Below are 114,050 nucleotides of genomic sequence, written 5' to 3' on the forward strand. Positions count from 1 at the left end.
GGCTTTACCGGCGTTTTGAATTTCTTCAAATACTGTGGCTGGAAGATACACATGCGTAGCACCGTGCGGTATTCACCATTGACGAAGAACTCATCCCGCAGTTCACCCTCTACCTCAAACCCTAGCTTGCTGTAGATATGGATCGCCTTGGGGTTCTCTTTATCAACGATCAGGTAAAGCTTGTACAGGTTCAGCACCGAGAAGGCGTATTCCATCGCCAGCTTGGCGGCGGTGCTGGCATAGCCTTTGCCCTGGTGAGCCGGATCGATAATGATCTGGAATTCGGCGCGGCGGTGGATGTGGTTGATTTCAACCAGCTCCACCAGCCCCACCTTGGCGCCTTCATGCTCAATGATGAAGCGGCGCTCGCTCTGATCGTGAATATGTTTGTCGTACAGATCGGAAAGTTCAACGAAGGCTTCATAAGGCTCTTCAAACCAGTAGCGCATTACGCTGGCGTTGTTGTCCATTTGGTGGACAAACGCTAAATCATCCCGTTCCAGTGGGCGCAATCTAACGTGGTTGGTGCTGGACATGCAGGCTCCTCTTGGCTGTCATATGGGCAAGTATACCCGTGGCGCGATTATCCTGGCGAAAAAAAACGGCACCCTTGCGGGTGCCGTTGAGGGAGAATTTAGATTCTGGGGCTATTCATCGGCCGCATAGCCTTGCGCCGGCAACAGCTGGCCGTCAAGCCAGGCGCCGCCGTTGCGCATCTCCAGGCGCCCATCGATAAACCAGCCTACTACCAGCGGATAGAGCCTGTGCTCCTGAGTTTGCACCCGTTCCAGCACTTCTTCCTCTGTATCGCCGGCGAAGATAGGCACTTTGGCCTGTAACACCACCGGGCCGCCGTCGAGCTGTTCGGTGACAAAGTGCACGGAGGTACCATGCTCACTGTCGCCGTTGTCGATTGCCTGACGGTGGGTGTTCAGACCGGGGTATTTGGGCAGCAGGGAAGGGTGGATGTTCAGCATGCGCCCGGCATAGTGCTGCACGAACGGTGCACTGAGGATGCGCATGTAGCCAGCCAGCACCACAAGATCCGGTTGGTAGCCGTCGATAGCGTCTGCCAGCGCGGCGTCGAACGCGGCGCGATCGGCAAAGGCGCCGTTATCCAGCGCCTGGGTGGCAATGCCGGCTTCACTGGCGCGCTGCAGGCCGTAAGCCTGCGCCTTGTTGCTGAACACCGCGACGATCTCAGCGGCGATGCGCTCCTGCTGACAGGCGTCAATCAGTGCCTGGAGATTGCTCCCCTGGCCGGAGATTAACACCACGATCTTTTTCATTACCCGATAACCACGCGCTGTTCATCAGCCGCAGCGGCCAGTTTACCGATCTGCCAGGCCTTTTCACCCGCGGCGTTCAACCGTGCGATGGCGGCATCGGCTTCGGCCTGCGGCAAGGCGATGACCATACCAACACCGCAGTTAAAGGTGCGGTACATTTCGTGGCGGCTGACGTTGCCGGCCTGTTGCAGCCAGTTGAACACCGCCGGCCACTGCCAGCTTGATTCATTGATAACCGCCTGCACGCCTTCCGGCAATACGCGTGGGATGTTTTCCCAGAAGCCGCCGCCGGTCAGGTGGGCGATAGCATGAATCTCGTGATTGGCGATCAGTTCCAGCACCGATTTCACGTAGATTTTGGTGGGCGCCAGCAGGTGATCGGCCAACGGCTTGCCTTCGAGCTGAACCGCGGTGGGATCGGTGTTGCTGAACTCAAGAATTTTGCGCACCAGCGAGTAGCCGTTTGAATGCGGGCCGGAAGCACCCAGGGCGATCAGCACGTCGCCAGGCTGAACTTTGCTGCCGTCGATGATTTCTGATTTTTCCACTACGCCAACGCAAAAGCCCGCCACGTCGTAGTCTTCGCCGTGATACATGCCCGGCATTTCAGCGGTTTCGCCGCCCACCAGGGCGCAGCCGGACTGTTTGCAGCCTTCGGCAATGCCGCTGATGACGCTGGCCGCGGTATCGACATCCAGCTTGCCGGTGGCGTAGTAATCCAGGAAGAACAGCGGCTCTGCACCTTGCACCACCAGATCGTTAACGCACATGGCCACCAAATCGATACCAATGGTGTCGTGGCGTTTCAGATCCATCGCCAGACGCAGCTTGGTGCCTACGCCGTCGGTACCGGAGACCAGCACCGGTTCGCGGTATTTTTGCGGCAACGCACACAGGGCGCCAAAACCGCCCAGCCCACCCATCACTTCCGGGCGGCGGGTCTGTTTTACTACACCTTTGATGCGGTCTACCAATGCGTTGCCGGCATCGATATCCACGCCTGCGTCTTTATAGCTGAGAGAGGTTTTGTCGGTCACTGCGCGATCCCCACGGCGGTTTGCTGTTTGAAAACTGTGCTTCCGGCGTTGATACCGGAAAATGCGCGGCAATTCTAACAGCGCAGGCAATCGTTTGCGAGTGGCTTATGCCCTCGGCCGGCTTTTTCGCCTTCTATCCCCTTCCTACTTCAAGTTGCAGGTGTGTTGGCTTGGTTACTCGGCCCCTCCCTGAGCCTCGTCCCTTTGTTAGAAATCTGACCTGGCATCAGCCAGGTTTGTTCTGAGGATTACTTTGTTGGGGTTTGTGCTGTTTCCTGTCTGATCTCGTCAATCACGTCACGCATGTTACTTAGACATTCTGCGGCAGGAGTTCCAGCCTTTTCCAGCGCTGGCTCAGCCTTCGCGAAATACTCCTCAACCTTTATCTGATTTGCATGTGTGATTAAAGGTATACCGCATATCAACGATGTGCCGAAACGCTGCTTTAAGGGGTCGGTGCTCATGTCGAGTGATTTGGTTGCGTTAATGACAGATACAGGGTCTTTAATCAGCGCCATGCTAAGAGCTGTGGTCAGTTCCTCTGTGTGCTCAGCGTCGAGGGTATCACCAATATTGTCAATTTTCCCCGGCAATGCATGGAGTGTTTTGTTGTCTGCCCGTTCTATCAGTTGAATATAAACGCTCCATTCTTTTGACGATGCCATGCATGAGGACGAGATAATGCAGGCGATCAGCAAGATGGTTCGCCGAATCATCTTACTACCTCCAGTAACTTATCCGGTGATTGAATGATTTTTGTGCGAATAACCGGCCCAAGTATTATACAGCCCTCAGAGGCGAATCCAGGTACTTTCGGCGGCTTCCTCTCGCCGTGGATACGAAACAGAGAACGTCCATAACTTTCGCCAGATGTTTACGTCAAAATTATGGTAAATGGCCCCTTTGAATTAGTATGCCCGCCAATATGCCAAGTGCCGCGAGGTATTGGCCCCATACCTTTAACGTGCTGCCGATCTGGGTTGTTTTTGTTGGTCAGATTCCCCGAATAACCTTTACCGATTAACTTACCGTTATGCCACAGCTCGCCGGTACTTTGGTGGTATATCCATGCCATGTGTTGTGCTCCTATGCCGCGCTGCGCTCTTTCCAGGAATTAGAGTGGATAATATTGCCTTCCAGATATTTCCAGGTGATTTTCTCATACGTCATTTCGAGCACTTCAAGGTGATTGTGACGTTCGTAGTCCGGGTCTTTGACATCTTCCATAAATGGTACGACACAGGTAATACGGGCATTCTCAAGAAGTACGTTAAAATATTCTTCTTCCTGTCCGGCGTAATTAATGCGATAGAATTTAAGCTCGGCGGATTTTAAGCGTTTCCCGGAGCTAATGAACTGATAAAGGTACGGACTGGAAGAATCCAGCGCTTTGGTGAGGATAAAGGGCGCATGTTCGCGAGGTGCCGTTATCTTGCCGGACCGATCATCGGTAGGGCGTGATACGGCATGAGCTAGCGCGGTTATCTCTATGCTTCCCTCGCGTTGGTGTATGTCTACAGAGCCTTTGACGGGGTTTCCACCACCGTTCTTTAACCATAAATAAACAGGTATGGCCATTCAGTGAGTTCCTTTCACATTATTAAAATGCTAATTATCACCTTGCATTCCTTTACGGATGAAACATCAAATGATTCTTTATTGATTTATATCAATAGAATGAGTTTTTTTGATTTTGGTTCAAATAGAAATACGTGGCGTTGAATCTCTGCAACGATTTGGCATCACGGTTATGTAGTCACTGACGAAATCTATACCCAAAATAATTCGAGTTGCAGGACAAAAATGCAAAAGCGTTTTTGAACAGCGCTAGCGCTGGCCCCGAAGGGGTGTGGCCAAATGGCCGAATCACGCGGCTTTGCTGCGACAAATTCGTCAGGAACGAATTTGCCTGGCCCCTGGCCAGCCTTCGGTGAGAGACAAGGATGTCTCTCATCAATCCCCAGTAGCATACCGAAGTCAAGTGACTAGGGGGAGCTCTTAAACGCCACGTACTGACCTCAGGTAATGACCGGGAACACTTCGTTGATGTTCGTGGAGAACTCCCGATCGGGAGACTGGACCAATAACACGCTACCGCGTGGCGGGCGACAGTGTTTTCTGGAGCGCGTGACTCGCCGACGAACAGCGGCCGGAAGACGTTGACCTAATAATCTTCATCGTCCGTAATTATCTGCGGGGTGATCTATTATTAAAACTTTTGTTGATCCCGATCGGGCTCGTGTGGATGGCACAGCCCCAAAAAGGCGGTATAATCCCGCGATTTTTTGGCCGTCAACCGCCTTAATAGGAGAAAAATGATGAAGATCGTTGAGGTGAAACACCCGCTGGTGAAACATAAGCTGGGCCTGATGCGTGAACACGACATCAGTACCAAACGCTTTCGTGAGCTGGCTTCTGAAGTGGGGAGTTTGCTGACCTATGAAGCGACCGCCGATCTGGAAACCGAGAAGGTGACCATTGAGGGCTGGTGTGGGCCGGTTGAGATTGACCAGATTAAAGGGAAAAAAATTACCGTTGTGCCGATCCTGCGCGCCGGCCTGGGGATGATGGATGGCGTGCTGGAACACGTGCCCAGCGCGCGTATCAGCGTGGTCGGGGTATACCGTAACGAGGAAACCCTGGAACCCGTGCCGTATTTCCAGAAGCTGGTGTCCAATATCGAAGAGCGTATGGCGCTGATCGTCGATCCGATGCTGGCGACCGGCGGCTCAATGATTGCCACCATCGATCTGCTGAAAAAAGCCGGTTGCAACAGTATTAAAGTGCTGGTGTTGGTTGCCGCGCCCGAAGGCATCCGCGCATTGGAAAAAGCGCACCCAGACGTTGAGCTATACACCGCCGCCATTGACCAGTGTTTGAATGAGAAGGGCTACATCGTGCCGGGCCTGGGCGATGCGGGCGATAAAATATTTGGTACCAAATAACATTTGAGCCGGCGCTGAAGTCGGCTTTTTTTTGCCTGGGCTTATTGGGCTGGCGCGGGTGCCGGAGGGTATTGCGCCCAGCTTGGTCAGCATGGCATGACTGCAAACACCACGTTCAGAGGAAAAACACACCATGACCCGTCGCGCCATTGGCGTCAGTGAGCGCTTGCCGCTGCTCCAGACTATTCCGCTCAGTTTCCAGCATTTATTCGCCATGTTCGGCGCTACGGTGCTGGTGCCTATCCTGTTCAAGATAAACCCGGCGACGGTACTGCTGTTCAACGGCGTGGGTACGCTGCTGTATCTGTTTATTTGTAAAGGGAAAATCCCCGCTTATTTGGGTTCCAGCTTTGCGTTTATTTCCCCGGTGCTGTTGCTGCTGCCGCTGGGATATGAGGTGGCACTGGGCGGCTTTATCATGTGTGGCGTGCTGTTCTGCCTGGTGGCGTTGATCGTGCAGAAGGCCGGCACCGGCTGGCTGGATGTGATCTTCCCGCCGGCAGCGATGGGGGCCATCGTTGCGGTTATCGGCCTGGAACTGGCGGGCGTGGCGGCTAATATGGCCGGGCTGTTGCCGGCGGATGGCGCTTCGGTGGATGACACTGCCATCACCATTTCGATGGTGACGCTGGGCGTCACGGTGCTCGGTTCGGTGCTGTTCCGCGGTTTCCTGGCGATTATCCCGATTTTGATCGGCGTGCTGGTGGGTTACGCACTGTCGTTTGGTATGGGCGTGGTGGATCTGACGCCGATCCGCGAGGCGCACTGGTTCGCCTTGCCCACTTTCTACACGCCGCGTTTTGAGTGGTTTGCCATTCTGACGATCCTGCCGGCGGCGCTGGTGGTGATTGCCGAGCACATCGGCCATCTGGTGGTGACGGCCAATATCGTTAAAAAAGATCTGATTCGCGATCCAGGGCTGCACCGTTCCATGTTTGCCAACGGCATTTCGACGGTGATTTCCGGTTTCTTCGGCTCCACGCCGAACACCACCTACGGCGAAAATATCGGCGTGATGGCGATTACCAAGGTATACAGCACCTGGGTGATTGGCGGCGCGGCGATTTTGGCGATCCTGCTTTCCTGCATTGGTAAACTGGCGGCGGCGATTCAGGCCATCCCGGTGCCGGTCATGGGCGGCGTATCACTACTGCTGTATGGCGTGATTGGCGCTTCTGGTATTCGTGTGCTGATTGAATCCAAGGTGGATTACAACAAGGCGCAGAACCTGATCCTGACCTCAATTATCCTGATTATCGGCGTGAGCGGCGCCAAGGTGCATATCGGCGCAGCCGAGCTGAAAGGCATGGCGCTGGCCACTATTGTGGGTATTTGCCTGAGCCTGCTGTTTAAGGTCATTAGTCTTTTCCGCAAGGAGGAAGAGGTGATTGATGTGCCGGAAGAGCGCGGTATACAGAAGTAAGCGTTAAAAGGGCGGGCTTTGGTTGATATGGCGAGGGTTTCGGTCGCCATAACACCGTAGCCCGCGCCCGATTCAGGGCCGAGCCTGTATGAACCGGGCTCATGGGTAACAGGTTATAACTGGCACAGTCAACGAGATAGGGAAGTTTACTGTGCCTAGGCCTGAGAGTGTTACCATGCAACGATGCGTTTGCCCGGCTCGCAGGGTATAATCTCAATTTACGGGGAATATTTATCCTGTAATGTAAAATATAACGGGAATAGGGAGACATCGGGTATGGAATACTACGGCTACGTGCTGATTAAATTTATTATTGGCTTTGTCATTGTTATCGCGCACCTGAATTTCTCAGGCAAAACCCAGCTATCGCAAATGACGCCGGTGGATTTTATCGGCAACTTTGTGCTGGGGGGCATTATCGGCGGGGTTATCTACAGCGACAGCATACCGCTTTATCAATATGTGATTGTGTTGTTCATCGGCGTTCTTCTGATTTCGCTGCTTAATTCTATTAGCAAGCACTGCAACTTTTTCCGCTCGGTGACCATTGGCAATCCGCTGCCGATTATCAAGAATGGCCGTTTTATTATGAATAACATTCTTGAGAAGAAGAACAAGATCGACATTCTCAACGTTTCCTCGCAGTTGCATAGCCAGGGCATTCAGGCCTTTCAGGAGATCGCCTATGCGCAGATTGAGCCCAGCGGCCAACTGACGGTGGTGTGTGACGACACCAAAATGCCCTCGGTGATCGTGATGAAAAGCGGCAAGATCAGAACCTACGAACTGGAAGAAATTGAGAAAAGCGAAGAGTGGCTGCATAAACAATTACAGGATCGCCAGTTAAACCAGGAAGATATTTTTCTTGCCGAATTCTGGGATGGCAAAATTGTGTTTATCCTCAATGACGGGACCATCGTCAGATAACGTTCTGCAACGCCTTGCCGCTATGGCAACGGAAAAGAGAAGGGGCCGCGGTTGCGGCCCCTGGCGTTTTCCGCCGCTGCGTGCGATCTGCGGCGGCTGATATAATACGGCGGCTAACGTTAGCTGCGGATTTTGCGGTAAACAAACAGCACCACAATGGCGCCAATCACCGCAACGATGAAGCTGCCGAAGTTGAAGCCGTCAACTTTACCAAAGCCAAAGAAGGTACTGATATAACCACCGACAACGGCACCGATAACCCCCAGCACCACGGTCATAATGAAACCACCCCCATCTTTGCCTGGCATAATCCATTTAGCGATGATGCCTGCGATAAGACCAAAAATAATCCAGGAAATAATACCCATTTAACTTCTCCTTGCCGTGAAATACTGACATACCCATTATTCCCAAACCGCGGGATTTTGCCGTTCAATTCCCACTATCAGGGTGTGGCTTATACCCGCAGCCGAAAACTTATTGGGCAGCGCTATTCTGCGTGTTTGCTGGTGCCTCTGTCGATGGGGTTGTGTCATTTTGCCCATCTTCAGTTTTTTTCTCGATGCTGCTTTTAATCTGTTCCGTTTTGGCCTTCGCCTGTTCAGTCAGGTTATTGGCACCGCTGATGGCATCATTTTTGATGGTTTTTGCCTGTTCAACCAACGCCTGGCTTTGTTGGCTGGCATCGGTTTTGATGGCATCCGCTTTGGCCTTGGCATCGTCGGTGAGCGCATGCGCATGTTTTTCTGCGTCGCTCTGGATGGCGGAAGCCTTATCTTTTAGCTGATCGGCCTGAACCGCCGCTTGTTTCTTGATTTCTTCCGCTTTCGCTTTTGCACTGTCCGTCAACTGGTCGGCCTTTTGCTGTGCGGCGTCAGTGATCTGTTCCGCGCTGTCTTTGGCTTTATCCAGGTTGGCGTCCACTTTGGAAGCATCGTCACAGCCTGCGACCAACAGACCGATAACCGAAGCCAGCAATACTTTATTCCATGAATTCATTCTTAAAATCCTTGCAGTAACCTTGATGATGATCATTGCTTCTTGCTTTTCCATACTAGGACAAATTCGTGACAAAATACAAATTCCCGCAATAAAAGGTTTCACTCCAGGGGGATTTTTGCCCTGGCCTGCATGTTTTGGCTACTATTCCACCATAAAATCCTGCCGGTTCATTTGCCGACGCATTCTGTGATAAACTGGCGGCGTTTTTCTGCCAGTTTTGGTTGAGGTGCTTCTCTGAATACGCCGGCACAGCTTTCACTGCCACTTTATCTGCCCGATGATGAAACTTTCGCCAGTTTTTATCCGGGTGAGAACCCATCCCTATTAGCTGCGATCCAGTCCGCCGTCCGCCAGGAGCATGGCAGTTATATCTATTTCTGGTCGCGTGAGGGCGGGGGGCGTAGCCATTTGCTGCATGCGGCCTGCGCGGAATTGTCGCAGCGCGGCGAAGCGGTGGGCTATGTGCCGCTGGATAAGCGCGCCTATTTCGTGCCTGAAGTGTTAGACGGCATGGAGCAGTTGGCGCTGGTGTGCATTGATAATATTGAATGTATCGCCGGCGATGAAGAGTGGGAAATGGCGATCTTCAACCTCTACAACCGCATTCTGGAAACCGGGCGCACACGCTTGTTTATCACCGGCGATCGCCCACCGCGCCAGCTTAATCTGCACCTGCCCGATCTGGCCTCGCGCCTGGACTGGGGGCAAATCTACAAGCTTCAGCCGCTATCCGACGACGAAAAGCTACAGGCGCTGCAATTGCGTTCCAAACTGCGTGGTTTCGAACTGCCGGAAGACGTGGGGCGCTTTTTGCTGAAGCGGCTGGATCGTGAAATGCGCACGCTGTTCATGACGCTGGATCAGCTCGATCGCGCATCAATCACCGCTCAGCGCAAGCTGACCATCCCGTTTGTGAAAGAGATCCTGGGGTTGTAACGCCGGGAAAACCGGGCCTGCGGGCGCAGGCCCCATGTCTTAGAGAATCTCCAGCACCTGCTCCGGCGGGCGGCCGATGCGGGCTTGGTTGCCCTTGACCACGATCGGGCGTTCAATCAGCTTCGGGTTTTCCACCATCGCCTGCAGCAACTGTGCTTCACTTAAGCTCTCATCGGCTAAGCCCAGCGTTTTGTATTCCTCTTCCTTCTTGCGCATCAGCTCGCGTGCTGAATGTATCCCCAAAGCCTGCAACAGCGTTTTCAATTCAGCCACTGACGGCGGGGTATCAAGATAGCGCACGACGTGGGGGGCAATGCCGCGCTGTTCCAGCAACCCCAGGGTTTCACGGCTTTTGGAACAGCGTGGGTTGTGGTAAATGGTGACGGTATTATTCATCTGATGATCGTTCCTTGTATAAATCAACTGCGCTGGTATTGGCGGAAGCGCTGCTGCAATTGGCGCAGTTGGTCAATGCGGGCATCGTAGCGCGCCTGTTTCAGGCTACCGAGTTTTTCCAGCGAACTGGCGTTGCTGAGCAGGCCGATGGCCTGATCCAGTTTACCGGTAAGCGCCAGGCTTTCGGCGCGGGCGGAGAGTTCCTCATCGCGCAACCCCTGCGCGGCGCTGGCCTGCGCCAGCAGATCCCAACCGTTCGGATCGTCCGGGTGGTTGAAGGTATAGCGGTTTAGGATCCGCGAAGCCTGTGCTGGCTGGTTGCCTTCCACGTACGCGTTGGCCAGGTTGAGCAGCAGCACGGGGTTGTTGCTCTGGGCGGCATTGGCATTTTGCAGGCGGGCGATAGCCTGCGCGGCGCGTTTCTGGCCTAAATCGATATCGGTGAGCAGATCAAGATACCAGACGTTTTTCGGATCCTGCGCCAACAGCGGCTGGATAATCGCGCGCGCATTGTCGTACTTCTTCGCGGTGTAGAACAGAATGGCGCGGCCATATTTGGCGGCGTTTTGCTGGCGCACGTTGCCCTGGCTGTAGGTGGTGAGCAAATCTTCCGTCAGGCCGTAACCTTCGCTGCTGTACATCCCCATGGCGCGAACTTTGGCCATGTAGTAATCCTGCGTGGATTGAACCAGATGGCGCGGCATCTGGTTGGCGCGGTTGCGCGCGTCGGAAAGCCGGCTGTCCGGCAGTGGGTGAGTCAGCAGCATCTCCGGGGGCTTGGAGGCGTAGCGCGATTGATCGGAAAGCTTTTGCAGGAAGTCGGGCATCGCCTGCGGATCAAACCCGGCGCGCTCCAGCACCTGCAGGCCGATGCGGTCGGCCTCCTGTTCGTTGGCCTGGGTAAAACTGATGATCCCTTGCTGGGTACCGGCGATGGTGCCGCTGAGCGCCGCCATGCCGGCCGCCGGGTTGGCCATCGCCAGTAAAATGGAGCCGAGTGCGCCCACCCAGGTCAGCGGGGCGTTGCGCTGTTGATCTTCCATGGCGCGCGCCAGGTGGCGCTGGGTCACGTGCGAGATTTCGTGCGCCAGCACCGAAGCCAACTGGCTTTCATTGTCGGTAACCCGCAGCAGGGCGGAGTGCAACACCACGTTGCCGCCGAAGAAGGCAAAGGCGTTGATTTCATCATTGCGCACCAGATAAAAATGGAACGGGGTGCGCACAGAATAGGCGCTGGCCACCAGGCGGTTGCCCAGTTGGTTGATGTACTGCAGCAGTAACGGATCGTTGATCAGCGGCGCGCTGGCACGCAGCTGCCGCACGTAGAAATCGCCCATTGCCAGCTCTTGTCCAATGCTGAGGGTGCTACCGGCGGTGGTGCCCATGTCAGGCAATTGATCCGGCGCCTGGGCGTTTGCCGGCGCGAGCGCGCTGGTGCTGGCGGCGCCCAGCAACAGTACTGCGATCGCTGTTTTGGTCAACCGGGTGATCATAGTCTGGGATATCCTTCGTTATGCCGTGTGTCAACGTTCTGCCTGCATACCAGAGCTTTATTATCAAAAGCCTGTTTTGCCGGCAGATAGCGGCGTAGTGCCTTCACATCATAGCCAGCCATGGGCCACAATGAAACGTTTACCCCGGCTTTTCATTCCACAATGTGCGGCGGGGCACTGGGCACGGCGCCGTTTGCCGCCGGCCTGGGGCGCGGCCAATCAGCGTGGCGTGCGGCTTTTCGCCAGGGGCTTGATTCTTTGCGTTACATCCGCCGGGCGGCGGGGGATAATCTGTCTGGCATGATGCACCGCGCAGGCCGCCTGCCTGCCCCTCTTACCGTCGTTCTCAAGGAGCACTCTCTGATGCTGGAGATGTTATTACAGTGGTATCGCCGCCGTTTTACCGATCCACAGGCCATTGCGCTATTGGTGATTTTAGTGGCCGGGTTTTGCATCCTCTATTTTCTGCACGGCATCCTGACACCGCTGCTGGTGGCTATTGTGCTGGCCTATCTGCTGGAGTGGCCGACCGCGCGCCTGCAGCGGCTGGGGTGTTCGCGCACCTGGGCGGCCAGTATGGTGCTGATTGTATTCGGCGGCGTTGTCATGCTGCTGGTGTTCGTGGTGGCGCCCACCGCCTGGCAGCAGGGCATCAACCTGATGGGCGATATGCCTGGCATGCTCAACCAGTTCTACCACTATGCCGCCACGCTGCCCAAGCGCTACCCGGCGTTGATGGATGCTGGCATTATCGACATGATGGCCGAGAATTTGCGCACCCGCCTGTCAGGCATGGGCGAGTCGGTGGTGAAGTTCTCTCTGGCTTCGCTGGTGGGGCTATTGGCGCTGGCTATCTACCTGGTGCTGGTGCCGCTGATGGTGTTCTTCCTGCTGAAAGACAAAGAGCAGATGATTAACGCCGTGCGCCGCGTGCTGCCGCGCAACCGTGGCCTGGCGGGCCAGGTGTGGGTAGAGATGAACCAGCAGATCACCAACTATATTCGCGGCAAGGTGCTGGAAATGGTGATTGTGGGCGTGGCCACCTATCTGGTGTTCGTGATCCTGGACATGCGCTATTCGCTACTGCTGGCGGTGTTGGTGGGGATTTCGGTGCTGATCCCCTACGTGGGGGCGGTGTTGGTTACCATCCCGGTGGTGGTGGTAGCGATGTTCCAGTGGGGCGTCGGGCCGGATTTCTGGACGCTGATCGTCGCCTACCTGGTGGTGCAGGGGTTAGACGGCAACCTGCTGGTGCCGATTTTATTCTCCGAGGCGGTCAATCTGCACCCACTGGTGATTATTATGTCGGTGATTGTGTTCGGCGGGCTATGGGGGTTCTGGGGCGTGTTTTTCGCTATCCCGCTGGCCACGTTGGTGAAAGCGGTGATTCATGCCTGGCCGGACGATATGCTGGTGGATATGCAGGGCAATGATAAGTAAGGCGATGGCGCAAGCGCAGCGGTGGCTGCGCTTGCGAAATATCAGGGCTTACTGCTGTAGGTAGTTCAGAACGACATCGTGATGGTTGGTGGTCTTGAAATCGTCAAACACTTTCTCGATCTTACCGTTGGCGCCAATCAGGAAACTGATGCGGTGAATGCCATCATAGGTTTTCCCCATAAAGGTTTTTTCACCCCAAACGCCAAACTGCTCGGCTACCTGATGGTTTTCATCTGATAGCAGCGTAAAGTTAAGCAGTTCCTTTTCGGCAAAGCGCGACAGCTTTTCGGGTTTATCGGTGCTGATGCCAAGGACTTCGACACCGGCCTTTTTCAGATCGTCCATGTTATCCCGCAGGCCGCAGGCTTGTACGGTGCAGCCCGGCGTCATCGCCTTAGGGTAAAAGTAGACCAGTACGCGTTGTCCCTGGAAGTCGGCCAAATTAATTTCCTCGCCATCCTGATCGGGCAAACTAAATTTTGGCGCTATATCACCGGCTTTCAATGGGCTCATCACTACTCTCCATCTTTCTCGTCATGCTGTGGATAGTTCACTATGCTAATACTGCCTTGTGCATTCAGTTCTGTACATAGGCGATGAAAAGCTTGCTCAATATTTGCGGTATCCGGGTTACCGGCCGGGCTATGGGCGGTAATCTGGATATACAGCTGCGGCGGCAGGTCGCCTTCGGCCGGCTGCGTGCGTGAAACCAGCTCGGCGATGTTCATCTGGCTGGCGTGAAACAGGCCGGTAAAGCGCTCGATGATGTGCGGCGAGTCTTTGACTTCAACCTGCACCCAGACAGAAGCCGGCATCGGCGGCCTGGCCTGCGCGGTTGTGCGCTTCATCACAATAAGCAGATCCAGCTCTGCGCCTTTTTGCGCCAGCGTGGATTCGATCAGCGTAATGGCGTTCCAACTGCCGGAAAGCAGCATGATAAAGGTGAATTCTTCACCCAGCATGGCCAGACGACTATCCTCGATATTGCATCCGCAACTGCTGACGTGGCGGGTGATAGTGTTGACGATACCGGGACGGTCTGCACCGAGCGCGGTAATCACGAGATAGTGTTCATCTGGCTTAGGCAAAATTGGGGCTTCCTGTCGTGCATTGTGGGTTTCCCATGGTAAACATAAAAAAAACCGCCTGCCAAGCGCTTAGCGCGCCTTGTTTACTTGCTTTTGGATAGGTAGCAAAAGTACCATGAGTCACCTGTTTGTGGAGGGGATGGCTAATGTTTACGGGAAGTATTGTTGCACTGGTAACGCCGATGGACGACAAAGGTGCCGTTGATTGTGCGAGCCTAAAAAAACTGATTGATTATCATGTAGCCAGCGGAACCTCGGCTATTGTATCCGTAGGGACTACCGGCGAGTCTGCAACGCTTGCCCATGATGAGCACGCCGATGTGGTGTTAAGAACGCTGGAGCTGGCCGCTGGCCGCATTCCGGTGATCGCCGGTACCGGCGCCAATGCCACCGCAGAAGCAATTTCACTGACCCAGCGCTTTGAGGGCACGGGCGTTGTGGGCTGCCTGACGGTCACGCCTTACTACAATAAGCCGACCCAGGAAGGGCTGTTTCAGCACTTCAAAGCTATCGCGGAAAGCACCGAACTGCCGCAGATTCTCTATAACGTGCCTTCCCGCACCGGCTGCGACATGCTGCCGGCAACGGTAGCGCGCCTGGCCAAACTCAAAAATATTGTTGCAATTAAAGAGGCCACGGGGAACTTAAGCCGCGTTAGTCAGATCCAAGAGCTGGTTGATGATAAAGACTTCATTCTGTTGAGCGGCGACGACGCCAGCGGTCTGGACTTTATGCAACTGGGCGGTAAAGGGGTTATTTCCGTCACGGCCAACGTGGCCGCGCGTGAAATGGCGCAGCTTTGCCGGCTGGCGACCGAAGGCAACTTCGCCGAGGCGCGCCGTTTGAATCAGCGCTTGATGCCGTTGCATCAGGATTTGTTTGTAGAAGCAAACCCAATTCCTGTTAAGTGGGCCTGTAAGGCATTGGGATTGATGGCAACCGATACGATGCGTCTGCCGATGACGCCGTTGACCGAAACTGCCCGTCCGGTAGTGGAGCGTGCGCTGAAAAGCGCCGGTTTGCTATAGCCCCATTAACGGGAGCCGCAGCCAGGGTTGCTGCTGCTTCACGTTACGGGGATATCACTCTTAGGGAGATTTGATGATCTATTCATTGCAAAAGTCGACGGTAGCAAAAGTCGTGGGTATTTCGCTGGTGATGATGCTGGCGGCCTGTACCAGCGACCAACGGTACAAACGCCAGGTCAGCGGCGATGAGTCCTACCTCGATGCGGCGCCGCTAAAAACGATTAACGCGCCCGCCGGTATGATCCTGCCGGTGCAGAACGGCAATTATGATGTCCCGTCGGCCCGCAGCACCGGGCAGCTTGGCAAGCAACTGGATATCCGGCCGCCGGTGCAGCCGCTGGCCTTGTTGAGCGGTTCCCGTGCGCAATACACCGCGGACAGCGGTACGCTGCTGTTGGAAAACAGCCCGCAAAACCAGAACCTGTGGTCGCGCGTGGTGGGCATCCTGCAGAGCAAGAACATCGCGATCGCCTCCCGTCAGGATGGCGCGCAGACGCTGACCACCGATTGGGTGAAATGGAACCGTCTGGATGAAGACAACCAGTACGAAGGCCGTTACCAGATCACCGTGCAGCAGCAGGGTTATCAGCAGGCGCTGATCGTGAAGTCTGTCGGCCTGCAGCAGCAGGGTAAAGCAGAGCCGGTGACCGATGCGACCGAAATCCAGCGTTATAACGGCATGATGATGAACACCATCGTCGAAGGCCTGGATAAGCTGGACAATCAGGCTAACAACCAAACCGCTAACCGCTTCGGCGCGCTGGACGTGCAAAGCGGGGCTGATGAAACCGGCCTGCCGCTGCTGATCGTGCGTGCGCCGTACACGGTGGTTTGGGATCGTCTGCCGCCGGCGTTGGAGAAAGTCGGCATGCGCGTTGGCGATCGTAGTCGTCCGCAAGGCACCGTTGCCGTCACTTACAAATCCCTGAGCAGCGGCGACTGGAGTGCCCTGGGCACCTCCGATCCTGAACTGCGCGAAGGTGATTACAAACTGCAGGTCGGCGATTTGAACAACCGCACCAGCCTGCAGTTCATCGACAGCAAAGGGAAACCGTTAACCCAGGCGCAAAATGACGCCCTGGTGGCGGCGTTCCAGACTGCGTTTCGCCAAACCAGCGCGAAATAAATCAAAAAAGGGGCTACAGCCCCTTTTTGTTTCGCCTTGACGGTATCGTTTGCGTGGCAGGTTTGGCACAATAGTGGGCCTGAGCGTGAAAGAATTTGTTGGTTCAAGTCTTATACTCAACAGGTTTCAGGCCGTGGCCTGACGGTGCGGGGTATATCTGTCACAGAGTGTCACATCACTGGAGTAAGTTAAGATGCAAAAGCTAGCTGAGTTGTATCGCGGAAAGGCAAAAACCGTCTACACCACTGAAAACCCCGATCTGCTGGTGCTGGAATTCCGTAATGATACGTCAGCACTGGATGGTCAACGCATTGAGCAGTTCGATCGCAAAGGCATGGTGAACAACAAGTTCAACCACTTCATCATGAGCAAGCTGGAGGAAGCGGGTATCCCCACCCAGATGGAGCGCCTGCTGTCTGATAATGAAGTGCTGGTTAAAAAGCTGGATATGGTGCCGGTGGAGTGTGTGATCCGTAACCGCGCGGCCGGTTCTCTGGTGAAACGTTTAGGGGTGGAAGAGGGCATGGTGCTGAACCCGCCGCTGTTCGACCTGTTCCTGAAAAACGATGCCATGCACGATCCGATGGTCAACGAATCCTACTGCGAAACCTTCGGTTGGGTGAGCAAAGTGCACCTGGCGCGCATGCGTGAGCTGAGCTATAAAGCTAACGACGTGCTGAGCAAGCTGTTTGACGATGCCGGGCTTATCCTGGTTGACTTCAAACTGGAGTTTGGCCTGTTCAACGGTGAAGTGGTGCTGGGTGACGAATTCTCCCCAGACGGCAGCCGCCTGTGGGACAAAAACACCCTGGACAAAATGGACAAAGACCGTTTCCGCCAGAGCCTGGGCGGCCTGATCGAAGCCTATGAAGAAGTGGCGCGCCGCATCGGCGTGAAGCTTGACTAGGCTGTGTCCCGTAATAGTGCGTGAGTGCCGCTGGCGGTCATTGGGCTGCGCGTCAAGGCGCAAGCCGTGAGGTTTGGGGGCCCAAATAAACGGCGAGCAACGCAGAAGCGCGGCCCAATGGCCCCAGCCCGGAGGGTCGTGCCCCCAAAGCCCGTCCTCTGCGTTATCGGGCTGGAACATAGGCCCACTATGCCCTGCGCCCTCTGCCTTGATGACGGGCTTTGGGCGCAACGACGGCACCACGACCTATTGCGGGACACAGCCTAACACCCCTTTTCGTTACGGGGCGCCGCCGCGGCGCGCCCCGCTACTCTGCTTGCCTGCTTTTCCAGAAAAATTCTGCCTTTTCTTTGCCGCCATGCATTTATAATGAATGCGGTTCCCTGTGATTATTACAATTTACTCTGGAGTTTAGCTATGCGTTGGCAAGGGCGTCGCGAAAGCGACAATGTTGAGGATCGTCGCGGGCAGTCTTCCGGTATTGGCGGCGGTGGCGGCGGGTTGCGCGTGCCGGTCGGCGGCAAGGGCGGCCTGGTTATTCTGGTGGTGGTGCTGGTGGCCGGTTATTACGGTATCGATCTAACGCCGCTGTTGAACGGTGGGGATGTCACTACCACGCAAAGCCAGCAAAGCACCTCGATCAGCCCGAAAGATGATGAACTGGCGAAGTTTACCTCGGTAGTGCTGGCCTCTACCGAAGACAACTGGAAAGAAGTTTTCCAAAAGATGGGCAAAACCTATCAACCGCCCAAGCTGGTGATGTATCGCGGCGCGACCCGGACCAACTGCGGCACCGGCCAGGCGGCGATGGGGCCGTTCTATTGCCCGGCCGACAGTACGGTGTATATCGATCTGTCGTTCTATCAGGACATGAAAAACAAACTGGGCGCCGGCGGTGATTTCGCCCAGGCGTATGTGGTGGCGCATGAAGTTGGCCACCATGTGCAAAATCTGCTGGGGATTGAGCGCCAGGTGCGCCAGGAACAGCAAGGGGCTTCGCAGGCCGAGGTTAACCGCCTGTCGGTGAAGATGGAATTGCAGGCCGACTGCTTTGCCGGCGTGTGGGGGCAATACGCCGAGAAGCAGCAGATGCTGGAAGAAGGGGATCTGCAAGAAGCGCTGAATGCGGCACAGGCGATCGGCGACGATCGTTTGCAACAGCAAAGCCAGGGGCGCGTGGTGCCGGACAGCTTTACCCACGGCACGTCGCAGCAGCGTTATACCTGGTTTAAACGCGGCTTCGACAGCGGCGATCCTGGCCAGTGCAATACTTTCGCCAGCCGCTGATTCCAGGCTGTGTCCCGTAATAGTGCCCCAAAGCCCGCCCTCTGCCTTGATGACGGGCTTTGGACGCGACGACGGCACCATGACCTATTGCGGGGCACCGCCTCGCGTAATGCCGGTGCTTGCCACCGGCATTTTCTTTTCGTATCCGGGTTCTGATTCTGATGCTACAGGTGATGCAACAAACAATGCGCCGGCAGGGCATCCGGCGGCTGTTGGTGCTAAGCGGTGAAGCGCAATGGTGCCGCGCTCAGGCGCTGCAATTGGCGGCGGAGATGCCCGGCGATTGGCCGTGGATCGGCGCGGCGGCGCCGGAAAGCGTGCAGCCGCTGGCGCCGCGTGCGGTGCATACCTTGCTGGGGCAAGAGCGGTTGCATGCGGTCTTTGACGCCAGCGAAGGGTTGGACGTGGAGGCGCTGGCGCAATTGGCCGGCACACTGCGCGCCGGCAGTTGGCTGTTGTTGCTGGTGCCGCCCTGGGAACAATGGGCGCAGTTGCCCGATGGCGATAGCCTGCGCTGGGGTGATTGCGCCCAGCCGATTGCCACGGCGCATTTTATCACGCACTTGCAGCGGCAGTTGCAGGCGGATGGCGAAGTGGCTATCTGGCGCCAGGGGCAGCAGCCGGCGCCGCCCGCCTTGCCGGCCAGGCCGGATTGGCAGCCGCCGGCCGGCACGCCAACGGTGGAACAACAGGCCATTTTGTGCCACCTGCAAGGCGCGCAACGGGGCATCTGGGTGCTGACCGCCGCGCGTGGCCGCGGCAAGTCGACGGTGGCTGGCATGCTGATGGCCGGCACGGCGGAAGCGTGTTGGATCACCGGGCCAAGCCGCGCCGCTGCCGAAGTGGCCTGTGAGTGGGCGCAGGGGCGAGCGCACTTCTGGGCGCCGGATGCGCTGCTGGCGCACTGCCTGGCCCACGGTGCCGGGGCGGCGGGCTGGCTGCTGGTGGATGAGGCGGCAGCCATCCCCGGCCCGCTGCTGCAGGCGTTGGTGCGTTATTTCCCGCGGGTGCTGCTGACTACCACGGTGCAGGGGTACGAAGGCACCGGGCGCGGATTTTTGCTGAAGTTCTGCGCCGAACTGCCGCAGTGGCAGGCGCTGGCGCTGCAACAGCCGATGCGCTGGGCGCCGGGGGATGCGTTGGAGCGGGCGATCGATAACGCGCTGTTGTTCAATGAACCGCCGCCATGGTCGCCGGCGGCGGAGAGCATCGTGTATTCGCCGCTGACGCAGGCCGAGCTGTGTGCCGATCCGCAACGGTTAACCCAGTTTTATGCGCTGCTTTGCAGCGCGCACTATCGCACTTCACCGTTGGATCTGCGCCGCCTGATGGATGCACCGGGCATGCATTTTAGCGTGGCTACGGCGGCGGCCAGCGTGGTGGGGGCGTTATGGTTGGTGGAGGAAGGCGGGTTGGATGCGGCGCTGGCGCATGAGGTGTGGGCCGGCCGGCGGCGGCCGCGCGGCAACCTGGTGGTGCAATCGCTGGCGGCGCACGGCGGGCTATGGTGGGCGCCGACGCTGCGTTCGCGGCGTATTACGCGCATCGCCATATTGCCCGCGCTGCGCCGCCAAGGGATCGCCCGTGCGCTGGTGCGCCAACAGTGCCGGCGGGCCGAGGGGCTGGATTTTATTTCGGTCAGCTTTGGCTATACCGCGCCGCTGTGGCAGTTTTGGCAAGCCTGCGGCTTTGAATTGGTGCGGATTGGCAGCCAGCGGGAAGCCAGCAGCGGCTGCTATACCGCGATGGCGATGTTGCCGCTAAGCGAGCAGGGTGCGCGGTTGTGCCAGGCGGCGCGCAAACAGTTGGCGCGCAACTGGCGCTGGCTGCGCCAGCGGATCGACGTGGATCTGGCGCTGCCCAGCGATGACGGCGATCCGGCGTTGGCCGAAGAGGACTGGCGCGAACTGGCGGGCTTTGCCTTTGCCCACCGGCCGCTGGAAGCCAGCCTGGGGGCGTTACAACGCTTGCTGTTGATTGGCGAACACACGATGCCGGCGCTATACGCCCATCTGCAGCAACAGCTGCCGGTGGCGCAATGCGTCGCCCGGTTCAGGTTGAGCGGCCATAAGGCGTTGCTGCGCTGCTGGCGGCAAGAGGTGGCGCAGGCGCTGCGGCAACTGAACCCGGAACACTGCCAGTATTGGCAGCGTTGGAGCCAGTCGTTGCAATAAATGGAAAGACTTGTTCAATAAAACCCGATTTTCCTGCGATCGCTGCGGCGTATAGTGGTTTACAGCCGCCGGGCCAGGGCGCCCGGCTAACCTTTTGGCGTTGCGCGGCCGTTGAGCGCAGCCGGAACTCAGGAGCCACTGATGAAACATGAATACGTCATCGTCCAAAACCCAACGGTACCGGCCGAACAGCTATTTCTGCTGTATCACGGCGTGGGCGACAACCCCGCGTCGATGGCGGAGATCGGCCGTTATTTCGTCGAAGCCTTCCCGCGTGCTCAGGTGGTCAGCATCGGCAGCCCGGCTGCCGGGCAGGACAGCGGCCGCCAGTGGTTTTCACTGCAGGACATCACCGAAGAAAACCGCGTCGAGCGCGTGGCGCAGGCGATGCCGGCGTTTATCGGCAGCATTCGCGACTGGCAACAGCGAAGCGGCGTAGGCTATGCGGCGACGGCGCTGGTCGGGTTCTCGCAGGGGGCGATTATGGTGTTGGAAGCACTGAAAGCCGAAGCCAAACTGGCCGGGCGTGCGGTGGTCTTCAGCGGGCGCTTTGCCGCCTTGCCGGAACGGGCGCTGGGCGATAGCGTGGTGCACCTGATCCACGGCGCCGACGACGCGACGATCAGCGCCGAACACGCCCAGGCGGCGGCACAGCGCCTGCGGGTACACGGTTGCGACTTTACGCTGGATGTCGAAGAAGGCGTGGGGCATGCCATTAACCAGGGCATGATGGATAGCGCACTGGAGCGCCTGCACTTTTATGTGCCGCAGCGCTACTGGGATGAAGCCCTGGCGGGCAAACGCGGCGAGCTGATCGCGTTCCGCTGACGCCGCTGCGCGGCGTTACTGCGGCATAACGGTGACCTGCACCTCCAGCGTGTGCGCGCCGCCGCCGAAGATAATGCCGTGCATCGGGCTAACGTCGCCGAAATCCCGCCCCCAGGCGACGGTAACGTGCTGCGTATCCGGCAGCAGGTTATTGGTCGGATCGATATCCACCCAGCCGTAAGGCGGGCAAAACACGGAAACCCAGGCGTGGGAGGCATCCGCGCCGATCATGCGCGCTTGCCCCGGCGGCGGCTGGGTCAGAATGTAGCCGCTGACGTAGCGCGCCGCCAGCCCAATCGCCCGTAGGCAGGCGATCTGCAAATGGGCGAAATCCTGGCAGACCCCTTTCTTTTCCTGCAGCACGGTTTCCACCGGCGTGGCGATCGTGGTGGCAGTGGGATCAAAGCTAAAGTCGGTAAAAATGCGCTCGGTAAATTCCAACAGCGCCGCCAGCAACGGCCGATTCGGCGTAAAGCTTGGCATGGCATAGCGGCTCAGCGCGTTATCGATCGGGATAAACGGCGAAGGGAACAGGAACTGGATCGGATCGAGCATCTCTGTGCCCCCGGCGGCGAGCTGTTGGCGAACCTGTTCCCAGGGCAGGCTCTCTTGCGGCGCATATTGCGCCGTGTGCGGCAGCACGCAGACTTCAGAATCCACCCGCACGCTGAGGCGAGTATGCGGCATATGCAACGCAAACTGCGCCAGATGGTTGCCAAAAAAATCGTTCAGTTCAAACCATTCATCCGGCAGCGGATCCACCTGTATGCGGGCGCTGTCGCACTGCTGCCAGGCCAGGTTGCGTGGCGATAGCCGCAGCAACTGGCGCGATTGGGATACCGGCAGGCTGTATTGATATTCAGTCACGTGGCTGACGCTGTAACGGCAGCCTCCGTTGGCGAGGGGCGTCTGGCTCATTCTTCATTCCCGATGCTGTAGTGGGGGCCATGGCTGAAAAACCGCAGGCTGAGCCGATCGGACAGCGTATCCAGCGCTTCGCCTAGCGCTGCGATAAGCGTTGGCAGGCGGCCTTCTTCGGCCAGCCGGTGCTCATCCAGGCTGGCAATCTGCTGGGTCAATTCAATGAGCGTGCCGTCGCTAAACGGCCCAAACTGCGTGGTCAGCTTCTGCAAGTAGTCCACTAGCCCTTTGAGCAGGAACATCAGCGCGCGCGGGTTTTCTTGGTTGGTGACCAGCAGAGGCAGGGCGGTTGCCAGCTCCGGGCGCTGCGAGTAACGGGAGCGGTAGGTGATGATGCTGTCACTCAGCTCCAGCCACCATTCCAGATCCGCCTGGCGGATTGTGTCTTCTTCCAGCACCAGCGTCAGCATCTGGCTGACGTGTTGCAGGCGCTCAAGGCGGCGGCCGATACTGAGGAAGCGCCAGCCCACATCGCGCGTCATGCCATCCAGCGCAAAGCCTGAGAGCGCCATCATATAGCCGATGGCCTGATCCAGCACCGCCAGCGCTTCCGCCAGGTTCCAGCGCTGTGCCTGATGATGCTGTTCCAGCTCTTTCGCCAGCCGGTTGAGCACCCGCCAGTTATCCAACGACAGCCGTTCACGCAGGCTAAAACCGATGCGCAGCAGCTGTTGCAGCGTGCCGGCAAAGCCGTGCGGCACTTGCGGATTAAACAGCGCATCCAGCAGTAGGGCATTCAACTGCTGCGGCGGCAAGGTATCGAGCGGTTGCTCGCCGTCGTCAGGCAGCAGGCCATAGTGCTGGCACAGCTTCATTACCGCCGCGTGCTGGGCTTCACTGCCTTCGTCTTCATCCAGCCGCAGCGTGAAGGTGGTGCGCAGCAGGCGGGCGATGTTATCGCAGCGTTCGGTATAGCGGCCCAGCCAGAACAGGTTTTCAATGGTGCGGGTCGACAGCGTGTGGCTGGCCGGCGGCAGAGCCTGCGGCGCCACGTTCAGCTTCGGCGTCGGGGATGAAGGCGGCGCCAGCACCCAAGTGTCTTTACTGCCGCCCCCCTGCTGCATGGTCACGATCTGGCGGCTGTTGGGGCCGGAGATGCGCGTCAGCCCGCCGGGCATAACGCGATAGCCGTCGGGGCTTGCGACAGCAAACACCCGCAGACAGGTGGCGTGGTTATGTAACTGATAGGGCGGCCGCGGCGACAGCCCGGGTGCCTGCGACAGGCTGATCGGCTCTTGGGCCACATAGTTATACGGGCGCGCGCGGATGCGCTGTTTCAAGCGGGCCAGTTCATCACTGCTTAAATCGCTGCCGGTGCAGGTTTTGATGCGCAACTGCGGGAAAGCCCCTTTGATAATCAGGTTGGGCAGGTTATCCAGCACGGTTTCCAGCGCGGCGCGCTCTCCGCACCACCAGGAGGCGACGGACGGTAGCAGCAGCGGTTGGCCGAGCACCTGTTCACACAGTTTAGGTAAAAAACCGTACAGCGCGCCGGTTTCAATCAGGCTGGAGCCGAGCGCATTGGCGATCAGCACCTGGCCCTCGCGCGCCGCCTGCATCAGGCCGGGGATGCCCAGCGAAGAATCGGGGCGGGCCTCAAGCGGATCGCAGAAGTCGTCATCCTGGCGGCGCAGAATCACGTGTACGCGTTGCAGGCCTTCCAGCGTTTTCAGCCAGACGCAGCCTTGGGAAACCATCAAATCCTGCCCTTCCACCAGCGGGAAGCCCAGGTGCCGCGCCAGATAGGCATGCTCGAAATAGGTTTCGTTATAGGGGCCGGGGGTCAGCACCACAATGCGCGGCGTGCCGCCTTCGCTGGCGCTGCCCGGCGCCCAGTGGCGCAGGCTTTGCTGCAGCGTGCGGAAAAAGGTATTCAGGCGCCGAACCTTCAGATCGCGGAACTGTTCCGGGAAGGCGCGGGAGATCACCGTGCGGTTTTCCAGCGCGTAGCCGGCGCCGGAAGGCGCCTGGGCGCGATCGGAAATCGCCCACCAGCGGCCGTCTGCTGAACGCGCCAGATCGACGGCGTACAGGTGCAGGTAAACGTTGTCCGGGCAGGGGATGCCGTGGGCCGGGCGCAGGAAACCAGCGTGCCCATGCACCAGTGCCGGCGGCAGCAGGCCGTCGCGCAGCAGCGTTTGGCCACCGTAGACGTCGGCCAGGATGCGGTTCATCAGCTCGGCGCGCTGCATAATGCCGGACTCAATTTGCTGCCATTCGTCGTGCGCAATGATCTGCGGCAGCAGATCCAGTTCCCAGGGGCGTTTAACCCCTTGCGGATCGGCATAAACGTTGTAGGTCACGCCATTTTCGAAGATCTGGCGCGCCACATGGTTCAGGCGGCTTTGCAGTTGTTCATCGGGATAGGCGTGCAGTTCATCGGCAAAGCGCTGCCAGTGCGGACGAAAATGACCATCAGCGGTAAACAGCTCGTCATAGTGCGCATCCGAGTACTGATAGCGGGTAAAAAGTGATTGCGGCATAGAAGTTACTTTCCCGTTTTCCTTAGGCTTTTGCACCAGCTAACGCCTGACTGCCGCCGACCGCTCCATTCCCTGTATCGGCCGGCGGCGGTATTAATGCCAGCGTAAATCGAGCGTGAACGGGAAGTTCGGGTTGCGCGGCTGCGGTTCAACCGTCATTTTTCCTGGCGTATGACCCATGTGCAAGAAACGCGCCAGCCTGCGGGCTTCCGCTTCATAGGCGTTAACGGGGTGGCTATCGTAATTGCGCCCGCCTGGGTGTGCGACGTGATACTGGCAGCCACCGAGCGAACGCTGCATCCAGTTGTCCACCAGTTCGATGGTCAGCGGCGCTTGCACGCCGATGGTCGGATGCAGGCAGGCCGCGGGTTGCCAGGCCCGGTAGCGCACCGCGCCGACCGCTTCGCCGACGTTGCCGGTGGGTTGTAACGGCACCGGCTGGCCGTTAACGGTGATCAGATGGCGATCGTCGTTAAGCCCGGTCACTTTGATCTGCAGCCGTTCCACCGATGAATCAACATAGCGCACGGTGCCGCCGATTGCACCTTCTTCACCCATCACATGCCACGGTTCCAGTGCATGGCTGATTTGCACCTGGACGCCATCGGCGCAGAATTCGCCGTGCTGCGGGAAGCGGAAGGCGAAGTGGGCATCAAACCAGCCCGAATCGAAGGCGTAGCCAAATTCGCCCAGTTCGCTCAGCACATCGTTAAAGTCCTGCCGCACAAAATGGGGCAGCATAAAGCGATCGTGCAGTTCGGTGCCCCAGCGGCGCAGCCGCTGCGGCTGATAGGGTTGCTGCCAGAAACGGGCCAGTAGCGCACGCAGCAGCAACTGTTGCGCCAGCGACATCCTTGCATGCGGCGGCATTTCAAAGGCACGCAGCTCCAGCAGGCCCAGGCGGCCGCTTGGCCCATCCGGCGAGTAGAGTTTATCGATACAGAACTCGGCCCGATGGGTGTTGCCGGCGGCGTCGATCAACAGGTTGCGCAGCAGGCGGTCGATCAGCCACGGCGGCGAGGCTTCGCCGGGCTGTGGGAAGCGGCTGAAGGCGATTTCCATTTCATACACGGAATCGTTGCGCGCTTCATCAATCCGCGGCGCCTGGCTGGTAGGGCCGATAAATAACCCCGAAAACAGGTAGGACAGCGACGGGTGGTTATGCCAGTAGCCAATCAGGCTGCGCAGCAGATCCGGGCGGCGCAGGAACGGGCTTTGCGCCGGGGTGGCGCCGCCCATCACCATATGGTTACCGCCGCCGGTGCCGGTATGGCGGCCGTCGAGCATGAATTTTTCTGTCGTCAGGCGCGACTGGTGCGCCGCGTCATACAGGAAGGTGGTTTGCTCCACCAGTTCGCTCCAGTTGGCGGCCGGCTGGATATTCACTTCGATCACGCCCGGATCGGGGGTGATGCGGAAGTTGGTCAGGCGCGGATCGCCCGGCGGTTCATAGCCTTCCAGCACCACCGGAATGCCGAGCGCCAGTGAAGTGGCTTCGATGGCTTCCACCAGTTGCAGGTAATCTTCCAGCGCGCGGGTGGGCGGCATAAACAGATACAGAATGCCGTTGCGCGGCTCTGCGCACAGCGCCGTGCGCGCCAGACCGTCGGCCGACTGGTGCAACGCCGGGCGCGAGCTGGGCGGCTGTGGCTCGGCGGCGGCTGGCGTGCTGTCGCGATATTGCTGGCGCAGCTGTTGGTAGGCCGGCAACTGCGGGAATGGTTGGTGTGGATCGGCGCTGTGAATATACGGGTAATCGCTTTTCTGCACCCAGGGCAGCGAATCCAGCGGCAGGCGGTAGCCCAGCGGCGAATCCCCCGGCAGCAGGTAACAGCGCTCTTCGCGCAGGAACCACGGGCCGCTGCGCCATGGCCGGCTTTCTTCCTTCGCCAGCGGCAACACGTGGCCGATCACTGCATCCAGGCCCCGTTCGAAAACGTTGCGCAAGCGCGCGCGCTCCAGCGGATCGTCCAGGCGCGAATCAAAGGGATCGACATTGGCCGGCAGTTTGCGTTCACGCCACAGGTAATAGAAGGTATCTTCATAAGCCGGGAAGATATGGCTGCCGTCAACGCCCAGATAGTGGGCGATACGCTGCAAGAAATCGGCGGCCAGCGCCGGCGTGACGCCGTAGTCCTGGGTTTCGTCGGCGAACATGGCCGGCACCGCGATCGGTTGGCCGTCCCGGCGCCAGAAGCAGTTGAGCGACCAGCGCGGCAACTGTTCGCCGGGGTACCATTTCCCCTGGCCAAAGTGCACCAGCCCGCCAGGCGCATAGTGTTCGCGCATACGTTGGAACAGTTCCGCGGCGCGCAGGCGCTTGGTCGGCCCCAGCGCATCGGTATTCCATTCGGCGCCGTCAGGATCGTCAACGGCGACGAAGGTCGGTTCGCCGCCCATGGTCAATTGCACATCGTTGGCCTGCAAATCGCTGTCAATCCGGTAGCCAAGCGTGTTGATTGCTTGCCACTGGGCTTCGCTGTAGGGTTTGGTCACCCGCGGCACTTCATCGATGCGGGTAATCTCCATCCGGTGTTCAAATTCGCACTCGCACTCATCGAGCAGACCGCTGATCGGCGCGGCGCTGGACGGTTCCGGCGTACAAGCCAGCGGGATGTGCCCTTCGCCGGCAAACAGCCCCGAGGTTGGATCCAGCCCGATCCAGCCAGCGCCGGGCAGATAAACTTCGGTCCAGGCGTGCAGATCGGTAAAGTCAGCCTCTGGACCGGAAGGGCCATCGAGCGATTTCACATCCGGCGTCAGCTGTAGCAGATAGCCGGAAACAAAGCGGGCGGCCAGGCCCAGGTTGCGCAGGATCTGCACCAGCAGCCAGGCGGAATCGCGGCAGGAGCCGCTGCGCAGAGTCAGAGTTTCTTCCGGCGTTTGCACCCCTGGCGCCATACGGATGGTGTAACCGATGTGCTGCTGCAACTGCTGGTTGAGCGCCACCAGGAATTCGGCGCTGCGCTGCGGCGCCTTGGGGATGGTGCTCAGGTAGTTTTCCAGCGCTGGCGTGAGCGGTTGGCATTGCAGATAGGGCGCCAGCTCGGTTTTTTGTTCGGTGGAATAGCTAAACGGGATCTGCTCAGCCTGCGGCTCAAGGAAGAAATCGAACGGGTTAATCACCGACATTTCAACCCGCATATCCACTTCTACCCGGAAATGCTCGGTGGGTTCCGGAAATACCAGCCGGGCCAGGTAGTTCCCGTTGGGATCCTGCTGCCAGTTGATAAAGTGCGTTTCCGGGATCACTTTCAGCGAGTATGCCAGGATGGGCGTGCGGCAGTGTGCAGCGGGGCGCAGGCGTATGACTTGGGGACCCAGATTGATGCGGCGGTCATAGCGGTATTCGGTCACGTGGTTTAGCGCGATATTAATAGCCATAGCTCGAGCCTCAGAATTTTGAAATCTGAAATTATCTGGCATCCATGTGCCGACGCCATTGCGAGAACCGTTACCGTGGTGGGTGAGTTGGTTGGATGAACCCCCGTCTGGATCCAGACCGTTTTAACTGCTGGGAGTGTGATTATCATCACATTAACCAATCAGAGTTAAATTTAGAGGCAATCTTTTGAGAAGTCGACTTCTTTTTATGCAGAGGCAGGGCGCCGCCGGGCAAGCGCGGCGCTCCGGATTAGGGCTTTTTCTTTGGTTGATCGTCGTCTTCGTCGTCCCACTTCGCGTTGTTATCGTGGTGAGGCGGCAAGGTCGGTTTATTGGCCAAATAGCTTTTTACGTCGACGCGGCGCAGCTCTTTTATCCCGCTGATGATCATCCCCACCAGGATCAGCAGGATGATCCACCAGTAATCAGCTAACCAGTGCATAGTTATTTCTTCTCTTCAGGGCGTATAAAACGCGCAAAAATGGAGGGCAAGTGGCGCGCCAGCCAGCCAGAACCGGCGACGTCGCTATCTTGCCAGGCGGCCAGCAGCAGCGCCGGCGTCAGCAAATGTTCGGCCTGCTGCGCCAATGGGCGGTAGCTCAGGTGCCAGGGCTCCATCGCCACGCCGCCGCTTTCGCCGCCGAATGGCCGGTAGAAGCCGAAGTCGGCCATGTTTTCCGACAACCAGCAGGTGAGCGGGTAAAAGTAGCCGCCCTGCAGGTATTCCCAGGGTTCCAGTTGCAGCTTTTGGCCTGCCGGCAGCAGCGCCGGGGAATAGATATCCAGATCGCTGCCCCAGTGGTGGCGGCTGGCGCCCGGCAGCGCAGACCAGCGCAGGATGGCTTCGCAGCGTTCGGCATCGGAAAGCGGCGTGATGTCGATGGGCTGGCTGTTGTGATCCAGCACCGGGCGTTCGCCACGGAACTTGCCGTTCCAGATGGCCCGCTGGCGTTCAAAATCACGGAAGGTGCTGGCCGGTTGTAGATCAAAACCGGCGGCCTGGGCCGCCTGCTGCATGGCGCAAAAGGCAGCAACCGCCTGCGGCTGCAGGCGATGGTTGCCCACTAGGGGCGCCAGATGCCCGGTACTGCGCCCGGTGAGCATCTCTGGGGTGATCATGCGACCAACTGCTCCATAATACGCTGATACATGCGGCTCAGCAGTTGAAGATCGGCTGCGTTGACGCATTCGTTAACTTTGTGGATGGTGGCGTTAACCGGCCCCAGTTCCACAACCTGTGCGCCCATCCGGGCAATGAACCGCCCGTCGGAGGTTCCGCCGTTGGTCAGCAACTGCGGGGTGCGCTCGGCGTAGTGTTCAACCGCGTTTACCACCGCATCCACCAGCGCACCGCGTGTGGTGAGGAAGGGCTGGCCAGACAGGCGCCAATCAATACTGTAGTTCAGTTTGTGGCGTTTCAACAGTTCTTCCACCTGTTGTTTGATCTGGGTATCGGTCAGTTCGGTGCTGAAACGGAAGTTGAACTGCACGAACAATTCACCCGGGATCACATTGTTGCTGCCGGTGCCGGCCTGAATATTGGCGATTTGCATGCTGGTGGGCGGGAAGAAAGCGTTGCCCTGATCCCATTCGGTGGCCACCAGCTCATTGAGCGCCGGCATAGCGCGGTGCACCGGGTTATCCGCCAGGTGCGGGTAGGCGACGTGCCCCTGAATACCGTGGATGCGCAGGTTGGCGGTGATGGAGCCGCGGCGCCCGTTTTTAACCACATCGCCAACGTGTTCGGTGCTGGAAGGCTCGCCCACCAGGCAGTAATCCAGGCGCTCGTTGCGCGCCATTAGCGCCTCGACAACCTTCACTGTGCCGTGGGTACCGTTGGCTTCTTCGTCAGAGGTGATCAAGAACGCCAGCCGCCCCTGGTGATCGGGGTGTGCGGCGACAAAGCGTTCGGCGGCGACCACCATGGCGGCCAATGAGCCTTTCATATCCGCGGCGCCGCGGCCGTACAGCATGCCGTCGCGGATGGTGGGATCAAACGGCGGGTGCGCCCACAGGCTTTCGTCGCCGCTTGGCACCACATCGGTATGGCCGGCGAACGCCAGCGTCGGGCCTTCGCCGCGCCAGGCCCAGAAGTTCTGGGTATCTTCGATGTCCATCGGTTCAACGGTAAAGCCAATGGCCTGCAGGCGTTCGATCATGATGGCCTGGCAGCCTTCGTCGCGCGGGCTCAGGGACGGGCGCTTGATTAACTGTTGCGCCAGCTCGATAACAGGGCAGGTCATGATTTTACCTCGGAAAGATATTGCTGGTAAGCATCGGCGCTGAAGCCGAGCAGGGCATGGCCGCGGCCGTCGTCCAGCAGCGGGCGCTTGATGATGGCCGGCTGCGCCAGCATCAGGGCGATGGCCGCATCGGCGTTATCGCAGGCGTTGCGCTGCGTTTCGTCCAGTTTGCGCCAGGTGGTGCCGCGGGTATTGAGCAACGGTTGCCACCCAAGGCGCGCGACGAAATCACGCAGCAGGGGTTCATCCAGCCCGTCGGTGCGGTAATCGTGGAATTGATAGGCTACGCCCTGTTCTTCCAGCCAGCGGCGCGCTTTTTTTATGGTGTCGCAGTTTTTGATGCCGTAGAGGGTAAGTGATGTTGGTTGTGGTTTGTCTGCCATGGCGAAAATGCTACCTAAATTATCGTCGAATAAGGACTGAGCAACCGGCGGCAAAGCCGCAATAAAATGATGCTGCTCGGCGATGGGAGAGATAATGCGGGAAAACCAGAGCCAGATCCAGACAACGATACGTTTATGTCCATGAACGCCCACCAGTCTGGCTCAAATGGTGGTTTTCGCGGCTAAAAGCGGCCCTTTTAGGCGCTTTGTCGGGCAGGATGCCTCTGGCTGGGGTGATTCGCCGTACTTTTGGTTGCTTGCCGTTGGGCAACGGGGTAATTTGTTAATGCTATCAATGAAATGAATCTATTAAACGCGTTTGGGCTGGCAGCCTGCAAAACAGGCGCTGGCCGTGAGCGGCAGTGTCTTTTTGGCAATTAAACTGGGGGAAAAAGCAATTGAAGCGGCAGCCTGTTTCGTCATCACGGATAATTTCTATAGGTTATGACCCAAAACGCAGCCTGCTGGAAATCGAATTTCGCGAACACGGAATTTACCAATACAGCGCGGTTCCTGAACGTATCTATAAAACCTTTCTTTCTGTGGTGTCCAAAGGCCGGTTTTTTGACGGCGTGATAAAAGACAAGTTCCACAGCCGCAAAGTGCGTTAGCGGCCTGCATATCTGTGCGCCATTGCCTGTGCGGGCCTGCGTTTTGCACGGCAACGCGGCAAAGTTGCTCACCGGTCACAATTCGCCGATTTTTCCCCGGGATTCAGTGATCCCGATCGGCGTTATGCGCGCGTTTCAGGCATATAAAAAAACATCCGTTCTGCGTGATAGCGATATACCCAAAATAATTCGAGTTGCAGGAAGGCGGCAACGCAGCGAATCCCCAGGAGCTTACTGGAGTAAGTGACTGGGGTGAGTGACAAATCTGCCGGGAGCAGATTTGAACGCTGTTAGCAGCGGCTCCGAAGGGGAGAGGCCCAGGGATGGGCCGAGTAATCAAGCCAACACACCTGCAACTTGAAGTATGAAGGGGATAAGTTGATCGCAGAAGGGCATAGGGTGAATGACGGTATTAGCGATTAATCCGAAAATATGCGCCAACCCGCTATTCTGGGGTTGGCAACGTTCCCAAAAAGCTTCACCTGGTCAAAAAATAAGCGTAGAATTCGCAGCGTGTGATAATTGAGGTTGTAAATGCATCATGGTTGATCGTGAATTAGGTAACTGGAAAGACTTCATTGATGAGATGTTAGGTAACTGATTACCGGGTTAGGTTTATCGCCAGGCAAGCTGTACTGATTCGTTCTCACCTGTGCCCCCACTCCGTTACGGTATGGCGGGCATGTTATGAAGTTTCTTGAATGGGTAACCGTTCAAATAAAAAGCAGCACCTTCACCGGCGCTGCTTTTTTAATGCCGATTATTCGCCGCTGCTTTCAACCAACGGCGGCACCGCCTGTTTGCCCGGGAAACGCCGGCGAACCAAGACGAAGAACAGCGGCACGAAGAAAATCGCCAGCACGGTGGCGGAAATCATCCCGCCGATGACGCCGGTGCCCACGGCGTGCTGGCTGCCGGAACCTGCGCCCTGGCTAAGCGCCATCGGCAAGACGCCGAAAATAAAGGCCAGCGAAGTCATCAGAATAGGGCGCAGGCGCATCCGCGAGGCCTCCAGCGTCGCTGCCGTCAGTTCCTGCCCTTTGAGGTGTAATTCGTTGGCGAATTCGACGATCAGGATGGCGTTTTTCGCCGACAGCCCAATGATGGTCAATAATCCCACCTGGAAGTACACGTCGTTTTCCAGCCCGCGCAGCCAGGTGGCCGCCAGCGCGCCAATCACCCCGAGCGGCACCACCAGCATCACCGCAAACGGGATTGACCAACTTTCATACAATGCGGCCAGGCATAAGAACACCACCAGCAAAGAAAGCGCGTACAGCGCCGGCGCCTGTGAGCCGGACAGCCGTTCCTGATACGACATCGCCGACCACTCCAGGCCGAACCCAGCCGGCAGTTGGCTAACCAACTTCTCCATTTCCGCCATGGCGGTGCCGCTGCTGGTGCCGCTGGCGGCTTCGCCGACGATCTCCAGCGAAGAGGTGCCGTTATAGCGTTCCAGGCGTGGGGAGCCATACTCCCAGTGCGAGGTGGCAAAGGCGGAGAACGGCACCATACCGCCGGTGCTGTTGCGCACATACCATTTGTAAACGTCATCCGGCAGCATGCGGAACGGGGCGGCGGATTGCACGTACACCCGCTTCACCCGCCCGCGATCGACGAAGTCGTTGACATAGGTGGAGCCCCAGGCAGTGGATAGCGTGTCGTTGATATCATCGATGCTGACGCCGAGCGCCTGCGCCTTGCGCTGATCGATGTTGATTTGCAACTGCGGGCTATCGTCCAGGCCGTTATGGCGCACCCGTGAAAGCAGCGGGTTCTGGCCGGCAGCCTGCAACAGTTGATCGCGCGCCGCCATCAGCTTGGCGTGCCCCAGGCCGGCGTGATCTTCCAGTTCCATGGTAAAGCCGGATGAGTTCCCCAGGCCGTTGATGGCCGGTGGACTGCTGGCAATGATGCGCGCTTCCTTAATGCTGTTGAGCGCCTTGGTTGCGCGCTCGATCACGGCAAAGGAACTGCCTTCCGCCCCGCGTTCGCTCCAGTCCTTGAGGCGCACAAACATACGCGCCACGTTTTGCCCGTTGCCGCCGGGGCCGGAACCGATGATCGCGAATACCGAAACCACGTCCTGCTGCTCTTTGGTCATGAAATAGTGTTCGACTTTTTCGACAACCTTCGAGGTTTGCTGCTGGGTGGAACCCGCCGGCAACTGCACCTGAACGGTGAATACCCCGCGGTCTTCATCGGGCAGGAAAGAGGTGGGCAGTTTGATAAACAGCAGCGCCATGCCCCCAAGCAACAGCAGGTAAAGCACCATATAACGCAGACTGTAGTGCAGTATGCGCGCCACGCCGCGCTCATAGCGCAGCGTGTTGCGGTTGAACATGCGGTTGAACCAGCCGAAGAAGCCGCGTTTGCCGTGCTGTTGGCCGGCGGCGTGCGGCTTGAGCAGCGTAGCGCACAGTGCCGGGGTGAGGATCATCGCCACCAGCACCGAGAGCACCATGGCGGCCACGATGGTAATTGAGAACTGGCGGTAAATCGCCCCGGTGGTGCCGCCGAAGAAGGCCATCGGGATAAATACGGCGGAAAGCACCATCGTGATACCGACCAGCGCGCCCTGTATCTGGGCCATGGATTTGCGTGTGGCTTCACGCGGCGGTAAGCCGTCTTCGCTCATTACGCGTTCAACGTTTTCTACCACCACAATGGCATCGTCCACCAACAGGCCGATGGCCAATACCATGGCGAACATGGTTAAGGTATTGATACTGTAGCCAAATGCGGAAAGCACGGCGAAGGTGCCCAGCAGCACCACCGGCACGGCGATGGTCGGGATGAGCGTCGCGCGGAAGTTTTGCAGGAACAGGTACATCACCAGGAACACCAGCAGCACCGCTTCCAGCAGGGTTTTCACCACATCGCGGATAGAGGCTTTAACAAAAGGCGTGGTTTCATAAGCGATTTTGGCTTCCAGCCCGCGGGGGAAAAAGGGCTCAAGGGCGGCGATTCTTTCCTTCACCATCTGATCGGTTTGCATTTCATTGGCGCCGGAGGCCAATTTGATGTTGATGCCGGCGGCGGGCATGCTGTTGTAGCGGCTGAGGTAGTTATAGTTTTCGGCGCCCAGGCCAATGGTGGCGACATCCCCCAGCGTGACCATTGAACCGTCCTGGTTAACCCGCAGGGTTATCTGGCGGAACTGCTCCGGGGTTTGCAACTGCGACTGCGCATTGATAGTGGCGTTAAGCGCCTGGTTGTCGACCGCCGGCGTGCCGCCCAGTTGCCCAACGGCAACCTGGCTGTTCTGCGAGGTGATGGCGCTTACCACATCCTGCGTGGTGAGCTGGTAGCTGTTGAGCTTGTTGGGATCGAGCCAGATACGCATTGCGTACTGGGAGCCAAACACATCGATGCTGCCGACGCCGTTAACGCGGCTGAGCGGATCCTGCACGTTGGAAACGATAAAGTCGGCGATATCCTGGCGGTCCATACTGCCGTCGGTGGAGACGAACGCCACCATCATCAGCGTGGTGTCGCCGGTTTTTGAAACGGTGACCCCTTGGTCCTGAACCGCCTGCGGCAGGCGCTTGAGTGCGGTTTGCAACTGGTTTTGCACCTGCTGCAAGGCTTCATTGGGGTTGGTGCCGGCTTCAAAGGTGAGGGTAACGGTGGCCTGACCGGTGTTGGTGCTTTGCGATGCCATATACATCAGGTTATCGAGGCCGGTCATGTTTTGTTCGATAATCTGGGTGACGGTATTTTCCAGCGTTTGCGCCGAGGCGCCGGGGTAATTTGCCACGATTCGCACATTCGGCGGGGCGAGATCGGGATATTGTTCAACCGGCAACGAAAAAATCGCCAATGTGCCAGTCAGGCAAAGGATAATTGCCAGAACCCAGGCAAAAATCGGGCGATCGATAAAAAAATTGGCCATACAGCGCGAACCTCGTTGTGACTTGTTCTATCTTTAAGACGCATCAGGACTGCGTTCAAGTGTTAGCTGAAAGGATGCCGACAGTATGGCACTTTACCTGCCAGCTATAGGTAAAGCGTGGAGAAAAAATGGAGATAATGTAAATAACAGTAGGCTGCGCTTTACCAATTGTACTGACGAAATACAAAAAGCTACCGAATTTCCTTTCAATGGATCTATACCCAAAATAAGCCGAGTTGCAGGCAGGCGGCAACGCAGCGAATCCTCAGGAGCTTACTGGAGTAAGTGACTGGGGTGAGCGAGGAAAGCCAACACACCTGCAACTTGACGTATGACGGGTATATCTGGATGTTTTCACTAGCAGGAGCCGCGTATGGATATTAACCCGGTGTTTGCCCGCCGCCTTTATTTGTGCTGGCTGATTAGCCACAGTGAAAGGCCCAATGTGCCGCGCCTGATGGCGCAGACCGGCTGGCCGCGGCGCACGCTGCAGGACACGCTAAAGGCCTTGCCTGGGCTTGGCGTCACGCTGCGTTTTGTGCAGCAGGGCGTGCGTAATAACGACGGTTTTTACCAGTTGGACGATTGGGGCCCGCTTGATCCGCAGTGGGTGAGCCGATACCACCAACAGTTGCTGGCGGTTATCGGCTAACAGTTCCCCGGCAGGCCGGGGGATCGTTATTGGTTTTTATACTCCAGATACATCACCGTGGCGGCGACCCGGGAGCGCACGTTCAGCTTGCGCAGCATATTGCGGATGTGCACCTTGACCGTTTCTTCGGAGATGTGCAACTGCACGGCAACCTGCTTGTTCGACATCCCGCGCGCCACTTCTTGCAAGACGTCCAGTTCACGTTCAGTCAGTTCGGCAAAGGGGTTGCTTTGTTCACTGCGTGAAGACAGGTAGTCCGCGATGGCTTCGCTGATGATATTCTGGCCGCCCGCCGCTGCGCGGATATCCACTAATAACTGTTCCGGTTCGCTGTCTTTTAGCAGATAGCCGTCGGCGCCGGCGTCTATCAGCGCATACAGATCGCTGCGCGCATCCGAGACGGTCAGCACGATGATCCGCGCATCAACGCCTTCATTGCGCAACGCCTTTAGCGTGTCCAGCCCGGAAAGGCCCTTCATGTTCAGATCAAGCAGCACCACATCAGGTTCATGTTGCAACACCATGGCAATCGCCTCGGTGCCGTTGCTGGCTTCCGCCACGACGTTAAATGCCGGATCCAACGCCAGTAACTGTTTGATACCACGGCGCATCAGTGGATGATCGTCGACGATAACCACCTTGTAGTTTTTCATTACCATGAAAATTTCTCCCTGTAGCCGATAAAGCCACTCAAATGTAATGTCAATGCCCTATTGGGGCGCCGCCTTCAGGTCTTGCGCCAATAGGGCTATTCCGTTTAGCCAAGACTAACCCGTTACCGGTATTCTTGGTAGCGGTGTGTATCATTCTTGGCCTTGATTGCCCTTGCCTTATTATCCGCCTGGCGGCATCACTTACCCAGAAGGGGGTAGGGTGAGCCGAATTTCCGTTCCCGCCTGCGCACGGCGTTGAATCAGCAGTTTTCCCCCCAGCCGGGCGGCGCGCTCACTCATGATGGTCAGTCCATAATGGCCCTCCGGTTCTTCCAGGCTGGCGATGCCGCAACCGTCATCGCTGATGGTGATGACGTTACTGCCGTTCGTGTCCACGGCGCAGCGGATGGTGATCACCTGCGCATTGGCATGTTTGATCGCATTGAGCACCGCCTCGCGAACGATCTGCAGCACGTGCACTTGCTGCTGGGCATTGAGCGCTTGTGAAGGGATTTGGCAATCCAGCATGATTCGAGCCTGTGTCTGTTCCTTTAGCGGCGCCAGCAGTTGGCGCAGGGCGCTGTGCAGATCGGCGGCCTGAATGCTGAGGCGGAAGGTCGCCAGCAGTTCGCGCAACTGGCGGTAGGCGTCGGCCAACGCCCGATCAAAATCGGAGATGATGCCCTGTGCCTGTGGCGAACAGGCAGCGAGTTCGCGTTTGAGCATGGTCAACTGGATGCGCAGGAAAGTCAGCGCCTGCGCCAGTGAATCGTGCAGTTCACGGGCGATGGTAGCGCGCTCTTCCATCAGCAAAAATTGCATATGCTGTTTTTGTACGCGGTTAAAATACAGCCCGCGGCTCAGCATGTTCGCCACGCTTTGCATCAGGTGCGGGTGCGGTGGCTGCCGCCGGGCTTGCCAACACAGTTGGCCCACCGGTTTACCATCTTGTTCAATGCGCTGTTGCTGCCAATCCTGCTCCGCCAGCGGGGAGCCGCTGGTTAACCGCCAGGGGCTGGGCGTGCCTTCCACTTCCAGGCGGATACAACGCAGATGCTCACTTTTACGCACAATCTGCAAAATTTGTTCAAAGGCACGTTGTTCGATGTGCCCTGTGCTCAGCGCCTGCGAGCAGTGGTAAAGCACCTCCAGCGTGCGGTTAACCTGCTGCAACCGTTCGGTTTTTTCCTGTACCTTGTGCTCCAGCGACTGATAAAGCCTGGCCAGTTCGTCAGACATGGCGTTGAAGGCCTGCGACAGCACGCCCAGCTCATTGGGCAGCGCTACTTCAAGCGGCGGATAGTTGAAGTCCCGCTGCTGCATGCGCTGGCTGGCGTCGACCAGCCGTTTTAGCGGCGCCACCACCTGGCGGCGCATCACACGCAGGCAAAACAGCGCCAACCCGATGATGGCGATATAACCCATCACGCTGATGGTGGCCACGATGGCCAGTTTCAATTCCGAATAGTGCTGCAGTGTGAAAACAAAGCTATCGATGCGCGCGACGTAGTCGGCAACGCTCTGTTGGTAGTCTTCTGGGTGGCCGGCGTTGATTTTCTCGGCCAGCGGCTGCCAGGTATGACGCAGCGCCAGGTATTTCTGCCGCACCTCTTCAGGCACGTAAAAACGCTCCAGCTTCAGTAACGCCGGGGCCTGCAGGGATTGCTGATATTGCGCTAGATGCTGCGGCAACTGCTCCGGGCTATTGGTGATGTCATAGGCCAGGCGATAGCTTTGCATCCGCAACGAGCCGGCAATGTTGACCGCTTCGGCATCGCTCAGGCTGCCGGCAACGGTGGTCAGCGCCAGCCCGGTTGCGAGGAGCGAAAGCGCCACAATGCTGAACAGCGTTTTGGCCAGGCTTCGGGTCAGGGAGCGTTTAACAAACACGCAGGCGTCCTTTTATTTGTAGAGATTGCGCCAGCGTATGTGCCAGCGGCATGCCCACTATTATCACTTTTGCTACCCCCGTCACCGCGATATGCATCAAGCAATTGGCGCGCGGAGGATTAAAATAACCGCTGTATATTCAAGTAAATAACGCTGCGTCGTTTTTTGTACGCCGCACGGCGGCGAACGGTCGTCAGAGTTTGATCTGGCGCAAGAGACTCTTTGTTTACCTCTTAATAGGGATTATCTACCCCTAACTTCAACGCCTATTTTAACCCTATCCATTCAATGGATTTTATTAAAAAAAGATAACCAATGCCGTTTTGGCCAATCGCCGCGCTGTGGGCAGCCGGCCGATGAGCCAGCACAACAGGGTGAAAATAATGAACGATGGATGGCATGTCAGCGGGTTGGTGGTTCAGGCCCGGCCGGAAAACGTCGCGCGGCTGATCCCGGCGCTGCTGGCGATCCCCGGCACGGAAATCCCGGCCACGGATGCCGGGCAAGGCAAGCTGGCGATTGTCATGCAGGCGGCGGATGCCCGCGCGTTATTGGATCGCATTGAGTCGGCACGCAACCTGGACGGGGTGCTGGCGGTATCGCTGGTGTATCACCAGTTGGATGAGCAAGGTGAGGTAACGCCATGAAACTCAGTCGTCGCGATTTCATGAAGGCCAATGCGGCGCTGGCGGCGGCCACCGCCGCGGGGCTGGTTATTCCCACCGTCGCGCAGGCGGTGGTGAGCGGGGCGGATGAGCTTAAATGGGATAAAGCGCCTTGCCGCTTCTGCGGCACCGGCTGCGGCGTGCTGGTCGGCACGCAAAACGGCCGCATCGTGGCCTCGCAGGGCGATCCGGATGCGCCGGTCAACCGCGGCCTGAACTGTATCAAGGGCTATTTCCTGCCCAAGATCCTGTATGGCAAGGATCGCCTCACCCAGCCGTTGCTGCGCATGAGCCAGGGAAAGTATGACAAGGAAGGCGAGTTCACGCCAATCGGCTGGGAACAGGCGTTCGACATCATGGCTGAAAAGTTCAAAACGGCGTTGCAGACCAAAGGGCCAAGTTCGGTCGGCATGTTTGGCTCCGGCCAATGGACCATCTGGGAAGGGTATGCCGCCGCCAAACTGTTCAAAGCCGGCTTCCGTTCGAACAATATCGATCCCAACGCGCGCCACTGCATGGCATCGGCGGTGGTGGGGCTGATGCGTACCTTCGGCATGGATGAGCCGATGGGCTGCTATGCAGACATTGAGCACGCCGATGCCTTTGTGCTCTGGGGCTCCAACATGGCCGAGATGCACCCGGTGCTGTGGTCGCGCATCGCCAGCCGCCGCCTGGGCAACGATCATGTCCGCGTCGCCGTGCTTTCCACCTTTGAACACCGCAGCTTCGAGCTGGCGGATAACGCCATGGTGTTCACCCCGCAAACCGATTTGGCGATCATGAACTACATCGCCAACTACATCATTCAACACAACGCCGTCGATCAGGATTTTTTGCGTCGGCATGTCAATATCCGCCAGGGCGTTACCGACATCGGCTATGGGCTACGGCCGGCGCATCCATTGGAAAAAGCGGCAAAGAACCCAGGCAGCGACGCCTCCGAGCCGATGAGCTTTGAAGCCTACAAGGCCTTTGTGGCGGAATACACCCTGGAGAAAACCGCAGCGATGAGCGGCGTGCCGAAGGATCAGCTGGAAGCGCTGGCCAGGCTGTATGCCGATCCGAACATCAAGGTGGTTTCGTACTGGACGATGGGCTTTAACCAGCATACGCGCGGCGTTTGGGCCAATAACCTGTGCTACAACCTGCACCTGCTGACCGGCAAGATCGCCCGGCCGGGCTGCGGGCCATTCTCGCTGACCGGCCAGCCTTCCGCCTGCGGCACCACGCGTGAAGTCGGCACTTTTGCGCACCGGCTGCCGGCCGACATGGTGGTGACTAACGAAAAGCACCGCCAGATCGCGGAGCAGAAATGGCGCGTGCCGGCCGGCACCATTCCGGGCGAGGTGGGGCTGCATGCGATCGCGCAGGATCGGGCGCTGAAAGACGGCACGCTCAACGTGTATTGGGTGATGTGCAATAACAATATGCAGGCTGGGCCCAACATCACCGAAGAGCGAATGCCGGGCTGGCGCGATCCGCGCAACTTCGTGGTGGTGTCTGATCCTTACCCCACCGTGAGCGCGCTGTCTGCCGATCTGATCCTGCCCACCGCCATGTGGGTGGAAAAAGAGGGCGCCTATGGCAACGGTGAACGGCGTACTCACTTCTGGCGCCAACAGGTGAAGGCGCCCGGCGCGGCAAAATCCGATCTCTGGCAACTGGTGGCGTTCTCCAAACGTTTCCGCACCGATGAAGTGTGGCCGGCAGAGCTACTGGCGCAAAATCCGCAATACCGCGGCAAAACGCTGTATGAGGTGCTGTTCGCCAACGGCGTGGTGGATCAATTCGGCCTGGATGAACTGCCGGCGGAACAGTTGAACGATGAGGCGCGCGATTTCGGCTACTACATCCAGAAAGGGCTATTTGAAGAATACGCCGGTTTTGGGCGCGGCCACGGGCATGATCTGGCGCCGTTCGATACCTATCACCAGTCGCGCGGCCTGTGTTGGCCGGTGGTGGACGGCAAGGAAACCCTGTGGCGCTACCGCGAAGGCTTTGATCCCTACGTGAAGGCTGGAGAAACGCTGCGCTTTTACGGCAAACCGGATGGGAAAGCGGTGATCTTCGCGCTGCCTTTTGAACCGGCGGCGGAAAGCCCGGATCAGGAGTACGATCTGTGGCTGTCTACCGGCCGTGTGCTGGAGCACTGGCACACCGGCACCATGACGCGCCGCGTGCCCGAACTGCACCGCGCCTTCCCGCAGGCGGTGGTGTTTATCCATCCGCTGGATGCCCAGGCTCGCAACCTGCGCCGCGGCGAGCGCGTCAAGGTGATTTCACGCCGTGGCGCTGTGGTGAGCATCATCGAAACCCGCGGGCGCAACCGCCCGCCGCGTGGGCTGGTGTATATGCCGTTTTTTGATGCGGCGCAGTTGGTCAATAGCCTGACGCTGGACGCTACCGATCCGCTATCGAAAGAAACCGACTTTAAAAAATGTGCCGTGAAGCTGGAGAAAGTCTAGTTCACCACGCTTGCTCGCCAGGCGGGCGGGCAACGGCACCCGATAAAAATAGCGTGTGATTGCTCTGGAGCAAAATATGACGGGGAATGTCCTGAAAAAATGGTGGGCCGTGGGGAGCGTGCTGTTATCGTTGGCGGTGGTTGGCTTCGCCCTGGCGGCCAACGGCGTCGATCTGGGCGCATCGCCGGAGGTTGCCGGCACGGCCGAAGGGCAGATTATGCAACCCAGGCAGCAGGCGCGGATGGCGCTGAACTACGTTAACCAGCCGCCGTTGATCCCACATGGCGTTGATGGCTATCAAATCACCCGCAACACCAACCGCTGCCTACAGTGCCATGACATTGCGCATTATCGCAATACCGGCGCGCCGCGCATCAGCCCGACGCACTTTATGGACAGCGATGGCAAAATGCTGGGCGAGGTGGCGCCACGCCGCTACTTTTGCCTGCAGTGCCACGTGACGCAAACGGATGCCGCGCCGATTGTAGGCAACACGTTTGAGCCGCTGCCGGGTTTTGGCAAATAAGGAGTCACCATGGCGCAACATAGCGGAAATAACAAAAAAGCCGGGCCGCTGCGCCGGCTATGGCGCTGGTGGCGGCGGCCAAGCCGCCTGGCGTTGGGCACGCTGCTGCTGATGGGTTTTGGCGCTGGCATCCTGTTCTGGGGCGGTTTTAATACCGGCATGGAGGCGGCGAATACCGAGGCATTCTGCATTAGTTGCCATGAAATGCGCGATAACGTTTATGAAGAATATCTCGGCACCGTCCACTACAGCAACCGCAGTGGTGTGCGGGCAACCTGCCCGGATTGCCACGTTCCCCATGAGTGGGGGCCGAAGATGCTGCGCAAGATCAAGGCCAGTAAGGAGCTGTACGCCAAGGCTCTCGGCCTGATCGATACGCCGCAGAAATTCGAGCAGCACCGGCTGGCGATGGCCAGCAACGAATGGGCGCGCATGCAGGCCAATGGTTCCCAGGAATGCCGTAACTGCCATAACTTCGATAACATGGACTTCAGCGCACAGAAAACCGTGGCGGCGCAAATGCACCAGCAGGCCATCAGCGCCGGGCAAACCTGCATCGACTGCCATAAGGGCATTGCGCACAAGCTGCCGGATATGCGTAACGTGCCGAATGGTTTTTGAACGGCGGGCTTTTGCCATGATTGGCTTGGCGCAGGGCGGGGGAATCGCGCTATGATTCCTGTGTTGTCGCCAACGGAAGAGAGCCCATGTCTGCAAAAATCGAGAATGTGAAGAAAGAACTGCTGTCGGATAACTGGTATGTGCTGAATAAGTATACCTTTGATTTAAAACGCAAGAATGGCGGTTCCGTTCAGCAGGTGCGTGAAGTTTACGATCGTGGCAACGGCGCCACCATTTTGTTGTACAACCGCGAGCGGGGCACGGTGGTGCTGACCAATCAGTTCCGTATGCCGACCTACGTCAATGGCAACCCAAGCGGTATGTTGCTGGAAGCCTGCGCCGGGCTGTTGGACGGTGATTCCCCCGAGTGGTGTGCGCGCCGTGAAGCCGCAGAGGAAACTGGGTTCCAGGTGGCGAGCGCGAAGAAGATCTTTGAAGCCTATATGTCACCGGGCGGCGTTACCGAGCTTATCCATTTCTTTATCGCCGAATACCAGGACAACGAACGCCGTACTTCAGGCGGGGGCATTGAGGATGAAGATATCGAAGTGGTTGAACTGCCGTTCAGGGAAGCGCTGGCGATGATTGACGATGGGCGGATTAAGGACGGCAAAACCATTATGCTGCTGCAGTATCTGCAAATTCACCAGATTATGGGGTAGCCACGCCGGTGCCCCTTTACCCCGCCTGAGGAACGGCAGGGTAAAGGGGGTTGTGCGTTTAGTTAAGCAACGCTTTCGCTTTGGCGACCACGTTTTCTACCGTAAAGCCGAACTCTTTGAACAGCAGATTCGCCGGCGCCGACTCACCGAAGGTGGTCATGCCCACGACCGCGCCGTTCAGGCCCACGTACTTGTACCAGTAGTCCGCGATACCCGCTTCCACCGCCACCCGCGCGCTGACCGCCGCCGGCAGCACCGCTTCACGGTAGGCCGCATCCTGCTTGTCGAACGCATCGGTCGACGGCATGGAGACCACGCGCACCCGGCGCCCTTCCGCCGTCAGTTGCTCATAGGCGGCAACCGCCAGATCCACTTCCGAACCGGTGGCGATCAGGATCAGCTCCGGCTGCCCGTCGCTGTCTTTCAGCACGTAGCCGCCGCGGTATACGTTGGCCAGCTGTTCCGCCGTGCGCGGCTGCTGGGCCAGGTTCTGGCGCGAGAAAATCAGCGCCGTCGGGCCGTCGTTGCGCTCGATGCCGTACTGCCAGGCCACCGCCGATTCCACCTGGTCGCACGGGCGCCAGGTGCTCATGTTCGGCGTCACCCGCAGGCTGGCCAACTGCTCGACCGGCTGGTGGGTCGGGCCGTCTTCACCCAGGCCGATGGAATCGTGGGTGTAGACAAACACGTTGCGCAGCTTCATCAGTGCCGCCATACGCACCGCGTTGCGGGCATATTCCACAAACATCAGGAAGGTGGCCGAGTACGGCAGGAAACCGCCGTGCAGCGCAATGCCGTTGGTGATGGCGGTCATGCCGAACTCGCGCACCCCGTAGTGGATGTAGTTGCCGGCCAGGTCTTCGTTGATGGCCTTGGAGCCGGACCACATCGTCAGGTTGCTCGGCGCCAGGTCGGCGGAGCCGCCGAGGAACTCCGGCAGCACCTTGCCGAACGCTTCCAGCGTATTCTGCGAGGCCTTGCGGCTGGCGATGCTGGCCGGGTTGGCCTGCAGTTTTTCCACAAAGGCTTTGGCGTCTGCCTGCCAGTTGGCCGGCAGTTCACCGCTCATACGGCGTTTGAACTCGGCGGCCTGTTCCGGGAAGGCTTGTGCATAGGCGGCGAATTTGGCGTTCCAGGCGGCTTCACGGGCCTTGCCGGCTTCTTTGGCGTCCCACTGGGCGTAGATGTCCTGCGGGATAACGAACGGAGGATAATTCCAGCCCAGTTTTTCACGGGTGGCGGCCACTTCGGCATCACCCAGCGGGGCGCCGTGCGCATCGTGCGAGCCGGCCTTGTTCGGCGAGCCGAAGCCAATCACGGTCTTGCACATCAGCAGCGACGGCTTGTCGGTCACCTGGCGGGCTTCTTCAATCGCCGCCTTGATAGCCGCGCTGTCGTGGCCGTCCACGCCGCGCACCACGTGCCAGCCGTAGGCTTCAAAACGTTTGGCGGTGTCGTCGGTGAACCAGCCGTCGGTGTGGCCGTCGATGGAAATGCCGTTGTCATCGTAGAAGGCGGTCAGCTTGCCGAGCTTGAGGGTGCCGGCCAGCGAGCAGACTTCGTGGGAGATACCTTCCATCATGCAGCCGTCGCCCATGAACACGTAGGTGTGGTGGTCGACGATGTCATGGTCCGGGCGGTTGAACTGCGCCGCCAGGGTGCGTTCGGCGATGGCGAAGCCGACGCCGTTGGCGATGCCCTGGCCCAGCGGGCCGGTGGTGGTTTCCACGCCCGGGGTGTAGCCGTATTCCGGGTGCCCCGGGGTTTTGGAATGCAGCTGGCGGAAGTTTTCCAGCTCGCTCATCGGCAGGTCGTAGCCGGTGAGGTGCAGCAGGCTGTAAATCAGCATCGAGCCGTGGCCGTTGGAGAGCACGAAGCGGTCGCGGTCGGCCCAGTGCGGGTTGGCGGGGTTATGGTTAAGGTAATCACGCCACAGGACTTCGGCGATGTCCGCCATCCCCATAGGCGCGCCCGGGTGGCCGGATTTTGCTTTTTGCACGGCGTCCATGCTGAGTGCGCGGATCGCGTTGGCAAGGTCTTTACGTGAAGGCATAACGGTATAGTGCTCCAGATAATTACAGTTCAGCGGCCAGCATATCTTCCAGCTTCTGTTGATCGACGGCGAACAGGCGGATGCCTTCAGCCAGTTTTTCTACCGCCATCGCGTCCTGGTTGTGCAGCCAACGGAACTCGGCTTCAGACAGCGGCGCCGGCTGGTGGAAACCTTCTTCAGACGGGCTCAGCTTGCGTTCGACAGGGGCTTCGCTCTGTTTTAACTGCTCCAGCAGGTTCGGTGAAATGGTCAGGCGATCGCAGCCGGCCAGCGCCAGGATTTGTTCTACGCGGCGGAAGCTGGCGCCCATGATCACCGTCTGGTAACGATGCTGTTTATAGTATTCATAAATGGTGCGCACCGATTTCACGCCCGGATCCTGCTCGGCGTCGTAGCTGGCCGCTGGCTGTTTGGCCTGGTACCAGTCGTAGATACGGCCAACGAACGGCGAGATCAGGTACACGCCGGCTTCTGCACAGGCGCGCGCCTGGGCAAAGGAGAACAGCAGCGTCAGGTTGGTGTTGATGCCTTCTTTTTCCAGCTCTTCGGCGGCCTTGATACCTTCCCAGGTGGAGGCCAGTTTGATCAGAATGCGTGATTTATCGATGCCCTGTTGCTGATACAGGCTAATCAGCTTGCGCGCCTTGGTGACGCACATACCGCGATCGAAGGACAGGCGGGCGTCTACCTCGGTTGAAATACGGCCCGGCACGCTTTTTAGGATCTCGACCCCGATGTTGACGGCCAGTTTGTCGCTGGCGTTGACCAGTTGGGTTTCCTTGCTGCCGCCCTGTTGGCGCGCATAGCCCAGCGCCTCGGTGATCAATGACTTGTACTGCGGCAGGGCGGCGGCTTTCAGAATCAGCGACGGGTTGGTGGTGGCGTCTTCCGGCGTGAACTGGCGGATCGACTCAATATCACCGCTGTCGGCAACCACAACCGTTAACTTTTTTAGTGCGTCTAATTGGTTCATCTTTGGGCTCCTTGACCAACGTCAATGTAGGGAAATAAGAATTCTTTTCATCACAGGCAGAACACACTGCCTTATCAGCCAGGTAAATAAAATGCGCTTTTTCTGATTATTGTGATGGATAAGAACAATGGGATACCACTCATTGTAGCCGGGATCTGCGATCCCGGGACCATAACCGCACGCTGGCGGCTGGCACAGCAGCCGCAACGTGATAAATAATCTGGATTAAATATACTCATCCCTGTGCCATACGCCGCCCAATGAACCGGTGAAAATAAACGAAGGCAGAAGGTTTTATATTTCTTCTGTGGGGTTTTTATCGGCCGCTATTGCGCTTCGCCATCGTAAAAATAGCGCGGCGGCTTAATTTCGCGCACGCGGCAATTAACTGAATGAGGCTGGCAATGAGTGTTTTATTACAGAAAGTTATCCGGGTTGGCATATTGGCATTATTACTGGTGCTGATTGGCCTGGGGGGATATAGCGCACTGCTGAAGCAGCGGGTAACCACGCTACGCCAACAGGCGGCGCAGCAGCAAAAAACGTTGGCGCAACAAAAGGAACAGATTGCCGCCTTACAGGCCCAGGATGCGCAAAACCGGGCGTTAATGGCGGCGCAGCAGCAGCAGGAGCAATGGCTGCGCCAGCAAGGGGATAATACAGAGAGGAAATACCGTGAAGCGATTAAAAACACCGCCTGCGCTGGGCAGCCTATGCCTGGCATTGTGCCTGAGCTCTTGCGCCGCGCCGGCGCCAGCGACGGTGCCGTTGCCCCCTGAATCGGTATTCCGGCCCTGTGAACAGCCGGTATTGCTGGGCGATACCTGGGGTGATGCCGTGAGCTACACACTGAAATTACAAACCGCGTTAAAAATCTGCGCGGGCCAGGTGGCAACGCTTAACGCCTGGCGAGCCGGGCTGGCGCAGCACGGGGAGTGAGATATTCCATTATTCCCGGATTTTTTACTTTCTATGGGGGTTTTTATTCCAGGTTATGGGGCGCTTCAAAGTTTGTGATAATTCTCGCCCTATACTGGTTCCGCCTAAAATCAAATATGCCTCGTCATATTTATACCCGTCATACTTCAAGTTGCAGGTGTGTTGGCTGCACTCAGTCACCCGAATCACTTACTGGCGTAAGCGCATCGGGATTAATGAGAGACATCCTGTCTCTCACCGGAGGCCAACCGTTGGTTGGTCAAATTCGCTCCCGACGAATTTGTCCTTCGATTGCCGCCTGCCTGCAACTCGAATTATCTTGGGTATATTGTGCAGGTGTTTTTCCTGCGAAATATGAAGGGTATATATATCAGAACTAAGGAACCGAAAATGGATGAAAAACTAAAGCAAAGTGCCCTTGATTTCCATCAGTTCCCGGTACCGGGAAAAATCCAGGTATCCCCCACCAAACCACTGGCGACCCAGCGCGATCTGGCGTTGGCCTATTCGCCGGGTGTCGCCGCCCCGTGCCTGGAAATTGCTGCCGATCCGCTGGCCGCCTATAAATATACCGCCCGGGGCAACCTGGTCGCCGTTATTTCCAACGGCACGGCCGTATTGGGCTTGGGCAACATCGGCGCGTTGGCCGGCAAACCGGTGATGGAAGGCAAGGGCGTGCTGTTCAAGAAGTTTTCCGGCATTGACGTGTTTGATATTGAAGTCGATGAGCACGATCCCGACAAACTGATAGACGTGGTCGCCGCGCTGGAGCCGACCTTTGGCGGCATCAACCTGGAAGATATCAAAGCGCCGGAATGTTTCTACATTGAGAAAAAGCTGCGTGAACGCATGAAGATCCCGGTGTTCCATGACGATCAACACGGCACGGCGATCATCACCACCGCTGCAGTGCTCAATGGCCTGCGGGTGGTGAAAAAGAGCCTCTCCGACGTGCGCCTGGTGGCTTCCGGCGCGGGCGCGGCGTCTATCGCCTGCCTGAATCTGCTGGTGGCGCTGGGGCTGCGGCTGCAAAACATTACCGTCTGCGACTCGAAAGGGGTGATCTACAAAGGCCGCGACGCCAAAATGGAAGCAACCAAGGCCGCCTATGCCATTGAGGACAACGGCCAGCGCACCCTGGCAGACGTTATCCCCGGGGCGGATATTTTCCTCGGCTGTTCCGGCCCGGGCGTGCTGACCCAGCCGATGGTGAAAACCATGGCGGAGAACCCGCTGATTATGGCGCTCGCCAACCCGGAACCGGAAATCCTGCCGCCGCTGGTGAAAGAAGTGCGGCCAGACGCCATTATCTGTACCGGCCGCTCCGATTACCCGAACCAGGTCAATAACGTGCTGTGCTTCCCGTTCATTTTCCGCGGCGCGCTTGATGTGGGGGCGACCACCATCAACGAAGAGATGAAGCTGGCCTGCGTGCATGCCATTGCCGATCTGGCGCTGGCGGAACAGAGCGACGTGGTGGCCTCGGCCTACGGCGATCAGGATCTGTCCTTCGGCCCGGAATATATTATCCCTAAACCGTTTGATCCGCGGCTGATCGTCAAAATCGCCCCGGCGGTAGCCAAAGCGGCAATGGAATCCGGCGTGGCTACGCGCCCGATCGAAAACTTTGATGCCTACACCGAGAAGCTGACCGAGTTCGTCTACAAAACCAACCTGTTTATGAAACCGATCTTCACCCAGGCCAAGAAAGCGCTGAAGCGGGTGGTGCTGGCCGAAGGCGAAGAAGAGCGGGTGTTGCATGCCACCCAAGAGTTGGTTTCACTGGGGCTGGGCTTCCCGATCCTGGTGGGCCGCCCGAGCGTCATCGAAATGCGCCTGAAAAAGCTTGGCCTGCAGCTTACGCCGGGTAAAGACTTCGAAATCGTCAACAACGAGTCCGATCCCCGCTTCAATGCCTACTGGGGCGAATACTACCAGATCATGAAACGGCGCGGCGTTTCCCAGGAACAGGCGCGCCGCGCAGTTATCGGCAACCCCACGCTGATTGCCGCCATCATGCTGCAGCGCGGCGAGGCCGACGCGATGATCTGCGGCACCATCGGCAGCTACCATGAGCATTATGAGGTAGTGAAGAACGTGTTTGGCTTCCGCGAAGGCGTGCACGTGGCCGGGGCGATGAATGCGCTGCTGCTGCCGAGCGGCAATACCTTTATTGCCGATACCTATGTTAACGACAACCCAACGCCGGAACAGCTGGCGGAAATCACCCTGATGGCGGCGGAAACCGTGCGTCGCTTCGGCATTGAGCCAAAAGTGGCGCTGCTTTCCCATTCCAGCTTCGGCTCTTCCGACTGCCCGTCGGCGCGCAAAATGCAGCAAACGTTGGCGCTGGTCAACCAACTGGCGCCGGATCTGGAAATCGACGGGGAAATGCACGGTGACGCGGCGCTGGTGGAAAGCATCCGCCACGATCTGATGCCGGATAGCCCGTTGAAAGGCTCGGCGAACCTGCTGATCATGCCCAATATGGAGGCAGCGCGTATCAGCTATAACCTGCTGCGCGTGTCCTCTTCCGAAGGCGTGACCGTGGGGCCGGTGTTGATGGGGGTAGCGAAGCCGGTGCATATTCTGACGCCGATCGCTTCGGTGCGCCGCATCGTCAACATGGTGGCGCTGGCGTTGGTGGAAGCACAAACCCAGCCGCTGTAACCGATGGGCGTTCCTCTGCCGGCCAGAGGAACGCCCGTGCTCAGGCCTATTGGTGGGCGCTCACCTGCGCCGCGATTGCCCGAATATCCTGCGGCGTGGTGCGGCAGCAGCCGCCAATCAGTTGGGCGCCAAGTTGCCGCCATTCCGCCAGTCGTTCAGGCAGGCCGCCGTGCCCGGCGCCGCAGGCGTGCCAGGTTTTGCTCTGCGCATCGTAATGTTCACCGGAGTTAGGGTAGACCAACAGCGGCTTATCACTCAGCGCGGCGAATTCACGCAGCGCCGGGGTGACGTTTTCCAGCGCAATGCAGTTGATGCCAACGGCCAGCACCTGCGGGTTGCCGCGCAGCAGCGCCAGCACATCGCGCAGCGGCGTGCCGTCGCTGAGGTGCTGGCTGTCGCGCAGCGTAAAGGAGAACCAGGCGCCGAGCCGTGGGAATTCTTCTTGCAGCAGGGCAAGCAATGCCTGCAGTTCGCTGAATGAAGGCAGCGTCTCACATGCCAGCAGCTCCACCCCGGCCTGCGCCAGCGCCGCGATACGCGGGCGGTGGAAGGCGATCATCTCTGCCTGCGGCAGATGGTAATCACCGCGATATTCAGAACCGTCCGCCAGATACGCGCCGTAAGGGCCGACCGAACCGGCGACCAGCAGCGGCCCGGCCTGTGGGTGCTGTGCCAGGTAATCGGCGCGCGCCTGTTGCGCCAATTGCACGCTTTTGGCGATCAGCGCCAGCGATTGCCGCTCATCCAGCCCGCGCGGCAGAAACCCCTGCGGCGTAGCCTGATAACTGGCGGTGATGGCGCACTGCGCGCCGGCGTTGAAATAGTCCAGATGTACCTGATAAATCAGCTCCGGGTTTTCAATCAGCACCTTGGCGGACCACAGCGCATCGCTAAGGTTGCAGCCGCGCGCTTCCAGTTCCGTGGCCAGCGCGCCATCCAGAACCAGGGTATTGTTGCCCGCCAGCAATGGGGCGATGGGGTTATTGACCGGCATCTTGTTCTCCTGTTTCCAGCCGTGGTTTTTGCCCGCCGTTGCGGGTCAGGTAATAGGCGGCATAGCAGAGTGCCACGAAGGGCAGGCCGCAGTACAGCGCAATGCGCTGCTGCGGATCAAACGCCAGGCCGATAGAGGCCAGCAGGCACAGGGCAAAGCCGGCGATCGGCGTGGCCGGGTAGCCGGGGGCGCGGTATTTCAGCCCGGCAAGCGGTTGGCCGCTGTGCCGATACCGGCGGCGGAACGCAAAGTGGGCGGCGCAGATGCTAAGCCAAACCACCACCACGGCGAAACCGGAGATGGCGGACAGGGCGACGAATACCGTATCAGGGGCGATCACGCTGGTCAGCAGCGCCAAAATGCCGCCGAGCATGCTGAAGGTGAGCGCGTTAAACGGAATGCCGCGGCGGTTAACGCGGGAGAAATAGGCCGGCAGGGTGTTTTGGTTCGCCAGCGACCACAGCATGCGCCCGGAGGCATACAGCCCCGAGTTCGCCGCGGAAAGGATCGCGGTCAGGATCACGAAGTTAAAGATATCGGCCGCATAAGGGATACCGATGCGCTCGAACACCAGGACAAACGGGCTTTTCACCACCCCGGCCTGGTCCATCGGGATCAGCGCCGCCAGCACAAACACCGTGCCGATAAAGAACACCACCAGGCGGATAACCGTGGTGCGGATAGCCCAGGGCACTACCTTTTCCGGGTTTTCAGTTTCGCCAGCGGCAATGCCGATAAGCTCCGTGCCGGAGAAGGCGAAGTTTACCGCCACCATGGTCATCAGGATCGGCAGGGTGCCCTGCGGCAGCCAACCGGCGGCGGTCAGGTTATGCAGGAAAGGCGCCGGCGTGCCGTCTTTCATCGGCAGCAGGCCGAACATGGCGGCGCCGCCCAGGATGATAAACGCCAGTATGGTCACCACTTTGATCAGGGAAAACCAAAACTCGCTTTCGGCAAAAAAGCGGGTGGTAATCACGTTCAGCAGGTAAATGGTGATACAGAAGATCAGGCACCACAGCCACACCGGCGATTGCGGGAACCAGTACTGCATGCAAAACCCCGCCGCCGTCAGGCTGGAACCCAGTGCGACGGTCCAGGTTAACCAATAGAGCCAGGCCACGGTGTAGCCGGTTGCCTGGCCAAGATAGCGGGCTGCGTACACATGGAAAGCACCGGTTTCCGGCATGGCGACCGACAATTCGCCCAGGCACAGCATCACCAGATAAACCACGATGGCGCCAATCAGGTAGGCCAGCAATGTGCCGAGCGCCCCGGTGGTGGAAATGATGTAACCCGTGTTGAAAAAGAGGCCGGTGCCGATCACGCCGCCCAGAGAAAGCATCACTAGGTGCCGGGCTTTCATGGTGCGTTTGAACTGCCCTTCGGAGGGAGATTGCATAATGATATATATCTGTAAATGCCCCAAATAATCCGAGCCGCGGGAAGGGCAACCCACCTGCAAGCTGAAGTATGAAGGGGATAGATGTCTGAATGGCTGGGGTTATACCACCGCAGCGGGCGTGAGATCAATGCGCCGCGCCGCGCAGGGTGGTTGTACGCCAGGCAGGATAAGATGCAAATGAGAACCGTTCTCTGTATTATCGTTTTTTTTCGCGTGGCGGGATCCCCGATGAAATATCTCTTACTGCTGGTTACGCTGGCGTTGAGCGCCTGTAGCCGTTCGCCTGCGCCGGATAACCGTGTGGCAAACCTGGGCACAATTGTTGATTTGCATACCGGCGCAACGCTTGCGCCCCAGCAACTGCTGGTGCGGCTGGCGGTGGCGCAGCGGGTGATCGTCGGTGAAAAGCATGACAATCCGGCGCACCACCGTATTGAGCATTGGCTGGTGGAAAACCTGCCGCGGCAGCGGCCGCAGGGCAGCGTGCTGATGGAGATGCTCGTGCCGGGCCAGCAGGCGCAGGTGGATGCGGTGAAGCGCGCGCTGCAGGCGGGAGAGGTGCTTAGCAGTGAACAGGTTAAGCAGCGCATCGCCTGGCAGGCCGGGTGGGACTGGGCGCTGTATGGCGGGGTGGTGATGGCCGCCATTCAGGCGCCTTATCCGCTGCTTTCCGCCAACTTAAGCCGCGATGAAATCATGGCGTTTTACCGCCATCCGCAGTTCCCAACCGGCCCACGTTCAACCCAGCCGGCGGTGCAACAGGCCCTGGCCGATCTCATCCGGCAGGCACACGGTGGCAAGATCGATGCGCCGCGTCTGAATGCGATGCTGGCTATCCAGCAACAGCGTGACCGGCGGATGGCACAGTGGCTGCTGGCGGCGCCGGCGCCCGCGTTGTTGATTGCCGGCGGCTATCATGCCGCCAGGGATTTGGGGGTGCCGTTGCACATGCAGGATCTACAGCCGGCCAGTATGCCGCTGGTGCTGATGTTGGCCGAAGGCGATAGCCAGGTGGATGTGCGCCGCGCCGACTATCTGTGGCGCACTCCGGCGCGTTAGCGTTTCGCCTGTAACCATTTGTCCAGCTCATTGGCGAACAGCTGGCGGTCGCGTTGGTTGAGGGCATTCGGGCCGCCGGTCTGGATGCCGCTAGCGCGCAGAGTATCCATAAAATCGCGCATGTTCAGGCGTTCACGGATGGTGGCGGGCGTATAACGTTCGCCACGCGGATTAAGCGCCGCGGCGCCTTTTTCAATCGCCTCCGCCGCCAGGGGAATATCTGCGGTGATCACCAGATCCCCCGGCTCACAGCGGCGCACGATTTCGTTATCCGCCACGTCAAAGCCTGGTGCTACCTGCAAGGTGCGGATAAAGCGGGAGGGCGGCGTGCGCAGCGGCTGGTTGGCGACCAGCGTCACGGTAGTCGCCGTGCGTTCCGCGGCGCGGAACAACACCTCTTTGATGACGTTCGGGCAGGCGTCCGCATCAACCCAGATTTGCATTATTGCTCCTCCCGCAGCCAGTCGCGTACCGGCAGGAAATCGCGATACAGCGCGGCTTCCGGGCTGCCTTCCGCCGGCTGATAGTTGTATTCCCAGCGCACCAACGGCGGCATCGACATCAGGATGGATTCCGTGCGGCCGCCGGTTTGCAGCCCGAACAGGGTGCCGCGATCCCACACCAGGTTGAATTCGACATAGCGGCTGCGGCGATAAAGCTGGAACTGGCGCTCGCGCTCGCCCCAAGCCAGCGCCTTGCGCCGGGCGACGATCGGCAGATACGCCGCCAGGAAACCTTCGCCCACCGCACGGGTGAAGGCGAAGCTGGTGGCGAAATCCGGCGTGTTCAGATCGTCATAGAACAACCCGCCGATGCCGCGCGCTTCGTTGCGGTGTTTGATAAAGAAATAGTCGTCGCACCATTTTTTGTATTTGGGGTATACCGTGGCGCCGAAGGGCGCACACAGTTGTTGGGCCGTGCGGTGCCAGTGCACCGCGTCTTCCTCAAAGCCGTAGAACGGCGTCAGATCGAAACCGCCGCCGAACCACCAAACCGGCTCGGCGCCGGGTTTTTCCGCGATAAAGAAGCGCACGTTGGCATGGCTGGTGGGGACGTAAGGGTTCAGCGGATGGATCACCAGTGAAACGCCCATGGCCTGAAAGCTGCGGCCCGCCAGCTCTGGCCGGTGGGCGGTGGCGGAGGCCGGCAGCGCAGCGCCGGAAACGTGCGAGAAGTTTACCCCGGCCTGTTCAAACACGGCACCGTTGGTCAGCACGCGGCTTTGGCCGCCGCCGCCTTCTTCACGCACCCAGCGATCTTCGGCGAAGCCGGCGGCGCCGTCGGCTTCAGCCAACTGCGTGCAGATACGGTCTTGCAACGCCAGCAGAAAGGATTTTACTTCAGCAATATCGGGTAAACTCATACGGAATTCTTCGCGGCCTTATTGAAATCAGCTGCAAGTATATACCCAAAATAATTCGAGTTGCAGGAAGGCGGCAACGCAGCGAATCCCCAGGAGCTTACTGAAGTAAGTGACTGGGGTGAGCGAGGAAAGCCAACACACCTGCAACTTGAAGTATGAAGGGTATATCGTTATTTCCGCACAGAGGCAGCCTTAGCGCGCCCTGCGCTGGCGGGCGTCAAATTCACTGAAGAAGTTGACGACGCCATCGGCAATGGCGCGGGCGATTTTTTCCCGAAAGGCGGTGGTGCCGAGCAGGCGTTCTTCGTCCGGGTTGGTGATAAACGACGTTTCCACCAGCACGGAAGGAATGGACGGCGATTTCAGCACGGCGAACGCCGCCTGTTCGGTATTCGGGCTATGCAGGTGGTGCACGCCGCGGATTTTCCCCAACACGTGGTGGCCGAGCGTCAGGCTGTTGTTGATGGTATCGGTCTGCACCAGATCAAACAGCGCCTGCTGCAGGTAGTTATCCTGTTCTTTGTATTTCCCGCCGGCGATTTCATCCGCCGCATTTTCGCGGTTGGATAAATAACGCGCCATGGCGCTGCTGGCGCCGCGGTTAGACAGGGCGAACACCGAAGCGCCGGAGGCTTCCGGGCGGGTATAGCCATCGGCATGGATGGAAATAAACAGATCGGCCTGGCGCTGGTGGGCGATTTCCACCCGCTGGAACAGCGGGATGAATTCATCCTCTTCGCGCGTGAGGTGCGCTTCGATATTCGGGTGCTCATGCAGGAAGCGGCGCACGTGGTTGGCAATTTCCAGCACCACGTGTTTTTCTTTCGAGCCTTCATGGCCGACGGCGCCGGAATCGATGCCGCCGTGGCCCGGATCGAGCATAACCCGCTTGATGCCGCCGGCGGTTTTTGGCGCCGGGGCACTCGTGCTATGCGGGCTACGCAGCATGCCGGCCTGCGTTTTGGGGCTCGGGCTGCCGAACAGCGCCAGCGCCACGCCGGAAAGCAGCAGCCGGCGGCGCGAGGTTGCGCCGTTAAGCGGCTTGAAACGCAAAAAAGGGTCAACCGGCTTACTCATTTCTATGGCTCTCCGTGGCGGCAATCTGTTTGGCGACGTCTCTATCCGTCATTATTTAACGTTGCAGGCGCGCCGGCTTTATCCCCGCCTTTTCCGGCAGCCGGGCATGGCCATGGCCAGCGCAACTCAAGCACGCATTTGGCGTTTTTATCCTGCAACTTGAAGTATGAAGGGTATACGTATTGGTCGTTATCAATCACCCGATAACTATTTCCATTTATTACGTTTGTTTTCGGCGCCGCGCACTATTGTGTTACGGAAAATCCAGCGGCAGCCCGGCACAAATCGCAGTTTGATATTGCGTATATGGATAATCACGCGATAATCAGAGAAATACTCTTTTTTATAATGGCGAGCGGCTATGGAAATTCGCGTATTTCGGCAAGACGATTTTGAAGAAGTTCTGACCTTATGGGAGCGTTGCGATCTGCTGCGCCCGTGGAACGATCCGGAAATGGACATCGAGCGCAAGCTGAACCACGATCCGGAACTGTTTCTGGTGGCGGAAGTGGGCGGCGAAGTGGTCGGTTCGGTCATGGGCGGCTATGACGGCCACCGCGGTTCAGCATATTACCTGGGGGTGCACCCGGATTACCGCGGCCGTGGCATCGCCAACGCGTTGATCAACCGGCTGGAGAAAAAGCTGATCGCGCGCGGTTGCCCCAAGATCCAATTGATGGTGCGGGAAGATAACGACACCGTGATCGATATGTATGAAAAGCTGGGCTATGAGATCCAGGGGATAACCAGCTTGGGCAAACGGCTGATTGAAGATCAGGAATATTGATCGCACCGATGGCATAGGCCCGCACCACCACACGGCACCCCCATTATCACACCGGCATAATGGGCTTCTCTTGTCCGCACTCTCCCTCCGTATTTGATCGTTCCACGGGCTAAAACGGCCTCATGATGGTGCGTGGCCGATCGCCGGTGGTGCAATTGCCCGCTATCGTTTACCCCTGCTGTTTTGCCCTACTGTCTGTGTTGCTCATTCCCTACCAGCACGATCCTGCCAAAAGATCTTTTTTTACAATGGGTAAAGAAAATCCGCATCTGCCTGGTTATTTTTTGGCATCTTTTCTGCATTAATTCCATAGTTACGAAATTGTTTCCGTTATAGCGGAATTACTTGGAGGCACCATGGGAAAAGTGAATCAGGCAGTAACAGGCATGAAACGGGTTGGCATCTTGGCAGGGTTGGCGCTGCTGGGTTGTTACGCGGCGCAGGCGAATGCGGCCCGGCTGGATGACGTACTGAAACGCGGTTATCTGATCGTCGGCACCGGCAGCACCAACGCGCCCTGGGGGTTCCAGGGCGCCGACGGCCAACTGCAGGGCTTTGATATCGATATCGCCAGGATCGTTGCCAAAGGGCTGTTCAACGATCCGACCAAAGTGCGCTTTGTGCAGCAGTCTTCGGATGCGCGAATCCCCAACCTGCTGACCGACAAGGTGGATATGACCTGCCAGGCAATGACGGTCACGGCACAGCGGGCACAGCAGGTGGCGTTCACCATTCCTTATTACCGTGAAGGCGTGGCGCTGCTGACGTTGGCAAATAGCAAATATCTGCAACTGGCGGATATGAACACCGCCGGCGATGGCCTGCGCGTAGCGGTGCTACAAAACGTCTATGCCGATCAACTGGTGCATCAGGCGCTGCCCAAGGCCACGGTTTCCCAGTATGAAAGCGTGGATCTGATGTATCAGGCGCTCAATTCCGGGCGGGCGGACGCCGTGGCGACCGATCAGTCGTCCGCCAAATGGCTGATGGTACAAACCCCTGGCCGCTACCATTCGCCGGACTATGCCTGGAGCCCGCAAACCTATTCCTGCGCGCTGAAGCGCGGCGATCAGGATTGGCTGAACTATGTCAACACGGCGCTGCATGAAGCGATGGTCGGCGTGGATTTTGCTGACTATGCCGCCGCCTACAAGAAATGGTTTGGTAGCGATCTTGCTACGCCGGCAATTGGTTTCCCGGTTGAGTATAAATAGTGCGTACACGCCGGGGCCGCAGGGCGCCCGGCGCATTGAGGTTGCAAGATGAATTACACGTTGAATTTCGCACCCGTCTGGCAAAGTTTTGATCTGCTGCTGGGCGGGCTGTGGCTTGGGCTGGAACTGTCGCTGCTGTCGATCGCCATCGGCTGTGCGTTGGGCCTGCTGGCGGCGTTCTGCACCTTGTCGAAGAACCCGTTGTTGCGCTGGAGCGCCACGCTGTATGTGACGGTGGTGCGCAACCTGCCGATCCTGATCCTTATCCTGATGATTTATTTCGCGTTGCCGGGCATGGGCATCATGCTCGATCAGGTGGGATCGTTCGTTGTCACGCTGTCGCTGTATGCCGGCGCCTATCTGACTGAGGTGTTCCGCGCCGGCCTGCTGGGCATTCCCGCCGGGCAGCGTGAGGCCGGGCAGGCCATCGGCCTGAAAGAGTGGCAGATCAAAAGTTACATCATCATCCCGGTGATGTTGCGCAATGTGCTGCCTTCGCTCGGCAACAACTTCATTTCGCTATTCAAGGATACATCGCTGGCGGCGTCGATCGCCGTGCCGGAGCTGACGTTTTATGCCCGCAAACTGAACCTGGAAAGCTACCGGGTGATTGAAACCTGGTTGGTGACCAGCCTGCTGTATATCGCTACCTGTTATCTGATCGCCGCGGCGTTGCGGGTGGCGGAACGGCGTCTGGCGATAGTGCGATAGGAGGCAACATGAACGATCCCTTTAGCTGGTGGTACCAACTGTGGCAGGCCCGCGCCACCCTGGCGGACGGCTTTGTGGTTACCGTCCTCTCTTCATTACTGGCGATCCTCAGCGGCACGCTGCTGGGCACCCTGGGCGGCCTGTTGGTGACCTATGCGCCGAAATGGGCGCAGACGCTGGTGCGGCTGTATATCGATATTGTGCGCGGCACGCCGGTGTTGGTTTTGGTGCTGGCCTGCTTTTACATTGCGCCCGCGCTGGGGTGGGATGCCGGCGCGTTTGAAGCCGGCGTGCTGGCGCTGGCGCTGTTTTGCAGTTCCCACGTCTCGGAAATCGTGCGCGGCGCGCTGCAGGCGGTGCCGCGTGGGCAAAGCGAAGCCGCAAAGGCTATCGGGCTGACGTTTTATCAGGATCTGCGCTACGTGCAACTGCCGCAGGCGCTGCGGCAAATCCTGCCGACCTGGGTGAACTCGGCCGCGGAAATCGTGAAGGCCTCAACGCTGCTGTCGGTCATCGGCGTGGCCGATTTGCTGCTCAGCTCCCAACAGGTGATCGCCCGCACCTTCATGACGCTGCAGTTCTATGCCTTCGCCGGGCTGCTGTTTTTCATTATCAACTTTTCCATTGAGCAATTTGGCCGCTATCTGGAAAAACGCGTGAGGCTCCCATGAACCAGACAACCGTTACGCCGCTGCTGAACATCCGTGATTTGCACAAACGTTATGGCAGCGTGGAAGTGCTGAAAGGCATCGATCTGAGCATGAATAAGGGGGATGTGGTCACGCTGATCGGCTCAAGCGGATCGGGAAAAACGACGCTGTTGCGCTGCGTCAACCTGCTGGAAGATTTTCAGCAGGGCGAGATCCGCCTTAACGATCAGCCCATCGGTTATTTTCAGCGTCAGCAACAGCGGGTGCGGCACCCTGACAAGATCATTGCTCGCCACCGGGTGATGACCGGCATGGCGTTCCAGCAGTTCAATCTCTTCCCCCACCTGACGGCGCTGCAGAACGTCACGCTCGGCCTGTTGAAGGTGAAGAAAATGCCGAAAGACCAGGCGATTGCCTGTGCTGAACATTGGCTGGAGCGCGTTGGCCTGCTGGCGCGTAAGGGCCATTATCCCGGCCAGCTTTCCGGCGGGCAGCAGCAGCGGGTGGCGATCGCGCGCGCCATCGCCATGAACCCCAGCCTGATGCTGTTTGATGAAGTGACCTCGGCGCTGGATCCGGAACTGGTGGGCGAAGTGCTGGCGGTCATCCGGGATTTGGCGAATGAGGGAATGACGATGCTGCTGGTGACCCACGAAATGCGTTTTGCGTATGAGGTTTCCGATCGCATCGTTTTCATGAACCAGGGAAAAATCGAGGAGCAAGGGCCGCCCAAACAGCTGTTCAATAACCCGGCGTCACCACGCCTGGCCGAATTTATCAAACACTCACATTTCTAACGCGGTTAAATCAAGGAGCGTATCAATGAGCATTACTCGTTATGGTGCCGGTGAACATGGCGCCGGTGGGCAACCATTGCCGTTTGCCCGTGCAGTGGAAGCCGATGGTTGGCTGTTTGTTTCCGGGCAGATCGCCATGGCGCAGGGGGAAGTGGTTGCCGGCGGCATTATCGAACAGTCGCACAAGGCGATCCAGAACCTGATCGCTATTCTGCATGAGGCGGGTTACGGCCTGGAACACGTGGTGCGTGTCGGCGTCTGGCTGGATGACCCACGCGATTTCTGGAGCTTCAACAAGGTTTTCAGCGAGTATTTCTCCGCCGCTGCTCCAGCACGCGCCTGCGTGCAATCCAGGATGATGGTAGATTGTAAGGTCGAGGTGGAGTGCGTGGCCTATAAAGCCAAATAGCCGCCAATGGCCAAACAGGAGCAATGGGGTTTTTATGATGACTGCGCCGGATACCCGCCGCCGGGTTAAAGGGCTCGATCGTGCGTTCGAGATACTGGATTTCCTGAAAAAGCAGCGCCAGCCGCTGCGCCCGCACGATATTGCCAAAGGTATTGGCGCACCGAAATCGACGGTATATGAGATGGTCGCGTTGCTGCTGGAGCGCTGCATTCTGGAGCCGGTGGGGAAAGATGGCTTGGTGTATCTGGGGCGCGAGCTGTATTTCCTCGGCCAGGCGCACCTGAACCATTTCGACTTTACCCGGGAATCGGATCGCTTCCTGGAGCAGATTGTTAGCAGCACGCGGGAAACGGCGCAGATGTGCCTGCTGAACGGCAGGAAATACAACGTTGCGCTCATGCGTGAAGGCGATCGCCCGTTCCGCATCTCTTCGGAAGTGGGGGAGGACACGCCGATCCCATGGACGGCGTCTGGCCGCCTGCTGGTGGGGCATCTGAGCGATGAAGATATCCTGGCGCTGATCCCGCCGGAAGACTTCCGCCTGCCCAACGGCGAGTTTCTGCCGCAGGCGGGGTTTCTGCAGGAGATCCGCCAGGCGCACCAGGCGCGTTTCTTCTCGTTCGACAGCATTGCCGATAACTATACCCATTGTTTTGCCGCAGGTATTTATGAGCAGCAGCGCTGCGTCGCCACGTTCTGTATCGTTGCGCCGCGTGGCGACGCCAAGGCGAATTATCAACATTACCGCCAGGTGCTGCTGCAGGCTGCCCGCGAGATGGAGATGCGCCTCTCCGGCAGCCCATCAACTTGATGGGGTTATGATGAACAACACGCTTTCAGCGAGTAGGGAAAAAGGCGCGGCTGTGACCGGCAAGCGCCTATTGGCGGATATCAGCCTGCCGGCGCTGGTGCTGCACCAGCGCGCTTTGGAGCACAACTTGGCCTGGATGCAGGATTATGCCGTGCGCCATGGCGCGCGGTTGGCGCCGCATGGCAAAACGACCATGACCCCGGCGTTGTTTCGCCGCCAGTTGGCGCACGGCGCCTGGGGGATCACCATGGCGACGGCGGTGCAGTGCGCGGTGGCTTATCAGCACGGTGTGCGCCGCATTTTGCTGGCTAACCAACTGGTGGGGCAGCCCAACATGGCGATCATCGCCGGGTTACTGCAAGCAGGCGATCTGGAGTTCCATTGCCTGGTGGACGATCCCGACAACGTGCGCGAGCTGGGGCGCTTTTTTGCCGCCCAAGGGTTAACGCTGAACGTGATGCTGGAGTTGGGCGTGCCGCATGGGCGCTGCGGCTGCCGTACGCCGGAGCAGGCGGATGCGGTACTGGCGGCGGTGGCGGCGTGCCCGGCGCTGGTGCTGAGCGGTATCGAAGGTTATGAAGGGGTGATCCACGGCGATCGGCCGGAAGAGGGGATCCGCCGCTTTGCCGCTTACCTGGTCGAAACGGCGGTGACGTTATTGGCGGCGGGCAAGTTCGGCCTGGCGCGGCCCTATGTCACGGCTTCCGGCTCCGCCTGGTACGATCTGGTGGCCGAAGCGTTTAAACGCCAGGGGGCTGAAGCGCACTTTACCCCGCTGCTGCGCCCAGGTTGTTATCTTGTGCACGATCATGGGCTGTACAAAACATCCCAGGCGGCGCTGCTGCAGCGCCACCCGGAGCTGGGCAGCGCCTTACTGCCGGCGATGGAAGTGTGGGCGCACATACAGTCTTTGCCCGAACCCGGCAGCGCCATTGTGGCGTTGGGGAAAAGGGACGTGGCGTTTGACGCCGGCTTGCCGACGCCGCTACGCCTGTATCGGCTGGGGCGCGGTGCGGCCGACTGCGTGCCGCAACTACTGGATGCGCGTTGGCAGGTGCGTGAAATGATGGATCAGCACGCCTTTTTGCAATTGCCGCAAGATCACGGGTTACGGGTGGGGGATGTGATCGCCTTTGGCGCATCGCACCCGTGCCTGACCTTCGATAAATGGCGCTCGGTGTGCCTGGTGGATGACGATTTGCAACTGCTGGAGGCCATGCCGACCTATTTCTGATGGGGTATTTCGGTGGCCGAGAGGGCCACCGAAGCAGGGTGCATCATCGCCGTTACGGTATTTTTTTGATATTTTTCACATCCACTTCCACGCTGTTCCAATCTTTGTCTACTTTGCCTTCCAACTGTACTTTATCCTGCGGCGTAATGGTTTGGCCGTTCCAGCGTTTGTGATCGATTTCCACGGTCAGGGTGCCGCTGGCGTCGCGGAACGTGTAGCTATCATCCCCCACGCGCTGGGTAATGTTGCCTTGCAGCGTGACCCAACTGTCGTCGTTCAATGATTTGACGTTATCTACGCTGGTCAGGGCGGCGCCGGGGCCGGAGAAGCCGCCCTGCTGCGTGGCGGCAGGCTGGCCCTGCGGTGTGCCGGGGCCAGAAAAGCCCCCTTGTTGCGCCAGAGCCGGCAGGGCGAAAATGGTCAGTAAAGCGGCCAGAGTGAATTTTGTCATAATGAAGCATCCTTCTTGTTTGAGTGAACGAACACCCCGTCGGTCGGGGCCGTTTGCTGAGAAGGATTAGAACATACGGATCTTAAGCGCTTCTTAAGCCGGCGGATTGAAAAAGCGCAGGTTTGCCACCATCTGGCAATACCGGGGCGTGCCCCGTAATAGACCATGGCGGCCAGGGCGCTGCGGAGCGCCGCCTACTGGTAATCGCCTCTTGAGCAAGGAATACGGCGTGAAGGTTTCACCACGGTATTTTTCCCCGGATGATTACGATCGGCACGGCGCTTTGCGTTTGCCGCTCTGGTTTTGGGGCGTATTAATTTTACAGGCGCGTACCTGGATCCTGCTGGTGATTGCCGGTGCTTCCAGCCAACAGGGTGAAGGGTTGCTGCGTATCTTCTACCCGGATCGTGAGTCTTTTTGGTTCGGCATGCTGATGGGGCTGCCGGCGGTATTGGCCTTCCTGCTGTGCGGGCGGCGCCAGCGCTGGCCGCGTTGTTGGCAGGCAAGCTATTGGGTGTTGTTGGCTGCCGGCCTGGCGGCGCTGGCGGGCGTGCTCTATAGCCTGTGGCAGCAGGGGGAGGATGCCGCCGGGCTGGGGATCCTGTTGGCGCTGATGGACGTGCTGGCGCTGGTTTATCTGTGGCGTAGCCCACGCCTGCGCGCCTGTTTTGCCCCGTGGGCTGCGCAAGCGTGAGCCCTATTGCGGCACTTTTCTCTATTTCTGTACTCCAAACACGCAACCTATGGCGCCTGGCGTGCAGTTGTGAGAGGCTGGCACGCAGAAAAACGCCGAATTCGGCAAGGCCGCAGCTTTGCCACGCGATGTTAAGGAGTGATGAAATGAATATTCGCCCACTGCTGTTAGGGCTGCCGCTGTTACTGACTGGCTGTTCGACGCTGTCTGATTTTTCCTGGTCAAGCCTTTCCCCCTGGAACTGGTTTGGCAGCAGCCTGAAGGTCAGCGCCAAAGGCGTTGGCGGCATCACGGCCGGCACACCGATGTCGGAAACGGCGGTCAATGACGGCCTGAACGATAACTACCGCCTGCGCAGCGGTATGGCCACCAGCAACGGCCAGATAATCTCTTATTATCAGGCGATGGAGGGGGATGCGGTGAAGCTGGTGATTACCGGCGAAGCCAAAGGCCGGGTGCAGCGTGTGGACGTGATGGATCGTAACATCCCTACCGAATGGGGCAGCAAGTTGGGCACGGCGTTTGGCGATATGTACAGCAAAGCTTTTGGCGCCTGTAAGCCTGCGGAAGGGGAGGATGCCGGTAAAGTAGAGTGCGTGGCGCCGCAAAGCCGCTACGTGACCTACATCTTTGATGGCAAATGGGCCGGCCCCCAAAGCATTATCCCACCGGATGACACGCTGAAAACCTGGACCGTCAGCAAGATTATCTGGCATGCCAAAGCGCAATAAAACGCCGCGTTAGCCTGTAATGCATTGATTAACGCCTTTTTCTTTGCGTTCAGGCAAGTCAATCCTGCCAGCATACGTTATGATAGCGCGTATTTTTCGGCAGGGGAGCAGCCCAGAACTGCGAACCTGTTGCCCGTTTAGGTATGAGGATAACAACATGACACAGGTTCAGAGCGGCATTTTGCTGGAACACTGCCGTTTTGGCATTTTTATGGAAGCCATGGTTCAGGGGGAGTTCGCTGATTTGCGCCAGGGGTGCAAACAGTTTTGCCAGGCGCTGGCGGAGTTGCAGCAGCAGTTCCCGCAGGCGGGGCTGGGCGCGGTAATCGCCTTCGGCTATGACGTTTGGCGCGATCTTTCCGGCGGCCAGGGCGCGCATGAGCTCAAACCGTTCACCCCGCTGGGCAAGGGGCTGGCGCCGGCCACCCAGCGCGATATGCTGATCCATATTCAATCCCTGCGTCATGACGTTAACTTTTCGCTGGCGCAGGCCGCGCTGGCGGCATTCGGCAATGCCATCAGGGTGGAAGAAGAAATCCACGGTTTTCGCTGGGTGGAAGATCGTGATCTGAGCGGCTTTATTGACGGCACCGAAAACCCGCAGGGTGAGAAGCGCCCGGCGGTTGCGGTGATTGGCGCCGGTGAAGAAGATGAAGGCGGCAGCTATGTGCTGGTGCAGCGCTATGAACACAATCTGCGCCAGTGGCAGCGTTTTTCGACCGAGCAGCAAGAGCAAATCATTGGCCGCACCAAGGCCGACAGCGAAGAGTTGCCTGCCGACCAGCGCCCGGACACTTCCCACGTTAGCCGGGTCGATCTGAAAGAGGATGGCAAAGGGCTGAAGATCCTGCGCCAAAGCTTGCCTTACGGCACCGCCAGCGGCAAACACGGCCTGTACTTTATTGCTTATTGCGCGCGTTTGCATAATATCGAACAGCAACTATTGAGCATGTTCGGCGATCTGGACGGTAAACGCGACCAGATGCTGCGCTTTAGCCGCGCGGTAAGCGGCAGCTACTATTTTGCGCCTTCGCTGACGCGCCTGCTGTCACTGTAGTTCCGGCCACGCCCAGCAATCGTGCGATTGCTGGGGATTACCTGTTCCGCCGGGGCTGCTTGCTTGCGCCCGGCGGAAAATGCCTTCCCGTATAAACCTCCGCATCTCCCTCTTATAGCATTTCATGCTTGAAAATCACTAAACGGTATATAAAAGCGTTACAGGTCTTTACTCAGTTATAAATACACTAGGTTTGTTCCCGTCGCCGTGCCTGGCGCCATCAGCGGGGCGGGTCTTTCATCATCAGGGCGAAAGTTCGACGGATTGACACAGTGATAAGGTGAATAATGAAAACAACACGGGTTAAGAATCTGATGCTGAAAGGATGGCTGGCGGCCGCTCTGTTGGCCGCCAGTAGCGTTTCTGCGGCTGAATTGCTCAACAGCTCTTATGACGTTTCCCGTGAGCTGTTTGCCGCGTTGAACCCAGGGTTCGAACAACAATGGAACCAACAGCACCCGGGCGATACGCTGACAATCAAACAATCCCACGCCGGCTCGTCAAAGCAGGCGTTGGCGATCCTGCAGGGGCTGCGCGCTGATGTAGTGACCTATAACCAGGTGAGCGATGTGCAGATCCTGCACGATCGCGGGCAGCTGATCCCGGCTGACTGGCAGGCGCGTTTACCGAACAACAGTTCGCCTTTTTATTCCACCATGGCGTTCCTGGTGCGCAAAGGCAACCCGAAAGGCATCAAGAGCTGGGACGATCTGGTGCGTAGCGATGTCAAGCTGGTGTTCCCGAACCCGAAAACCTCCGGCAATGGCCGTTATACCTATCTGGCCGCCTGGGGCGCCGCCAGCCAGGCTGACGGCAACGACGCGGCCAAAACCCGCGCGTTTATGACCCAGTTCCTGAAAAACGTCGAGGTGTTCGACACCGGCGGGCGCGGCGCGACCACCACCTTCGTGGAACGTGGCCTTGGGGATGTGCTGATAAGCTTCGAATCCGAAGTGAATAATATCCGTAAACAGTACGGTGAAGATAACTATCAGGTGATCGTGCCGCCGGTGGATATTCTGGCGGAGTTTCCGGTGACCTGGGTGGACAGCAACGTGCAGCGTAACGGCACCGAGCAGGTGGCCAAAGACTACCTGAATTACCTCTACAGCCCGGCGGCCCAGAAGGTGATCACCAGCTTCTACTACCGCGTCTATGACCAGAAGGCGATGGACGCGGCAAAAAATCAGTTCCCTGAAACCCGCTTGTTCCGGGTGGAAGATCAGTTTGGCAGTTGGCCGCAGGTGATGAGCACGCATTTTGCCACCGGCGGCGAACTGGATCGGTTGTTAGCAGCAGGGCATAAGTAATGTTGTTGTCGTCCACCAGTAAACGGGTATTGCCCGGATTTGGTCTTAGTCTGGGCAGCAGTCTGTTTTACGTCTGCCTGATTTTACTCTTGCCGCTCAGCGCGTTGGTGATGCAACTGGCGCAGATGAGCCTGGCGCAATATTGGGAAGTGGTCACCAGCCCGCAGGTGGTGGCCGCCTATAAAGTCACCTTGCTGTCGGCGACGGTTGCCAGCTTGTTCAATGCCGTATTCGGCATGTTGATGGCTTGGATACTGACACGTTATCGTTTCCCCGGCCGCGCGTTGCTTGATGGCCTGATGGATTTGCCGTTTGCGTTGCCCACTGCGGTGGCGGGCTTAACGCTGGCGGGGCTGTTTTCCACCACGGGGTGGTATGGGCAGTGGCTGGCGCATTTTGATATCAAGGTCACCTTTACCTGGTTGGGGATTGCGGTGGCGATGGCGTTTACCAGCATCCCATTCGTGGTACGCACCGTGCAGCCGGTGTTGGAAGAATTGGGGCCGGAGTATGAAGAAGCGGCGGAAACCCTGGGGGCGACCCGTTGGCAGAGCTTCCGCCGTGTGGTGTTGCCGGAAGTGGCGCCGGCGCTGCTGGCCGGCACGGCGATCTCTTTCACCCGCAGCCTGGGCGAGTTCGGCGCGGTGATTTTTATCGCCGGCAACATCGCCTGGAAAACGGAAGTGACCTCGCTGATGATTTTTGTGCGGTTGCAGGAATTCGACTACCCGGCGGCGAGCGCTATCGCCTCGGTGATTCTGGCGGCGTCGCTGCTGTTGCTGTTTAGCATCAACATGCTGCAAAGCCGCTTTGGCAAACGCATCGGGGGGCACTGATGGCTGATGTGACTGCCTTCAATGGCGTTGAGCGCCCTGGTATCAACTGGGGCAAATGGGTTCTGATCGGCCTTGGCATGCTGTTTTCGCTGCTGTTGCTGGTGATCCCCATGATTTCGATTTTCGCCGAAGCTTTTTCCAAGGGCGCCGGCGAAATGTGGCGCAACCTGCTTGATGCGGACATGCTGCATGCGATTTGGCTGACGGTGCTGATCGCGCTGATCACGGTGCCGGTCAACCTGGTGTTTGGCACGCTGCTGGCGTGGCTGGTGACGCGGTTTACCTTTCCGGGCCGCCAACTGCTGCTGACGCTGATCGACATTCCGTTTGCCGTCTCGCCGGTAGTGGCGGGGCTGATTTACCTGCTGTTTTACGGCAGCAACGGCCTGCTGGGCGGCTGGCTGGATGCGCACAATATCCAACTGATGTTCGCCTGGCCGGGCATGGTGCTGGTTACGGTGTTCGTCACCTGCCCGTTTGTGGTGCGTGAACTGGTGCCGATGATGCTGAGCCAGGGCAGCCAGGAAGATGAGGCCGCCGTGTTGCTTGGCGCATCCGGCTGGCAGATGTTCCGCCGCGTCACGCTGCCGAACATCCGCTGGGCGTTGCTGTACGGCGTGGTGCTGACCAACGCGCGTGCCATCGGCGAATTCGGCGCGGTATCGGTGGTTTCTGGTTCTATCCGCGGTGAGACCTACAGCTTGCCGCTGCAGGTGGAGTTATTGCAGCAGGATTACAACACCGTCGGCTCCTTTACGGCGGCTGCGCTGCTGACCCTGATGGCAATCGTGACCCTATTTTTGAAGAGTGCGCTGCAGTGGCGGTTGGAACGCCAGAACATACGGCGCGATCGGGAGGCAAATAATGAGCATTGAGATTAACAGCATCAATAAATATTTCGGTCGTACCAAGGTATTGAACGATATCTCGCTCGATATTCCTTCCGGTGAGATGGTGGCGTTGCTGGGGCCTTCCGGCTCGGGCAAAACCACCCTGCTGCGCATTATCGCCGGCCTGGAAAGCCAAAGCGGCGGCAAGCTGAGCTTCCACGGCACCGACGTTAGCCGGGTGCATGCGCGCGATCGTCAGGTTGGCTTTGTGTTCCAGCACTACGCGCTGTTCCGCCATATGACCGTATTCGATAACGTGGCGTTCGGACTGACGGTGCTGCCGCGCCGTGAGCGCCCCAATGCGGCGGCGATCAAACAAAAAGTGCAGCAACTGCTGGAAATGGTGCAACTGGCCCATCTGGCCAACCGTTTCCCCTCGCAGCTGTCCGGCGGGCAGAAACAGCGTGTGGCGCTAGCCCGTGCGCTGGCGGTGGAGCCGCAGATCCTGCTGTTGGATGAGCCTTTCGGCGCGTTGGATGCCCAGGTGCGTAAAGAACTGCGCCGCTGGCTGCGCCAACTGCATGAAGAGCTGAAGTTCACCAGTGTGTTCGTGACGCACGATCAGGAAGAGGCGATGGAAGTCGCCGATCGTATCGTGGTGATGAGTCAGGGCAATATTGAACAGGTCGGTGCGCCGAGCCATATCATGCGCGAACCCGCCACCCGCTTCGTGCTGGAGTTTATGGGTGAGGTTAACCGCCTTAACGGTGAAATCCGGGGTTCACAACTGTTTGTCGGCGCTCATCAGTGGCCGCTGTCGTTCCAACCGATGCACCAAGGGCCGGTAGAATTGTTCCTGCGCCCGTGGGAAATGGAAATCAGCACGGAAAGCAGCGTTCGTTGCCCATTGCCGGTGCAGGTGCTGGAAATCAGCCCGCGTGGCCACTATTGGCAACTGGTGGTACAGCCGCTTGGCTGGCACCAGGAGCCGATCAGCGTGGTGTTGCCGGAAGGCAACGGTACCCCAGAGCGCGGCAGCCGTTACTTTGTCGGCAGCCTCAATGCGCGCCTGTATGCCGGTAATCAATTGTTGCAGCCTGTTGCGTTAGCGAAAAGCGCCTGATAATTTTAACCGTCCAAAACGGTTTATATCCTGCGTCTTTCACGCCGCCCGGCCTGGAGGGCGCGGGGTATATAAGGCAACCCCAGGTCAATGTCGGTCACGTCGCCTTTTTTGGGCAAGCAGGGTGAGAATGCCGTAGGCATTTTTCCCGTTAACGGACTGGCGCCCCTGGGGTTGCCTTTTTTACACACGCATCTATACAGGCAGATAGAGTGACAACGCTGGAACAATGCATCGGGAATACCCCGCTGGTAAAACTACAACGCCTGGCCGCAGGGCTGAACAGCGAAGTGTGGGTTAAGCTGGAAGGTAACAATCCCGCCGGTTCAGTCAAAGATCGCGCCGCGTTGGCGATGATCCAACAGGCGGAACTTCGCGGCGAGATTTCGCCGGGGGATACGCTGATCGAAGCGACCAGCGGCAATACCGGCATCGCGCTGGCGATGATCGCGGCACTTAAAGGCTATTCCCTGAAACTGCTGATGCCCGAAAACATGAGCATCGAACGCCAGGCGGCGATGCGTGCTTACGGTGCGCAGTTGATCCTGGTCAGCCGCGAGCAGGGGATGGAAGGCGCGCGCGATCTGGCGCTGCAAATGCAGCAGCAGGGGCAGGGCAAGGTATTGGATCAGTTCAACAACCTGGATAACCCGTACGCGCATTTTACCACCACCGGGCCGGAAATCTGGCAGCAAACGCAGCAGCGCATCACCCACTTCGTTTCCAGCATGGGCACCACCGGGACCATTACCGGCGTTGGCGGCTACCTGAAAAGCCAAAACCCCGCGGTCAGGATTATCGGCCTGCAGCCGGCGGAAGGCAGCAACATCCCAGGTATTCGCCGTTGGCCGCCAGCCTATCTGCCGCGCATCTTCCGCCCGGAACTGGTTGATCAGGTACTGGATATGGCGCAGATCGATGCGGAACAGACCATGCGGCTGCTGGCGCAGCGCGAAGGCATCTTTTGCGGCGTCAGTTCAGGCGGTGCCGTGGCCGGGGCTTTGCAGGTTGCGGCGGCCAACCCAGGCAGCCTGGTGGTGGCGATAATCTGCGATCGCGGCGATCGTTACCTCTCCACCGGGGTCTTTAATTAAAACCTGAACCGGGCGGCATGAACGCCGCCGCCCTGCGATCATCGGGTTATTCCCTTTCCAGCGCATGGATAGGGTCCATCGCCGCGGCACGTTTGGCAGGGAAAAAGCCGAAAATCACGCCGATCAGCGTCGAACAGACAAAAGCCGCGACGATCGAGCCCAGCGAATACACCATGCTGAAGCGGCTGCTGAACTGGTCGAACAAGACGCCAATCCCCAGAGATAGCAGCACCCCCAGCGCGCCGCCCAGCAGGCACACCAGCACCGCTTCAATCAGGAATTGCTGCATGATATCGCTGGCGCGGGCGCCCACCGCCATTCGTACGCCAATTTCACGCGTCCGCTCCGTTACCGATACCAGCATGATATTCATGACGCCGATCCCGCCGACAATCAGTGAGATCAATGCAATCATTGATACCAGCAGGGTCAAGGTCGCCGTGGTTTTCTCGATCATTTGGCGAATGCTGTCGGTGTTCATCACGAAGAAGTCTTTGCTGCCGTGGCGCTGGGTCAGCAGGCGGGTAATGCCGTCTTCCGCGGTGCTCAGATCGATATCGTCGTTGACCCGCACCGTGATGCTTTTCAGGTAGCTTTGGCCGAGCATGCGTTTCATCGCCGTGGTGTAAGGGATCCACACATTAAGATTTTCATCGCTGCCGAAACCGCTCTGTTTTTTGGCAACCACGCCGATGACCCGGCAAGGCAGGGAGCCCAACAGGAGCACTTCCCCAATGGGGTTTTTACCGGCAGGGAACAGCTTGTCGCGCGTATTTTCATCGATCACCACTTCCTGCATCAGGTGTTCAACACTGGTGCGGTTGAACGCCATACCGCTGTCGATATTGTATCCCCGTACCAGGAAGTACTGCTCGCCCACGCCATTGACCGAGCCGCTGACCGAACGGTTGCCGTAGCGCAGGGTGGTGGAGGTAGACAGGCTTGGCGTGACGCTGTGCACGTAGTTCTGCTGCGCCAGAGCGTCGGCGTCGGTGGCGCGCAGGGTTTGGATGGCGGCGGAGCGCATGTCGCCGAAATCTTTGCCGGGGAATATCTCCAGCGTACTGGTGCCCATCTCGCTGATGTCGGCCAGCACCCGCTGTTGTGAACCTTTGCCCAACGCAACGACGGAAACCACGGAGGCAATGCCAATGATAATACCCAACATGGTCAGCAGGGTGCGCAAGCGCTGCGACGCCATCGCCAGCAACGCCATCTTGAACGCCTCGAAAAAACGGTCGCGCTGCGCCAGCCAGGGGCTGCTGGTGTGGTCGGGTTTTTTCGGCAGCAGGGTGGTCACCGGCGGCGATTTCTGCCGGTCGGCGACGATTTCGCCATCGTGTATCTCGATAATGCGCTGGGCGTTGCCGGCGATCTGCATATCGTGGGTAACCAGGATCACCGTGTGCCCGCGGGCGTGCAGATCTTTGAGGATCGCCAGCACCTCCTGCCCGCTGCGGCTGTCCAGCGCACCGGTGGGCTCATCCGCCAGGATCACCTCGCCGCCGTTAATCAGCGCCCGGGCGATGCTGACGCGTTGCTGCTGGCCGCCGGAAAGCTGGCCGGGGTGGTAATCCAGGCGATCGCCTAACCCCAGGCGCTTAAGCAGATCCTCGGCCCGTTGCTGCCGGGCAATGCGCGCGTAGCCAGCGTAAATGGCGGGCACTTCAACGTTGCCGCGTGCGGTGAGATCCCGCAGCAAATGATAGCGCTGGAAGATAAAGCCGAAATGTTCGCGGCGCAGTTCGGCCAGGCTGTCGCGATCCAATTGCCCGGTGCTGCGCCCCGCCACCTGATAATCGCCGCTGCTGGGGCGATCGAGGCAGCCGAGGATGTTCATCAGCGTGGATTTGCCAGAACCAGAGACGCCGACAATCGCCACCATTTCGCCGCGGTTGATCGTCAAATTGATGTTGTTCAGCACCGTAACGGTTTGCTCGCCAGCCTTGAAACGGCGGCTAATGCCACTCAGTTGCAGCAGGGGTTGTGCGCTCATGCTTACCTCCCCATCGGCGGTGGGCCCATATGGCCGTCGTTGCTTGATGTGCTTCCCCCCAACTGGCTGATAATGACTTTTTCGCCGGCCTGGAGACCGCTGATAATCTGGGCGTCAACGTTGTTGTTGATACCGACTTTCACCGGGCGCTGTTCAATGCCGCCCTGGCTGTCCACCACCTGTATCCAATCGCCATGCAGTGCGGTGGCGGGGATCACCACCGCATTTTTCACCTGCTGCAGCACAATATATACCTGTGCCGTCATGGAGATACGCAATGCGCCGTCCGGGTTGGCGGCGTCAAACAGGCCGTTGTAGTAAATCGCGCTGCTGGAAGAAGATGAGCTGCTGTTGGAACTGCTGCTGCTACTGGATGTCGATGTATCGTCATTGATCGTGTCTGGCGCCGGCTCTACCGCACGCAAGGTGGCGTGATAGCGCTTGTCGGGCTCGCCGAGGATGGTGAAATAGACCGGCATGCCGGCTTTGACCTTCACGACGTCCGCCTCGGAAATCTGCGCTTTGATGGTCATGGTATCCAATTTGGCGACCTTGGCGATGGTGGGGGCGCTTTGTACGGCGTTGACCGTCTGGCCTTCTTCCACCGGAATCGCCACAATGGTGCCGTCCATCGGGGCGGTGATTTTGGTATAGCCAAGGTTAAGCTGGGCGGTGCTGACTGCAATCTGTGCCTGCACTATCTGGGCATCCAGGGCTTCGATGTCGGCTAAGGTCGCGTCCAGGGTGGCTCTGGCGCTGTCATAATCGGCCTGTACGCCAAGACCGCGCGCCAGAATTTTTTGCTGGCGCTCAAAGGCTAACTGGTTGTTGCGTAACGCGGCTTGTTTGGCCGCACGCTGCGCCTGCACGTTTTTCAGCGCGGCCTGCGCCTCCCGCAGGGCGTTCTGCTGGGTGAGATCGTCAATTTCAGCGATCGGTTGCCCTTTGTGCACTCTATCGCCGAGGGAAACGCTCAGCACTTTGATTTGGCCGGAAACCTGGGCGCCGATGCTGACCAGCTTTTGCGCTTCAATAGTGCCGTCGGCCAGCACTGTTTGCTCCAGATCGCGCGTTTGCGCGATGGCGGTGATATAACGGGGAGCATCGGGCGTTCTGAATAAAGTAAAGTAGCTGAACAATGCGGCACATACAGCAAAAACCAACAGTATCAGGTACAGTTTTGAACGTTTGGCCAGTGACATAACAACATTTCTTCCTTGTGTTAAACACAGTAAAAGTCTTTACGTACTAATTTAACGTGCTCGCGTTTCGGCAGAAGTTAAGTGGCACTAAGGAATATGTAAGAATAAGGTAAAACCGGCTGCGAAGTAGGCAGATTGCCAGGAGAATAGCGCGAATATGTATAGGAGCAAAGCATGAAAATTTTATTGGTCGATGACGATCTGGAACTGGGCACGATGCTGCGTGAGTACCTGACGGCCGAGGGCTTTAACGCCACGCTCGTTTTAACCGGGAAAGCCGGGGTGGAAGGCGCGTTGTCCGGTGAATATACTGCGATGATCCTCGACATCATGCTGCCAGATATGAGCGGCATCGATGTGCTGCGGGATGTGCGTAAAAAAAGCCGTTTGCCGATCATTATGCTGACGGCGAAGGGCGATAATATCGATAGGGTCATCGGGCTGGAGATGGGCGCCGATGATTACATGCCGAAGCCGTGCTACCCACGCGAATTGGTGGCGCGTCTGCGCGCGGTGCTGCGCCGCGTGGAGGAGCAGCCGGAGGAGGTCGACAGCGACGCACCGATTATCTTCGGCGATCTGCAGCTCAACCCTTCAACGCGCATCAGCGAATGGTGCGGCAAAAGTTTTGATCTCACCGCCTCGGAGTTCAACCTGCTGGAGCTGCTGCTGCGTTCGCCCGAACGCGTGGTGTCGAAGGATGAACTGTCAGAGCAAGGGCTCGGCCGCCCGCGTGAAGCCTATGATCGCAGCGTGGACGTGCACATCAGTAACATTCGCCAAAAGCTGAGCCTGCTGCCGGGCAATACGCTCAGTATTGAAACGGTGCGCAGCATCGGCTACCGCATCAGGTAATGCGCATGCGCGGAAGATTATTCTGGAAGATCCTGTTCGGTTTTTGGCTGACCTTTATTATTATCACCCAGGCGTTATGGGTGGCGTTTTCGTTGTATGACAATCGCCATGAGCCGCCGGATTACGCCGTGGCGCGGCGGATGGCGAACCTGCAGATGACGTCGGCAGCGGCGGTATTGCAAAACGGCGGGATGCCGGCGTTAGGCATCATGCTGGCCGATTGGCCCGATGACGATCGGCGTTTCTTTAGCGTGCAGCCGGCTGAAGACCCGCCGGCGGACGCCGTTGAGCCTGCGGTGGTTGCCGGCGGCGATACGCCGTCGTCCGTTCGCACTCCGCAGCGGTATGTTGAATATGGCCAAGGGGTGGAAAAGCGCGGCTACCTGCTGCGTTTCGATCTGGAAGGGTTACGCCAGCAATACCGTTCTGAAAGGCGTGGCCATCTTTTGAATATTCCCGAACCGATGCTGCTGGTGGGCGGCATTGGCGGGCTGCTGTTCAGCGCGGTGTTGGCCTGGAACCTGGTGTTGCCGATGCGCCAACTGCGCCGCGGGTTTGATCGCGTGGCGCAAGGCGATCTGGCGGTGCGGCTCTTCCCGTCGATGCGGCGGCGGCACGATGAGCTTTCTGAAGTGGCACGCGATTTTGATTCGATGGCGGAACGCCTGGAATTGCTGGTTAGCGCGCGTGAGCAACTGCTGCATGACGTTTCTCATGAGCTGCGTTCGCCGTTGGCGCGCCTGCAGTTGGCCATCGGCCTTGCCCGGCAAAACCCGGATGGGGTTGAGAATGCCTTGCAGCGGATCGAGCATGAAACCGGCCGGATGGATAAGATGATCGGCGAGCTGCTCACGTTGTCGCGCGCTGAAAACAATAGTCTGCCGGATGAAGAGTATTTTGATCTCTATGGGCTGGTGGAAGCGGTGGTGAGCGATGCGCGTTACGAAGCGCAGGTTCCCAGGGTGGAGATTGTCTTGCTGGCGGATTCCGCGGTGGAATATACCGTGAAAGGTAACGCGGAACTGATGCGGCGGGCGGTAGACAATATCGTGCGCAACGCGCTGCGTTTTTCCGCGCAGGGGCAGCGGGTGACGGTGGCGTTGGTGCGGATCGATCAGCAGTTCCAGATTGAGGTCAGCGATCAGGGGCCGGGGGTTGAGGAATCGAAGCTTTCCAGCATTTTTGATCCCTTCGTGCGGGTAAAATCGTCGATGTCCGGCAAGGGCTATGGGCTGGGGCTGGCGATAACCCGTAAGGTGGTGCTGGCGCACGGTGGGCAAGTTGACGCCCGCAACGCGGAGCAGGGGGGATTAGTGATTACCTTGCGCATACCCCGCTGGCAGCAGCAACAGGCATAAGCACTCAATCAGCGGCGGGTTTGCCGCGTATTTATTTCCCCGTTTGCCGTTGGCGGCGGGGCAACAAAAAAGCCAGTCGATGAACGACTGGCTTTTTTAGCCCCATGGCCTTTCGCAAATTACTTCTTGATGCGAATGATCGGGGTTTCGCCAACAATAACGTTGCCGGAAAGCTTGATCAGCTCTTTGATCTCATCCATGTTGGAGATAACAACCGGCGTCAGGGTAGACTTGGCTTTTTCTTCCAGCAGCGGCAGATCGAACTCAATCACAACGTCGCCTTTCTTGACGCGTTGGCCTTCTTCAGCGATGCGTTTGAAACCTTCGCCTTTCAGTTCAACGGTATCGATACCGAAGTGCACGAACAGCTCAATGCCGCTGTCGGATTCGATAGAGAACGCGTGGTTGGTTTCAAAAATTTTACCGATAGTGCCGTCAACCGGCGCAACGATTTTGTTGCCAGCTGGTTTGATGGCAATACCGTCACCAACGATTTTTTCTGCGAATACTACGTCTGGCACATCTTCGATGTTGACGATTTCGCCAGAAAGCGGAGCAACGATCTCGATAGTGCCCGTGTCTTTCTTATCATCAGAAACCAGAGATTTCAGTTTATCGAACAAACCCATGATCTTCTCCTAAGCATTAAATTGGGCGGCGTTCCAGTGTTTGGGCCGTTTAGCAGAGCGTTTTCTCTTCGATGAATTTGCTCACGCAGTTCATCAGATCTTGCGCCGTTGGCTGTGCCAGAGCTTGGTCGGCCAACGCCTTCACATCTTCGAAATTCGTATTACGAATAATTTTCTTGATGCGCGGAATTGAAATCGCACTCATGCTGAACTCATCCAGCCCCATGCCCAATAACAACAGCGTAGCACGTTCATCACCGGCCAGTTCGCCGCACATGCCGGTCCACTTGCCTTCGGCATGCGACGCGTCGATAACCTGTTTGATCAGGCCAAGCACTGATGGGGACATCGGGTTGTAGAGATGAGAAATCAGCTCATTGCCGCGATCTACTGCCAGAGTATACTGGGTTAGATCGTTTGTCCCAATACTAAAGAAGTCGACTTCTTTCGCCAAGTGGTGAGCGATGACGGCGGCGGCTGGCGTTTCGACCATCACGCCGACTTCAATGCTTTCGTCAAACGCTTTGCCTTCTTCACGCAGTTGGCCCTTCAGGGTTTCCAGCTCGCCTTTCAGATCGCGCACTTCTTCAACCGAGATGATCATCGGGAACATGATGCGCAGCTTGCCGAACGCGGAAGCACGCAGGATTGCGCGCAGCTGAGCATGCAGAATTTCACGACGGTCCATCGCGATACGAATGGCACGCCAGCCCAGGAACGGGTTTTCTTCTTTCGGCAGGTTCATGTACGGCAGATCTTTGTCGCCGCCGATGTCCATGGTACGGACAATCACTGCCTGGGAGCCCATGGCTTCCGCAACGGCTTTGTAAGCCTGGAACTGCTCGTCTTCGGTTGGCAGTGCGTCGCGGTCCATGAACAGGAATTCGGTACGATACAGGCCGACGCCTTCTGCGCCGTTGCGCTCTGCGCCTGCTACGTCACGCACGGTGCCGATGTTGGCGCAAACTTCAACCTGGTGGCCGTCGAGCGTGATGGCCGGCAGATCTTTCAGCTTGGCCAGATCGTTTTTCTCGGTAACGTACAGGTTCTGTTCCGCCTTCATTTTATCAATGACATCAGCGGTTGGATTAACGTAGATATGGTTGTTAATCGCATCCAGAATCAGGTAGTCGCCGTTTTTGACCTGTTTGGTGACGTTGCCGGTACCTACAATCGCAGGCAGCTCGAGAGAGCGGGCCATAATGGAGGTATGGGACGTACGGCCGCCCAGATCGGTAATAAAGCCCAGCACTTTATCCAGGTTCAACTGTGCGGTTTCTGACGGGGTCAGATCGCTGGCAACCAGGATGACTTCATCCTGAATGGAACCCAGATCGACGATTGCCATGCCGAGAATGTTTTTCAGCAGGCGTTTCCCGATATCACGTACGTCTGCGGCACGTTCTTTCAGGTATTCATCGTCCAGTTCTTCCAGCGCTTTGGCCTGGCCTTCGACCACGGTGTAAGCCGCGGCATCAGCGGAGACCAAGTCATCTTTAATGAGGGCTATGATTTCCTGCTCAAGTTCTTCGTCTTCCAGCAACATGATGTGGCCTTCGAAGATCGCTTCCTTCTCTTCGCCGAAGGTCTCGCCAGCTTTGGTCTTGATCGCTTCCAATTGCTCAGCCGCCTTGGCGCGGCCAGCCAGAAAACGCGAGACTTCTTGCTCTACCTGATCAGCAGAGATTTTTTTCCGGTTGATGACAATCTCATCGTCTTTTAGTAAGAGAGCCTTACCAAAAGCGATACCCGGTGATACTAAAATGCCTGAAATCATAACCCTACCTTACTCTTGACTGGTTTAAACTAAAAAGACGGGCTGATTACTCAAGCTCTGCCATCAGTTTTACCAAGTGTTCAACGGCTTTCTGCTCGTCTTCACCTTCTGCGGAAATTGTTACTACCGTTCCTTGAGTAAGCCCCAGGGTCTGCAGTTTGAACAGGCTCTTGGCGCTAGCGCTTTTGCCGTTGGAGGTTACGGTGATGTCAGAAGTGAAACCTTTGGCTTCTTTGACGAACTGAGCGGCTGGGCGCGTATGCAGGCCATTTGGAGCGGTAATAGTAACTTCTTGCTGGAACATTGATGTTTCCCCAACTTATTTGGATTAATGTTGTGGAGCTAAAGTCTAGCCCATCGGCTGTACTTTAGCTTGCTTGGTTAGCGCCTGACTATGGTACAGGGGCGAGCTTTGATGCAACAGAAAACGACGGGTTAGACATTTCAGATCAAAAAAAATCTGGCATTCGGCGTCGTTTCAATCAGTTTCCCATTATGCCGTGTTTTATACCGAAGCGACAAATAAGTAAATCGATTCAGCCTGAAACAGGGTTTTTGGGTGATTAATTTTCCGCATCGAAATAATTGCCCGGTTAAATACTAAAGCCAGCGCATAAAATCAATCGTTAACTGCTATAAAGTTTGATCCAGCCCACAAAAAAGCACCCCGAAAGGTGCTTTTTGGACTTTTTGTGCGCAATAAGGTTACTGCTGCAGTTCTTGTTCGGTGAACAGATCCGCGAATAGCGCGGTGCTCAAATAGCGTTCACCGGAAGAGGGGAGGATCACCACAATGTTTTTATCAGCGAACTCTGGCTCTTCGATGAGTTTCAACGCGGCGGCAACGGCCGCACCGGAGGAAATCCCCGCCAGAATGCCTTCTTCTTCCATCAGGCGGCGCGCCGTGCTGATGGCTTCGTCATTGGTGATTCGCTCAACGCGGTCGACCAGATCCAGATCCAGGTTGTCCGGGATGAAACCGGCGCCGATTCCCTGAATTTTGTGCGGCCCTGGTTTGATCTCTTCACCCGCCAGCGCCTGCGTGATGACCGGGGAATCTGTCGGCTCCACCGCCACGCTGGTGATGGCCTTGCCCTTGGTCTTTTTGATATAGCGGCTGACGCCAGTCAGGGTACCGCCGGTGCCCACGCCGGCGATAAAGACGTCAACGTTGCCGTCGGTATCTTCCCAGATTTCCGGGCCGGTGGTTTTTTCGTGGATTTCCGGGTTAGCCGGGTTACTGAACTGTTGCAGGATGATGTAGCGGTTCGGATCGGTCGCCACAATCTCTTCTGCTTTGGCGATAGCACCCTTCATCCCTTTGGCGCCTTCGGTCAGCACCAGGTTGGCGCCGAGCGCTTTCAGCAGCTTACGCCGCTCGATGCTCATGGTTTCCGGCATGGTCAGCGTCAGCTTGTAGCCGCGTGCGGCGGCGACGAACGCCAGCGCAATACCGGTGTTGCCGCTGGTAGGTTCAACCAATTCTTTCCCAGGGGTAAGGATACCGCGTTTTTCTGCGTCCCAAATCAGGTTAGCGCCGATGCGGCATTTGACGCTGAAGCTCGGGTTGCGTGATTCAACCTTAGCCAGAATGCGCCCGTTGCCGATACGGTTCAGACGAACCAGCGGCGAGTGGCCGATTGTTAATGAATTGTCTTCATATATTTTGCTCATAGCCCGTCCTTTAACTCTATGAAATTTTGGGGAACGTTGAAAAGCATACGCTAACGTGCGGTTCAGGGAAGTAAAGAATTGGTATATCTATATGTTCTTAAGAAATAAGTTTTAAGCACAATAAGAAGGGCACGCGCGGTGCCCTTCGCTTAAGCCTCCCGTACCGCCGCGGTTATCCGCGGACGAATTGCGCGCGGTAGCGATCGACCCACATGGCGGTCGCGCCGCACACTGCCACCGGCAAAATCACCAGGTTAAGGATGGGCACCATGGTGAACAGGCTGACCAGCGCGCCGAACTGCAGGTTGTCGCTCTTATGTTGGCGCAACGCCTGGCGCATGTCGGCGAAGCTGATTTTGTGGTTATCGAAAGGATAGTCGCAATATTGAATCGCCAGCATCCAGGCGCTGAACAGGAACCACAGCACCGGCGCCAGCGTTTGCCCAACGCCTGGAATAAAGTACAGCACCAGCAGCGCCAGCGCGCGCGGCAGGTAATACATCAGCTTGCGCCATTCACGCGCCATTATGCGCGGCACATCCTTGAGTAACCCCATCACGCCGGTATCCGGCAGTGGGCGCCCGGTCAACTGGCCTTCCAGTTGTTCCGCCAGCAGGCCGCAGAATGGGGCGGCAATGATGTTGGTCAGGGTACTGAATAAATAGCTGAACACCAGCAGCACAGAAATCACTGCCAGCGGCCACAGGATGTAGCTTAGCCACTGTAGCCAGTCGGGCACGTAACTCATTATCTGCGGGATCCAGCCGCCCAACTGGCTAAATAACCACCAAAAGGCCGAGCCCATCAGCAGAATATTGACCAACAGCGGCATCACGACATAGCGTTTGAGCCCTGGGCGGGAAATCAGCCGCCACCCTTCGGCAAAATAGTGGATACCGCTGGTGGGTTTTACAGGTTGCTGCGTATAGGACATATCTTAAGTTATCTCATTGTCTGAACAGGCTTCGCTATCATATCGGGATGATTTTCTACTGGCTAGCGGCGCATTGGCTGAAAAAACAGCAAAAAAAGGCAGTATAATCATCTTTATTGGCATAAAGTTCAGCACGGACTTGCACTTGTCTGCGCGGGCAAATAGAGTTAATGAGTGAATGTTTGCCGCGGTGGCAATGTATTGGAACAACAGAGATAGCAATGATGCAGGATTTGCGTCTGATATTAATCGTTGTTGGCGCGATCGCCATAATAGCGTTGTTATTACATGGTCTTTGGACCAGCCGTAAGGAACGCTCTTCGCTTTTCCGCGATCGCCCAGCTAAACGCGCTAAAAAAGAGCGTGAACCGTCCCCAATTGACGATCTCGACGATGGGGTCGGGGAGGTGCGTGTGCGCCCTGCCCATCCGCAGGGTGAACCGCAACTGGGGCATTTCGATGCCGCCCGCGAAGAACCCGTGCCTGCGCCCAAACCTGCTCCGGCAAGCCCTGCGGTGCAGAAACCGGCGCCGCTTTCAAGCCGCCCGGATTATGACGACGTGCTGCTGGATACCTATGCGGAAGACGATGAGGATGATGACGCACCGCAGCCGGCAACTGCGCGCCGTGAGCCGCGCGTTGACGATCTGCCGGCCAGCACGCCATCAACCCAGCAGCATAGTGAACCTGCACATCAGCAGCCGCAGCCAGAACCCGCGGCTGAGCCGGAGGCGCCGGCGAAACCGGCTAAACGCATGGAAACCGTTTTAGTGCTGCACGTTGCGGCCCATCAGGGCGGCGTGATTGGCGGTGAAGTGCTGCTGCAGAGCGTATTGCAGGCGGGGTTCCAGTTCGGCGAGATGAACATTTTCCACCGCCACCTGAATCCAGCCGGCAGCGGCCCGGTGTTGTTCAGCCTGGCGAACATGGTCAAACCGGGTTCGTTTGATCCCGACACCATGTCCGATTTCTCCACGCCGGGCGTCTCCATGTTTATGATGGTGCCGTCCTACGGCGACGCTAACCAGAACTTCAAGCTGATGCTCCAGTCGGCGCAGCGTATCGCTGACGACGTCGGTGGGGTAGTCTTGGACGACGAGCGCCGCATGATGACCCCGCAAAAGCTGGAAACCTATAAAGCGCGCATTCGTGAAGTGTTGGAAAACAATGCCTGACCGGTCTGTTGCGCGCGCTGAATAAACGCCTAATCATCAACCCCCGCCCGCCGGGGGTTTTTTATCTTTGATGGTGAGCCATGGAACCCATAATCGAACAGATCACCCAACTGCGCACGGCGCTGCGCCACCATGAATATCAGTATCACGTGCTTGATGCGCCGGAGATCCCGGATGCGGAATACGATCGGCTGATGCGCGAGCTGCGCGCGTTGGAAGAGGCGCATCCCGAGCTGATCACGCCGGATTCCCCCACCCAGCGGGTTGGGGCGGCGCCGTTGAGCGCCTTTGAACAGGTGCGGCACGAAATTCCGATGTTGTCGCTGGACAACGTCTTTGACGAAGACAGCTATCTGGCGTTTTACAAGCGGGTGCAGGATCGCCTGAAAAGCAGCGAGCCGCTGACCTTCTGCTGTGAGTTGAAACTGGACGGCCTGGCGGTCAGCCTGCTGTATGAAGACGGCGTGCTGGTGCGTGCCGCCACCCGCGGCGACGGCACCACCGGCGAGAACATTACCGCCAACGTGCGCACCATTCGCGCTATCCCGCTGCGCCTGTCGGGGGCGAACATTCCCCGGCGCCTGGAAGTGCGCGGGGAGGTCTTCATGCCGCAGGCGGGCTTTGAGAAAATGAACGAAGAAGCGCGGCGCAAAGACGGCAAAGTGTTCGCCAACCCGCGCAACGCCGCCGCCGGCTCGCTGCGCCAGCTCGATCCGCGCATCACTGCCACGCGCCCGCTAACCTTTTTCTGCTATGGGGTGGGGCTGCTGGAAGGCGGCGAGCTGCCGCGCAGCCACTGGCAGCGCCTGATGCAGTTCAAGGCCTGGGGGCTGCCGGTGAGCGATCGCGTTAAGCTGTGTACCGGCAGCGACGAGGTGCTGGCTTTTTATCACCAGGTGGAACAAACCCGTGCCGATCTGGGGTTCGATATCGACGGCGTGGTGGTGAAGATCGACGATATCGATCTGCAAGAACAACTCGGCTTTGTCGCCCGTGCGCCGCGCTGGGCCACCGCCTATAAATTCCCGGCGCAGGAACAGATCACTATCGTGCGTGACGTGGAATTCCAGGTCGGCCGCACCGGAGCTGTGACGCCGGTGGCGCGTTTGGAGCCGGTATTGGTTGCCGGTGTGACCGTCAGCAATGCTACGCTGCATAACGCCGATGAGATAGAGCGCCTGGGGCTGCGTATCGGCGACACGGTGATCGTCCGCCGTGCCGGCGATGTGATCCCGCAGGTGGTGGGGGTGCTGGAAGATCGCCGCCCGCAGGATGCGCGCGACATTGTTTTCCCGCAGCACTGCCCGGTGTGCGGCTCAGACGTGGAACGGGTTGAGGGGGAAGCGGTGGCGCGCTGCACCGGTGGGCTCATCTGCGCCGCCCAGCGGAAAGAAGCGCTGAAGCATTTTGTTTCGCGCCGTGCGATGGACGTTGACGGCATGGGCGACAAGATCATAGAGCAACTGGTGGAAAAAGAGTACGTCAAAACGCCGGCCGATCTGTTCCGCCTGTCCGCCGGGATCCTGACCGGGCTGGATCGCATGGGGCCGAAATCGGCGCTGAACCTGGTCAACGCGCTGGAAAAGGCTAAGCAGACCACGTTTGCCCGTTTCCTGTATGCGCTGGGGATCCGCGAAGTGGGGGAAGCGACGGCAGCCAATCTGGCGGCGCACTTCGGCGAGCTGGAAAAACTGCGTGCTGCGGATGAAGAAGCGCTGAAACAGGTGGCGGACGTGGGTGAAGTGGTGGCCAAACATGTGGTTAACTTCTTTGCCGAAGCACATAATCAGCAGGTGATCGACGAGCTGCTCAGCCCGGAAATCGGTATTAACTGGCCGATGCCGGCGGTGGTGGTGGCGGAAGAGATCGACAGCCCGTTTGCCGGTAAAACCATCGTGCTGACCGGCTCACTCAGCCTGCTTTCCCGCGATGAGGCGAAAGATCGTCTGGCGGCGCTGGGGGCGAAAGTGAGCGGCAGCGTGTCGAAGAAAACCGATCTGGTGATCGCCGGCGAGGCCGCCGGCTCCAAACTGGCGAAAGCGCAGGAGTTGGGGATCGCGGTGATCGACGAAGCGGAAATGCTCCGCTTGCTGGGTGACTGATGGAAAAAGAGAACCTGATCGAGATCGCCAATACGGTGATGCCGTTTGGTAAATACCAGGGGCGGGTGCTGATCGACTTGCCTGAAGAGTATCTGCTGTGGTTCGCCCGTAAGGGCGAATTCCCGCAGGGCAAACTCGGTATGCTGATGGAGATGACATTGGCGATCAAAATCGAGGGGCTCGATCATCTGGTCAAACCGTTAAAACGCGGTTGAGTGACGCCGAGCTTTTGCATCGCCCGCCGTTTCTAGGGGCCTGCCTGCGTTAAGGCGCGGCCCGATGCTCCCCCACAGCGTTGGTTTATGCTCTCTGGCGAGGCGCCGCTTGCGGCGCCGGCGTTGCCTGGCTGGTCTGCTGTTTTTTCTGGTAGCGCCGAGCCAGCGCCGCGCAGGTCATCAGTTGTACCTGGTGGAACACCATCAGCGGCAGCACCATCACCCCGACCACCGATGCCGGGAACAGAATGTTCGCCATCGGAATGCCGTTAGCCAGGCTCTTTTTCGAGCCGCAGAATACAATCGTGATCTCATCCGCTTTGCTAAAGCCCAGCTTGCGCGCCATGTAGGTATTTACCACCAGCACGATAGCCAGTAAAACCAGGCTGACCAACACAATGAACGCCATTGAGCCAATCCCCACCTGGTGCCAGATGCCGTGCGTCACCGCTTCGCTAAAGGCGGCGTAGACCACCAGCAGGATCGAGGTTTGGTCGGTTTTGCCGATCAGTTTGCGGTTGCGTTCGATCCAGTTGCCAATCAGCGGCCGTGACAGGTGGCCGGCGATAAACGGCACCAGCAGTTGCAACACAATGGTGCCCACCTGGCGCAGGCTACCGGTATCGCCGTGGACATTCATCAGTAGCCCCACCAGCAGCGGCGAAACGAAAATCCCCAGCAGGCTGGAGGCCGACGCGCTGCAGACGGCAGCGGCCACATTGCCGCCCGCCAGCGAGGTGAAGGCGATCGCCGATTGCACCGTGGCCGGCAGAATGCACAGGTAGAGGAAGCCGTTATACAGCGCTGGGCTGACATTGACCGGCGACCACCATTTAAACAGGACGCCAAGCAGCGGGAAAATGATGAAGGTGCTGAACATCACCCACAGGTGTAAACGCCAGTTGTTGCTGCCGGCGAGGATCGCCTCGCGCGACAGCTTGGCGCCATGCATGAAAAACAGCAGGGCGATGGCCGCGGTGGTGAGGATATTTAACCAGCCGACAAACTCGCCGCGCGCCGGCAGGAACGAAGCCAGCAGCACGGTAGTGAGCAGCGTCAGGGTAAAGCGATCGGGTAAAAATCTCATCGAATTTTCTCGGCAGTGAATATTATGACGGCTATTTTCCCGCGCTGAGATATAATAATAAAATTGATTTATTTAATTCATTTATGAATAAAAAACATGAATTACTCCCTCAAGCAGTTGCGGATCTTTGTCACTATTGCCCGCTATGGCAGTTTCAGCCGCGCCGGCGAGGCGATTGGCCTGACGCAGTCGGCGGTAAGCCACAGCGTGAAAGAGCTGGAGGCGGAAATCGGCGTGCGTTTGCTGGATCGCACCACGCGCGAGGTGTTATTGACCGATGCCGGGCAGCGGCTGGCGCACCAGGTTGAACGGCTGTTGGACGAGCTGCAGGCAACGTTGCTGGATGTGCGCAGCTTTGGCGTGCAGCGCAGCGGCACCGTCAGGGTGGCTTCCAGCCAGACCATCTCTGCCCATTTGATGCCGCAGTGTATTGCCGCCGGCGAGAAACAGTATCCGGATATTCGCATCCTGCTGCGCGATCAGGCGCAGCAGCAAGTGCTGAGCAGCATTCGCAATGCCGAAGTGGATTTCGGCATCGTGGTCGATCCGGTGCAGGCGGTGGATCTGGACTGTGAACCGATTCTGTATGAGCCTTTTTTGCTGCTGTGCCGCCGCGATCATCCATTCGCCAGCCAGGCGGTGGTGCACTGGACGGCATTAAACGGTTGCCGCCTGGTGTTGCAGGACTATGCCTCCGGCAGCCGGCCGCTGATTGACCAGGCGATTCGCCAACAGGGAATTAAGGCACAGGTGGTGCAGGAAATCGGCCATCCGGCCACGATTTTCCCCATGGTGAGCGCCGGTATCGGCATCAGTATTTTCCCGGCGCTGGCGTTGCCGTTGCCGGAAGGAGAGCAGCTCAAGGTGTGCCGTCTTGAGCCGGAGATTAACCGCGCGCTGATGCTGGTGCGGCGGAAAAACCGCTCCCTGACGCCGGCGGCAGAGGTGATCTGGCAGGTGGTGCGCCAGCAGGCAGCGCTGCTGGCCCAGCAGCGGCAACGCCAGGGCGAGTATTAAACGGCGGGCAAGGGCCGCCGTTGCACGTCATTCCCAACTGGGCGGCTGCCCGATACTCTGTTGCAGCAGGTGGATAAAGGCCTCTAGCTTGGCAGGGATTTTCGCCAGTGGGCGCAGCAGATAAATCCCCTGTTTCTCACCGCGCGGATCGTCCAAGATTTCCTGCAATCTGCCGGCCTGGATATCCGGCCCGACTACCCAGTTGGGCAAGAAGGTGATCCCGATCCCGAGCAACGCCGCCTGGAGTTGGGCGGTGAAATCATCGCAGCGTAATACCATATTGCATTGGCTCATCAGCGAGCTATCGAGGATTTGCGCCCAGCAGGTTGGCTCTTGCCGGTGATACCGGGCGATCAGCCGGTGGCGCGGCAGTTCCGCCAGGGTGCCGGGTTGCCCATGACGGGCGATATAGGCCGGGCTGGCGCACATTATCCAGCGTTGGGTGGCGATATGGCTGGCATACAGCCCGCTGTCTTTCTGTTCGCCGATACGTATCGCCGCGTCCAGCAACTCTTGCGTCGGATCGGTCAGCTGTTCCGTCAGATCAAGATCGACGGACACGCGTGGATAGCGGTGCGCCAATTCCGGCAGCAGCGGCAGGATGTAGTTTTTGCCAAAGGTCGGCAGGCAACTGATGCGCAGTATCCCCTGTGGGCTATCACTCAGCGAGTTTAGCTCGGCTTTGATATCAATGATGTCAGCCAGTATTTGGGTGGCGCGTTCCTGCAGCAGTTTGCCGGCGTCTGTCAGCATCAGGCCGCGCGTTGAGCGGATAAACAGGGTGACATTCAGCAGGTTTTCCAGCGAATCGATATGACGGACCAGCGATGAGGGGACCATACCCAGCTTGCGGGCCGCCGCGGAGAAGCTGCCGTGTTGGGCAACTTCGATAAAAATTGGCAGATGTTCTGCATAGCGTGCGTCATTCATCTTTGCATTATATGCAAAAGCGTTTCTTATGAATATAGGGTTCTCTGGTTAATGTAAAACGACTACCCTTGCAGACATCTGGTGGACGGGGGTAACCGAACGCCAGCTGTGCCGTGCAGAAAATAATGAATACTCGCGCGGTTTTTACAGTGCCTGTAATAAATTGACCGCCGGTTTAGCCTTTCATCAGCGGTATTCGTTCTGCTCCAACACCAGATAAATCGTTCAATCAGACGCTATGCAAATGGCAATGATTAGCAATTCATTAAACTTGCTAATTGTTTGTTGGTTTCGCGTGTCACCGGTTGCCGCAACCGGTTTTTTTGTCGCAGCGGGCTGAATCGAATCAATCGACAGTCCTTTGGCAGTGACAAGTTAGCGCATTGCAGCTGATGCGCATTTTCGAACGTGTGATGCATTGTGCTTCACACTGGTGGAGGAGTAAGTCATGAACCATAACCAGGGTTGTTCCTGTGCCCAGCATTTGGCGCAGGGCTTCGCCAAACAACGAGTGAGCACCGGTGAAGGTGAGATTTACCAGATCTCGCTGATGAGTGCCTTACTTAGCGGCGTGTACGAGGGAGACGTTACGATCGCTGAGCTGTTGAAACATGGTGATTTTGGTCTGGGGACTTTCAATCATCTTGACGGCGAATTGATTGCTTTTGATCAGGAGATTCACCAACTGCGCGCCGACGGCAGCGCCCGGCCTGCCAGCCTGGATCAGAAAACCCCGTTCGCCGTGGTCACCTTTTTCAAACCCACCGTCACGCAGGAGTTTACTCACCCTATCACCAAAGATGAGCTACATCAGTGTATTGATGAGCAAATCGATTCCCCCAATGTGTTCTGCGCATTGCGTATCGACGGTGAGTTCAGCTCGGTAGAAACGCGCACCGTCCCCCGCCAGGAAAGGCCCTATAAACACATGCTGGAAGCGATCGAAGAACAGCCTATTTTTTCATTCAAACAGCGCCATGGCTCGTTGGTCGGTTTCCGTTCGCCTGATTATATGCAGGGGGTTACGGTAGCCGGTTACCACGAACATTTCGTTACCGATGATCGCAGCGGCGGCGGCCACGTGCTGGATTACCAGCTTGAACGTGGCCGCCTGCAGTTTGGGGTGATCACCCGTCTTAATCTTCAGTTACCGCAAGATGCGGATTTTCTGCGCGCCGACCTCTGCCCAGAGGATTTGGACCGCGCAATACGTGCTGCCGAAGGCTAAGTACTCCTGTGCCATCTGCGATGGCAATTCTGGCAGTCGTTTTTTCTTTAGGAGGTAGAGAACCATGGCAAAGGTAAATACGGATAACAATTGGCAGTGTGGCGCTGATTTAGTGGTAAAGAACCTGGAAGCGCAGGGAGTAAAACACGTTTTTGGTATACCGGGTGCGAAGATCGACCGGGTATTCGATTCGCTGGTGGACTCACAGTCAATTGAAACCGTAGTGGTGCGCCACGAAGCTAACGCGGCGTTTATGGCAGCGGCGGTTGGCCGTTTGACCGGTAAAGCGGGCGTCGCGCTGGCCACCTCCGGGCCGGGGGCTTCCAACCTGGTGACCGGCCTGGCGACGGCAACGTCCGAAGGGGACGCGGTGGTGGCGTTCGGTGGTGCGGTTAAACGCGCGGATAACCTGAAACAAACCCACCAGAGCATGGATACCGTCAGCATGATGCGGCCGATCACCAAGTACTGTGCCGAAGTGCACGTCGGCGAGGCCATTTCCGAGGTGATTGCTAACGCTTTCCGTAGCGCAGAGTTTGGCCGCCCAGGTGCGTCTTTCGTCAGCCTGCCGATGGATATTGTCAATGAACCGACCACCGGGCCGGTGCTGGCGGGTTGCCGCGTGCCACGCATGGGCGCCGCCGCCGGGGAAGACATTCAGTCTGCGGTGAAACTGATTAAAGAAGCCAAATGTCCGGTACTGCTGCTTGGCCTGCAGGCCAGCCGCCCGGAAAACAGCGAAGCAGTGCGCCATCTGCTGTGCCGCACGGCGATGCCGGTGGTGGGGACCTATCAGGCTGCCGGCGCCATCGATGTGAATCATTTTGCCCGTTTTGCCGGCCGTGTGGGGCTGTTCAACAACCAGCCTGCCGACCAACTGTTGCAGAAAGCGGATTTGGTGGTCAGCGTGGGTTACGGCCCGATCGAATACGATCCGTGCATGTGGAATAGCCAGCATCGCCTGAAACTGGTGCACATCGATGTGCTGCCATCGGAAATCGATACCTGCTATCGCCCGGATGTGGAACTGATCGGCAACATCAGCGCTACGCTCCATGCGCTGACGGAATCGTTCCAGAGCGTGCTGCAGATCCCGGGTGAAGTGGAAAATATCCTGAGTGATCTCAGCCGCCAGCGCACCGAGTTGGCCGAGCGTGCGGCTCGCCGCGGCGGTATGCCGATTCACCCGCTGCGTATCGTGAAGGAACTGCAGGATGTGGTCAGCGATGACGTGACGCTGTGTGTGGATATGGGGAGCTTCCATATCTGGATTGCCCGTTATCTTTACAGCTTCCGTGCCCGCCAGTTGCTGATCTCCAACGGCCAGCAAACCATGGGTGTGGCGCTGCCGTGGGCTATCGGCGCGTCTCTGGTGCGCCCAGGCGATAAAGTGGTTTCCATTTCGGGCGACGGCGGCTTTATGCAGTCCAGTATGGAGCTGGAAACGGCGGTACGCCTGAAAACCAACATCGTGCACATCGTGTGGGTGGATAACGCCTATAACATGGTCGAAATGCAGGAAGTGAAAAAATACGATCGTAAATCTGGCGTTGAGTTTGGGCCGATTGATTTCAAACAGTATGCTGAAGCCTGCGGTGCGGTTGGTTTTAACGTCGCGTCGGTGGAAGAACTGCGCCCGGTGCTGCGTAAAGCGATGGATATCCAGGGGCCGGTGGTGGTTGCCATCCCTGTGGACTACTCCGATAACTACAAACTGATGGCGCAGATGAACTTCAGCCAGATGATCTAATCTGCGTTTCCATCCCTGAACCCGCCGGCCACGGCGGGTTCGTCATTTTAGCCCCGCCGTATCCTGACTTTCCCTGTTATTGATATCACCTTTCTAGGTTTTCCCGCCGCGATGGGCGGGCAAAAAGATGCCGGCCTTTTGGCCGGCATCTGGGTTTTTACTTACCTTCCACCATCAGAAGTGGCTATTGATGCTCATATAGAAGGTGCGCCCCGGTTCGTTGTAGGTGGCCGCGCCTGCACCGGCGATGTTAACCGCGCCGGTGAGTGGGTTACCCACGTTCTGCGCGTTGCCGGCGCGGAACTGGCGTTTATCGAACAGGTTGTCGATACCGGCGGTAAGGCTGACGTTCTTGTTCACCTCATAGGTCGCGCTGGCGCCGACGACAGCATAAGGGCTCACCTCACGGGTTTCAGGCCAGACGGCCGCTTTGCCCTGATAGTTGTACTTCTTCGGTTTCTGCCGGCCGTACCAGGTCAGGGTCGATTGCAGCGACAATGCCTCGGTTGCCTGCCAGCTTAGCGTCGAGTTGATGGTGAACTTCGGGATCACCGACAGGTAATCGCCGGTGGTTTTGTTCTCGTTCTCGATCATGTAGGTGGCGTTGTTGCTCCAGGTGACAGTTTCGCTGACCGGCACGTTCAGCGTGCCTTCCAGCCCTTGCACCACCGCCTTCGGCACGTTTACCCACTCGTAAACCGCCGTGCCGCTGCTGCTGCTGGCGATTCGGGTGCTGCCGGCTTCGATCTTGTTACGGTAATCGTTGCGGAAGTAGGTCACCCCGGCCAGCCAGCCGTTTTGATGGAACTCCAGCCCAATCTCTTTATTGACGCTGGTTTCCGCCTTCAGATCCTTGTTGCCGAGCAGGTAGCAGCCGGTGCTGACGTCGCTGGTGGCACAGCCCTGGCCTGCGCTATACAACACGTAGTTGGTGTTGTTCTGGAACAGGTTCGGCGCTTTGTAGGCACGGGCGATACCCATTTTCAGGGTGAAGTTATCGCCCAGTTCCTGCGACAGGTTCAGCGACGGGCTCCAGTTGTTGCCGGCTTCGGAATGCAGATCGTAACGCAGGCCCGGCGTTAGCATGGTGCTGTCGGTTAGCTCGATATTGTCTTCGGCAAACAGCGAGAAGATGTGTGCGGAAGCGTAAGGGTTACGATTGGTGCTATCGACCCCATCAATTGCGCCGCCGGTTCTGGTCCCTTCCAGCGCCTGGCCGATGGACGAGCCGTCTTTCATCCGCTGCTGGTTCCACTCGGTACCCAACGTGGCGGTTTGCGCTACGCCGAATTCAAACGGCACGCTGATTTCGCTGTGCGCCAGGAAATCATCCAACTTGGTGGTGCCGAAGCCTTCATTGGTGGTGTCGAAAATCCCTTCCGTACCGCCGGCTAACCCTTCGTTCAGGCGGGTATTACGAGTGCGCTCGAAGCGAATATAGTTGTTGGTGCTGATGCCGTTATCCCAGGCGCCGCGGTGGTTCAGGCTGAAGGTTTCGCGGTAGATACGGTTGGTTTCATTACCGTAGTTGCTTTGCACCAGGGCGTTGGTGTTGGTGTTCTGGGTATCGCCGGCATAGCGGTTGCCCTGGCGGCCGTAAGAATACTCAAACTCCAGCGACTGCAGGTGCGCGAAGTCCCAGTGCAGCATCGCATCAATGTTTTTGTCGACCCCCCCTTCGCGCCCGGCGGGAATGCTGCTGCTATAAGTGCCGACACGTTCGGATTTATGCGCTTCGTTAATATCCCAGGCATCGGCCTGGGTTTTGCTGTAGCCGCCGAACAGGCGGAAGCTCAGCACGTCGCTCAATGGGCCGGAGAGGCTGAAATCGGTGCGCCGGGTGGCGCCTTCGTCTTTATGCTGCGGCACGTTGTAATAGGCGTTCAATGAGCCGTGCAGCGCGTTGCCGGCCTTTTTGGTGATGATATTGACCACCCCACCGGCGGCGCCGTTGCCGTAGCGCGCCGCCGCCGGGCCGCGCAACACCTCAATACGTTCGATCATCTCTGGCGGCACCCAGGCGGTATCGCCGCGGGTATCGCGTTCGCCGCGCCACCCCTGGCGCACAGAATTGCGGCTGGTGGCCGGCATTCCGTCGATCAGAATCAGGGTGTTTTCCGGGCCCATACCGCGGATATCAATCTGCCGGTTGTTGCCGCGCTGGCCGCTGGTGGAGTTGCCCGTCAGGTTAACTCCGGGCATGGTGCGGATCAGCTCATTGATATCGCGTGCAGGCGGGCGTTTTTGGATCTCATCGGCGGTGATGGTGGAAACGCCCGGCGCCTGCAGGTTTTGGCGGGCGGCGGTAACCACGAGGGTTTCTTCACCCTGGGTCTTTTTTTGCTGTGTGGCCGAAGGGGTATTTTCCGTTTCGGCCGGATCGCCATTAGTTTGTGCGGCTTGGGTAAAGGCGGGCGCGCCCAACCCTAACCCAATGATTGTGGCTAACGAATAACGAGATAATTTGCGGTTCATTTTGAATTTCCTACCAACTCGCCATCTCCCGACGATTGTGGCTAAACGCCAGCGGAAGGGGGAGCCGGTTATTTTTATTTTGCCAGGAACAAAATCCCAAAGGCCGAGACGCAAAACGGCACTCTATTGGGTGTTGGAGGCCGGCCAGAATGCCGGTCTGCTTTACTGAGCCTTTACACACTATTGCAAATACAAATAACTATCAATAGTATTTCGGCTCACCGTTTGTTTCGGTAAGCCTCGCCATTTGGGGGCCAACCGTGCGTCGGAGCTAATGACAAAGTGGATAGGCGTTTTGAATAGAGCAACACCGTCAGCAAGCAACGCGTTACTGGCCAACCAACATGCCGGAAGCCCTGGCTGGTGGATGGAAAGCGCCCGGCAGGGCACGCCACGGGTTGCCCTGCCGGGCAACGGCCAGTGGCACGTCACCTTTTTGTGGTGCGCTCCGCAAGAGGGGGCGGCGGCCTCTGGCTATCAACGGATGTGGCTCCTCATCAATTGCCTGGCCCATCACCACCAGCCCAATGCTCCGCAAAGCCTGCGGCGCTTGCCCGGAACGGGCGTCAGGGTCCAGCAAACCGAACTTCCCGGCACCTGGCGCGGCAGTTACTGCTTTATTCCCTGTCTTGATAACGTTTCCCCGGCTGCCGCCCGGGGCGCGCAGATATTCCTTACCGCTCGTGGCCGGCCAGGCACGATGTCGACAACTATGGCGTGGCCAACGGGCGCAGGAGTGGCTTTGCAAAGACGATTTTTGGCTGGCGATGCAGAAAGAATTGTTACCGCAGGTTGCAGCATGGGCGCCGCACAACATGGCGCCCGCCGGCACCGTGGTGGCGGGGCAGCGCGGGGGCGGCCTGTCTTCGATGTATGCCGGCCTGCGCTGGCCAGAGTGATTGAGCGCGGTGATCGGCCGGGCCAATCTTATTGGTGGCCACTGCGCCGTCCTCACAAATTTCAGCATGGCAAGGGGAACAAGATGGAAAAACAGAGTCCGTTTGACGATCCGCAGCAGCCCAGTCTGGTGCTCCGCAATCACGCAGCGCAATACAGCCTGTGGTTCGATGCCAACGCTATCCCAAACGGATGGACGGTGGCGTTCGGCCCGGCAACGCATGCGCAATGCGATGAATGGCTGGCGCAGCACTGGCCGGATATTCGGCCGCTATCGTCTGGCGACGCATTGAACAGATAAACCAATAACGGGAGATCGTAGTGCGAGAAAACGCTATTTTGCCTGCCGGGCAGGCGGCCGCCGGTGAATTGCCGTTGGTGGCGGCGCAGCCTGGTATTTGGGTAGCCGATCAGCTTTCCCCACACGGCAATGCTTATGCCGTTGCACACTATATTGAATTGCAGGGGGCTGTGGATAAAGAACGCCTGTTGGCGGCGATCGGGCAGGGGCTGAGTGAAGTGGATACGCTGCGGTTGCGTTTTAGCGAGCGTGACGGCGTACCGGTACAGACCTATGACCCGGCGCTGGCCTTGATTGCACCGGAATTTGTCGATCTGGCCGCTTCACCCGATGCGCTGGCGGCCGCGCGGGCGTTGATGGAGATTGATCTGTCCGGCGATCTGCGCGCCGGCAGCGGCAAACCGCTGTATCGCCATGTGCTGATGCGGCTTGCCGATGACCGCTGGTATTGGTATCAGCGCTATCATCACATGCTGGTGGATGGCTTTAGCTTCACGGCCATCGCCCGCCGCATTGCGGCGATCTATAACCACCTGTGCCGGGGCGATGCCCTGCCGCCGGCGCCGTTTACCCCCTTTAGCGAGGTGGTGGCGGAGTATCAGGCCTATCAGGCATCGCCGGCCTGGCAACGCGACGCCGATTTTTGGCTGAAAAAAGCGCGCCAGTTGCCGCCGGCGGCTACCATCAGCCCACAGCCGTTGGCAGGGGCGGTGCCCACGCCGCGTATTCACCGTTTGGATTTGCAGTGTGATAAAACGGCGTTCGCCGCCCTGGCCGCGGCCGGCCAGGCGCAGCACCTGACCGCAGCGGATATGGCGGTGGCGCTGTTGGCCGTATGGGTATCACGCCTGAGCGGCCAACCGAGCTTCAGCGCCGGGTTTATTTTCATGCGCCGTACCGGTTCGGCCGCGTTGTGCGCTGCCGGCCCGGTGATCAATGTGTTGCCGATGGCAATGCATCTTGAGCCGCAGGCTACGTTGGGCGAAGCCGCAGCCTGCATCAGCCGTGAACTGAAAAGCGTGCGCCGCCATCAGCGCTATGACGCCGAACAGGTGCAGCGCGATCTGGGCCATGTCGGCGACGCCGAGCCGCTGTACGGCACGGTGTTCAATTTTAAAATGTTTGATTACCAGCTCGACTTTAACGGCATTGAGGGCGTCACCCACGATCTGGCCTCCGGGCCGGTACGGGATCTGGAAATCGCGCTGTTCATCGGCCAGGACGGCGCGTTGAAGGTAGAGCTGCTGGCCAGTGCGAAGCGCTACTCCCGCCAGGAGCTGGCGGCGCATCTGCAGCGCCTGCCGCTGTTGCTCAGCCAGTTTGCGGCGCGCCCGGCGTTGCCGATTGGCGAGGCCGATCTGCTGACGGTGCAGGACCATGCGCTGTTGGCGCGGGTTAACGACACCACCCACCCGGTGCCGGCCGAAACCCTCAGCAGCCTGCTGGCGCAGCAGGCGCAGAAAACCCCGGATGCTCCGGCGTTGGCCGATCCGCTATTGCAACTCAGCTACCGTGAAGTGCGCGAACAAGTGCGCGCGCTGGCGCGCCAACTGGTGGCTCAGGGCGTGCGCCCGGGCGACATCGTTGCGGTGGCATTGCCGCGTTCGGTCTACCTTTCATTGGCGTTGATGGCGATTGTGGAAACCGGGGCGGCCTATTTGCCGCTGGATACCGGCTACCCGGATGAGCGCCTGAGCATGATGCTGGAAGACGCCACTCCGCGTCTGATCGTCACCGATCCGCTGCAACAGGCGCGCTTTGCCGGCAAAGGCGAGATGCTGATTTATGCCGCGCTGCTGCCGGTTGATCACGCGGCCGGTGTGATGATCGCCGGGCCTACGCCGCAGCACGCGGCTTATATTATCTTCACTTCAGGTTCCACCGGGCGGCCGAAGGGGGTGTTGGTCGGCCACCAGGCGATCGTCAACCGCCTGCTGTGGATGCAGCATCAATACACCATCGGCGCCGGTGATGTGGTGCTGCAAAAAACACCGTGCAGTTTTGACGTATCGGTATGGGAGTTTTTCTGGCCGCTGATGGTGGGCGCGCAGTTGGTGATGGCGCCGCCGGAGGCCCACCGCGATCCGCACCAGTTGCAAGACCTGATCGCCCAATACCGCGTTACGACCATGCATTTTGTGCCTTCCATGCTGGCGGCTTTTGTCGCCGCGCTGGATTCTGAACGGGCGGTGGGCCACTGCGCCTCGCTGCGGCAGGTATTCTGCAGCGGCGAAGCCCTGCCGGCGGATCTGTGCCGCCAGTGGCAGAGCCGCACGGCGGTGCCGTTGCATAACCTGTATGGCCCGACGGAAGCGGCGGTGGATGTTTCCTGGTATCCGGCCTATGGCGAATCGCTGGCGCGGGTGACCGGCAGCCACGTGCCGATCGGCCTGCCGGTGTGGAATACCGGTCTGCGTATTTTGGATGCGCGCCTGCGGCCGGTGCCGCCGGGCGTCGCCGGCGATCTGTATCTGACCGGCGTGCAACTGGCTCAGGGCTATCTTGGCCGGCCGGATTTGACCGCCAGCCGCTTCGTTGCCGATCCATACGGCAACGGCGGGCGCATGTACCGCACCGGCGACGTGGCGCGCTGGCTGCCGGGCGGTGAAGTGGAATACCTCGGCCGCAGCGACGATCAGTTAAAAATCCGCGGCCAACGTATTGAACTGAGCGATATCGATCACGCGTTGCTGTCGCTGCCGGGTGTGCGCCAGGCGGTGGCGCATGCGCTGGTGTTGCAGGGCGCACCGGCGGGCGCTACCGGTGATGCTCGTCAACTGGTGGGTTACCTGGTGGCGCAGCCGAATGTGCGGTTGGATCTGGCGGCGTTGCGTGCGGCGCTGGCTGAGCGTTTGCCGCCGCATATGGTGCCGGTGGCGCTGGTTGAGATGGACGAACTGCCGTTGAGCGCCAACGGTAAGCTGGATCGCAAGGCGTTGCCACAGCCGCAGCTCCAGGCGCGCAAGGCCGGCCGGCCGCCGGCGCCGGGCCTGGAGACGGCGATCGCCGCCGTGTTCGCACGTTTGTTGCAGCGTGAACAGGTCTTTGCCGACGATGATTTCTTCGCCCTGGGCGGCCATTCGCTGCTGGCGATGCGCCTGGCGGCGGAACTGCGCCGCGATCTGGGCAAAGCGGTGGCGGTGGGGCAGGTGATGGTGGCCTCGACGGTGGAGCAACTGGCGCAACTGCTGGCGGAAGATCGTTCGCAGGAAGAGGCCGAGCGTAGCGGCTTCGACAGCGTGTTGCCGCTGCGTATCACCGACGGGCCGATCCTGTTCTGCCTGCATCCGGCTTCCGGTTTTTCCTGGCAGTTCAGCGTATTGCCGCGCTATCTTGACCAACACTGGTCGTTGGTCGGCATTCAGTCGCCGCGTCCCGATGGGCCGTTGGCGGCCAGCGAAGATATGGATCAGGTGGTTGAGGCGCATCTGGCCACCGTACTGCGGGTGCAGCCGCACGGTCCGTACCATTTTATCGGCTATTCGCTGGGCGGTACGCTGGCGCAGGGGATCGCCGCGCGCCTGCAGGCGCGGGGGGAACGGGTGGCTTTCCTGGGGCTGTTGGACACCTACCCGCCGGAAACCCAAAACTGGGACGTTATGCTGGATGACAATGTGTTGAAGGAAGTGCAGCGTGAACGTGAACAGTTCCTGGCGGTGTCGGAAGGCACGCTCGATCCGGCGTTGGGTGCAGGCCGAGCGGTGATGTTTGACAACATTGAGGCCAACTATGCGGATTCGGTGCGGCTGCTTTCCCGTACCCGTACCGCCCGCTTCCATGGCACGGCGACGCTGTTCGTGGCCAAACGCACTTTGCAGGAAGGCATGGACGTGCAGCAAACCTGGGCGCGCTATGTGGACGCGCTGCAGGTGCACGAACTGGACTGCGCACACGTGGATATCGTGTCGCCGGCGTCGTTTAATGTGTTGGGGCCGTTATTGAACCGGGTGTTGCGGGCGCTGTAAGTTTTATTATGCGCTTAAACCACAACGGGGGCCTTTGGCCCCCGTTGCTTTAGCGGCAGGGTTATTTCCCCAGCGGCACCACCAGCGGCGTGTGTGACACCGGATCGTCGATAATCACGCACGGCAGCCCGTAGACCTCTTCAATCAACGCCGGGGTGACGATGTCTTTCGGCGCGCCCTCCGCCACCACTTTACCGCCACGCATGGCGATCAGATGCGTGGCGTAACGGCAAGCATGGTTCAGATCGTGTAGCACCACCACCAGGGTGTAGCCTTTGTCGCGATTAAGCTGGCGCATCAGTTCCAGCAGCTCGATCTGGTAAGTAATGTCCAGCCAGGTGGTGGGTTCGTCCAACAGCAGCAACGGCGTTTGCTGCGCCAGCACCATCGCGATCCACACCCGTTGCCGCTGGCCGCCGGAGAGCGTATCCACCGCCTGTTCCGCCAGTTCGGCCACGCCGGTGGCGCGCATCGCTTCTTCCACCGCCTGTTGGTCTTCCGGGCGCCAGCGGCTGAACAGCCCCTGGTGCGGGTAACGCCCGCGCGCCACCAGATCAAACACCGTGATATCGCCCGGTGCGATAGAGGTTTGCGGCAACAGGCCAAGCTGGCGGGCGACTTCTTTGGTGGCGTATTCGCCGATGAGCTTGCCGTTGAGCCAGACTGCGCCCTGTTGCGGTTGCATCAGGCGGCTCAGGGTGCGCAGCAGCGTGGATTTCCCGCAGGCGTTGGGGCCAATGATCACCGTGAGTTCGCCTTCGGGAATGGAAACCGACAGGTTTTGCGCCACGATTTTCTTATCGTAGCTCAGCGTCAGGTTTTCGGCGCGCAGCGGCGCGGGCAACAGGGTATCAGCACTCATTTTTTTCGTGACTCACGGATTAACAGCCAAATCAGGTAAATACCGCCCAGGCTTACGGTCAGCACGCCCACCGGCAGTTGGTAAGGCGTAAACAACCGCTGTGCGGTAACGTCGGCGGCCAGCAGCAGCAGGGCGCCGGTGAGCGTCGTCAGCAACAGCACGCAGCGGTTGTTGCACAGGCGGCGGGCGATCTGCGGCGCGACTAACGCAATAAAGGAAATGGGGCCGGCCACGGCGGTCGCCGCTGCGGTTAATAGCACGCCGATCAGCAACAGCAGCATGCGCGCCCGTTCTACCGGCACGCCCAACGCACAGGCGGTATCGTCGCCCATTTCCAGCAGGCGCATACGGCGCGCCAGTATTGATAGTAGCAGGCAACACAGGACGATGATCGCCAGCACTGGCAGGCTTTTCGCCCAGGTGATGCCGTTGAGCGAGCCGGCGCTCCAGAGCCCGGCGGTCATGGCCGATTCCAGCGACGCACTGATGATGAGCCAGGTATTGGCCCCCACCAGCAACGCCCGCACGGCAATCCCGACGATAATCAGCCGGAAAGCCTCCATGCCGTCGCGCCACGCCAGCAGGTAAATCAGCACGGCGGTCAACAGGCCGCCTGCCAACGCGCCGCCGGTAATGGCAAGCACGTTTTGGTTGAAGAGCACCACGGTGATCAGCACCCCGGTATAGGCGCCGGTATTAAAGCCGATCACGTCCGGGCTGCCGAGCGGGTTACGCAGCAGCGACTGGAATATGGCGCCGCTAAGCCCCAGCGCCGCCCCCAGCACCAGCGCCATAACGACGCGTGGTAGCCGCCACTGGTTAACGATCACCAGCAGATTGGCCGGGCCTTCGCCGCGCAGCGCGTCAATAACCTGGCCGGCGCTGAGCGCCAGCGTACCGGAGCCGAGCGCATAGACCGCCAGTGCGGCACAGGCCAGCACCAGCACCAGCGCGGTAAGCAGGGGCCTGGAGGCGCGCAATGGGCATTTGGTTATCATCAGGCGGGCAGCCAGCATCGACATTAGCGCCTCCTCCTGAACAGATGGCGTTTACGCACCAGCGCAATCAGCATCGGCGAACCGAGCAGGGCAGTGACGACGGAAACGCGCAGTTCGCCCGGCACCAGAAAACGGCCGAGCAGATCGGCACTGAGCAGTAAAATCGGTGTGAGCACCAGCGTCCACGGCAACATCCACTGCAGCTCCGAACCGGACAGGCGGCGGGCGATGTGCGGCATCATCAGGCCCACAAAGGCAATCGGGCCCACGGCGGCGGTGGCGCTGCCGCACAGCAGCGTGATGGCCAGCAGCCCGAGCAGTTGGGTGCGCACAATGCCGGTGCCGAGAGCGGTGGCCAGCTCATTGCCCATGCTCAGGCTGTTGAGTGCCTTGTTCATCCACAGTGTAATCAGGGTGCCAAGCACAATGGGCAGGGCTACGGCGCGCACCACCTGCATGTTTTGAATATCCAGCGAACCGGCCTGCCAGAAGCGCAGTTGATCGAACACCAGCGGGTTGAGCAGCGCAATGCCCGAGGTCATGCCTTCCAGCACCGCAGCCAGCGCCACGCCGGCCAGCGTCAGGCGGATAGGGTTGATGGTGCCGCCGCCCAGCGCGCCGATCAACGCCACCAGCAGAGAGGCCAGCAGCGCGCCGGCAAAGGCGAACCAGAGATAGTGGCCAACGCTGACCGCGCCAAAAAAGGTGATCCCCAAGACCACGGCAAAGCTGGCGCCGGCGTTGATGCCGAGGATACCGGGATCCGCCAGCGGGTTACGGGTGAGGGTTTGCATTAATGCGCCCGCCAGCCCAAGCGCCACGCCGGCCAGAATACCGGCCAATGTGCGCGGCAGGCGGGATTCGGTGATGATCACGCAGTCCGCCGTGCTGCATTGGCCGGACAACGCCTGAATCACCGTATCAAAAGGAATGGATTTTGCGCCCAGCGCCAGGCTGAGCGCCGCCACCCCCAGCAGTACCAACACTGCCACGAGCAGGCCATAAAACCGGCGGCGAAACGAGCGGGAAGAACCAGGCATGCCGTAAGACCCCGCGGCGAGGGGAGGTGGAGAGATATTGTTGCGTGTAGGCCGAAACATGACATCCCATTTTCAAACTGAAAATCAATGATAGTTATTATCATTATTGGTTGTGTCCGTCTATGGTAGCATGAGTCGCCAAATGATTGCAGCGCCCGCGTCATGGCATTGCGGCGCACAACCTGGAATTTGTGGTGAAGATACCAATGAATAAAAATAAACCCTCTATTTTGCTCGATTTTAGCCTGCTGAGAACTAACCGTGCCTTTCGTGCCGTGTTCTGCGCGCGCTTTATTTCTATTTTGGCTCTGGGGCTGATGGCGATCGCCATCCCGGTGCAAATTCAGGCATTAACCGGTTCAACGCTGCTGGTGGGGCTTGCGGTAACGTTCGCCGGCGGCGGCATGTTCACCGGGCTATTGATGGGCGGTGTGCTGGCGGATCGCTATGAGCGCCGCCGCCTGATCCTGTTTGCCCGCGCGACCTGCGGCATTGGCTTTATCGGCCTGTGCGTTAATGCCGCCTTGCCCGCGCCTTCGCTGGCGGTGATCTACCTGCTTGCCGTGTGGGACGGTTTTTTCGGCGCGGTAGGAGTGACGGCCCTGTTGGCGGCCACCCCCGCGCTGGTCGGGCGAGAAAATATCGTACAGGCCGGGGCGATCAGTATGCTGACGGTGCGGTTTGGTTCGGTGCTTTCCCCTGCGGTGGGCGGCGTCGTGATCGCCAGCGCTGGGGTGAGCTGGAACTATGGCCTGGCGGCGTTGGGCACCCTGCTGACGCTGGTGCCATTGCTCAGCCTGCCGCAATTGATGCCGCCGCAGCAGCCGCGTGAACACCCGCTGCGCGCACTGGTGAGCGGTTTTGCCTTCTTGTTCCAAAACAAAGTGATTGGCATGGTGGCGCTGATCGGGGCGTTGCTGACCATGGCCAGCGCGGTGCGCGTCATCTATCCCGCGGTGGGTGAAAGCTGGCATATCGGCGCGTCCTACCTGGGCTTTATGTATTCCGCGGTGCCGCTGGGCGCCGCGCTGGGTGCTTTTACCAGCGGGCGAGTGGCGCAGGTGGCGCGCCCCGGTTGGATGATGCTGCTGACGGCCATCGGCGCCTTTGTGGCGATTGCGCTGTTCGGCCTGATGCCGTGGTATAGCCTGGCGTTGGTGTGCCTGGTGATCTTTGGTTACCTGAGTGCGGTGAATTCGTTGCTGCAATACGGGCTAATTCAGAACCTGACGCCGGATGCGTTTCTGGGCCGGATTAATGGCCTGTGGACGGCGCAGAACGTGGTGGGCGATGCGCTGGGTGCGCTGTTGCTGGGGGCGATGGGGGCCTTTATGCTGCCGGCGATGACCGCCACCGGTTTTGGCCTGGGGGCGGCGCTGCTTGGCGTGCTGCTGTTGGTGACGATGACCGGCCTGCGGCAGGTGACCCTGCACAGGCCGGAGGAAACGTCGCCGTTAACCGTTAGTGGGAAGTAAACTGCTTTTCCAGCCGCGTCAACAGGTTGCTGGCGCTGTAATAATCCAGGCGGAAGGTATCGTTGCCCAGTGGGTAGACCCGCTTATTCTGCACCGCCGGCAGATGCGCCAGCAGGCTGTTGGCCATCAGGCGTTGGGCGTCGCTTTCATCATTGGCGAACAGCATCAGCGTTTGGCCGTTTAGCCCGGCGGCCAGGCTTTCCCCGCCCAGTTGGATGATATCCTTGCGCATCCCCATGCTGGTGCTGGTGCTTAATTTTGGCGGCAACGTCGCCAGGGTAAAGCCAAGCTGCTGTAACAGTTTCCCCTGTGAGGATTCGGCGGTCCACAGGTTGGCCGCCTTACCGTCGTTGCGGAACACCAGCGCGGAAACCGGCTGCGGCGGCAATTGTATGTGCTGTTTTAGCGCGTTTTCTTGCGCATCGAACGCGGCGATCACGTTGGCGGCCTGTGCTTCGTGCCCGGTTGCCTGGCCAAGCTCCTGGGCCAGTTCTTGCCAGCTTTTATCGTCGTAGTTGACGACCAGCACTGGAGCAATGGCCTTCAACTGATCGTAGATCGGCAGGGCGGAATCGCCGCCGGTGGCGGCCACGATGATCAGATCGGGCGCTTCACCGGCAACGGCTTCGGCATTCGGCTCGCCGATATACAAGCGTTTTACGCCGCGCTGCCGGGCGACATCCGCCCACTGGCGGAAAAAGCCCTGTGGGTCGGTCAGGCGCTGATTGGGCGTGGCGGCGCCGCTGGCGATCACCGGTGCGTCAATGGCCAAGAGGGTGCCGGTAACGGTCACGCTGGTGGAAACGATGCGCGCCGGTGGGTGATCCAGCGTAACGCTACCGTGGGTGGTTTGCAGGGTGCGCGGCCAGGCTGGGCCGGCAGCATGGCTGCTGTTGAACGCCAGGAAACCGAACAGCGCCGCCGCCAGCAGCAGAATTTTGTTCATCGAAACGTGTCCTTTTAGATTAAAGAGTTATATCTACCATTTATAAAAAATATATGTGCGCGCCACAGATGCAAGTTGCATAGGTGTTGTTTTTTTGTTCCAACGCCCAGTGATGCGATCGCCTAAGCCACCCGGGTGAGCCGTCACGAAGCCAGCTTTCCGTATCGCGCAACATTGCGGAAAAATAGGCCGAAAACCCCAATGTTTACCTGATAATTCAGGCGCCAAGACGGGGAGGCTGTTGGTTGACATGATAAATCATGACAGGTAATTTAGCGCGCGATTAACATAAATGATAATCATTATTATCGATGATTTTCGTTGATGAGATGAAAGGATAAAGGTGTACCGATGGATATAGCCATGAGTGGTGCCAATCATAGGGAACCGTTTAGCAGGGATAATGTGCGTGCAGAGGCGGCATCTTTACCTCTGGCCTCCGGCTTCTTTTTCTCTTCGCCCTATCGGAGCCTGAGGACGGAAGGCCGCGTGGCCGCGCTCGCTTTGCCTGCGTTTGGCGGTGAAGAGATTGGCGGCGTATTTCAACAGGCGGTGCAGCAGGCATTTGCCAAAGCGCGGTTAGCCGGGGTCAACAACCCGGTGTTATGTGGCGCTATCCCCTTCGACACGCATCAGCCTTCGGCTTTGTTTGTGCCGCAACACGTTCACTGGTTTGAGCGCGAACGCGCATTTGGCGCTGCCGCAGCGGCCAACGGCAGCGCGCCGGAAATCGCCAGCCAACTGGAAGTGCCGCAACAGCCGGTGTTCATGCAGATGGTCAGCGATGCGGTGGCACAAATGAAGAACGGGCGGCTGGATAAGGCGGTACTTTCACGGCTGTTGGAGATTGAAACCCGCCACCCGGTGGACCGGCAGGCACTGATGGCGCGCATTATTACCCAGAACCCGAACGGTTTTCATTTCCATGTACCGCTGGCCAAAGGCGCGTTGTTGGGGGCCAGCCCGGAATTGCTGTTACGCAAAGAGGGCGATCGCTTCTACTCGAACCCGCTGGCGGGCTCAACCCGGCGGGAGGCCGATCCGCAGCGCGATCGCGAGGTGCGCCAACAGCTGATGGCGTCGGAAAAAGATCGCTACGAGCACCAGATCGTGACCGAAGGCATGCGCCGCATGCTGGCCGCGCGCAGCCAGGTTCTGAATATCCCCGCCGCCCCGGAATTGCTCAGCACCACGACGCTCTGGCACCTGTCAACGCCGATTGACGGTGAAGTGGCGGATAAGGCGGAAAGCGCGCTGTCGCTGGCCTGCCTGTTGCACCCAACGCCTGCGCTGTGCGGCACGCCAACGGCCACGGCGGCAGAACTGATTAAACAGTTGGAACCCTTTGACCGCGGACTGTTCGGCGGCATCGTTGGCTGGTGCGATGCCAACGGCGACGGTGAATGGGTGGTCACCATCCGCTGCGGCACCGTGGATGGCAAGCAGGTGAGGTTGTTTGCCGGCGCAGGCATTGTGCAGGACTCCTTGCCCGAATCCGAATGGCGTGAAACCGGTGTCAAACTGAGCACTATCCTGCGTGCGTTCGGTTTGAACCAAGGATAAAAATAATGAGCATTGCTTTTACCCCCTGGCCCGAAGAGTTTGCCCGCCGCTACCGCGAATGCGGCTATTGGCTTGATCTGCCGCTGACCGACATTCTCGATCGGCAGGCTGAAAATGACGCGGCGGCGCTGATTGATGCCCATGGCAGCCTGAGCTACCGCCAACTGGCGCAGTATTCCACCAACCTGGCGGCGGCGTTGCTGCGCCGTGGGGTGCAGGCTGGCGATACCGCCCTGGTGCAGTTGGGCAACGACGTTGAGTTTTACGTGGTGTTTTTTGCCCTGTTGAAGATCGGCGTGGTGCCGGTGAACGCGCTGCCCAACCACCAGCGCACCGAGCTTGACGCTTATGCCACCCAGATTCGCCCCAGCTTGCTGATCGCCGATCGCCGCCATCCGCTGTTTGCCGATGACGATGTGCTGGCGGCCTTTTGCAGCCGTCATCCGTCAGTGCGCGTGGTGGGGTTGCACCATGCCGCCGGCGATGCGCGTGCGCTTGCCGCCTGGATGGCAGAAGACAGCCAGGGCTTTGTCGCCGCACCGTCTGCTGCCGATCAGGTGGCCTTTTTCCAGCTTTCCGGCGGCAGCACCGGCACGCCGAAACTGATCCCCCGAACCCACAACGACTATTACTACAGCATTCGCCGCAGCGTCGAAGTGTGTGGTTTTGACGCGCAGACCCGCTTCCTGTGCGCGTTGCCGGTGGCGCACAACTACCCAATGAGCTCGCCGGGCGTACTGGGCGTGTTTTACGTGGGTGGGTTAACCGTGTTCGCCAGCGATCCGGACGCGGCGCAGTGTTTCCGGCTGATTGAACAGCACCGGATCACCGTCACCGCGCTGGTGCCGCCGGCCGTGACGCTGTGGCTGCAGGCGATAGACGAGTGGGGCAGCAATGCCGCATTGGCCAGCCTGCAACTGTTGCAGGTGGGGGGCGCCAAGCTGAGCGAAACGCTGGCGGCGCGTATTCCCGCTGAGATCGGCTGCCGGCTGCAGCAGGTCTTCGGCATGGCGGAAGGGCTGGTCAACTACACGCTGCTGGACGACGACGAACAGCATATGTTCACCACTCAAGGTAAACCGATGTCGCCGGGCGATGAGGTGTGGGTCGCCGACGATGAGGGCAACCCGTTGCCGCCGGGGGCCGTTGGCCGCCTGATGACGCGGGGGCCGTATACCTTCCGTGGTTATTACCAGAGCCCGGAGCACAACGCCACCGCCTTTGATGAAAACGGCTTTTACTGCTCCGGCGATCTGATCAGCATCACCGAAGACGGCTACATCAAGGTGCAAGGGCGGCAGAAAGACCAGATCAACCGCGGTGGGGAAAAGATTGCCGCGGAAGAAGTGGAAAACCTGCTGCTGCGCCACCCGGATGTGATCAACGCCGCGCTGGTGTCTATGCCGGATACCCTGATGGGCGAAAAGAGCTGTGCCTATGTGATTGCTGCCCGGCCGCTGAAGCCGGTGGTGCTACGCCGCCATTTACGTGAGCTGGGCGTGGCCGATTTTAAGTTGCCGGACCGCATCGTGCTGGTAGACAGCCTGCCGTTAACGCCGGTCGGCAAGGTGGATAAAAAACTGCTGCGCCAGAGCCTGGAAGCGCAGCAACAGCTAACGGCCCAAGGAGAGTAGTGATGGCCATTCCTAAAATTGACGATTATGCGCTGCCGACGCAGGAAGAATTGCCTGCGAATAAGGTGGGTTGGGTAGTAGAGCCGCAACGTGCTGCGCTGCTGATTCATGATATGCAGCAATATTTCCTGAACTTTTGGCGGGAAGACAGCCCGTTAATCAAACAGGTGGTGGAAAATACCGCTAACCTGCGCCGTTATTGCAAACAGCAGGGGATCCCGGTGTTTTACACCGCGCAGCCCACCCAGCAGTCTGATGCGGACCGCGCGTTGCTTAACGATATGTGGGGGCCGGGCTTGAACGATCATCCGGATCAGCAGGCGGTGGTGGCGGCGCTGGCGCCGCAGGATGATGATACCGTGTTGACCAAGTGGCGCTACAGCGCCTTCCAACGCTCGCCGTTGGAAGCGATCCTGCGGGAATCCGGCCGCGATCAGCTGATTATCTGCGGCGTTTATGCCCATATTGGCTGCCTGACCACGGCGCTGGACGCCTTTATGCGCGATATTCAACCCTTTATGGTGGCGGACGCATTGGCGGATTTTTCACGTGACGAGCATTTGATGGCGCTGCGCTATGCCGCCGGCCGCTGCGGGCGGGTGGTGACCACCGCCGAACTGTTGCCTGGCATCGCCAGCAAAGATGCGCTGCGCCAACAGATCCTGCCGCTGCTTGATGAGGACAGCGAAGAGATGGGCAACGATGAGAACCTGATTGATTACGGTTTGGATTCGGTGCGTATTATGGAACTGGCGACCCGCTGGCGCAAAATCCGCAGCGATATCGATTTTGTCGCACTGGCGAAAAATCCGACCATCGACGCCTGGTGGGCGTTACTTTCTGGAGGGAAAGCCTGATGAGCCAATGGGATTTCAGCGGTAAACGCGTTTGGGTGACCGGCGCCGGCGCCGGCATCGGTCTGGATACCGCGCGTGCGTTTGTGAAGGCCGGGGCGCAAGTGATCGGTTTTGATCGCCATTTCGGCGATGACGATTATCCCTTCCGCACCGAACTGTTGGATATTGCCGATGCGGCGGTAGTTGATCGCACATGTGCCCGTTTGCTGGCCGAACATGATGGGCTGGACGTATTGGTCAACGGCGCGGGAATTTTGCGCATGGGACTGACGGATGAAACCAGCAGCGAGGACTGGCTGGCGTGCCTGGCGGTTAACGCCGGTGGTGCGTTCAATCTGTTCCGCCACACGTTGCCGGTGTTCCGCCGCCAGCGGCGCGGCGCCATTGTCAGCATTGCGTCCAATGCGGCGCACGTGCCGCGCGTGGGCATGGCGGCTTATTGTGCCTCCAAAGCGGCGTTACGCAGCCTGTGCCAGACCGTTGGGTTGGAGATGGCGCCGTATGGCGTGCGCAGCAATATTGTTTCGCCCGGTTCGACCAATACGCCGATGCAGCGGGGGATGTGGCAGGACGAAAGCGGTGAGCAGAAGACCATTAACGGCTTCCCCGAACAGTTCAAGCTGGGGATCCCGCTGGGCAAAATAGCCCAACCGCGTGAGATTACCGAAGCGATCTTGTTTTTGGCTTCGGATCTCGCCAGCCATATCACCATGCAGGATATCGTGATTGACGGCGGGGCGACGCTCGCTGCCTGATTAAAACAGGCGCACCGGATCTGGAGTACGATAAATCCGGTGCATTTTCAGCGATGTTTTGCAAACGGGCGGCGCCCTCCCGGAAACTTTTCAACAGGCAATAAAGGGATCACTATCCGACGGTTTAACTGCCCAATAATATCGCTCGTAACATCGAGCAATAGAGGGTAAATGACGCTTTTCCCAGTATTACCATATACAGTGAATTGCATTGTTAAAACGTCCTGTATTCATCGCTGAAACAACCCTGTTCATCATGAAAACGATTTAATGCTTCGATTGCTTCCATGTTCTGTTTTTGCCATTTTTTAGTTTCATGCTGGCGAAGCTCAACATCCAAGGCGGCAGTCAGTGTGGCACTCAGGTTAATGCCAGCTTCACGCGCCCGGGCAAGCAAGGTACGCTCCACCGCCATTGTCACGCTCTGCGTGTTTCGTTCTTTAGCTGTCATCGTTCATCGCCTGTGATGAGATACGTGTAAATAACACGACACAATGCACAGAGCATAACACCAAAAGCAGGGCCTAATAGTAGGCCCATTCTCATGACGGGGATCTGGCAAGGAGGGCAATGACAAACAGACCGCCAATGCCTGCTGTAATAATGCCGATGGGCAGTTCCTGTGGAGCCAGGAGCGTGCGGCTGACAATGTCTCCGCCACACAGCAGAACCGCGCCCCATACGCCGCACAGTGGCAGCAACAGTAGATGTTTAACACCCGAAAAATGCCGACACACATGAGGCACCATAAGGCCGACGAAACCAATCACACCGGTTAACGCCACCAGAAAAGACGTTGCCAGCGCACAACAGAGAAAAATCTCCATTCGCAAGCGGCTAACGTTAATCCCCAACGACAGCGCGGTTTGTTCTCCGGCCAGCACACCATCCAGCGAACGCCAGCGCAACAGGACAAAGGCGTTTAGCAGAACCAGGCTGAACACAGCGAAGGGCAGATTGTCCCAGGTGGCTAACCCCAGGCCACCCAGTGACCAAAACAACACGGTGCTGGCCGCCCGCTGATCGCCGGAAAAAATGAGGTAGCTGGTCAGCGCCCCGAACAAAAAAGAGATGGCAAGCCCGCAGAGAATCAGATGCTCTGCCCCACGTTGTTTTTTAAAATGAAACAGCAACATCACCGCGACGGCGGAACAGACACCACCAACAAACGCCGATACGGGAAGCGTTAATGCACCGAGCCGATCGCCAAAGCGGGTGATCACCAGTACCGCCCCCGCAGATGCGCCGGATGACAGCCCAAACAAAAAAGGATCGGCCAGATCATTACGAGTGGTGGTCTGTAACAACGCTCCCACCATCGCCAGCCCTGCTCCTGTCAGCACCGCAAGTAGCGCCCTCGGCACGCGCAAATCCGTCACAATCCTGCTGACCATGTCAGACACCGGCACGTCCACCAGCCTTAGCGCCCCCAGCACCTGCATCAGCGGCAGTGATACCGTACCGGTGGCAATACTGAGCAACATCAGCCCCACCAGCGCCACTATCGCACTCAACATCGCCCAGTGATAACGAGACAACCCCGACATTACTTTGCCACCAGCGGATACATTGCCCGCGCTAGTTTTTCCACGGCGTTAACGTTGGCCGGCCCCGGTGTCAGTTCGGCATACTGTAGTTTCAGGTAACGCTGGTGCTGTACCGCCGGCGTCAGTTTCATTAACGGATGATGTTCCAGGAAGTGTCGCAGCGCATCCGCGCCACTGCCAGTTTGATAATCCAGCAGGATGATAAAATCCGGTTCGGCCGCAGCCACATTTTCCCAGGAGGTGGTTCCCCAACTGGTATCCAGCGCCTCCATCGTATTTTCACCGCCTGCGGCCTCAATAATGGCCGTGGGCATTGCATATTTGCCGCTGGTGAATGGTTTGTCCTCACCTGAATCATAGACAAAGACCTTTAATGGACGTGTTCCTTGCGCCGGTTTGGGGAGTTGGCCCAGCGTCCTTTTCCAGCCATTCACCAGTGCCTGTGCTTCATCTCGTTTGCCAAAAATCTTGCCCAGCGTCAGTACATCGTTATACAGCAGATCCATCGTGGCTTTATGTTTGTGTGCCGCGGTGAATACGCAGCTCTCACTCAGCACAAATGTCTTGATGTCATATTTGCTAAGCGTGTCAGGCGTCACTTCACCGCCCACTTTCATGCCGTAATTCCAGCCGGCAAAAAAGAAGTCGGGCTCAGCCGCCAGTAATGTTTCCAGGGTGGGATACTTCGGCGCCAGTTCCGGGATCGCACCCATCGCCTGTTTAAATTCAGGCGTCATCTTGTACCAGCCGCTGATCCCGGTCAGCCCGACGATACGATCCTGCAAATGCAGCGCGAACGCCATTTCCGACATATTGAGATCGTTAATAATGGCCCTTTTAGGGGGAGCGGTGAAAGTTACCGGTGTTCCACAACTTTCAATAGTGACGGGAAAATCAGCAGCGCTGGCTACTGAAACTGATATCACCGCCAGCAAGCTAACAAGCAGTTTTTTCATCATGGGCTCTTAGAAATTAATTTACGCGCAGTGCGGCACTTCAAAAATACGCAGCGCCTTCCCGGTGTCGGGATGCGGTACGGTAAAACTGGTTAACCCAAAGGCAGGGTAAAGGTATTCGGATACCAGCACCCGTTCCGGGGTGTCATAGATCACTGACCGCCCCTGCGACAAGAGAAGTACCCGGTCAGCAAAGGATTCCGTCAGTGACAGATCGTGCAGGACCGCCACTACGGTGATCCCCTTACTTTTCACCAGAGAAAGCAGTTCCACCCGCCCAGGGGGATCAAGATGATTGGTGGGTTCATCAAGCAACACCAGGTCTGGTGTCTGGGCCAATACCCGTGCCAGCGCCGCCCGTTGTCTTTCACCGCCGGAAAGCGCCGACAGTGACCGCTTGCATAACCGCTGCAATCCGGTTTCTTTAATGGCACGGGCGACAATCGCATCATGCACACTGCGCGGTACATCCCGCGCATGAGGAATTCGCCCGAGTGCCACATAGTCCTCAAGGGGCAGCCGCATATCGGGCATATCATTCTGCGCCAGGACAGCAATCTGTCTGGCCCGCTGCTGACGGGATAATGCAGACAGAGAACGGCCCTGCAGGCGAATTTCACCTTTCAGGGCGGTCAGTTCCTGACTGATCGCCCGCAGTAAAGAGGTTTTACCGCTGCCGTTCGGCCCGATAATGGCCATACATTCTCCAGCTCCGGCCTCAAAACGAATGGCTGAAAGCAACTCCCCGCCGCCAGGCCGCGCCAGAGACTGGATATTGACGCTGAGAAAACTTTTCGGAGTACCCCAATCATCCTTGGCTATCAGGCTATTTAAGGTATTGTGCTTCACATTGTTCCTTCTTGATTTCCGTACTCTCGCCATTGATCTGGTTGCAGCCGTGCTCGGCCAGCCGCAGTAATTTGACCGTGCCGTCGGCATAACCTGCAGTCAGATATTCCCCCTTTGGATGCCAGCACAGGGCGCTTACTGCTTCGTTTTCCACCAGAACCGCCAACTGCCGACGGCTTGTCGCATCATAAAGAAACAGGCTACCGTCCTCCGCACCGCTGGCAATCCATTTGCTGACGGGGCTGAATGAAAGCGCCGTTATCGTTCCATGATGTACCGGCAGGTAGTCGGGCTCAGTCCCTTCCGGCCCCTGGCCGCTGCAATCCCAGATCAGCATCTCCTCGCCACCACTGGTAGCGAACAACTGGCCATCATGGCTCCAGCAGAGATGGCGAACCTTTGCGTTATAACCACTCATTTGGCACGATTTCCCAGCGGCCTTCGCCCATAACTGTACGATACCTTCCTGGCTGCCCGCGGCTATCCACATACCATCCGGACTGGCGGCCAGACTGAGTAGTGACCCTTTCCAGAAATAATTCCGCACAGGCACAGCCTTGCCGGGATACCAGTGGCTGACCTGACCGTAACATGACGTCAGCAGGCTGCCATCCGGCATCCATTCAAGCCCGGTCAGCGTACTGCCCACGGGCTCAAACGCCTGTTGCAGCGAGCCACGTTCATCCCAAAGTTTGAGTTCCTTACCGGCGATACTGGCGAGCACGCCATCAGATGACCATGCCAGTTTTTCCACCCAGCCGCGGCCTGCTTGCCAGCAGCCCGACGGTTCGCCGGTCACCGGATCCCATATCATGATATGGTCGTCCTGGCCTCCGCTGGCCAGTCGCCGCCCGTCCGGCGACCAGGCCAGTGCCGTCGTCCCTAATCCATGTGCCGAATGCCGCCATAGCAAACGCCCGTCATCGCCTGAGTACACCGCAACGCCGCCGTCTGCGCTGGCGCAGGCCATGAGTCGCCCCGTCGGTGACCAAACTAACAGGTTGATATAGTCATGATCGTGTGCAATCCACACGGGAACCAACGGTTGTCGGGGTGACGCGCTACCTGTCATGCCCGGCATGCCTGAACCCCACGAATCAGCATCTGGCGGTCTAGATTGCGGCCGATAAAGACCAGCTCGCTACGCCGCGGTTCACCGGCTTTCCAGTCACGATCAACGTTGACATCCATCAGCATATGAACCCCCTGGAAAACCACCCGCTGGTTTTTCCCTGCCAGATTCAGGATCCCCTTGGAACGGAAGATGTCCTGCCCCTGCGATGACAACAGCAAACGTAGCCAGTTGTTTAATTTATATTCCGACAGCGCGCCTTCCACGGTAATACCGACGGACGTGACTTCTTCGTCATGGCTATGTGCCGCACTAAAAGCGTGGGATATGACAGGTTTTTGCACTACGCCATGGTGGTATAGGGCAAGATCAAATTCTTCAGGCAGGTGTTCGGTCACCAGTGCGTAGTCCCCCGCTTCGGGGTGCGTCAGTTTGATCGTCTGAGTGCCGGTTTCCGGCACCCGCAACGATACGACCCGCTGCGATGGCACCAGCGCCTCATCCACTTCGCCCCGTAGGCTATCACGGGAAAATGCCTTATCTGCCTGCGCGATAAGCTGCGTAAAGGCGTCCTCATCACTGCCTGGTGCGGCAGTGAACAGGGCGCCAATGAACGGATCAGGGCCAGAGGTGTAACGCAGTTCGGCCTCGCCGCGCGGCAGATGCCAGACACCTGCCCACTCGAAAGGATATTCCGGCTCCAGGAACTGCGGGCGCTCCTGCAATACACGCTGCAAATCAAACCCGCCGATGTCCAGAACCGCTGGGATATCCACATTTGCATTAACGGTGCGATGGAGACGCGCCAAAGCATTCATGCCGCGCAGGCGTGTCTCCAGCGTGTCGAGTTCAGCGGGCGTGACCAGATCGGCCTTGTTCAGCAGGAGTACATCGGCAAAGGCAATCTGCTCACGAAGTTCGCTGCTGTCGTCCAGATGTAACCCGGCATGTCGGGCATCCACCACCGTGATAATGCCGTCAAGGCGCAGGGCGGCGCTAACTTCATCATCAATGAAAAAGGTCTGTGAAACAGGCCCTGGGTTTGCCATCCCGGTGGTTTCGATCAGAATACGGTCAAACTTATCGCGGCGCCGCATCAGCCGGTTCAGGATACGGATCAGATCGCCCCGCACCGTGCAGCAGATGCAACCATTGTTCATTTCGAAAACTTCTTCATCGGCATTGATGACCAGCGCATCGTCGATACCGATTTCACCAAACTCATTCTCTATCACGGCCACGCGTAAGCCGTACTGCTGGCTGAGTATATGGTTCAGCAG

The 114,050-nt window shown here is 58.4% G+C and carries 104 protein-coding genes and 3 pseudogenes (2 of these 107 cut by a window edge); 56 read left to right on the forward strand and 51 right to left on the reverse strand.

Features of this window, described 5'->3' with window-relative positions:
- From speG to tssD, 6 genes and pseudogenes are all read right to left on the reverse strand, one after another.
- Nucleotides 1-536: the 5' portion of a spermidine N1-acetyltransferase gene (gene speG, locus AC559G_RS02155; RefSeq protein ID WP_498910963.1), read on the reverse strand. 16 nt of this gene lie to the left of the window's left edge; 536 of the gene's 552 nt are visible here — the first part of the coding sequence; its start codon is at nt 534-536; its stop codon lies off the left edge, out of view.
- Nucleotides 537-647: 111 nt separating this feature from the next.
- Nucleotides 648-1,289 (reverse strand): phosphoribosylglycinamide formyltransferase, encoded by a 642-nt coding sequence (gene purN / locus AC559G_RS02160; RefSeq protein WP_498910965.1) that lies wholly within the window; start codon nt 1,287-1,289, stop codon nt 648-650.
- Nucleotides 1,289-2,326, reverse strand: a complete 1,038-nt coding sequence (purM, locus tag AC559G_RS02165; protein ID WP_498910967.1) for a phosphoribosylformylglycinamidine cyclo-ligase — start codon at nt 2,324-2,326, stop codon at nt 1,289-1,291. The genes purN and purM overlap by 1 nt, the downstream gene beginning before the upstream one ends.
- Before the next feature lie 248 nt (nt 2,327-2,574).
- Nucleotides 2,575-3,042: a hypothetical protein gene (locus AC559G_RS02170; protein WP_498910969.1), complete on the reverse strand. Its 468-nt coding sequence runs from the start codon at nt 3,040-3,042 to the stop codon at nt 2,575-2,577.
- A pseudogene (locus tag AC559G_RS02175) lies at nt 3,039-3,401 on the reverse strand (tlde1 domain-containing protein). Before AC559G_RS02175 ends, AC559G_RS02170 begins: the two are co-directional and overlap by 4 nt.
- An 11-nt stretch (nt 3,402-3,412) precedes the next feature.
- A complete protein-coding gene (gene tssD, locus AC559G_RS02180) occupies nt 3,413-3,904 on the reverse strand; it encodes an Hcp family type VI secretion system effector (RefSeq protein ID WP_498910971.1) in 492 nt (163 codons plus the stop codon).
- Nucleotides 3,905-4,644: 740 nt separating this feature from the next.
- Between tssD and upp the strand changes: the two genes are divergently transcribed.
- From upp to AC559G_RS02195, 3 genes are all read left to right on the forward strand, one after another.
- On the forward strand, nt 4,645-5,271 hold the full coding sequence (gene upp, locus AC559G_RS02185; RefSeq protein WP_095847760.1) for a uracil phosphoribosyltransferase: 627 nt from the start codon (nt 4,645-4,647) through the stop codon (nt 5,269-5,271).
- Nucleotides 5,272-5,404: 133 nt separating this feature from the next.
- On the forward strand, nt 5,405-6,694 hold the full coding sequence (gene uraA, locus AC559G_RS02190) for a uracil/xanthine transporter (protein WP_498910973.1): 1,290 nt from the start codon (nt 5,405-5,407) through the stop codon (nt 6,692-6,694).
- Between the two features lie 276 nt (nt 6,695-6,970).
- Nucleotides 6,971-7,621, forward strand: coding sequence for a DUF421 domain-containing protein (locus tag AC559G_RS02195; RefSeq protein WP_498910974.1), 651 nt, complete (start codon nt 6,971-6,973; stop codon nt 7,619-7,621).
- 119 nt (nt 7,622-7,740) lie between these two features.
- Here the strand turns inward: AC559G_RS02195 and AC559G_RS02200 are convergent, their stop codons facing one another.
- Nucleotides 7,741-7,989, reverse strand: a complete 249-nt coding sequence (locus AC559G_RS02200; RefSeq protein ID WP_095847764.1) for a GlsB/YeaQ/YmgE family stress response membrane protein — start codon at nt 7,987-7,989, stop codon at nt 7,741-7,743.
- 109 nt (nt 7,990-8,098) lie between these two features.
- The gene (locus tag AC559G_RS02205; protein ID WP_438597947.1) at nt 8,099-8,620 is read right to left on the reverse strand and encodes an E3 ubiquitin--protein ligase; all 522 of its coding nucleotides are present in this window, start codon (nt 8,618-8,620) and stop codon (nt 8,099-8,101) included.
- 237 nt (nt 8,621-8,857) lie between these two features.
- Here AC559G_RS02205 and hda point away from each other — a divergent pair, with 237 nt between their 5' ends.
- Nucleotides 8,858-9,559, forward strand: a complete 702-nt coding sequence (hda, locus tag AC559G_RS02210; RefSeq protein ID WP_095847766.1) for a DnaA inactivator Hda — start codon at nt 8,858-8,860, stop codon at nt 9,557-9,559.
- Nucleotides 9,560-9,598: 39 nt separating this feature from the next.
- On the opposite strand, the gene arsC is transcribed toward hda, so the two are convergent.
- Together arsC and bepA are read right to left on the reverse strand one after the other, a co-directional pair.
- Nucleotides 9,599-9,955, reverse strand: a complete 357-nt coding sequence (gene arsC, locus AC559G_RS02215; RefSeq protein WP_498910977.1) for an arsenate reductase family protein — start codon at nt 9,953-9,955, stop codon at nt 9,599-9,601.
- Nucleotides 9,956-9,978: 23 nt separating this feature from the next.
- Nucleotides 9,979-11,448, reverse strand: coding sequence for a beta-barrel assembly-enhancing protease (bepA, locus tag AC559G_RS02220; RefSeq protein ID WP_462614109.1), 1,470 nt, complete (start codon nt 11,446-11,448; stop codon nt 9,979-9,981).
- A 363-nt stretch (nt 11,449-11,811) separates the two neighbouring features.
- On the opposite strand from bepA, the gene AC559G_RS02225 reads away from it, so the two are divergent.
- Complete coding sequence (locus AC559G_RS02225) at nt 11,812-12,888, forward strand: AI-2E family transporter (RefSeq protein ID WP_279024063.1); 1,077 nt, start codon at nt 11,812-11,814, stop codon at nt 12,886-12,888.
- A gap of 48 nt (nt 12,889-12,936) precedes the next feature.
- Here AC559G_RS02225 and bcp read toward each other — a convergent pair whose 3' ends face one another.
- Both bcp and AC559G_RS02235 read right to left on the reverse strand, forming a co-directional pair.
- The gene (gene bcp, locus AC559G_RS02230; protein ID WP_279024017.1) at nt 12,937-13,401 is read right to left on the reverse strand and encodes a thioredoxin-dependent thiol peroxidase; all 465 of its coding nucleotides are present in this window, start codon (nt 13,399-13,401) and stop codon (nt 12,937-12,939) included.
- Between the two features lie 2 nt (nt 13,402-13,403).
- The gene (locus AC559G_RS02235) at nt 13,404-13,976 is read right to left on the reverse strand and encodes a glycine cleavage system transcriptional repressor (protein WP_095847771.1); all 573 of its coding nucleotides are present in this window, start codon (nt 13,974-13,976) and stop codon (nt 13,404-13,406) included.
- A 146-nt stretch (nt 13,977-14,122) separates the two neighbouring features.
- Here AC559G_RS02235 and dapA point away from each other — a divergent pair, with 146 nt between their 5' ends.
- The 6 genes from dapA to ypfH all read left to right on the forward strand — a co-directional run bounded on the left by dapA (nt 14,123) and on the right by ypfH (nt 21,326).
- Nucleotides 14,123-15,004 carry a 4-hydroxy-tetrahydrodipicolinate synthase family protein gene (gene dapA, locus AC559G_RS02240; protein ID WP_498910981.1) on the forward strand — a complete coding sequence of 294 codons (882 nt, stop codon included), beginning with the start codon at nt 14,123-14,125 and terminating at the stop codon, nt 15,002-15,004.
- Between the two features lie 73 nt (nt 15,005-15,077).
- Nucleotides 15,078-16,130 carry an outer membrane protein assembly factor BamC gene (bamC, locus tag AC559G_RS02245; RefSeq protein WP_438598678.1) on the forward strand — a complete coding sequence of 351 codons (1,053 nt, stop codon included), beginning with the start codon at nt 15,078-15,080 and terminating at the stop codon, nt 16,128-16,130.
- Nucleotides 16,131-16,323: 193 nt separating this feature from the next.
- The gene (gene purC / locus AC559G_RS02250) at nt 16,324-17,037 is read left to right on the forward strand and encodes a phosphoribosylaminoimidazolesuccinocarboxamide synthase (protein ID WP_498910983.1); all 714 of its coding nucleotides are present in this window, start codon (nt 16,324-16,326) and stop codon (nt 17,035-17,037) included.
- 417 nt (nt 17,038-17,454) lie between these two features.
- The gene (ypfJ, locus tag AC559G_RS02255) at nt 17,455-18,324 is read left to right on the forward strand and encodes a KPN_02809 family neutral zinc metallopeptidase (RefSeq protein WP_095847775.1); all 870 of its coding nucleotides are present in this window, start codon (nt 17,455-17,457) and stop codon (nt 18,322-18,324) included.
- Nucleotides 18,325-18,485: 161 nt separating this feature from the next.
- Nucleotides 18,486-20,498 (forward strand): tRNA(Met) cytidine acetyltransferase TmcA, encoded by a 2,013-nt coding sequence (locus tag AC559G_RS02260; protein WP_498910986.1) that lies wholly within the window; start codon nt 18,486-18,488, stop codon nt 20,496-20,498.
- Nucleotides 20,499-20,639: 141 nt separating this feature from the next.
- Nucleotides 20,640-21,326: a hydrolase gene (gene ypfH / locus AC559G_RS02265; RefSeq protein WP_498910988.1), complete on the forward strand. Its 687-nt coding sequence runs from the start codon at nt 20,640-20,642 to the stop codon at nt 21,324-21,326.
- A 15-nt stretch (nt 21,327-21,341) separates the two neighbouring features.
- Here ypfH and AC559G_RS02270 read toward each other — a convergent pair whose 3' ends face one another.
- From AC559G_RS02270 to AC559G_RS02300, 7 genes are all read right to left on the reverse strand, one after another.
- A complete protein-coding gene (locus AC559G_RS02270) occupies nt 21,342-22,244 on the reverse strand; it encodes a transglutaminase family protein (protein WP_498910990.1) in 903 nt (300 codons plus the stop codon).
- Complete coding sequence (locus AC559G_RS02275; RefSeq protein ID WP_498910992.1) at nt 22,241-24,730, reverse strand: circularly permuted type 2 ATP-grasp protein; 2,490 nt, start codon at nt 24,728-24,730, stop codon at nt 22,241-22,243. Before AC559G_RS02275 ends, AC559G_RS02270 begins: the two co-directional genes overlap by 4 nt.
- Before the next feature lie 93 nt (nt 24,731-24,823).
- On the reverse strand, nt 24,824-28,114 hold the full coding sequence (locus AC559G_RS02280; RefSeq protein WP_498910994.1) for a transglutaminase family protein: 3,291 nt from the start codon (nt 28,112-28,114) through the stop codon (nt 24,824-24,826).
- A 250-nt stretch (nt 28,115-28,364) separates the two neighbouring features.
- Nucleotides 28,365-28,556: a YpfN family protein gene (locus AC559G_RS02285; RefSeq protein ID WP_498910996.1), complete on the reverse strand. Its 192-nt coding sequence runs from the start codon at nt 28,554-28,556 to the stop codon at nt 28,365-28,367.
- A gap of 2 nt (nt 28,557-28,558) precedes the next feature.
- Nucleotides 28,559-29,233, reverse strand: a complete 675-nt coding sequence (locus AC559G_RS02290) for a M15 family metallopeptidase (protein WP_498910998.1) — start codon at nt 29,231-29,233, stop codon at nt 28,559-28,561.
- The gene (dapE, locus tag AC559G_RS02295) at nt 29,230-30,357 is read right to left on the reverse strand and encodes a succinyl-diaminopimelate desuccinylase (protein WP_498911000.1); all 1,128 of its coding nucleotides are present in this window, start codon (nt 30,355-30,357) and stop codon (nt 29,230-29,232) included. Before dapE ends, AC559G_RS02290 begins: the two co-directional genes overlap by 4 nt.
- A complete protein-coding gene (locus AC559G_RS02300) occupies nt 30,354-30,740 on the reverse strand; it encodes an ArsC family reductase (protein WP_498911002.1) in 387 nt (128 codons plus the stop codon). Before AC559G_RS02300 ends, dapE begins: the two co-directional genes overlap by 4 nt.
- A 398-nt stretch (nt 30,741-31,138) precedes the next feature.
- Between AC559G_RS02300 and AC559G_RS02305 the strand changes: the two genes are divergently transcribed.
- Both AC559G_RS02305 and ypfM read left to right on the forward strand, forming a co-directional pair.
- Entirely contained in the window at nt 31,139-31,351 is a 213-nt protein-coding gene (locus AC559G_RS02305; protein WP_095849095.1) for a KTSC domain-containing protein, read from the forward strand.
- A gap of 541 nt (nt 31,352-31,892) precedes the next feature.
- Nucleotides 31,893-31,952, forward strand: coding sequence for a protein YpfM (ypfM, locus tag AC559G_RS02310; RefSeq protein WP_100396732.1), 60 nt, complete (start codon nt 31,893-31,895; stop codon nt 31,950-31,952).
- A gap of 159 nt (nt 31,953-32,111) precedes the next feature.
- On the opposite strand, the gene acrD is transcribed toward ypfM, so the two are convergent.
- A complete protein-coding gene (gene acrD, locus AC559G_RS02315) occupies nt 32,112-35,246 on the reverse strand; it encodes an efflux RND transporter permease subunit (protein WP_498911004.1) in 3,135 nt (1,044 codons plus the stop codon).
- Nucleotides 35,247-35,619: 373 nt separating this feature from the next.
- Between acrD and AC559G_RS02320 the strand changes: the two genes are divergently transcribed.
- Entirely contained in the window at nt 35,620-35,898 is a 279-nt protein-coding gene (locus tag AC559G_RS02320) for a winged helix-turn-helix domain-containing protein (RefSeq protein WP_438598615.1), read from the forward strand.
- Between the two features lie 26 nt (nt 35,899-35,924).
- Here AC559G_RS02320 and AC559G_RS02325 read toward each other — a convergent pair whose 3' ends face one another.
- Both AC559G_RS02325 and narQ read right to left on the reverse strand, forming a co-directional pair.
- Nucleotides 35,925-36,557: a response regulator gene (locus tag AC559G_RS02325; protein ID WP_498911006.1), complete on the reverse strand. Its 633-nt coding sequence runs from the start codon at nt 36,555-36,557 to the stop codon at nt 35,925-35,927.
- Between the two features lie 195 nt (nt 36,558-36,752).
- Entirely contained in the window at nt 36,753-38,441 is a 1,689-nt protein-coding gene (gene narQ / locus AC559G_RS02330; protein WP_498911008.1) for a nitrate/nitrite sensor histidine kinase, read from the reverse strand.
- Nucleotides 38,442-38,824: 383 nt separating this feature from the next.
- On the opposite strand from narQ, the gene napD reads away from it, so the two are divergent.
- The 5 genes from napD to nudK all read left to right on the forward strand — a co-directional run bounded on the left by napD (nt 38,825) and on the right by nudK (nt 43,380).
- Nucleotides 38,825-39,088 carry a chaperone NapD gene (gene napD, locus AC559G_RS02335; protein ID WP_498911010.1) on the forward strand — a complete coding sequence of 88 codons (264 nt, stop codon included), beginning with the start codon at nt 38,825-38,827 and terminating at the stop codon, nt 39,086-39,088.
- Nucleotides 39,085-41,571, forward strand: coding sequence for a nitrate reductase (gene napA, locus AC559G_RS02340; protein ID WP_498911012.1), 2,487 nt, complete (start codon nt 39,085-39,087; stop codon nt 41,569-41,571). Before napD ends, napA begins: the two co-directional genes overlap by 4 nt.
- Before the next feature lie 76 nt (nt 41,572-41,647).
- Complete coding sequence (napB, locus tag AC559G_RS02345) at nt 41,648-42,097, forward strand: nitrate reductase cytochrome c-type subunit (RefSeq protein ID WP_498911014.1); 450 nt, start codon at nt 41,648-41,650, stop codon at nt 42,095-42,097.
- A gap of 9 nt (nt 42,098-42,106) precedes the next feature.
- A complete protein-coding gene (gene napC, locus AC559G_RS02350) occupies nt 42,107-42,718 on the forward strand; it encodes a cytochrome c-type protein NapC (RefSeq protein ID WP_498911016.1) in 612 nt (203 codons plus the stop codon).
- An 86-nt stretch (nt 42,719-42,804) separates the two neighbouring features.
- Complete coding sequence (gene nudK / locus AC559G_RS02355) at nt 42,805-43,380, forward strand: NUDIX hydrolase (protein WP_498911018.1); 576 nt, start codon at nt 42,805-42,807, stop codon at nt 43,378-43,380.
- Between the two features lie 58 nt (nt 43,381-43,438).
- Here the strand turns inward: nudK and tkt are convergent, their stop codons facing one another.
- Entirely contained in the window at nt 43,439-45,433 is a 1,995-nt protein-coding gene (gene tkt / locus AC559G_RS02360) for a transketolase family protein (protein ID WP_498911020.1), read from the reverse strand.
- 22 nt (nt 45,434-45,455) lie between these two features.
- Complete coding sequence (gene tal / locus AC559G_RS02365) at nt 45,456-46,406, reverse strand: transaldolase (protein WP_498911022.1); 951 nt, start codon at nt 46,404-46,406, stop codon at nt 45,456-45,458.
- Nucleotides 46,407-46,810: 404 nt separating this feature from the next.
- Between tal and AC559G_RS02370 the strand changes: the two genes are divergently transcribed.
- The 3 genes from AC559G_RS02370 (at nt 46,811) to maeB (ending at nt 50,015) form a co-directional block, all read left to right on the forward strand.
- Nucleotides 46,811-47,185, forward strand: coding sequence for a DUF2570 family protein (locus AC559G_RS02370; protein ID WP_462614091.1), 375 nt, complete (start codon nt 46,811-46,813; stop codon nt 47,183-47,185).
- Nucleotides 47,169-47,345 carry an Rz1-like lysis system protein LysC gene (gene lysC / locus AC559G_RS02375; RefSeq protein ID WP_165907058.1) on the forward strand — a complete coding sequence of 59 codons (177 nt, stop codon included), beginning with the start codon at nt 47,169-47,171 and terminating at the stop codon, nt 47,343-47,345. The genes AC559G_RS02370 and lysC overlap by 17 nt, the downstream gene beginning before the upstream one ends.
- Nucleotides 47,346-47,735: 390 nt before the next feature.
- On the forward strand, nt 47,736-50,015 hold the full coding sequence (gene maeB, locus AC559G_RS02380; RefSeq protein ID WP_498911025.1) for an NADP-dependent malic enzyme: 2,280 nt from the start codon (nt 47,736-47,738) through the stop codon (nt 50,013-50,015).
- A gap of 46 nt (nt 50,016-50,061) precedes the next feature.
- Here the strand turns inward: maeB and mmuM are convergent, their stop codons facing one another.
- Nucleotides 50,062-51,009, reverse strand: coding sequence for a homocysteine S-methyltransferase (gene mmuM, locus AC559G_RS02385; RefSeq protein ID WP_498911027.1), 948 nt, complete (start codon nt 51,007-51,009; stop codon nt 50,062-50,064).
- Nucleotides 50,996-52,408, reverse strand: coding sequence for an S-methylmethionine permease (gene mmuP / locus AC559G_RS02390; protein ID WP_498911029.1), 1,413 nt, complete (start codon nt 52,406-52,408; stop codon nt 50,996-50,998). The genes mmuM and mmuP overlap by 14 nt, the downstream gene beginning before the upstream one ends.
- 231 nt (nt 52,409-52,639) lie before the next feature.
- On the opposite strand from mmuP, the gene AC559G_RS02395 reads away from it, so the two are divergent.
- The gene (locus AC559G_RS02395; RefSeq protein ID WP_498911031.1) at nt 52,640-53,470 is read left to right on the forward strand and encodes a ChaN family lipoprotein; all 831 of its coding nucleotides are present in this window, start codon (nt 52,640-52,642) and stop codon (nt 53,468-53,470) included.
- Here the strand turns inward: AC559G_RS02395 and AC559G_RS02400 are convergent.
- From AC559G_RS02400 to amiA, 3 genes are all read right to left on the reverse strand, one after another.
- On the reverse strand, nt 53,467-53,913 hold the full coding sequence (locus AC559G_RS02400; RefSeq protein WP_498911033.1) for a YaiI/YqxD family protein: 447 nt from the start codon (nt 53,911-53,913) through the stop codon (nt 53,467-53,469). The two genes, AC559G_RS02395 and AC559G_RS02400, sit on opposite strands and share 4 nt — an antisense overlap.
- Nucleotides 53,913-54,833: an oxygen-dependent coproporphyrinogen-III oxidase gene (gene hemF / locus AC559G_RS02405; protein WP_498911034.1), complete on the reverse strand. Its 921-nt coding sequence runs from the start codon at nt 54,831-54,833 to the stop codon at nt 53,913-53,915. The genes AC559G_RS02400 and hemF overlap by 1 nt, the downstream gene beginning before the upstream one ends.
- Before the next feature lie 192 nt (nt 54,834-55,025).
- On the reverse strand, nt 55,026-55,910 hold the full coding sequence (gene amiA / locus AC559G_RS02410; protein ID WP_498911036.1) for an N-acetylmuramoyl-L-alanine amidase: 885 nt from the start codon (nt 55,908-55,910) through the stop codon (nt 55,026-55,028).
- A gap of 361 nt (nt 55,911-56,271) precedes the next feature.
- On the opposite strand from amiA, the gene AC559G_RS02415 reads away from it, so the two are divergent.
- The 8 genes from AC559G_RS02415 to AC559G_RS02450 all read left to right on the forward strand — a co-directional run bounded on the left by AC559G_RS02415 (nt 56,272) and on the right by AC559G_RS02450 (nt 62,523).
- Nucleotides 56,272-56,697: a GNAT family acetyltransferase gene (locus tag AC559G_RS02415; RefSeq protein ID WP_095847807.1), complete on the forward strand. Its 426-nt coding sequence runs from the start codon at nt 56,272-56,274 to the stop codon at nt 56,695-56,697.
- A 356-nt stretch (nt 56,698-57,053) separates the two neighbouring features.
- Complete coding sequence (locus tag AC559G_RS02420) at nt 57,054-57,911, forward strand: transporter substrate-binding protein (protein WP_498911039.1); 858 nt, start codon at nt 57,054-57,056, stop codon at nt 57,909-57,911.
- A gap of 48 nt (nt 57,912-57,959) precedes the next feature.
- The gene (locus AC559G_RS02425) at nt 57,960-58,622 is read left to right on the forward strand and encodes an amino acid ABC transporter permease (protein ID WP_438599765.1); all 663 of its coding nucleotides are present in this window, start codon (nt 57,960-57,962) and stop codon (nt 58,620-58,622) included.
- Nucleotides 58,623-58,630: 8 nt separating this feature from the next.
- A complete protein-coding gene (locus AC559G_RS02430; RefSeq protein ID WP_095847810.1) occupies nt 58,631-59,293 on the forward strand; it encodes an amino acid ABC transporter permease in 663 nt (220 codons plus the stop codon).
- Nucleotides 59,290-60,069, forward strand: a complete 780-nt coding sequence (locus AC559G_RS02435; RefSeq protein ID WP_095847811.1) for an amino acid ABC transporter ATP-binding protein — start codon at nt 59,290-59,292, stop codon at nt 60,067-60,069. Before AC559G_RS02430 ends, AC559G_RS02435 begins: the two co-directional genes overlap by 4 nt.
- A gap of 25 nt (nt 60,070-60,094) precedes the next feature.
- A complete protein-coding gene (locus AC559G_RS02440; protein ID WP_279027923.1) occupies nt 60,095-60,478 on the forward strand; it encodes a RidA family protein in 384 nt (127 codons plus the stop codon).
- A gap of 34 nt (nt 60,479-60,512) precedes the next feature.
- The gene (locus AC559G_RS02445; RefSeq protein ID WP_498911042.1) at nt 60,513-61,289 is read left to right on the forward strand and encodes an IclR family transcriptional regulator; all 777 of its coding nucleotides are present in this window, start codon (nt 60,513-60,515) and stop codon (nt 61,287-61,289) included.
- A gap of 52 nt (nt 61,290-61,341) precedes the next feature.
- Entirely contained in the window at nt 61,342-62,523 is a 1,182-nt protein-coding gene (locus AC559G_RS02450) for an amino acid deaminase (protein WP_498911044.1), read from the forward strand.
- A 52-nt stretch (nt 62,524-62,575) separates the two neighbouring features.
- Here the strand turns inward: AC559G_RS02450 and AC559G_RS02455 are convergent, their stop codons facing one another.
- Nucleotides 62,576-62,974, reverse strand: a complete 399-nt coding sequence (locus tag AC559G_RS02455; protein ID WP_498911046.1) for a YgiW/YdeI family stress tolerance OB fold protein — start codon at nt 62,972-62,974, stop codon at nt 62,576-62,578.
- A gap of 229 nt (nt 62,975-63,203) precedes the next feature.
- Between AC559G_RS02455 and AC559G_RS02460 the strand changes: the two genes are divergently transcribed.
- The 8 genes from AC559G_RS02460 to cysM all read left to right on the forward strand — a co-directional run bounded on the left by AC559G_RS02460 (nt 63,204) and on the right by cysM (nt 70,649).
- Nucleotides 63,204-63,668, forward strand: a complete 465-nt coding sequence (locus tag AC559G_RS02460) for a DUF2919 domain-containing protein (RefSeq protein WP_498911048.1) — start codon at nt 63,204-63,206, stop codon at nt 63,666-63,668.
- 146 nt (nt 63,669-63,814) lie between these two features.
- On the forward strand, nt 63,815-64,399 hold the full coding sequence (locus AC559G_RS02465) for an RpoE-regulated lipoprotein (RefSeq protein ID WP_438599761.1): 585 nt from the start codon (nt 63,815-63,817) through the stop codon (nt 64,397-64,399).
- A gap of 157 nt (nt 64,400-64,556) precedes the next feature.
- Nucleotides 64,557-65,456, forward strand: a complete 900-nt coding sequence (locus AC559G_RS02470) for a Dyp-type peroxidase (protein ID WP_498911050.1) — start codon at nt 64,557-64,559, stop codon at nt 65,454-65,456.
- Between the two features lie 287 nt (nt 65,457-65,743).
- Entirely contained in the window at nt 65,744-66,766 is a 1,023-nt protein-coding gene (locus AC559G_RS02475; protein WP_498911052.1) for a sulfate ABC transporter substrate-binding protein, read from the forward strand.
- A 2-nt stretch (nt 66,767-66,768) separates the two neighbouring features.
- Nucleotides 66,769-67,602: a sulfate/thiosulfate ABC transporter permease CysT gene (cysT, locus tag AC559G_RS02480; protein ID WP_279024382.1), complete on the forward strand. Its 834-nt coding sequence runs from the start codon at nt 66,769-66,771 to the stop codon at nt 67,600-67,602.
- Complete coding sequence (cysW, locus tag AC559G_RS02485) at nt 67,602-68,477, forward strand: sulfate/thiosulfate ABC transporter permease CysW (RefSeq protein ID WP_438599758.1); 876 nt, start codon at nt 67,602-67,604, stop codon at nt 68,475-68,477. Before cysT ends, cysW begins: the two co-directional genes overlap by 1 nt.
- Nucleotides 68,467-69,555, forward strand: a complete 1,089-nt coding sequence (gene cysA, locus AC559G_RS02490) for a sulfate ABC transporter ATP-binding protein (RefSeq protein ID WP_498911054.1) — start codon at nt 68,467-68,469, stop codon at nt 69,553-69,555. The genes cysW and cysA overlap by 11 nt, the downstream gene beginning before the upstream one ends.
- A gap of 212 nt (nt 69,556-69,767) precedes the next feature.
- A complete protein-coding gene (cysM, locus tag AC559G_RS02495; protein WP_498911056.1) occupies nt 69,768-70,649 on the forward strand; it encodes a cysteine synthase CysM in 882 nt (293 codons plus the stop codon).
- Nucleotides 70,650-70,695: 46 nt separating this feature from the next.
- Here cysM and AC559G_RS02500 read toward each other — a convergent pair whose 3' ends face one another.
- Nucleotides 70,696-72,645, reverse strand: a complete 1,950-nt coding sequence (locus tag AC559G_RS02500) for an ABC transporter permease (protein WP_498911058.1) — start codon at nt 72,643-72,645, stop codon at nt 70,696-70,698.
- Nucleotides 72,646-72,647: 2 nt separating this feature from the next.
- Entirely contained in the window at nt 72,648-73,847 is a 1,200-nt protein-coding gene (locus tag AC559G_RS02505; RefSeq protein WP_498911060.1) for an efflux RND transporter periplasmic adaptor subunit, read from the reverse strand.
- 174 nt (nt 73,848-74,021) lie between these two features.
- On the opposite strand from AC559G_RS02505, the gene AC559G_RS02510 reads away from it, so the two are divergent.
- Together AC559G_RS02510 and AC559G_RS02515 are read left to right on the forward strand one after the other, a co-directional pair.
- Nucleotides 74,022-74,702, forward strand: coding sequence for a response regulator transcription factor (locus AC559G_RS02510; protein ID WP_438599300.1), 681 nt, complete (start codon nt 74,022-74,024; stop codon nt 74,700-74,702).
- A gap of 5 nt (nt 74,703-74,707) precedes the next feature.
- A complete protein-coding gene (locus AC559G_RS02515; RefSeq protein WP_498911063.1) occupies nt 74,708-76,060 on the forward strand; it encodes a sensor histidine kinase in 1,353 nt (450 codons plus the stop codon).
- A 119-nt stretch (nt 76,061-76,179) separates the two neighbouring features.
- Here AC559G_RS02515 and crr read toward each other — a convergent pair whose 3' ends face one another.
- From crr to cysZ, 5 genes are all read right to left on the reverse strand, one after another.
- Nucleotides 76,180-76,689, reverse strand: coding sequence for a PTS glucose transporter subunit IIA (gene crr / locus AC559G_RS02520; RefSeq protein WP_095847824.1), 510 nt, complete (start codon nt 76,687-76,689; stop codon nt 76,180-76,182).
- 49 nt (nt 76,690-76,738) lie between these two features.
- Nucleotides 76,739-78,466, reverse strand: coding sequence for a phosphoenolpyruvate-protein phosphotransferase PtsI (ptsI, locus tag AC559G_RS02525; protein WP_438599168.1), 1,728 nt, complete (start codon nt 78,464-78,466; stop codon nt 76,739-76,741).
- Nucleotides 78,467-78,512: 46 nt separating this feature from the next.
- Nucleotides 78,513-78,770 (reverse strand): phosphocarrier protein Hpr, encoded by a 258-nt coding sequence (gene ptsH, locus AC559G_RS02530; RefSeq protein WP_004936458.1) that lies wholly within the window; start codon nt 78,768-78,770, stop codon nt 78,513-78,515.
- Nucleotides 78,771-79,171: 401 nt separating this feature from the next.
- Nucleotides 79,172-80,140: a cysteine synthase A gene (cysK, locus tag AC559G_RS02535; protein ID WP_095847826.1), complete on the reverse strand. Its 969-nt coding sequence runs from the start codon at nt 80,138-80,140 to the stop codon at nt 79,172-79,174.
- A gap of 172 nt (nt 80,141-80,312) precedes the next feature.
- Nucleotides 80,313-81,074, reverse strand: a complete 762-nt coding sequence (gene cysZ, locus AC559G_RS02540; protein ID WP_438599167.1) for a sulfate transporter CysZ — start codon at nt 81,072-81,074, stop codon at nt 80,313-80,315.
- Between the two features lie 221 nt (nt 81,075-81,295).
- Between cysZ and zipA the strand changes: the two genes are divergently transcribed.
- The 3 genes from zipA to AC559G_RS02555 all read left to right on the forward strand — a co-directional run bounded on the left by zipA (nt 81,296) and on the right by AC559G_RS02555 (nt 84,566).
- Entirely contained in the window at nt 81,296-82,249 is a 954-nt protein-coding gene (gene zipA, locus AC559G_RS02545) for a cell division protein ZipA (protein WP_498911066.1), read from the forward strand.
- 80 nt (nt 82,250-82,329) lie between these two features.
- Nucleotides 82,330-84,351 carry an NAD-dependent DNA ligase LigA gene (gene ligA, locus AC559G_RS02550; protein ID WP_498911068.1) on the forward strand — a complete coding sequence of 674 codons (2,022 nt, stop codon included), beginning with the start codon at nt 82,330-82,332 and terminating at the stop codon, nt 84,349-84,351.
- Nucleotides 84,351-84,566 carry a DUF3820 family protein gene (locus AC559G_RS02555; protein WP_095847830.1) on the forward strand — a complete coding sequence of 72 codons (216 nt, stop codon included), beginning with the start codon at nt 84,351-84,353 and terminating at the stop codon, nt 84,564-84,566. Before ligA ends, AC559G_RS02555 begins: the two co-directional genes overlap by 1 nt.
- Before the next feature lie 85 nt (nt 84,567-84,651).
- On the opposite strand, the gene AC559G_RS02560 is transcribed toward AC559G_RS02555, so the two are convergent.
- A complete protein-coding gene (locus tag AC559G_RS02560) occupies nt 84,652-85,653 on the reverse strand; it encodes a bile acid:sodium symporter family protein (protein WP_498911070.1) in 1,002 nt (333 codons plus the stop codon).
- Between the two features lie 96 nt (nt 85,654-85,749).
- Between AC559G_RS02560 and AC559G_RS02565 the strand changes: the two genes are divergently transcribed.
- A complete protein-coding gene (locus AC559G_RS02565) occupies nt 85,750-86,670 on the forward strand; it encodes a LysR family transcriptional regulator (RefSeq protein ID WP_438599163.1) in 921 nt (306 codons plus the stop codon).
- A gap of 27 nt (nt 86,671-86,697) precedes the next feature.
- On the opposite strand, the gene AC559G_RS02570 is transcribed toward AC559G_RS02565, so the two are convergent.
- Nucleotides 86,698-87,600, reverse strand: coding sequence for a LysR family transcriptional regulator (locus AC559G_RS02570; RefSeq protein WP_498911073.1), 903 nt, complete (start codon nt 87,598-87,600; stop codon nt 86,698-86,700).
- A 448-nt stretch (nt 87,601-88,048) separates the two neighbouring features.
- On the opposite strand from AC559G_RS02570, the gene budA reads away from it, so the two are divergent.
- Both budA and alsS read left to right on the forward strand, forming a co-directional pair.
- Nucleotides 88,049-88,828 (forward strand): acetolactate decarboxylase, encoded by a 780-nt coding sequence (gene budA / locus AC559G_RS02575; RefSeq protein WP_498911075.1) that lies wholly within the window; start codon nt 88,049-88,051, stop codon nt 88,826-88,828.
- Between the two features lie 64 nt (nt 88,829-88,892).
- Nucleotides 88,893-90,578: an acetolactate synthase gene (gene alsS, locus AC559G_RS02580; RefSeq protein WP_498911077.1), complete on the forward strand. Its 1,686-nt coding sequence runs from the start codon at nt 88,893-88,895 to the stop codon at nt 90,576-90,578.
- Between the two features lie 174 nt (nt 90,579-90,752).
- Here the strand turns inward: alsS and AC559G_RS02585 are convergent, their stop codons facing one another.
- Nucleotides 90,753-93,053, reverse strand: a complete 2,301-nt coding sequence (locus AC559G_RS02585) for a TonB-dependent siderophore receptor (protein ID WP_498911079.1) — start codon at nt 93,051-93,053, stop codon at nt 90,753-90,755.
- A 484-nt stretch (nt 93,054-93,537) separates the two neighbouring features.
- Between AC559G_RS02585 and AC559G_RS02590 the strand changes: the two are divergent.
- From AC559G_RS02590 to AC559G_RS02605, 4 genes and pseudogenes are all read left to right on the forward strand, one after another.
- Nucleotides 93,538-93,651: pseudogene (locus AC559G_RS02590) on the forward strand (hypothetical protein); the annotation flags it as partial.
- A 169-nt stretch (nt 93,652-93,820) separates the two neighbouring features.
- Nucleotides 93,821-93,952 carry a hypothetical protein gene (locus tag AC559G_RS02595; RefSeq protein WP_498911288.1) on the forward strand — a complete coding sequence of 44 codons (132 nt, stop codon included), beginning with the start codon at nt 93,821-93,823 and terminating at the stop codon, nt 93,950-93,952.
- 83 nt (nt 93,953-94,035) lie between these two features.
- Nucleotides 94,036-94,251 (forward strand): MbtH family protein, encoded by a 216-nt coding sequence (locus tag AC559G_RS02600; protein ID WP_438597490.1) that lies wholly within the window; start codon nt 94,036-94,038, stop codon nt 94,249-94,251.
- A 20-nt stretch (nt 94,252-94,271) separates the two neighbouring features.
- Entirely contained in the window at nt 94,272-98,216 is a 3,945-nt protein-coding gene (locus AC559G_RS02605) for an enterobactin synthase subunit F (RefSeq protein ID WP_498911081.1), read from the forward strand.
- Between the two features lie 61 nt (nt 98,217-98,277).
- Here AC559G_RS02605 and AC559G_RS02610 read toward each other — a convergent pair whose 3' ends face one another.
- From AC559G_RS02610 to fepD, 3 genes are read right to left on the reverse strand one after another with little or no spacing between them, the layout of a single operon-like run.
- Nucleotides 98,278-99,078: an ATP-binding cassette domain-containing protein gene (locus AC559G_RS02610; protein ID WP_095847838.1), complete on the reverse strand. Its 801-nt coding sequence runs from the start codon at nt 99,076-99,078 to the stop codon at nt 98,278-98,280.
- Nucleotides 99,075-100,100: an iron-enterobactin ABC transporter permease gene (gene fepG, locus AC559G_RS02615; protein WP_498911083.1), complete on the reverse strand. Its 1,026-nt coding sequence runs from the start codon at nt 100,098-100,100 to the stop codon at nt 99,075-99,077. Before fepG ends, AC559G_RS02610 begins: the two co-directional genes overlap by 4 nt.
- A complete protein-coding gene (gene fepD, locus AC559G_RS02620) occupies nt 100,100-101,176 on the reverse strand; it encodes a Fe(3+)-siderophore ABC transporter permease (RefSeq protein ID WP_498911085.1) in 1,077 nt (358 codons plus the stop codon). Before fepD ends, fepG begins: the two co-directional genes overlap by 1 nt.
- A gap of 146 nt (nt 101,177-101,322) precedes the next feature.
- Between fepD and entS the strand changes: the two genes are divergently transcribed.
- Complete coding sequence (gene entS, locus AC559G_RS02625; RefSeq protein WP_498911087.1) at nt 101,323-102,591, forward strand: enterobactin transporter EntS; 1,269 nt, start codon at nt 101,323-101,325, stop codon at nt 102,589-102,591.
- Here entS and fepB read toward each other — a convergent pair.
- The gene (fepB, locus tag AC559G_RS02630; RefSeq protein WP_438597484.1) at nt 102,578-103,537 is read right to left on the reverse strand and encodes a Fe2+-enterobactin ABC transporter substrate-binding protein; all 960 of its coding nucleotides are present in this window, start codon (nt 103,535-103,537) and stop codon (nt 102,578-102,580) included. The two genes, entS and fepB, sit on opposite strands and share 14 nt — an antisense overlap.
- Nucleotides 103,538-103,888: 351 nt before the next feature.
- Between fepB and AC559G_RS02635 the strand changes: the two genes are divergently transcribed.
- Genes AC559G_RS02635 through dhbA form a run of 4 tightly spaced genes read left to right on the forward strand, consistent with a single transcriptional unit; the run spans nt 103,889 to nt 108,346 of the window.
- Entirely contained in the window at nt 103,889-105,100 is a 1,212-nt protein-coding gene (locus AC559G_RS02635; protein ID WP_498911090.1) for an isochorismate synthase, read from the forward strand.
- Between the two features lie 5 nt (nt 105,101-105,105).
- On the forward strand, nt 105,106-106,734 hold the full coding sequence (locus tag AC559G_RS02640) for a (2,3-dihydroxybenzoyl)adenylate synthase (protein ID WP_498911092.1): 1,629 nt from the start codon (nt 105,106-105,108) through the stop codon (nt 106,732-106,734).
- 2 nt (nt 106,735-106,736) lie between these two features.
- A complete protein-coding gene (locus tag AC559G_RS02645) occupies nt 106,737-107,591 on the forward strand; it encodes an isochorismatase family protein (protein ID WP_438597481.1) in 855 nt (284 codons plus the stop codon).
- On the forward strand, nt 107,591-108,346 hold the full coding sequence (gene dhbA, locus AC559G_RS02650; RefSeq protein WP_498911094.1) for a 2,3-dihydro-2,3-dihydroxybenzoate dehydrogenase: 756 nt from the start codon (nt 107,591-107,593) through the stop codon (nt 108,344-108,346). The genes AC559G_RS02645 and dhbA overlap by 1 nt, the downstream gene beginning before the upstream one ends.
- Before the next feature lie 65 nt (nt 108,347-108,411).
- On the opposite strand, the pseudogene AC559G_RS02655 reads toward dhbA, so the two are convergent.
- The 7 genes and pseudogenes from AC559G_RS02655 to AC559G_RS02685 all read right to left on the reverse strand — a co-directional run.
- Nucleotides 108,412-108,558, reverse strand: a pseudogene (locus AC559G_RS02655) (CcdB family protein); the annotation flags it as partial.
- A gap of 2 nt (nt 108,559-108,560) precedes the next feature.
- Complete coding sequence (locus AC559G_RS02660) at nt 108,561-108,797, reverse strand: type II toxin-antitoxin system CcdA family antitoxin (RefSeq protein WP_498911097.1); 237 nt, start codon at nt 108,795-108,797, stop codon at nt 108,561-108,563.
- 91 nt (nt 108,798-108,888) lie between these two features.
- Nucleotides 108,889-109,893 (reverse strand): FecCD family ABC transporter permease, encoded by a 1,005-nt coding sequence (locus tag AC559G_RS02665; protein ID WP_498911099.1) that lies wholly within the window; start codon nt 109,891-109,893, stop codon nt 108,889-108,891.
- Nucleotides 109,893-110,849 (reverse strand): ABC transporter substrate-binding protein, encoded by a 957-nt coding sequence (locus tag AC559G_RS02670; RefSeq protein ID WP_498911101.1) that lies wholly within the window; start codon nt 110,847-110,849, stop codon nt 109,893-109,895. The genes AC559G_RS02665 and AC559G_RS02670 overlap by 1 nt, the downstream gene beginning before the upstream one ends.
- 21 nt (nt 110,850-110,870) lie before the next feature.
- Complete coding sequence (locus AC559G_RS02675; protein WP_498911271.1) at nt 110,871-111,674, reverse strand: ABC transporter ATP-binding protein; 804 nt, start codon at nt 111,672-111,674, stop codon at nt 110,871-110,873.
- A 1-nt stretch (nt 111,675) separates the two neighbouring features.
- A complete protein-coding gene (locus AC559G_RS02680; RefSeq protein WP_498911103.1) occupies nt 111,676-112,770 on the reverse strand; it encodes a WD40 repeat domain-containing protein in 1,095 nt (364 codons plus the stop codon).
- Nucleotides 112,767-114,050 carry the 3' portion of a CobW family GTP-binding protein gene (locus AC559G_RS02685; protein WP_498911105.1) on the reverse strand. Its footprint extends 66 nt past the window's final position, so only the last 1,284 of its 1,350 coding nucleotides appear in the window; the start codon falls outside the window, past its right edge — the gene reads right to left on this strand; it ends in the stop codon at nt 112,767-112,769. Before AC559G_RS02685 ends, AC559G_RS02680 begins: the two co-directional genes overlap by 4 nt.

It is taken from the genome of Gibbsiella greigii (genome assembly GCF_039540155.1).
GTDB classification, from domain to species: Bacteria; Pseudomonadota; Gammaproteobacteria; order Enterobacterales; family Enterobacteriaceae; genus Gibbsiella; species Gibbsiella quercinecans.

Bases quoted from the DNA above. Each gene is read 5' to 3' on its own strand.
- AC559G_RS02565 (WP_438599163.1), top strand. From the start codon at position 85,750: ATGAATTACTCCCTCAAGCAGTTGCGGATCTTTGTCACTATTGCCCGC.
- dhbA (WP_498911094.1), top strand. From the start codon at position 107,591: ATGAGCCAATGGGATTTCAGCGGTAAACGCGTTTGGGTGACCGGCGCC.
- ptsI (WP_438599168.1), bottom strand. From the start codon at position 78,466: ATGATTTCAGGCATTTTAGTATCACCGGGTATCGCTTTTGGTAAGGCT.
- AC559G_RS02400 (WP_498911033.1), bottom strand. From the start codon at position 53,913: ATGCAAATCTGGGTTGATGCGGACGCCTGCCCGAACGTCATCAAAGAG.
- bepA (WP_462614109.1), bottom strand. From the start codon at position 11,448: ATGATCACCCGGTTGACCAAAACAGCGATCGCAGTACTGTTGCTGGGC.
- AC559G_RS02280 (WP_498910994.1), bottom strand. From the start codon at position 28,114: ATGGCTATTAATATCGCGCTAAACCACGTGACCGAATACCGCTATGAC.
- tal (WP_498911022.1), bottom strand. From the start codon at position 46,406: ATGAACCAATTAGACGCACTAAAAAAGTTAACGGTTGTGGTTGCCGAC.
- AC559G_RS02290 (WP_498910998.1), bottom strand. From the start codon at position 29,233: ATGATCACCCCAGAGATGCTCACCGGGCGCAGTACCGGGCATCTGGCG.
- ypfJ (WP_095847775.1), top strand. From the start codon at position 17,455: ATGCGTTGGCAAGGGCGTCGCGAAAGCGACAATGTTGAGGATCGTCGC.
- AC559G_RS02285 (WP_498910996.1), bottom strand. From the start codon at position 28,556: ATGCACTGGTTAGCTGATTACTGGTGGATCATCCTGCTGATCCTGGTG.
- AC559G_RS02435 (WP_095847811.1), top strand. From the start codon at position 59,290: ATGAACCAGACAACCGTTACGCCGCTGCTGAACATCCGTGATTTGCAC.
- AC559G_RS02505 (WP_498911060.1), bottom strand. From the start codon at position 73,847: ATGTCACTGGCCAAACGTTCAAAACTGTACCTGATACTGTTGGTTTTT.
- AC559G_RS02560 (WP_498911070.1), bottom strand. From the start codon at position 85,653: ATGAGATTTTTACCCGATCGCTTTACCCTGACGCTGCTCACTACCGTG.
- dapE (WP_498911000.1), bottom strand. From the start codon at position 30,357: ATGACCTGCCCTGTTATCGAGCTGGCGCAACAGTTAATCAAGCGCCCG.
- AC559G_RS02465 (WP_438599761.1), top strand. From the start codon at position 63,815: ATGAATATTCGCCCACTGCTGTTAGGGCTGCCGCTGTTACTGACTGGC.
- bcp (WP_279024017.1), bottom strand. From the start codon at position 13,401: ATGAGCCCATTGAAAGCCGGTGATATAGCGCCAAAATTTAGTTTGCCC.
- alsS (WP_498911077.1), top strand. From the start codon at position 88,893: ATGGCAAAGGTAAATACGGATAACAATTGGCAGTGTGGCGCTGATTTA.
- AC559G_RS02660 (WP_498911097.1), bottom strand. From the start codon at position 108,797: ATGACAGCTAAAGAACGAAACACGCAGAGCGTGACAATGGCGGTGGAG.
- AC559G_RS02300 (WP_498911002.1), bottom strand. From the start codon at position 30,740: ATGGCAGACAAACCACAACCAACATCACTTACCCTCTACGGCATCAAA.
- AC559G_RS02500 (WP_498911058.1), bottom strand. From the start codon at position 72,645: ATGAGCGCACAACCCCTGCTGCAACTGAGTGGCATTAGCCGCCGTTTC.
- crr (WP_095847824.1), bottom strand. From the start codon at position 76,689: ATGGGTTTGTTCGATAAACTGAAATCTCTGGTTTCTGATGATAAGAAA.
- AC559G_RS02430 (WP_095847810.1), top strand. From the start codon at position 58,631: ATGAACGATCCCTTTAGCTGGTGGTACCAACTGTGGCAGGCCCGCGCC.
- purC (WP_498910983.1), top strand. From the start codon at position 16,324: ATGCAAAAGCTAGCTGAGTTGTATCGCGGAAAGGCAAAAACCGTCTAC.
- AC559G_RS02610 (WP_095847838.1), bottom strand. From the start codon at position 99,078: ATGAGTGCTGATACCCTGTTGCCCGCGCCGCTGCGCGCCGAAAACCTG.
- AC559G_RS02420 (WP_498911039.1), top strand. From the start codon at position 57,054: ATGGGAAAAGTGAATCAGGCAGTAACAGGCATGAAACGGGTTGGCATC.
- bamC (WP_438598678.1), top strand. From the start codon at position 15,078: ATGATCTATTCATTGCAAAAGTCGACGGTAGCAAAAGTCGTGGGTATT.
- AC559G_RS02640 (WP_498911092.1), top strand. From the start codon at position 105,106: ATGAGCATTGCTTTTACCCCCTGGCCCGAAGAGTTTGCCCGCCGCTAC.
- AC559G_RS02260 (WP_498910986.1), top strand. From the start codon at position 18,486: ATGCTACAGGTGATGCAACAAACAATGCGCCGGCAGGGCATCCGGCGG.
- AC559G_RS02670 (WP_498911101.1), bottom strand. From the start codon at position 110,849: ATGAAAAAACTGCTTGTTAGCTTGCTGGCGGTGATATCAGTTTCAGTA.
- acrD (WP_498911004.1), bottom strand. From the start codon at position 35,246: ATGGCCAATTTTTTTATCGATCGCCCGATTTTTGCCTGGGTTCTGGCA.
- AC559G_RS02325 (WP_498911006.1), bottom strand. From the start codon at position 36,557: ATGGTAATGAAAAACTACAAGGTGGTTATCGTCGACGATCATCCACTG.
- tssD (WP_498910971.1), bottom strand. From the start codon at position 3,904: ATGGCCATACCTGTTTATTTATGGTTAAAGAACGGTGGTGGAAACCCC.
- AC559G_RS02665 (WP_498911099.1), bottom strand. From the start codon at position 109,893: ATGTCGGGGTTGTCTCGTTATCACTGGGCGATGTTGAGTGCGATAGTG.
- AC559G_RS02515 (WP_498911063.1), top strand. From the start codon at position 74,708: ATGCGCGGAAGATTATTCTGGAAGATCCTGTTCGGTTTTTGGCTGACC.
- AC559G_RS02585 (WP_498911079.1), bottom strand. From the start codon at position 93,053: ATGAACCGCAAATTATCTCGTTATTCGTTAGCCACAATCATTGGGTTA.
- AC559G_RS02645 (WP_438597481.1), top strand. From the start codon at position 106,737: ATGGCCATTCCTAAAATTGACGATTATGCGCTGCCGACGCAGGAAGAA.
- mmuM (WP_498911027.1), bottom strand. From the start codon at position 51,009: ATGCCGGTCAATAACCCCATCGCCCCATTGCTGGCGGGCAACAATACC.
- napC (WP_498911016.1), top strand. From the start codon at position 42,107: ATGGCGCAACATAGCGGAAATAACAAAAAAGCCGGGCCGCTGCGCCGG.
- AC559G_RS02635 (WP_498911090.1), top strand. From the start codon at position 103,889: ATGGATATAGCCATGAGTGGTGCCAATCATAGGGAACCGTTTAGCAGG.
- AC559G_RS02475 (WP_498911052.1), top strand. From the start codon at position 65,744: ATGAAAACAACACGGGTTAAGAATCTGATGCTGAAAGGATGGCTGGCG.
- uraA (WP_498910973.1), top strand. From the start codon at position 5,405: ATGACCCGTCGCGCCATTGGCGTCAGTGAGCGCTTGCCGCTGCTCCAG.
- ypfH (WP_498910988.1), top strand. From the start codon at position 20,640: ATGAAACATGAATACGTCATCGTCCAAAACCCAACGGTACCGGCCGAA.
- AC559G_RS02470 (WP_498911050.1), top strand. From the start codon at position 64,557: ATGACACAGGTTCAGAGCGGCATTTTGCTGGAACACTGCCGTTTTGGC.
- AC559G_RS02680 (WP_498911103.1), bottom strand. From the start codon at position 112,770: ATGACAGGTAGCGCGTCACCCCGACAACCGTTGGTTCCCGTGTGGATT.
- cysZ (WP_438599167.1), bottom strand. From the start codon at position 81,074: ATGTCCTATACGCAGCAACCTGTAAAACCCACCAGCGGTATCCACTAT.
- dapA (WP_498910981.1), top strand. From the start codon at position 14,123: ATGTTTACGGGAAGTATTGTTGCACTGGTAACGCCGATGGACGACAAA.
- AC559G_RS02415 (WP_095847807.1), top strand. From the start codon at position 56,272: ATGGAAATTCGCGTATTTCGGCAAGACGATTTTGAAGAAGTTCTGACC.
- AC559G_RS02440 (WP_279027923.1), top strand. From the start codon at position 60,095: ATGAGCATTACTCGTTATGGTGCCGGTGAACATGGCGCCGGTGGGCAA.
- arsC (WP_498910977.1), bottom strand. From the start codon at position 9,955: ATGAATAATACCGTCACCATTTACCACAACCCACGCTGTTCCAAAAGC.
- AC559G_RS02320 (WP_438598615.1), top strand. From the start codon at position 35,620: ATGGATATTAACCCGGTGTTTGCCCGCCGCCTTTATTTGTGCTGGCTG.
- AC559G_RS02600 (WP_438597490.1), top strand. From the start codon at position 94,036: ATGGAAAAACAGAGTCCGTTTGACGATCCGCAGCAGCCCAGTCTGGTG.
- AC559G_RS02555 (WP_095847830.1), top strand. From the start codon at position 84,351: ATGGAAAAAGAGAACCTGATCGAGATCGCCAATACGGTGATGCCGTTT.
- tkt (WP_498911020.1), bottom strand. From the start codon at position 45,433: ATGCCTTCACGTAAAGACCTTGCCAACGCGATCCGCGCACTCAGCATG.
- napB (WP_498911014.1), top strand. From the start codon at position 41,648: ATGACGGGGAATGTCCTGAAAAAATGGTGGGCCGTGGGGAGCGTGCTG.
- nudK (WP_498911018.1), top strand. From the start codon at position 42,805: ATGTCTGCAAAAATCGAGAATGTGAAGAAAGAACTGCTGTCGGATAAC.
- maeB (WP_498911025.1), top strand. From the start codon at position 47,736: ATGGATGAAAAACTAAAGCAAAGTGCCCTTGATTTCCATCAGTTCCCG.
- AC559G_RS02205 (WP_438597947.1), bottom strand. From the start codon at position 8,620: ATGAATTCATGGAATAAAGTATTGCTGGCTTCGGTTATCGGTCTGTTG.
- cysW (WP_438599758.1), top strand. From the start codon at position 67,602: ATGGCTGATGTGACTGCCTTCAATGGCGTTGAGCGCCCTGGTATCAAC.
- AC559G_RS02370 (WP_462614091.1), top strand. From the start codon at position 46,811: ATGAGTGTTTTATTACAGAAAGTTATCCGGGTTGGCATATTGGCATTA.
- purN (WP_498910965.1), bottom strand. From the start codon at position 1,289: ATGAAAAAGATCGTGGTGTTAATCTCCGGCCAGGGGAGCAATCTCCAG.
- fepD (WP_498911085.1), bottom strand. From the start codon at position 101,176: ATGTTTCGGCCTACACGCAACAATATCTCTCCACCTCCCCTCGCCGCG.
- entS (WP_498911087.1), top strand. From the start codon at position 101,323: ATGAATAAAAATAAACCCTCTATTTTGCTCGATTTTAGCCTGCTGAGA.
- AC559G_RS02270 (WP_498910990.1), bottom strand. From the start codon at position 22,244: ATGAGCCAGACGCCCCTCGCCAACGGAGGCTGCCGTTACAGCGTCAGC.
- fepB (WP_438597484.1), bottom strand. From the start codon at position 103,537: ATGAACAAAATTCTGCTGCTGGCGGCGGCGCTGTTCGGTTTCCTGGCG.
- ligA (WP_498911068.1), top strand. From the start codon at position 82,330: ATGGAACCCATAATCGAACAGATCACCCAACTGCGCACGGCGCTGCGC.
- AC559G_RS02275 (WP_498910992.1), bottom strand. From the start codon at position 24,730: ATGCCGCAATCACTTTTTACCCGCTATCAGTACTCGGATGCGCACTAT.
- cysA (WP_498911054.1), top strand. From the start codon at position 68,467: ATGAGCATTGAGATTAACAGCATCAATAAATATTTCGGTCGTACCAAG.
- AC559G_RS02395 (WP_498911031.1), top strand. From the start codon at position 52,640: ATGAAATATCTCTTACTGCTGGTTACGCTGGCGTTGAGCGCCTGTAGC.
- AC559G_RS02510 (WP_438599300.1), top strand. From the start codon at position 74,022: ATGAAAATTTTATTGGTCGATGACGATCTGGAACTGGGCACGATGCTG.
- AC559G_RS02425 (WP_438599765.1), top strand. From the start codon at position 57,960: ATGAATTACACGTTGAATTTCGCACCCGTCTGGCAAAGTTTTGATCTG.
- AC559G_RS02170 (WP_498910969.1), bottom strand. From the start codon at position 3,042: ATGATTCGGCGAACCATCTTGCTGATCGCCTGCATTATCTCGTCCTCA.
- AC559G_RS02595 (WP_498911288.1), top strand. From the start codon at position 93,821: ATGCAGAAAGAATTGTTACCGCAGGTTGCAGCATGGGCGCCGCACAAC.
- napA (WP_498911012.1), top strand. From the start codon at position 39,085: ATGAAACTCAGTCGTCGCGATTTCATGAAGGCCAATGCGGCGCTGGCG.
- AC559G_RS02445 (WP_498911042.1), top strand. From the start codon at position 60,513: ATGATGACTGCGCCGGATACCCGCCGCCGGGTTAAAGGGCTCGATCGT.
- AC559G_RS02455 (WP_498911046.1), bottom strand. From the start codon at position 62,974: ATGACAAAATTCACTCTGGCCGCTTTACTGACCATTTTCGCCCTGCCG.
- AC559G_RS02570 (WP_498911073.1), bottom strand. From the start codon at position 87,600: ATGAATGACGCACGCTATGCAGAACATCTGCCAATTTTTATCGAAGTT.
- AC559G_RS02200 (WP_095847764.1), bottom strand. From the start codon at position 7,989: ATGGGTATTATTTCCTGGATTATTTTTGGTCTTATCGCAGGCATCATC.
- amiA (WP_498911036.1), bottom strand. From the start codon at position 55,910: ATGAGTAAGCCGGTTGACCCTTTTTTGCGTTTCAAGCCGCTTAACGGC.
- AC559G_RS02195 (WP_498910974.1), top strand. From the start codon at position 6,971: ATGGAATACTACGGCTACGTGCTGATTAAATTTATTATTGGCTTTGTC.
- hemF (WP_498911034.1), bottom strand. From the start codon at position 54,833: ATGAGTTTACCCGATATTGCTGAAGTAAAATCCTTTCTGCTGGCGTTG.
- napD (WP_498911010.1), top strand. From the start codon at position 38,825: ATGAACGATGGATGGCATGTCAGCGGGTTGGTGGTTCAGGCCCGGCCG.
- mmuP (WP_498911029.1), bottom strand. From the start codon at position 52,408: ATGCAATCTCCCTCCGAAGGGCAGTTCAAACGCACCATGAAAGCCCGG.
- zipA (WP_498911066.1), top strand. From the start codon at position 81,296: ATGATGCAGGATTTGCGTCTGATATTAATCGTTGTTGGCGCGATCGCC.
- budA (WP_498911075.1), top strand. From the start codon at position 88,049: ATGAACCATAACCAGGGTTGTTCCTGTGCCCAGCATTTGGCGCAGGGC.
- upp (WP_095847760.1), top strand. From the start codon at position 4,645: ATGAAGATCGTTGAGGTGAAACACCCGCTGGTGAAACATAAGCTGGGC.
- AC559G_RS02225 (WP_279024063.1), top strand. From the start codon at position 11,812: ATGCTGGAGATGTTATTACAGTGGTATCGCCGCCGTTTTACCGATCCA.
- fepG (WP_498911083.1), bottom strand. From the start codon at position 100,100: ATGTCGATGCTGGCTGCCCGCCTGATGATAACCAAATGCCCATTGCGC.
- cysK (WP_095847826.1), bottom strand. From the start codon at position 80,140: ATGAGCAAAATATATGAAGACAATTCATTAACAATCGGCCACTCGCCG.
- ptsH (WP_004936458.1), bottom strand. From the start codon at position 78,770: ATGTTCCAGCAAGAAGTTACTATTACCGCTCCAAATGGCCTGCATACG.